The 115,343-nt window shown below is 66.7% G+C and carries 90 protein-coding genes (2 of these 90 cut by a window edge); 51 read left to right on the forward strand and 39 right to left on the reverse strand.

Annotation, left to right across the window (positions count from 1 at the left end; genetic code table 11):
• The 4 genes from EP7_RS05610 to EP7_RS05625 form a co-directional block, all read right to left on the reverse strand.
• A protein-coding gene (locus tag EP7_RS05610) for a hypothetical protein (RefSeq protein ID WP_463526666.1) crosses the window boundary here: on the reverse strand, positions 1-471 show its 5' portion. The gene continues 240 nt to the left of window position 1, outside the view; 471 of the gene's 711 nt are visible here — the first part of the coding sequence; it begins with the start codon at positions 469-471; its stop codon lies off the left edge, out of view.
• Between the two features lie 320 nt (positions 472-791).
• On the reverse strand, positions 792-2,870 hold the full coding sequence (locus EP7_RS05615; protein WP_463526668.1) for a carboxy terminal-processing peptidase: 2,079 nt from the start codon (positions 2,868-2,870) through the stop codon (positions 792-794).
• A 240-nt stretch (positions 2,871-3,110) separates the two neighbouring features.
• Positions 3,111-4,373, reverse strand: a complete 1,263-nt coding sequence (locus tag EP7_RS05620) for a hypothetical protein (RefSeq protein ID WP_463526670.1) — start codon at positions 4,371-4,373, stop codon at positions 3,111-3,113.
• A complete protein-coding gene (locus EP7_RS05625; RefSeq protein ID WP_463526672.1) occupies positions 4,363-5,712 on the reverse strand; it encodes an alpha-L-fucosidase in 1,350 nt (449 codons plus the stop codon). The genes EP7_RS05620 and EP7_RS05625 overlap by 11 nt, the downstream gene beginning before the upstream one ends.
• Positions 5,713-6,139: 427 nt before the next feature.
• Between EP7_RS05625 and EP7_RS05630 the strand changes: the two genes are divergently transcribed.
• Both EP7_RS05630 and EP7_RS05635 read left to right on the forward strand, forming a co-directional pair.
• The gene (locus EP7_RS05630) at positions 6,140-7,396 is read left to right on the forward strand and encodes a hypothetical protein (RefSeq protein WP_463526674.1); all 1,257 of its coding nucleotides are present in this window, start codon (positions 6,140-6,142) and stop codon (positions 7,394-7,396) included.
• A gap of 193 nt (positions 7,397-7,589) precedes the next feature.
• Positions 7,590-8,108: a LysM peptidoglycan-binding domain-containing protein gene (locus EP7_RS05635; RefSeq protein WP_463526676.1), complete on the forward strand. Its 519-nt coding sequence runs from the start codon at positions 7,590-7,592 to the stop codon at positions 8,106-8,108.
• 58 nt (positions 8,109-8,166) lie between these two features.
• On the opposite strand, the gene EP7_RS05640 is transcribed toward EP7_RS05635, so the two are convergent.
• Positions 8,167-8,898, reverse strand: coding sequence for a PEP-CTERM sorting domain-containing protein (locus tag EP7_RS05640; RefSeq protein WP_463526678.1), 732 nt, complete (start codon positions 8,896-8,898; stop codon positions 8,167-8,169).
• A gap of 307 nt (positions 8,899-9,205) precedes the next feature.
• On the opposite strand from EP7_RS05640, the gene EP7_RS05645 reads away from it, so the two are divergent.
• The 8 genes from EP7_RS05645 (at position 9,206) to EP7_RS05680 (ending at position 20,944) form a co-directional block, all read left to right on the forward strand.
• Positions 9,206-9,925 carry a hypothetical protein gene (locus tag EP7_RS05645; protein WP_463526680.1) on the forward strand — a complete coding sequence of 240 codons (720 nt, stop codon included), beginning with the start codon at positions 9,206-9,208 and terminating at the stop codon, positions 9,923-9,925.
• Between the two features lie 135 nt (positions 9,926-10,060).
• On the forward strand, positions 10,061-10,456 hold the full coding sequence (locus EP7_RS05650; protein WP_463526682.1) for a hypothetical protein: 396 nt from the start codon (positions 10,061-10,063) through the stop codon (positions 10,454-10,456).
• Between the two features lie 79 nt (positions 10,457-10,535).
• Positions 10,536-11,156 (forward strand): hypothetical protein, encoded by a 621-nt coding sequence (locus EP7_RS05655; protein WP_463526684.1) that lies wholly within the window; start codon positions 10,536-10,538, stop codon positions 11,154-11,156.
• Positions 11,157-11,215: 59 nt separating this feature from the next.
• Positions 11,216-14,323 (forward strand): tetratricopeptide repeat protein, encoded by a 3,108-nt coding sequence (locus tag EP7_RS05660; protein ID WP_463526686.1) that lies wholly within the window; start codon positions 11,216-11,218, stop codon positions 14,321-14,323.
• Positions 14,320-16,113, forward strand: coding sequence for a CRTAC1 family protein (locus EP7_RS05665; protein WP_463526688.1), 1,794 nt, complete (start codon positions 14,320-14,322; stop codon positions 16,111-16,113). The genes EP7_RS05660 and EP7_RS05665 overlap by 4 nt, the downstream gene beginning before the upstream one ends.
• A gap of 406 nt (positions 16,114-16,519) precedes the next feature.
• Positions 16,520-18,199, forward strand: coding sequence for a S41 family peptidase (locus EP7_RS05670; RefSeq protein ID WP_463526690.1), 1,680 nt, complete (start codon positions 16,520-16,522; stop codon positions 18,197-18,199).
• Positions 18,200-18,256: 57 nt separating this feature from the next.
• Entirely contained in the window at positions 18,257-20,233 is a 1,977-nt protein-coding gene (locus tag EP7_RS05675) for a WD40 repeat domain-containing protein (RefSeq protein WP_463526692.1), read from the forward strand.
• A 249-nt stretch (positions 20,234-20,482) separates the two neighbouring features.
• The gene (locus EP7_RS05680) at positions 20,483-20,944 is read left to right on the forward strand and encodes a hypothetical protein (RefSeq protein ID WP_463526694.1); all 462 of its coding nucleotides are present in this window, start codon (positions 20,483-20,485) and stop codon (positions 20,942-20,944) included.
• Between the two features lie 42 nt (positions 20,945-20,986).
• Here EP7_RS05680 and EP7_RS05685 read toward each other — a convergent pair whose 3' ends face one another.
• Positions 20,987-22,468, reverse strand: coding sequence for a leucyl aminopeptidase (locus EP7_RS05685; RefSeq protein ID WP_463526696.1), 1,482 nt, complete (start codon positions 22,466-22,468; stop codon positions 20,987-20,989).
• Between the two features lie 305 nt (positions 22,469-22,773).
• Here EP7_RS05685 and EP7_RS05690 point away from each other — a divergent pair, with 305 nt between their 5' ends.
• The 6 genes from EP7_RS05690 to EP7_RS05715 all read left to right on the forward strand — a co-directional run bounded on the left by EP7_RS05690 (position 22,774) and on the right by EP7_RS05715 (position 28,471).
• A complete protein-coding gene (locus EP7_RS05690) occupies positions 22,774-23,235 on the forward strand; it encodes a PEGA domain-containing protein (protein WP_463526698.1) in 462 nt (153 codons plus the stop codon).
• A 157-nt stretch (positions 23,236-23,392) separates the two neighbouring features.
• The gene (locus EP7_RS05695) at positions 23,393-24,229 is read left to right on the forward strand and encodes a carbon-nitrogen hydrolase family protein (protein ID WP_463526700.1); all 837 of its coding nucleotides are present in this window, start codon (positions 23,393-23,395) and stop codon (positions 24,227-24,229) included.
• Complete coding sequence (locus EP7_RS05700) at positions 24,193-24,402, forward strand: hypothetical protein (protein WP_463526702.1); 210 nt, start codon at positions 24,193-24,195, stop codon at positions 24,400-24,402. Before EP7_RS05695 ends, EP7_RS05700 begins: the two co-directional genes overlap by 37 nt.
• A gap of 44 nt (positions 24,403-24,446) precedes the next feature.
• Positions 24,447-26,420, forward strand: a complete 1,974-nt coding sequence (gene asnB, locus EP7_RS05705; protein WP_463526704.1) for an asparagine synthase (glutamine-hydrolyzing) — start codon at positions 24,447-24,449, stop codon at positions 26,418-26,420.
• On the forward strand, positions 26,420-26,869 hold the full coding sequence (gene dtd, locus EP7_RS05710; protein WP_463526706.1) for a D-aminoacyl-tRNA deacylase: 450 nt from the start codon (positions 26,420-26,422) through the stop codon (positions 26,867-26,869). The genes asnB and dtd overlap by 1 nt, the downstream gene beginning before the upstream one ends.
• A gap of 90 nt (positions 26,870-26,959) precedes the next feature.
• Positions 26,960-28,471, forward strand: coding sequence for an FGGY-family carbohydrate kinase (locus EP7_RS05715; protein WP_463526708.1), 1,512 nt, complete (start codon positions 26,960-26,962; stop codon positions 28,469-28,471).
• Positions 28,472-28,474: 3 nt separating this feature from the next.
• Here EP7_RS05715 and EP7_RS05720 read toward each other — a convergent pair whose 3' ends face one another.
• Positions 28,475-29,749: a bifunctional UDP-N-acetylglucosamine diphosphorylase/glucosamine-1-phosphate N-acetyltransferase GlmU gene (locus tag EP7_RS05720; RefSeq protein ID WP_463526710.1), complete on the reverse strand. Its 1,275-nt coding sequence runs from the start codon at positions 29,747-29,749 to the stop codon at positions 28,475-28,477.
• 216 nt (positions 29,750-29,965) lie between these two features.
• Here EP7_RS05720 and gatC point away from each other — a divergent pair, with 216 nt between their 5' ends.
• The 5 genes from gatC to gatB all read left to right on the forward strand — a co-directional run bounded on the left by gatC (position 29,966) and on the right by gatB (position 34,141).
• A complete protein-coding gene (gene gatC, locus EP7_RS05725) occupies positions 29,966-30,253 on the forward strand; it encodes an Asp-tRNA(Asn)/Glu-tRNA(Gln) amidotransferase subunit GatC (protein WP_463526712.1) in 288 nt (95 codons plus the stop codon).
• Between the two features lie 93 nt (positions 30,254-30,346).
• Positions 30,347-31,843, forward strand: a complete 1,497-nt coding sequence (gatA, locus tag EP7_RS05730) for an Asp-tRNA(Asn)/Glu-tRNA(Gln) amidotransferase subunit GatA (protein WP_463526714.1) — start codon at positions 30,347-30,349, stop codon at positions 31,841-31,843.
• A complete protein-coding gene (locus EP7_RS05735) occupies positions 31,843-32,292 on the forward strand; it encodes a hypothetical protein (protein ID WP_463526716.1) in 450 nt (149 codons plus the stop codon). Before gatA ends, EP7_RS05735 begins: the two co-directional genes overlap by 1 nt.
• Positions 32,259-32,633 (forward strand): hypothetical protein, encoded by a 375-nt coding sequence (locus EP7_RS05740; RefSeq protein ID WP_463526718.1) that lies wholly within the window; start codon positions 32,259-32,261, stop codon positions 32,631-32,633. The genes EP7_RS05735 and EP7_RS05740 overlap by 34 nt, the downstream gene beginning before the upstream one ends.
• Positions 32,634-32,665: 32 nt before the next feature.
• The gene (gatB, locus tag EP7_RS05745) at positions 32,666-34,141 is read left to right on the forward strand and encodes an Asp-tRNA(Asn)/Glu-tRNA(Gln) amidotransferase subunit GatB (protein ID WP_463526720.1); all 1,476 of its coding nucleotides are present in this window, start codon (positions 32,666-32,668) and stop codon (positions 34,139-34,141) included.
• Here the strand turns inward: gatB and EP7_RS05750 are convergent.
• Both EP7_RS05750 and EP7_RS05755 read right to left on the reverse strand, forming a co-directional pair.
• Complete coding sequence (locus tag EP7_RS05750) at positions 34,131-35,816, reverse strand: ArnT family glycosyltransferase (protein ID WP_463526722.1); 1,686 nt, start codon at positions 35,814-35,816, stop codon at positions 34,131-34,133. The two genes, gatB and EP7_RS05750, sit on opposite strands and share 11 nt — an antisense overlap.
• Before the next feature lie 14 nt (positions 35,817-35,830).
• Complete coding sequence (locus EP7_RS05755) at positions 35,831-36,856, reverse strand: Gfo/Idh/MocA family protein (protein WP_463526724.1); 1,026 nt, start codon at positions 36,854-36,856, stop codon at positions 35,831-35,833.
• Between the two features lie 229 nt (positions 36,857-37,085).
• On the opposite strand from EP7_RS05755, the gene EP7_RS05760 reads away from it, so the two are divergent.
• The 3 genes from EP7_RS05760 (at position 37,086) to EP7_RS05770 (ending at position 43,395) form a co-directional block, all read left to right on the forward strand.
• Complete coding sequence (locus EP7_RS05760) at positions 37,086-38,381, forward strand: DUF3754 domain-containing protein (RefSeq protein ID WP_463526726.1); 1,296 nt, start codon at positions 37,086-37,088, stop codon at positions 38,379-38,381.
• A gap of 248 nt (positions 38,382-38,629) precedes the next feature.
• Complete coding sequence (locus EP7_RS05765; RefSeq protein ID WP_463526728.1) at positions 38,630-40,735, forward strand: cytochrome c biogenesis ResB family protein; 2,106 nt, start codon at positions 38,630-38,632, stop codon at positions 40,733-40,735.
• Between the two features lie 1,538 nt (positions 40,736-42,273).
• Positions 42,274-43,395 (forward strand): cytochrome c biogenesis protein, encoded by a 1,122-nt coding sequence (locus EP7_RS05770; RefSeq protein ID WP_463528371.1) that lies wholly within the window; start codon positions 42,274-42,276, stop codon positions 43,393-43,395.
• A gap of 342 nt (positions 43,396-43,737) precedes the next feature.
• Here the strand turns inward: EP7_RS05770 and EP7_RS05775 are convergent, their stop codons facing one another.
• Positions 43,738-44,313, reverse strand: coding sequence for a DUF309 domain-containing protein (locus tag EP7_RS05775; protein ID WP_463526730.1), 576 nt, complete (start codon positions 44,311-44,313; stop codon positions 43,738-43,740).
• Between the two features lie 527 nt (positions 44,314-44,840).
• Between EP7_RS05775 and EP7_RS05780 the strand changes: the two genes are divergently transcribed.
• Complete coding sequence (locus tag EP7_RS05780; protein WP_463526732.1) at positions 44,841-46,238, forward strand: alkaline phosphatase family protein; 1,398 nt, start codon at positions 44,841-44,843, stop codon at positions 46,236-46,238.
• A gap of 45 nt (positions 46,239-46,283) precedes the next feature.
• On the forward strand, positions 46,284-46,763 hold the full coding sequence (locus EP7_RS05785) for a cupin domain-containing protein (RefSeq protein WP_463526734.1): 480 nt from the start codon (positions 46,284-46,286) through the stop codon (positions 46,761-46,763).
• 652 nt (positions 46,764-47,415) lie between these two features.
• Here the strand turns inward: EP7_RS05785 and EP7_RS05790 are convergent.
• The 7 genes from EP7_RS05790 to EP7_RS05820 all read right to left on the reverse strand — a co-directional run bounded on the left by EP7_RS05790 (position 47,416) and on the right by EP7_RS05820 (position 52,531).
• The gene (locus EP7_RS05790) at positions 47,416-47,979 is read right to left on the reverse strand and encodes an REP-associated tyrosine transposase (protein WP_463526736.1); all 564 of its coding nucleotides are present in this window, start codon (positions 47,977-47,979) and stop codon (positions 47,416-47,418) included.
• A gap of 114 nt (positions 47,980-48,093) precedes the next feature.
• Positions 48,094-48,417 carry a hypothetical protein gene (locus EP7_RS05795; RefSeq protein ID WP_463526738.1) on the reverse strand — a complete coding sequence of 108 codons (324 nt, stop codon included), beginning with the start codon at positions 48,415-48,417 and terminating at the stop codon, positions 48,094-48,096.
• Between the two features lie 401 nt (positions 48,418-48,818).
• Positions 48,819-49,691, reverse strand: a complete 873-nt coding sequence (locus EP7_RS05800; protein ID WP_463526740.1) for a sugar phosphate isomerase/epimerase family protein — start codon at positions 49,689-49,691, stop codon at positions 48,819-48,821.
• 127 nt (positions 49,692-49,818) lie between these two features.
• Positions 49,819-50,361 (reverse strand): hypothetical protein, encoded by a 543-nt coding sequence (locus EP7_RS05805; protein WP_463526742.1) that lies wholly within the window; start codon positions 50,359-50,361, stop codon positions 49,819-49,821.
• Between the two features lie 57 nt (positions 50,362-50,418).
• Positions 50,419-51,417 carry an SPFH domain-containing protein gene (locus EP7_RS05810; protein ID WP_463526744.1) on the reverse strand — a complete coding sequence of 333 codons (999 nt, stop codon included), beginning with the start codon at positions 51,415-51,417 and terminating at the stop codon, positions 50,419-50,421.
• A 37-nt stretch (positions 51,418-51,454) separates the two neighbouring features.
• Positions 51,455-51,934, reverse strand: coding sequence for a hypothetical protein (locus tag EP7_RS05815; protein ID WP_463526746.1), 480 nt, complete (start codon positions 51,932-51,934; stop codon positions 51,455-51,457).
• Positions 51,935-51,964: 30 nt separating this feature from the next.
• Positions 51,965-52,531 (reverse strand): hypothetical protein, encoded by a 567-nt coding sequence (locus tag EP7_RS05820; protein ID WP_463526748.1) that lies wholly within the window; start codon positions 52,529-52,531, stop codon positions 51,965-51,967.
• A 214-nt stretch (positions 52,532-52,745) separates the two neighbouring features.
• Here EP7_RS05820 and EP7_RS05825 point away from each other — a divergent pair, with 214 nt between their 5' ends.
• The gene (locus tag EP7_RS05825) at positions 52,746-55,577 is read left to right on the forward strand and encodes a protein kinase domain-containing protein (RefSeq protein ID WP_463526750.1); all 2,832 of its coding nucleotides are present in this window, start codon (positions 52,746-52,748) and stop codon (positions 55,575-55,577) included.
• Between the two features lie 45 nt (positions 55,578-55,622).
• Here EP7_RS05825 and EP7_RS05830 read toward each other — a convergent pair whose 3' ends face one another.
• The gene (locus tag EP7_RS05830; protein ID WP_463526752.1) at positions 55,623-56,249 is read right to left on the reverse strand and encodes a 3-keto-disaccharide hydrolase; all 627 of its coding nucleotides are present in this window, start codon (positions 56,247-56,249) and stop codon (positions 55,623-55,625) included.
• Between the two features lie 10 nt (positions 56,250-56,259).
• Positions 56,260-56,814, reverse strand: coding sequence for a hypothetical protein (locus EP7_RS05835; RefSeq protein WP_463526754.1), 555 nt, complete (start codon positions 56,812-56,814; stop codon positions 56,260-56,262).
• Between the two features lie 112 nt (positions 56,815-56,926).
• Here EP7_RS05835 and EP7_RS05840 point away from each other — a divergent pair, with 112 nt between their 5' ends.
• Both EP7_RS05840 and EP7_RS05845 read left to right on the forward strand, forming a co-directional pair.
• Positions 56,927-57,727 (forward strand): ThuA domain-containing protein, encoded by an 801-nt coding sequence (locus EP7_RS05840; protein WP_463526756.1) that lies wholly within the window; start codon positions 56,927-56,929, stop codon positions 57,725-57,727.
• 107 nt (positions 57,728-57,834) lie between these two features.
• Positions 57,835-58,224 (forward strand): DUF3592 domain-containing protein, encoded by a 390-nt coding sequence (locus tag EP7_RS05845; RefSeq protein WP_463526758.1) that lies wholly within the window; start codon positions 57,835-57,837, stop codon positions 58,222-58,224.
• A gap of 56 nt (positions 58,225-58,280) precedes the next feature.
• Here EP7_RS05845 and EP7_RS05850 read toward each other — a convergent pair whose 3' ends face one another.
• The 4 genes from EP7_RS05850 to EP7_RS05865 all read right to left on the reverse strand — a co-directional run bounded on the left by EP7_RS05850 (position 58,281) and on the right by EP7_RS05865 (position 63,573).
• Positions 58,281-58,697, reverse strand: coding sequence for an ester cyclase (locus EP7_RS05850; protein WP_463526760.1), 417 nt, complete (start codon positions 58,695-58,697; stop codon positions 58,281-58,283).
• A 273-nt stretch (positions 58,698-58,970) separates the two neighbouring features.
• Entirely contained in the window at positions 58,971-61,898 is a 2,928-nt protein-coding gene (locus EP7_RS05855) for a glycoside hydrolase family 38 N-terminal domain-containing protein (protein WP_463526762.1), read from the reverse strand.
• 4 nt (positions 61,899-61,902) lie between these two features.
• Positions 61,903-62,658, reverse strand: a complete 756-nt coding sequence (locus tag EP7_RS05860) for a YceH family protein (RefSeq protein WP_463526764.1) — start codon at positions 62,656-62,658, stop codon at positions 61,903-61,905.
• A 126-nt stretch (positions 62,659-62,784) separates the two neighbouring features.
• A complete protein-coding gene (locus EP7_RS05865) occupies positions 62,785-63,573 on the reverse strand; it encodes a sugar phosphate isomerase/epimerase family protein (protein ID WP_463526766.1) in 789 nt (262 codons plus the stop codon).
• 149 nt (positions 63,574-63,722) lie between these two features.
• Here EP7_RS05865 and pabB point away from each other — a divergent pair, with 149 nt between their 5' ends.
• The 3 genes from pabB to EP7_RS05880 are packed head-to-tail and all read left to right on the forward strand — an operon-like array spanning position 63,723 to position 67,065.
• Entirely contained in the window at positions 63,723-65,132 is a 1,410-nt protein-coding gene (gene pabB / locus EP7_RS05870) for an aminodeoxychorismate synthase component I (RefSeq protein WP_463526768.1), read from the forward strand.
• Positions 65,129-65,959 (forward strand): aminotransferase class IV, encoded by an 831-nt coding sequence (locus tag EP7_RS05875; protein WP_463526770.1) that lies wholly within the window; start codon positions 65,129-65,131, stop codon positions 65,957-65,959. The genes pabB and EP7_RS05875 overlap by 4 nt, the downstream gene beginning before the upstream one ends.
• The gene (locus tag EP7_RS05880) at positions 65,956-67,065 is read left to right on the forward strand and encodes a Nif3-like dinuclear metal center hexameric protein (protein ID WP_463526772.1); all 1,110 of its coding nucleotides are present in this window, start codon (positions 65,956-65,958) and stop codon (positions 67,063-67,065) included. Before EP7_RS05875 ends, EP7_RS05880 begins: the two co-directional genes overlap by 4 nt.
• Positions 67,066-67,144: 79 nt before the next feature.
• Here EP7_RS05880 and EP7_RS05885 read toward each other — a convergent pair whose 3' ends face one another.
• A complete protein-coding gene (locus EP7_RS05885) occupies positions 67,145-67,561 on the reverse strand; it encodes a hypothetical protein (protein WP_463526774.1) in 417 nt (138 codons plus the stop codon).
• Positions 67,562-68,057: 496 nt separating this feature from the next.
• Positions 68,058-69,053: a zinc-dependent alcohol dehydrogenase family protein gene (locus tag EP7_RS05890; RefSeq protein WP_463526776.1), complete on the reverse strand. Its 996-nt coding sequence runs from the start codon at positions 69,051-69,053 to the stop codon at positions 68,058-68,060.
• 137 nt (positions 69,054-69,190) lie between these two features.
• Here EP7_RS05890 and EP7_RS05895 point away from each other — a divergent pair, with 137 nt between their 5' ends.
• From EP7_RS05895 to EP7_RS05915, 5 genes are all read left to right on the forward strand, one after another.
• On the forward strand, positions 69,191-70,060 hold the full coding sequence (locus EP7_RS05895) for a sulfurtransferase (protein ID WP_463526778.1): 870 nt from the start codon (positions 69,191-69,193) through the stop codon (positions 70,058-70,060).
• 190 nt (positions 70,061-70,250) lie between these two features.
• Complete coding sequence (locus EP7_RS05900) at positions 70,251-70,874, forward strand: 2Fe-2S iron-sulfur cluster-binding protein (protein ID WP_463526780.1); 624 nt, start codon at positions 70,251-70,253, stop codon at positions 70,872-70,874.
• Between the two features lie 2 nt (positions 70,875-70,876).
• Complete coding sequence (locus EP7_RS05905; RefSeq protein WP_463526782.1) at positions 70,877-73,000, forward strand: xanthine dehydrogenase family protein molybdopterin-binding subunit; 2,124 nt, start codon at positions 70,877-70,879, stop codon at positions 72,998-73,000.
• A 21-nt stretch (positions 73,001-73,021) separates the two neighbouring features.
• Entirely contained in the window at positions 73,022-74,014 is a 993-nt protein-coding gene (locus EP7_RS05910; RefSeq protein WP_463526784.1) for an FAD binding domain-containing protein, read from the forward strand.
• Between the two features lie 5 nt (positions 74,015-74,019).
• Positions 74,020-74,256 carry a hypothetical protein gene (locus EP7_RS05915; protein ID WP_463526786.1) on the forward strand — a complete coding sequence of 79 codons (237 nt, stop codon included), beginning with the start codon at positions 74,020-74,022 and terminating at the stop codon, positions 74,254-74,256.
• A gap of 132 nt (positions 74,257-74,388) precedes the next feature.
• Here the strand turns inward: EP7_RS05915 and EP7_RS05920 are convergent, their stop codons facing one another.
• The 3 genes from EP7_RS05920 to EP7_RS05930 all read right to left on the reverse strand — a co-directional run bounded on the left by EP7_RS05920 (position 74,389) and on the right by EP7_RS05930 (position 79,692).
• Positions 74,389-75,546, reverse strand: coding sequence for an AI-2E family transporter (locus tag EP7_RS05920; RefSeq protein ID WP_463526788.1), 1,158 nt, complete (start codon positions 75,544-75,546; stop codon positions 74,389-74,391).
• Between the two features lie 482 nt (positions 75,547-76,028).
• Complete coding sequence (locus EP7_RS05925; RefSeq protein ID WP_463526790.1) at positions 76,029-77,531, reverse strand: hypothetical protein; 1,503 nt, start codon at positions 77,529-77,531, stop codon at positions 76,029-76,031.
• Positions 77,532-77,640: 109 nt separating this feature from the next.
• Positions 77,641-79,692, reverse strand: coding sequence for an ATP-dependent helicase (locus EP7_RS05930; RefSeq protein WP_463526792.1), 2,052 nt, complete (start codon positions 79,690-79,692; stop codon positions 77,641-77,643).
• A gap of 500 nt (positions 79,693-80,192) precedes the next feature.
• Between EP7_RS05930 and rho the strand changes: the two genes are divergently transcribed.
• A complete protein-coding gene (rho, locus tag EP7_RS05935; protein ID WP_463526794.1) occupies positions 80,193-81,323 on the forward strand; it encodes a transcription termination factor Rho in 1,131 nt (376 codons plus the stop codon).
• A 15-nt stretch (positions 81,324-81,338) separates the two neighbouring features.
• Here the strand turns inward: rho and EP7_RS05940 are convergent, their stop codons facing one another.
• Positions 81,339-81,953: a 3-keto-disaccharide hydrolase gene (locus EP7_RS05940; protein WP_463526796.1), complete on the reverse strand. Its 615-nt coding sequence runs from the start codon at positions 81,951-81,953 to the stop codon at positions 81,339-81,341.
• Between the two features lie 199 nt (positions 81,954-82,152).
• Here EP7_RS05940 and EP7_RS05945 point away from each other — a divergent pair, with 199 nt between their 5' ends.
• Together EP7_RS05945 and EP7_RS05950 are read left to right on the forward strand one after the other, a co-directional pair.
• The gene (locus EP7_RS05945) at positions 82,153-83,670 is read left to right on the forward strand and encodes a formylglycine-generating enzyme family protein (RefSeq protein ID WP_463526798.1); all 1,518 of its coding nucleotides are present in this window, start codon (positions 82,153-82,155) and stop codon (positions 83,668-83,670) included.
• Positions 83,671-83,989: 319 nt separating this feature from the next.
• On the forward strand, positions 83,990-85,078 hold the full coding sequence (locus EP7_RS05950; protein ID WP_463526800.1) for a glycosyltransferase: 1,089 nt from the start codon (positions 83,990-83,992) through the stop codon (positions 85,076-85,078).
• 100 nt (positions 85,079-85,178) lie between these two features.
• On the opposite strand, the gene EP7_RS05955 is transcribed toward EP7_RS05950, so the two are convergent.
• From EP7_RS05955 to EP7_RS05965, 3 genes are all read right to left on the reverse strand, one after another.
• Entirely contained in the window at positions 85,179-87,362 is a 2,184-nt protein-coding gene (locus tag EP7_RS05955) for an HlyD family efflux transporter periplasmic adaptor subunit (protein ID WP_463526802.1), read from the reverse strand.
• A 125-nt stretch (positions 87,363-87,487) separates the two neighbouring features.
• Entirely contained in the window at positions 87,488-88,432 is a 945-nt protein-coding gene (locus EP7_RS05960; RefSeq protein WP_463526804.1) for an efflux RND transporter periplasmic adaptor subunit, read from the reverse strand.
• Between the two features lie 137 nt (positions 88,433-88,569).
• Positions 88,570-90,678 carry an efflux RND transporter periplasmic adaptor subunit gene (locus EP7_RS05965; protein WP_463526806.1) on the reverse strand — a complete coding sequence of 703 codons (2,109 nt, stop codon included), beginning with the start codon at positions 90,676-90,678 and terminating at the stop codon, positions 88,570-88,572.
• 279 nt (positions 90,679-90,957) lie between these two features.
• On the opposite strand from EP7_RS05965, the gene EP7_RS05970 reads away from it, so the two are divergent.
• Positions 90,958-91,956, forward strand: coding sequence for an NAD-dependent epimerase/dehydratase family protein (locus EP7_RS05970; RefSeq protein WP_463526808.1), 999 nt, complete (start codon positions 90,958-90,960; stop codon positions 91,954-91,956).
• Between the two features lie 39 nt (positions 91,957-91,995).
• Here the strand turns inward: EP7_RS05970 and EP7_RS05975 are convergent, their stop codons facing one another.
• Both EP7_RS05975 and EP7_RS05980 read right to left on the reverse strand, forming a co-directional pair.
• Positions 91,996-93,045 carry a DUF1559 family PulG-like putative transporter gene (locus EP7_RS05975; RefSeq protein ID WP_463526810.1) on the reverse strand — a complete coding sequence of 350 codons (1,050 nt, stop codon included), beginning with the start codon at positions 93,043-93,045 and terminating at the stop codon, positions 91,996-91,998.
• 47 nt (positions 93,046-93,092) lie between these two features.
• Positions 93,093-93,302: a hypothetical protein gene (locus EP7_RS05980; protein WP_463526812.1), complete on the reverse strand. Its 210-nt coding sequence runs from the start codon at positions 93,300-93,302 to the stop codon at positions 93,093-93,095.
• Between the two features lie 753 nt (positions 93,303-94,055).
• Between EP7_RS05980 and EP7_RS05985 the strand changes: the two genes are divergently transcribed.
• Positions 94,056-97,034 (forward strand): zinc-dependent metalloprotease, encoded by a 2,979-nt coding sequence (locus EP7_RS05985; protein WP_463526814.1) that lies wholly within the window; start codon positions 94,056-94,058, stop codon positions 97,032-97,034.
• Between the two features lie 112 nt (positions 97,035-97,146).
• On the opposite strand, the gene EP7_RS05990 is transcribed toward EP7_RS05985, so the two are convergent.
• The 4 genes from EP7_RS05990 to secA all read right to left on the reverse strand — a co-directional run bounded on the left by EP7_RS05990 (position 97,147) and on the right by secA (position 107,538).
• The gene (locus EP7_RS05990; RefSeq protein WP_463526816.1) at positions 97,147-101,448 is read right to left on the reverse strand and encodes a hypothetical protein; all 4,302 of its coding nucleotides are present in this window, start codon (positions 101,446-101,448) and stop codon (positions 97,147-97,149) included.
• Positions 101,449-101,819: 371 nt separating this feature from the next.
• Positions 101,820-102,167, reverse strand: a complete 348-nt coding sequence (locus EP7_RS05995; protein WP_463526818.1) for a DUF3467 domain-containing protein — start codon at positions 102,165-102,167, stop codon at positions 101,820-101,822.
• Between the two features lie 144 nt (positions 102,168-102,311).
• A complete protein-coding gene (locus EP7_RS06000) occupies positions 102,312-103,619 on the reverse strand; it encodes a 3-deoxy-D-manno-octulosonic acid transferase (RefSeq protein ID WP_463526820.1) in 1,308 nt (435 codons plus the stop codon).
• 286 nt (positions 103,620-103,905) lie between these two features.
• Positions 103,906-107,538 (reverse strand): preprotein translocase subunit SecA, encoded by a 3,633-nt coding sequence (gene secA / locus EP7_RS06005; RefSeq protein ID WP_463526822.1) that lies wholly within the window; start codon positions 107,536-107,538, stop codon positions 103,906-103,908.
• Positions 107,539-108,034: 496 nt separating this feature from the next.
• On the opposite strand from secA, the gene EP7_RS06010 reads away from it, so the two are divergent.
• The 8 genes from EP7_RS06010 (at position 108,035) to EP7_RS06045 (ending at position 114,573) form a co-directional block, all read left to right on the forward strand.
• Positions 108,035-108,838, forward strand: a complete 804-nt coding sequence (locus EP7_RS06010) for an MBL fold metallo-hydrolase (RefSeq protein ID WP_463526824.1) — start codon at positions 108,035-108,037, stop codon at positions 108,836-108,838.
• 20 nt (positions 108,839-108,858) lie between these two features.
• Positions 108,859-110,283 carry a UTP--glucose-1-phosphate uridylyltransferase gene (locus tag EP7_RS06015; RefSeq protein ID WP_463526826.1) on the forward strand — a complete coding sequence of 475 codons (1,425 nt, stop codon included), beginning with the start codon at positions 108,859-108,861 and terminating at the stop codon, positions 110,281-110,283.
• A 61-nt stretch (positions 110,284-110,344) separates the two neighbouring features.
• The gene (locus tag EP7_RS06020) at positions 110,345-111,424 is read left to right on the forward strand and encodes a mannose-1-phosphate guanylyltransferase (RefSeq protein WP_463526828.1); all 1,080 of its coding nucleotides are present in this window, start codon (positions 110,345-110,347) and stop codon (positions 111,422-111,424) included.
• 31 nt (positions 111,425-111,455) lie between these two features.
• On the forward strand, positions 111,456-111,932 hold the full coding sequence (gene ruvX, locus EP7_RS06025; protein ID WP_463526830.1) for a Holliday junction resolvase RuvX: 477 nt from the start codon (positions 111,456-111,458) through the stop codon (positions 111,930-111,932).
• Positions 111,933-111,935: 3 nt separating this feature from the next.
• Positions 111,936-112,802, forward strand: coding sequence for an NAD-dependent epimerase/dehydratase family protein (locus EP7_RS06030; protein ID WP_463526832.1), 867 nt, complete (start codon positions 111,936-111,938; stop codon positions 112,800-112,802).
• A 52-nt stretch (positions 112,803-112,854) separates the two neighbouring features.
• The gene (locus EP7_RS06035; RefSeq protein ID WP_463526834.1) at positions 112,855-113,382 is read left to right on the forward strand and encodes a hypothetical protein; all 528 of its coding nucleotides are present in this window, start codon (positions 112,855-112,857) and stop codon (positions 113,380-113,382) included.
• Between the two features lie 27 nt (positions 113,383-113,409).
• Positions 113,410-113,898 carry a hypothetical protein gene (locus tag EP7_RS06040; protein ID WP_463526836.1) on the forward strand — a complete coding sequence of 163 codons (489 nt, stop codon included), beginning with the start codon at positions 113,410-113,412 and terminating at the stop codon, positions 113,896-113,898.
• 111 nt (positions 113,899-114,009) lie between these two features.
• Positions 114,010-114,573, forward strand: a complete 564-nt coding sequence (locus EP7_RS06045) for a hypothetical protein (RefSeq protein ID WP_463526838.1) — start codon at positions 114,010-114,012, stop codon at positions 114,571-114,573.
• Here the strand turns inward: EP7_RS06045 and EP7_RS06050 are convergent.
• A complete protein-coding gene (locus tag EP7_RS06050) occupies positions 114,546-114,926 on the reverse strand; it encodes an ATP-dependent Clp protease adaptor ClpS (RefSeq protein WP_463526840.1) in 381 nt (126 codons plus the stop codon). The two genes, EP7_RS06045 and EP7_RS06050, sit on opposite strands and share 28 nt — an antisense overlap.
• 116 nt (positions 114,927-115,042) lie before the next feature.
• On the opposite strand from EP7_RS06050, the gene EP7_RS06055 reads away from it, so the two are divergent.
• A protein-coding gene (locus EP7_RS06055) for a hypothetical protein (protein WP_463526842.1) crosses the window boundary here: on the forward strand, positions 115,043-115,343 show its 5' portion. It continues 17 nt past the right edge of the window; only the first 301 of its 318 coding nucleotides appear in the window; the start codon lies at positions 115,043-115,045; its stop codon lies beyond the right edge, outside the window.

Below are 115,343 nucleotides of genomic sequence, written 5' to 3' on the forward strand. Positions count from 1 at the left end.
GATGCAGTCGCTGATGAGCATGTCCCGCCCCGAGCTGATGGCACGATACTGAGCGGTCCCGCTCTCGGCGACCTCCCGCACCCTCAGCGACCGTTCGTAGACCTGCGGGGCGATGACGAACGGCCCCCACATGGTGACGCTCTCGCCCTCGGAATAGACGAAGTTGAGCGACTGTTCGAGGTCGAAATTGACCCCTTGCTCGGGCTTCAAGCTCCAGACTCTGACCTTCAGCGTGGCGGGCAGCCAACTGATGGTGTTGACTTCGAGGGAGTAGGTCGAAAGGTCGGGGCCTTCGCCAACGGCCCTCACGAACGTCGCCCACGTGTGCGTGCGGCGGAGGACCTTGGGGGACGACTGCGACCCGAAGATCAGGAGGAAATAGCGGTCATCCGCACGCGCGGTCGCGGCAGAAAATCCCACCAAGAGCAGTGCGACGATCGACGCGGATCGGAGACGTGAGACGGCGCGCATCGGCGAATCTCCGGCCACGTTGGGAGCCAAATCTGAAGGATACGCGACAGGCCATGGCTGGGTCGAGCATCGATCGATGGACGCGTGTCGGTGGCGACGGAGGCATCGGCAGGGGAGATTGGGTCGCTCGTGCCGGGCGTCAGGATGGATTAATTCGGACTGATGAACGATTGGCGAGGATCTTCAGCGATTGCCCGATCGAGGATCTCAGCCCAGGAGAAGGAGTTGGGATCCATCACGAAACTCTCATGCGAAAGAGGCCGGGGAGAACTTGCGTTCTCCCCGGCCTCGATGGTTTATTGGGCTAGTTCCGTCGCGGATCAGGGCTGGGCGGCGGCCTTGATGGGGATGGAGGCTAGCTTCTCGGAGCCGAGGGTGAGGTAGTCGGAGACGATCTTGAGGATCTCGTCGTTGTAATAGTCGGGCTCCCAGACCGTTCGCTCGCCGTAGCGCTTCTTACGCTTCTTTTCCTTGGTCTTCTCGTCAACCGCGTCGTGGCCTTCGGCGTCCTCGTCGGGGACGAACTCGGCGCGGAACTTGTCTTCGTTGAGCGAGATCGAGTGGCGGGCCTTGCGGTCGATGGCCTTCTTGATCTGCTCGTCCTGCTTGCGGAACTTGTCGCTGCCCTTGCGCCGCTCCAGGGACTTCACCTCGATGGAGGAGACGAGCTCCTGGGAGAGCTTGTTGAAGTTGTCGTGGGGCAGGGGGGCGACGCGGTCGAAGGCGAGGGCGTTATCCATCTTGCCCTCGTTGATGTCGGCGACATCGCGGAGGGAGGGGATGTGGATGTCGGACTTCACGCCGTTGATCTGGGTGCTCTCGCCGTTGGCCCGGTAGAACTGCTGGATGGTGAGCTTCAGGGCGCCCAGGTTGGGGCTGCGGCGGCCGAGCTGCTCGTTGATGGGTACGATGCTCTGGACGGTGCCTTTGCCGTAGGTGCTGGCGTCGCCGATGATCAGGCCCCGGCCGTAATCCTTGATCACGCCGGCGAAGATCTCGGAGGCGCTGGCGCTCAGGCGGTTGATCAGGACGACCAGGGGGCCATCCCAGGCGGTGCCGGCGTCTTCGTCGTCGAGGTGCTTGACGCCCGAGGCTTCCTTCACCTGGACGACCGGGCCGTTGTCGATGAACAGGCCGGAGAGGGTGATGGCTTCCAGCAGGAGTCCGCCGCCGTTGTCGCGGAGGTCGACCATGACGGCGTCAACGCCCTGAGCCTTGAAGCCCTTGAGGAGCTTGCGGCAGTCTTCGGTGGCGGAGACGGCGTCGGGCTCGTTGCGATTCAGGGCACCGGTGTCGCCGTAGAAGGCGGGCAGGCCGATGACACCGATCTTGAGGGGCTTGCCGTCTTCGGACTTGGTCTCGATGATCTGGCCCTTGGCGTGAGCTTCGGCTAGCTCGATCTTGGCCCGGGTCAGCTCGTAGATCTTGCGTTCCTTGGTCTCGGCCGGCTGGATGATCAGGCGGACCTTGGTGCCGGCGGGGCCTCGGATGTCGCGGACGACGTCGGAGAGCTTCTTCTCAACGAAGCTGATCTCTTCGCCATCTTCCTTCTGGATGCCGAGGATCTTGTCCTCGGGCTGGATCCGGGCGTCCTTGTCGGCGGGGCCGTTGGGGACGAGTTCCTTGACCACCGCGTAGCCGTCCTCGGACTGGAGCGACGCGCCGATGCCCTGCAGCGAGAGGTGGAGCTGCTGGGTCATCATGTCCTCGAGCGTATTCGGGCTCATGTAGCTCGAATGCGGGTCGAAGGTCTTGGTCAGGCTGCTGAGGAAGAATTCGAGCAGGTCGCTGCTGCTGAACTGATGGACGGCGCGGTTGCGGTCCTTGTACTGGATGCCGATCTTCTTGAGGGCCTCGGCGGGCTCGATCTTGGCGACCTTTCGCTCGAGCAGTTCGAGCTTGAGTCGCTTGCGGAGCCGCTCCTTGGCCTCGGCGGCGTCGGCGGGGTACTCGGCCTTCTCGGGGTCGTCGACGTAGGCTTCCTCGACCTTGAAGTCGGGAGTTTCCTTGAGCAAATCAACGACGTCCTTGTACCGCTCGTCGGAGCGCTGGACGTAGCGTTCCATCACTTTCTTGGCCCAGGTGATGTCGCCTTCCTTGATCTTGTCGTCGAGGGTGGTTTCCTCGGCGAGGAACTCGGCGACGTCGGACTTCAGGAAGTTGTATTTCTGGGGGTCGAGATCCTTGATGAAGGTCTTCGCCCATTTCTTGGCGGTTTCATCGTCGATCTTGGGCTTGGCCATGTGGCTTTGCTCAAGCAGCTTGACGACGATCTGGGCCGTGACCTGGTCGGTGGCCGTGGGGCTGAGCTGCGGCTGGGGCGCCTGGGCGCCGATGATCGCGGCCGAGGCGCCGACCAGCGCGAACAGGGCAAGTGGACGGAAAGCGAGTCGCGGCATATAGGTTCCGTTCCGTGCGGTTGTGGGAAGGAGGTCGCCACGCCGAGCCCGGTCACATCATTATGATGATAGGCCGGGGGCCGGGCAGAAACAAGCAAAGGGGCCGAGTCCGTTCAGGCCGCCGCCGGCCGGTCATCTCCTCCTTCATCGGCAAGAGTCATTCAGGTTCTACGCCCGGCGCCGCAGTAAGTTCGGAGAGGATCGCTCCAGGCCGATCTGTGGCACCGTCTCGAGTTGGTTTCAGTCGATCCAGGTCGCTTTCAGGGGGGCGAGCATCGCCTGCGGGCTGGTTGCGGCCCCGATCTGAACGGGCATGGGGACGAAGTGGTAATAGGCGTGCAACGCCTTGGGTCCGGGCGGGGGATTCTCACCGTTGCCGGCGAAATCGCGCCAGAGGCTCAGCCGGCCCGAGGCGTCGACCTCGATCCGATCGCGGGCGGTCAGGCCGAAGTCGGCGAGGGCGGCGGCGGTGCAGCGAGCGTCGTCCATCACATGCGCCCACCCTTCGGCCTTGCCCGCCAGGCCCGCGGTACCCGCCGGGGACTGGGCGAACGGCGTCTTGCTGCCGAGCTTGCCGTGGGTAACCCGCCAGACGGGCTCGCCGTGCCCGAGGCCCGGCGCCTGGCCCGACTCCAGGGTCATCCGCTCCGACGGGCCGAGCGTGCCGTAAATCGTGCTGGGGCCACCGAAATCGACGAGTGCTCGTTTGCCTTCCAGGAGCAGGTCGAGTTCGATGCCAAGGCCCGCGACGAGTCCCTGGGGGTCGTCAACCTGCCAGGTCATGTCGATCCATGACTTGGACGCGGGGCAGGTCATCTCGACGCGGGACTCGACCCGACGCTCGCCACGAAGGGCTTCGGTGGAGTCGAACCGGAGGCCGACGGCGAGCGGCCCTTTGCGCAAGACGGTCGCCCGCGTGGGGATTCCGCCGGGGCCGAAGCCGCCAACCCGATAGAGGATGTCGTCGCGGTAGCGGATCCAGAGGCCCGCGGATCGAGGCTTGAGGAACGCCAGCCCGGAGTTGGAGACCCCCGTGAGCAGGCCGAGGAGGTTCTCGGGAATCTCGTAGGCTAAGGTCCGGCCATTAGTGACGCGGAAGAGGCCGGGCGACTGTTCCAGGCCGATGCCCGACGAGGGGACGGGACCGGGCTCGATGTCGGGCCCCTGGACGAGCAGATAATCCACGGTCTCGCCGGGGGCGTGGCTGACGTTGAAGTCGAGCCGGACGATCGGGGGTGCGGAACCCTCGGCGTCCTTTGAGGTTGTGAATTGCGCCGGGACCGGCTTTCCGTCGAGTTCCAGGCGGAATTTGAAGGAGGGGTCGGCGTCGGGGACGATCAGGTGGACCGGGTAGCCGAAGCGGCGGAGGCCGGCGGTCTCGGCGATGCGGAGCGTCCGCCGCGCGGGGCGCGGCGGGGCGGATCGGGCCGTCGACGCGGCGAGGGCGGCCATCGACGCGGCGGCGGCCAGGGCATGTCGGCGGCTGATCCGGTCAGTCGGCATCGGCGGCCAGCTCCAGCACGAGGATGGTGTCGATCGGGTCGGCCTTGATCCCCTTGAGCGAGAGGATCAGGCGATCGCCGAGGATCTGGTGCGCGACGGGCGCCTTGTCCCAGGTGTGGATCGAGGCCACCTTGCCCTGGAAGCCGGCGATGGAGAGTTCATCGCCCAGGGATTCGCGATCGAGCAGGTGGAGATAGACGCGCCTGCGGATCGGGTCGGCAGTGGAGACGCCCCAGGCGGCTGCGGTTGTGGGACCGGAGCGAGTGCCGTAAATGGACTCGCCATGGGTGTTCAGCCAGGCCCCGACGGCCTTGAGCCGCTCGACGGCCTGGGGCTGGATGGTGCCGTCGGGTCGGGGCCCCACGTTGAGCAAGAAATTCGCGTCGGCCCCGGCGGCCCTGACCAGGGACTGGATGAGTTGCTTGGGGCTCTTGAAGGTCTGGTCGGAAGAATTGTAGCCCCAGGCCCGGTTGATGGTCTCGCAGCTTTCCAGTGGCAGAGTCCCGACCGCATTGTCGGCGTTCAGGCCCGAATCGTTGCGCCCCGGAAGGTCCTTCTCGAACATCTGGATGTCTTCGCCCGGGAAGGGCTTGCGGTGATGGTTGTTGCCGACGAGCGCGCCAGGCTGGAGCCTGTGGATGAGCGCATAGGTGCGGTCGAGACGCCAGTCGGCCGCGGGCTTGTCCCACCAGCCGTCGAACCAGATTCCCGCGATGGGCCCGTAGCCGGTGAGCAGCTCGGTGAGCTGGGCATCCAGGTAATCCAGGTAATGGTTCCAGTCGCCTGCCTCGGCGCGGCCGGTGTTGCGTCCGGTCAGGCCCCTGGGGAAATAGTCCGGGTGGTGCCAGTCGAGGTGAGAGTAATAGAGGAAGAGCTTGATGCCCTGGAGCTGGCACTCGGCGGCCAGCTCCTTGATGATGTCGCGCCCGCCGGGGGTTCGGTCGACGACATCCCAATCGGTCTGCTTGGAGTCGAACAGGCAGAAGCCGTCGTGGTGCTTGGCGGTGACGGTGATGTATTTCATGCCGGCGGAGCGGGCCAGGTCGACCCAGTCCTTGGCGTTGAAGGCATCCGGGCACCAGGTCCCGGCCAGCGGCTCATAGTCGGCGGTCTGAATCTTGTGGTTATTCAGCACCCACTCGCCGTCGGCGAGCTGGCTGTAGACGCCCCAGTGGACGAACAGGCCGAAGCGGTCGGCCCGGTACCGGGCGCGAGCAGTGGATTGCGCCTCGGTCGGCGGTTTCAGCTCCGGGACCGCCTGAGATCGGACCACGGCGGGCATCAGGATCAACCCGAAAGCCGCGATCAGGGGCGCAAGTCGAGATTGCCGTCGGGTCATCGTCGGAACTCCTTGGGCGACGACAGCCGTTGAGATCGCCCGAGGTGCGGGATCTGCGGAATTTAACACCGCCCGGTAGTGGCGACAACCCCCGCGGAAACCCGTCCGCGACGCGGCTGGTGGAAGGAGAGTCGGAGTTCGAGTGAGTGAGGCGACTCGATGGAAGGAGCGTGCGCCGGTCGAATCGGCGTCCGGATCTCTCTGATTTTGATGCGAGTCCGGATGAATTCATGGCACGTCCTTCGCATTCGGAATAACCCGACTCACGTTTCACGGCCGCGACCCTTCCGCATGGGACGACCGCGACGTGCGGCCCGGCCGACTGTGGCCGCGGCAATGCGTCGCGCGGCGGGCGACAAGGCCGCCGAGGTTGCGGGCGAGTCCCAGGACGGGCGGGCGGCGAGTTCCAGCGAGGGGAATTCCACTGATGACGACCAGGACCTTGCGAATCGGCGGACTCGCCACACTGCTGGGCCTCGCGGCCCTGACGTCGGCGAACGCGCAAAACTCGGTGGGAAACGGAATCAGCGGCACGGCCGGCGGTCAGGGGGCGACCGGCACCGCGACCGCGCCGAGCCTCCGCGGGACCGATCAGGGCAACCCGCGCGAGACCATCGGCAGCACCGGCCAGGAGGTTCAACCCGGGACCCGCGATGACGCCGAACAGGGCGTGGATCGTCGCCGCTCCGGGCTCGGGGCGGTTCCGGGACAGCGCCGCGAAATGAGGGGCGCCAATGCCAACTCGTACGCGGAACGGGCGGTGATCGGGCACGCGGTCTCCATGGCCATCGAGGCGTCCGGCCTCAAGGCTTGTGCCGAATTGGCCGGAGCCAAGGAGATTGATCAGGCGCAAGCCCAGAACGATCGCCAGGGCGGGGCCGCCATGGATCCAGCCCAGCAGCTGATGATGCACGCACGACAGGCATTCCAGGATAGTCAGACGTTGCTCGGCTCGGCGGGCGGCGACATCATCGGTCGCGACCAGCTCCAGCCCGCGACCGACCGGAACCCCGGGGACAAGCGGATCTATCAGGCGGCCGGCGGCTACATCTCCACCCTGACGGCCCTCTCGGGAATGAATTACGGCCGCCCGGGGGCCAATCCAGACCGAGTGGACGCGTCGCAGAAAGTCATGGCGATGAGCCCGCAGGACAAGGCGACCGTCGCGCTGATCAACCATTCCGTGAAGGAAGTCATCGACGGGACACACATCGTCCAGGCCTCCGGTGAAATGCAGGGCGCGAGTCGCGCGACCGAGGCGTTGCTGCGTCACGGCCGCGACATGCAGACCAACGGCACGCAGACCCTGATGCGACTCGCCGGCAATCAGGCCCCAGGCGACCGCAAGCCGGGCGAGGCCTCCGTCATGGCGCTGGCCCAGCACGGCCGCGAGCTCATCGAGGCTTACGCCGTGGCCGTCCCGCGTGGCGGCGAGATGCTGCGTGAACCGGCCGGCCGCCGAGAGGGTGCCCCGGGCGCAAATCGCAGGGTCCGCGATGAGAACCTGGACGACGCGACACCCGACGCTCGTCGTCCGGAGAGGGATGCGACCCCCGAAGCTCGTCGCCCTGATCGGGACGCCGGCGAAGACGCACCCAAGGCCCGCCGCCCAGCCGCCGATGAGCCCGAGGGAGGAAGCATCCTCAACGGGACCGCCCCTTCCACCAAGGAAAACCCTCGCTGAGATACGTCAGCGACCGAGCCGATCGAAGGCCGCGAGGGATCAAACTCCCTCGTGGCCTCGTCTTTTTCGAAGAATCGTGTGAGATGGCCGTCTTGTGCTCAAGTCCCACCTCGAGGAATGCCGAATACCGAAATACATCGAATTGAGGTCGCACCCGGGATCGTCGGAGTGTCCCCCAATGGACCAGCGGGAGATGGCGGCAAGTACGGCTCTCAGCGTCGTCATCGTGGCGGCCGTCGCGATCTTCCTGCGCGAGCCCGATGTCGCGCGTCGCCAGTCGAGATTGAGCAGATCCGAGCCGCGTTCGAAGGCCCTCGCCGATCAGTCGGCCCTCGTCGAGGCCCGGGTCGTCAAGCCATCCCTGCCTCGCGGCGTGATCGGCCTTTCGCCCTCCAGACCGACGGTCGTTGATCCGGGGCCGAGCCACGCCGTTGCGGCATCGACGCTCGCCCAGGTCGAGGGGCCCGAGCAGCGTCCGGTGCGTGACAAATCAGTGGATCGGGTGGCGGTCGTCTCCAGGAGACGGTCGATCAGGCCGACGCAGGCGCGGGGGGCGTTCACGACGGTCGAGCAGGGCGAGAGCCTGGCCGACGTCGCGGAGCGGGTCTATGGGGACGAATCGGCGAAGGAACGCCTCTGGGCGGTCAATCGCGACGAGCTCCCGAGGCGAGACTCCCCGCTCAAGGCCGGGACCTTGTTGCGGACACCTTGAATGGGGAGTTCAGCGCCGGGAAGCGCGTCGCGATAGGCAGGATTCGTTCGCCGGTGTGTCAGATCGTCCGGCGACGGAAGCGGCCGAGGCAAGCCAGCGTGGCGATCGCCGCGCCGCTGAGCATCAGGCTCGACGGCTCGGGCACCGGAGCCGACAGGATAATCCGCCTGTTCGAGCTGTATCCCACCACTTGCCCGTTGAAGAGCACGTTCAGGACATCGGTGCCGGCATTGGCCAGGACGGTCCCGGCCGACGGCGGAAGGCCATCGAGTGTCGCCGAGAAGGAGAATGGCACGGCCGGGTCGGTGTAGAGCATCGCACCGGCCGCGGGGCCGCTGGTAATCGCGAGCCCGAAGCTGGCGCCGCCGAAGATAAGGTTGCCCGAGACGAAGCTGGACGCCTGGCCGGTCGCGAAGCCCGGGTCATTCGGATCTTGCACGACGTCCGTGATGCTCCCGCCGAAATCCGAGGGGGTGAGCGGCGGGATGCTGCCGAAGGTGTAACCCCCGATATTCGGGTTAAACCCGGTGAAAAGCCCCGACGCCGTGCTGATGGTGATCGTGTTGCCGACCTGAGTGTCGCGATTGAGCATGATCCCGCCGACGCCGCTGATCTCGAAGGTGACGTCCGAACCGGTCGGATTGAATGCCGAGTTGGCCAGCAGCGTGATGTCCTGGATCGCGGTGCCCGCGAGGAACGTCGAGCCGGCAACGATCGGCTCGGCCTGCGCCGACTGGACGGCCAGGACTGCGGCACTCAGCAGGGCCAGCTTGAGCGGGAGACGAGGCATGAAGAGGACTCCGTGCGAGGGGATGCAAGAGTACGGATAGACCGATGTGAAGAAATATGTTCGTCGATCATCGATCTTCACGTTGGCGGGAGGGAGTAGTCTTGGCGGCAAGCATGGCTCCTTGCAAGGGGCTAGGCCTCCAAATTGGCCGATCGGCTCGCCGCGCGAATCCTCGGAGAACGGCCCCTCCCGCCCGGGAGGTCCGTTGCGGGGGCCTGCCGGTCCTTTTATCATCCGCCTGGGCGCCGAACGGCGTGGGTCATGTGGCTACGTCATCGCCCTGGCGGGGTTTTCGGAGGAGCGATCGATGGGTTCATCCCGCGTGTTTCGATCGGTCGGGGCCTGCGCCAGGCTTCTGGTCGCGGGCCTGGCCGCTTTGATCTCGGTCCCCGCCGCGTGCCTGGCGGAGCAATTCGTTCTGTTCGACGTCACGTTCGCCTATTCGAAGGACGACGCGGAGACGTCCAAGCCAAATAAATCGCATTATTATGTGAAGGGAAAAGACATCAATCCGGACAGGCCGAAGGACTGGACGGCGCCGGTGGATTATCGCAACGGCACGGTGCACCTCCGCGCCGAGGTCCTGGAGAAGCCCGCCGGGGGCGAGCCGACGACCTGGACGATCTGCTACATCCCCAACAAAGGCAAGGGGAACGGCTACGGCTGCACCGGGACCGGGCTGTACACCGAGGCGGGCGTCTATGAGAAGGACATCTCGATGACCTCGTTCTGGGAGAACGACTCGATCGTCTGGACCGAGGGGATCAAGCAGATGGACCTGATCATCAAGGACAACAGCGGGGGCCGGGGTCACGCCCACAAGCGGGCGGACGCGGAGAAGTTCTTCCCGACAAGGATGAGGATCACGGCGGTGCAGGTTTCCGCCGGCTCGAAGTACGACCCGAGCCTGGTGCCCAACCTGCCCAAGGACGAGAAGAAGCCCGAGTCCGGCAAGCCGAAGGCCGCCGCGATCGGGCCGAAGGACACGGCCGGTTCCAAGGCCGAGTCTTGCTGCGCCTGCGAGTGACACGGAGACGCCTTCGGGGAAGCCTGTCGAGCCCGAAAGGGGTTGGCATGCTTGACAGGGCCGAGGGGTGGGCCGTCTAATCGAAGGACATCCCCTCGGTTTCATCGGACGGATGCATTTCGAGGCCTAGCCCCGTTGAACTGGCGCCTTCGTGTCACCAGCATGGTCCTGCCGGCACTGGCCGGATTGATCGCCTTGTTCGCCCCCGAGGGGCGGGCAAACGCGATGGGATGCCATGCGCCCGATCGGCCGATCTTCGGGCTCTCGTCCGGCTGGGAGCGGGTGGACTCGAACGGGGTCGGCGAAGGGATCGTCGCGGTCGGCTCCCATCAGGTGCGGCCGACACCCTGCGATCGCGGTGTCCCCGGCGAGCCGTCGAGGCGCATTCCGACGACTCCGGTGATCACCTTGAATGAGGGCTGGATCGAGGTCGAGGCCGGTCCGGCCTCGCTCGATTCGAGGCGGCCCGTGGAGTCAGATCGAGTCGGAGCCCCTCCAGCCGCGTCCACGCCCGATCGGCCTCCGCGCTGAAGGCCCTTCGTCGGCGAGAGTGCCGATGCCGGTCTCGCGCGTCTCCGATTGCCCGTTCGCCGTCCCGGTGGGTCCGTCCATGATCGAATTTGCCTTGAGGAAGGCCCCGCGCCGCGTTGCGCGTGGGGTGTCGGTGCTGCTCGCTTCGCTGGCCCTCGCCTGCGGCCCGGCGGTTCCCGCGCGGCCGATCGTCTCGCCCCCCAAGGGCTGGACCCCGATCGGGGCGAAATCGAAGCCGCTCATCGCTCCCGGGCGGATGATCGCGGGATGGGACGGGCCCGGCGGTAGCTCGCTCTGCGTCTATTCGACGCTGCCGATTGCCCGTCCTGACCCCGAAGCGCTGGTGGTTGAACTGGCGACGCGGCTGACCAACATGCCGGGCCTGACGGTGTCCCGTCGCGAGGTGGTCAAGCTCGGCTCGACCTCGGCCGCGATGGTCGAGGTGACCGCGCCCGGCGACGGTCGGTCGCTGGCGCCGACGGGGCTGGGAAAGCCCAAATTTGGCGACGACCGTCCGCAGCGGCCCACCCGCCAGCGGACTTATACGATCCCGGCGCCCGGGCAGACGATCGTGCTCGCCTGGCACTCGCCGGCGGAGCTCGCCGCGTCTATCGAGCCCGATCTGGCGGCGACGCTGGCGACCCTGCGACTGCCATCTTCTACCGCGACGACATCCTCGTCCTCATCCACTTCTTATTGAATCAATGATCTTCGGGACGGTCGGAGCGCCGATCGCCCGAGGCTTCCGGGGCACCGACGATGGCAACAACCACCACGCAGCCGGCCGCCCGCGACCGGAGGGGCCGGGCCTATATCCCGGCGGTCGGGCCGAGACAACGCCCCTGGCTCTGGATGGTCCTGGGGGGCTTCGCGCTCCTCGGCGCCAACGGGGTCTACCTGGCGAGCGTCACGGCGATGACCTGGCTGAAGGGGGCGACCCAGGCCACGTCCTTCTACATGCTGATGGTCGGCCTGCACATCGCGCTGGGCCTGGCCCTGATCGTGCCGTTCGTGGTCTTCGGGCTCGTGCACCTCGCGACGTCGTGGAAGCGGCCCAACAAGGCGGCGGTCGTCTATGGCCTGATCCTGCTGGCCGCGTCGATCGGCATCCTCATCTCGGGGATCGTGCTCGTACGCATCGGCTGGTTCGAGGTGCGCAACCCCGCCGTGCGCGAGGCCGGCTACTGGCTCCACGTCGGTCTCCCCTTGCTGGCGATCGCCCTGTACGTGAAGCACCGGCTGGCCGGCCCGATGATCCGCTGGTACTGGGCGCGGCGGCTGGGCCTGGCCGTCGGGCTGGGCGTGGCGGCGATGGCGTTCCTGCATACGTCGGACCCCAACGTCCTGACGGCCAGGCAGAACAAGGAAGGGAAGAAATACTTCAGGCCGTCGAGCGCCATCACGTCCAACGGGCAATACATCCCCGCGCAGGCGTTGATGATGGACCAGTACTGCCTGAAGTGCCACAAGGACGCCTATGACAGTTGGTTCCACTCGTCGCATCACTTCAGCTCATTCAATAACAAGGCCTACATGGCCAGCGTGCGCGAGACGCGGCAGGTCTCGCTGGAACGCGACGGCAACACGCGAGCGGCTCGCTGGTGCGCGGGATGCCATGACCCGGTGCCGTTCTTCTCGGGAGAGTTCGACGACCCGAATTACGACGACGTGAACACTCCGTCCAGCCAGGCGGGGATTACCTGCACGGCTTGCCACTCGATCACCCACGTGGCGAGCACGCGCGGGAACGCCGACTACCGGATCGAGGAGCCGACGCACTACCCGTTCGCGTACAGCGAGAATCCGGTGCTCCAGTGGATCAACAACACGCTGGTGAAGGCCAAGCCCGAGCTGCACAAGAAGACGTTCTTGAAGCCGGTGATCAAGGACTCGAAGTTCTGCTCAACGTGCCACAAGGTGTCGCTGCCCTACGAGCTGAACAAGTACAAGGACTTCCTCCGCGGGCAGAACCACTGGGACACGTTCGCACTCTCGGGCGCGTCCGGAGGCGGGGCCCGGAGCTTCTACTATCCGCCGGTGGCGAAGGGGAAGTGCATCGACTGCCACATGAACCTGACCTCCTCGGATGACTTCGGGGCGAAGGACTTCGCCGGGACCGGCGATCGGTCGATCCACAACCACCTGTTCCTGGGCGCGAACACCGGGCTGGCCGCGCTGCGGGGGCGGGCCGACGTGGCCGAGGCCCACGCGAAATACCTGAAGGACGCGAAGGTCCGCATCGACCTGTTCGCGTTGCGAGAGGGGGGCGGCGTCGAGGGCGAGATGCTCGGCCCGTTGCGGCCGAAGACGCCGACCCTGGTGCCGGGCAAGTCATACCTCGTCGAGACCGTCGTGCGGACCGTGGCCCTGGGGCACCCGTTCAGTCAGGGGACCGTGGACTCCAACGAGATCTGGGTCGAACTGATCGCCAGGGCCGACGGCAAGGTCATCGGCCGATCGGGCGGGATCGACGACCGCGGCCAGGTCGACCCCTACTCGCACTTCATCAACGTCTACATGCTCGATCGCAACGGCAAGCGGATCGACCGGCGGAACCCGCAGGACATCTTCGTGCCGCTGTACAACAAGCAGATCCCGCCGGGAGCCGGCCAGGTGGTGCACTTCGGCCTGACCGTGCCCGAAGGGACGAGCGGGCCGATCACCCTGGAGGCGAAGGTCAACTACCGGAAGTTCGACCGGACCTATCTCACCTACCTCTTCGGCAACGAGAAGTTCCCCGAGCTGCCCGTGGTGGTGATGGCCTCCGACTCCGTCGCCCTTGCGGTGCAGGGGGGGCCCGCGGCCGAGAACAAGCCTTCACCGATCAAGGAAGGCTGGCAGCGATGGAACGATTACGGCATCGGCCTGCTGCTGGAAGGGCCCGACAAGGGGGGCTCGAAGGGCGAATTGCTCCAGGCCGAGCGTGCGTTCAAGGAGGTCGTCGAGCTGGGCAAGGCCGACGGCTGGGTGAACCTGGCCCGCGTCTATCAGAAGGAAGGCCGCATCCCCGACGCCCGCGAGGCCCTGGCCAAGGCCGCCGCCCACAAGGAACCCGCGCCCCCCTGGGTCGTCGCCTGGCTGACGGGCCAGATCAACGAACGCAACGGATACCTCGACGAGGCGATCGCCAATTTCGAGAGCGTGCTGGCCACCCGAGTGCCGGCCCGGAAGCTCGATTTCAGCGGCGACTACGAGGTGATCAACTCGCTGGCGACGGCGCTCTATAGCCGATCGCAGCAAGAAAAAACGGGCAGCCCCGAGGCCGCGGCGTTCCTGGCCCGTTCGATCGAGCAGTCTCGCAAGACCCTCTCGATCGACAGCGAGAACGTCCCCGCCCACTATGGACTGGGCCTGGCCTATGCCAAGCTGGGGCGAGGCCAGGCGACGGTGGAGACCCCGATCGACCCCAAGACTCCGGCGCTCGTCGAGTCCATCCCGGCTCTGGCTCAATCGATTAGCAAGCCGGGGGTGGACAAGGTCGAGACCTTGAAATCGCTCCGGGGGATGATCGGGGCACTGGTCAAGGGGCCGCCGCACGAGTCGGCCTCGCGGATCGATCCGATCTTCGAGACGGTCGAGGCGCTGGCCACGGCCTATGATCGCGAGGTCGACGTCGCGGCGAAGGCCTCGCTGGCAGCGACCCTCTCGGTCGCCCACAGGTCGCTACACGGCTTGTTCAAGCCCGACGAGAATGCCGAGGGGCGGGCGATCGCCATTGCCAGGCGCGACAGCAAGGCGGCCGACCAGAATGCTCAATCGATCGTGATCCATCCGATGCATCGCCCGGGGGCCCCGGGGATCGATGCCGAAACGAAGGCGGCCCAAGCCGACGCGGCTCCGGCCAAGATTCGGGGAGACGGCGAATGACCCGGCAGTCGAGGAACGCGGCATCCACCATGATTGCCGCGGCGGCATTCGCCCTGGTCGCGGGCTGCACCAAGCCCGTCCCGCCGCCGGTGCTGCCCAAGGCCGAGGCGCCCGTGGCCCCCAAGATCACCGAGCGCGCGACGTTGCCGACCGTGACGTTCAAGGACGTCACGGCGGAGTCGGGCCTCCATTTCATCCACGTGAGCGGGGCGGCCGGCGAGAAGCTCCTGCCCGAGACGATGGGTTCGGGCGTCGCCGTGCTCGACTACGACGTCGACGGCGACCAGGATCTGTTCTTCGTCAACTCGATGAACTGGCCGGGCGCGAGCGAGAGCGCCGCACCCAAGCCGATCCAGGCGCTCTACCGGAACGACGGGAAAGGGAACTTCGAAGATGTCACGGTTGCCTCGGGCCTGGACGTCACGCTCTTCGGCATGGGCGCGGCCGTAGGCGATTACGACAACGACGGCGACCCCGACCTGTACGTCACAACGCTCGGCGGCGGTCACCTCTACCGCAACGACGCGGGTAAATTCGTCGACGTGACGGCCGCGGCCAATGCCGGCGCGGGGACGGGCTGGCTGACGAGCGCGGGGTTTTTCGACCTGGAGAACGACGGCGACCTCGACCTGTTCGTCTGCAACTACGTGAGCTGGACCGCCGCCTATGACCGGGGTCAGGATTTCCAACTCGTCGGGACCGGCCGCGGTCGAGCCTATGGGCCGCCGACGATGTTTGGGGGTGCCTTCTCGGTGCTCCTGCGCAACGACGGCGGGACGTTCACGGACGTGAGCGAGAAGGCCGGGATCCAGGTGCGGACGCCGGGGTTGAAGGACCCCGTCGGGAAGTCATTGGGGCTGGCGCCCTATGACGTCGACGGCGACGGGTTCGTCGACCTGGCCGTGGCGAACGACACGGTCCCCAACTTCTTCTTCCACAACCTGAAGGACGGCACGTTCGAGGAGATCGGCGTCACCAGCGGGATCGCCTTCGACCAGGCCGGCGCGGCGCGTGGAGCGATGGGCATCGACTGGGGGCACTTCAAGAACGACGAAGCGGTGGGGCTGGCGATCGGCAACTTCGCCAATGAGATGACCGCGCTCTACGTGAGCGACGACCCCACCACGATGCAGTTCTCCGACCTGGCCAACTTGTTCGGCCTCGGCGCCCCCACGCAGCCGCCGCTCAAGTTCGGGCTCTTCTTCCTGGATTACGACCTGGACGGACGTCTCGACCTGCTCTCCGCGAACGGGCATCTGGAGAGCGACATCGCCAAAGTGCAGCGGTCGCAGACCTACGAGCAATCGGCCCAGCTCTTCTGGAACACGGGCCAGCCGGGCCGGATGCTCTTCGCGCAAGTGCCCCCCGAAGTCGCGGGCCCCGACCTCTTCAAGCCGATCGTCGGGCGCGGAAGCGCCTATCTCGACGCGGACGGCGACGGCGACCTCGACGTGGTGCTGACCGCCAATGGCGGGCCCGCTCGCTTGTTTCGCAACGAGGGGGGGCCAAATCACAGCTTGAGGCTCCAACTGGTCGGCAGCAAATCGAACCGAGACGCGATCGGGGCGAAGGTGGAAGTCAAAATGGGCGAAGAACTCCATCGCCGGCAACTCTTCCCTTGTAAGAGTTACCTCTCCTCGGTCGAGCTTCCGCTGACGTTCGGATTGGGGAAGGCCGAGTTCGCCGAGAAAGTGACGATCCGCTGGCCGTCGGGGACCACGTCCGTGTTTGAAAATGTCCACGGTGGCGGTCTTCGCAACATTGACGAAGAGAAGGGTTTGCGGGAATAAACCGGGCGGACCGGGAATTGCATTCAAGTCGGGCCGCGGTCCTCGAAAATGCCCTCCCGCTTGTGCGGGACTCGTGTGATATATTCAAGTCCAGAGCGATCCTCGACCGGGTGGCCCCGGGGTTGCTTTAAGTGACGAGCGTGGGGTGCAAACGCTCCCAGCGTGGCGGTCACTTGCGACACGCGTCGCGACTTCTCACGAGCTGAGCGGCATCAACGAGATAGCATCCAGGGAGCGTGTACCGGCGGTGGGCGTGGGCGAGAATGCTGGCCGACCCGAAGTGGCCAGATCTCCGCACGCCGGTCGGGCGAGATCGGGACGACCGCGAGACCCTTGACGGGTGCGGCCCACCGGCGAGCCTGGCGTCACACCCGCCGGTTGCTCCTCTTCGAGAGGGTCGATCGCAATGCAAGCCTCGGCGACGCGATCCGCAGCCTGGCTCCTCTCGGCCGCACTGGCCTGGGGCCTGCTCTCGCCCTTGAAGGCGGAGACCCCCGCGACCGGCGGCCTCCCCCCTGCGGCGGCACCGGTGGTCGACCCCGACACTGCACTCCGCCGCGGGCTCGACCTCGAACGCGAACGGAACTGGCAGGGCGCGCTCGACGTCTACGACGATGCGGCCAGCCAGTGGCCCAGCCGCGCCGAGTTCGGCCATCGCCGGCGGCTCTGTGAGATCCACCAGAAGCTGACCAAGCGTTACCAGGATCAGAGCTTCCGCTCGGTCCTGCTGAAGCTCTCGCACGATAAGTCGCTGGAACTCTACGACGAGGTGCTCGAGCGGATCGACTCCCAATATGTCGATCCCGTCCCCGTGCTGCCGCTGCTGCGCAGGGGGCTGGATAACGTCGAGGTCGCCCTCCGCGATCCCGAGTTCCTCAGCCTCAACTCCCCACAGATGAGCCGCGAGAAGATCGACGGGCTGAGGTCGGCCTTGCGGGCCCGACGCGATCACCTGACCGCGAACGACCGACTGGGCGCCCGGGCCGAGGCCGACGCCGCGTGCGAGATCGCCCGCACATGGCTTGGCATCGCCCCAGCCGCGATCGTCCTGGAGTTCATCTATGGCGCGTGCGACGCGCTGGATGACTACACCGCCTGCCTGACTCCCGACAAACTCGATGACCTTTACGCGATGATCGACGGCAACTTCGTCGGCCTGGGAGTCGAGCTGAAGAAGGACGACTCGGGCCTGAAGCTCGTCGGCGTCATCCGCGGCGGGCCCGCCTGGGAGGCCGGTATCAAGGTCGGAGACCGGATCACGGCCATCGCAGGGTTGTCGGTGAAGGGGCAGAGCCTCGACCAGGCGGCCAACAGGTTGCAGGGGAATGAAGGGACATCCGTCGAGCTGGATTTGCTCCGCGTGGACGGATCGAGGAAGCTGCTCAAGCTCGTCCGTCGGCCTGTCGAGGTCGAGAGCATCGCCCAGGCCCGGATCGTCGAGCCGACGCTCGGGATCGGCTATGTCCAGCTCACCGGGTTCCAGAAGACCTCGACCGAGGAACTTGAGAAGGCGATCGCCGACCTTCAGAAGCAGGGGCTGCGATACCTGGTCCTCGACCTGCGAGGCAATCCCGGCGGGCTCCTGAACGTGGCGGTCGAGATGGCCGATCGCTTCCTGGGCTCGGGCGTGATCGTCTCGACCCGCGGGCGTGCCTACGGCCAGACCCAGGTCTATCAGGCGTCGGGCCGGCCGGTCTGGACGTTCCCGATGAGCGTGCTGGTCGACCGCGACAGCGCCAGCGCGAGCGAAATTCTCGCCGGTGCGCTTCAGGAGCTGAGGCGTGCGACCGTGGTGGGCGAGCGGAGCTACGGCAAAGGGTCGGTCCAGAGCATCTTTTCGCTGAGGACCGTCCCCGCAGGCCTGAAGCTGACGACCGCCAAATTCTACTCCCCGACGAAGCGGGCCTACAGCGAGCAGGGAGTCACCCCCGACGTCGTGGTCTCCGTGCGTGCCCGTCCCGTGGCCGACCGGACCCGGGACGTGGAAACTGCGACCGCCGCCAGCGACTTCGGCCAGCCTGACCGCGATCAGGTGCTCTCGCAGGCGATCACGCAGGCCCGACGAAGGCTGACCGCAGCCCGCTGACGGCCTTACCGGCATGGGCCGGGCCTGCTTGCTTTCCCCCGGTCCGAGGCTGCACCCATGGCCGACGTCGCGACCAGGTCCGCGTCCAACTCCAAGCTCGACCCTTCGACGGCCTGGACGGCCGTCACCGACCTTCCCTTGAAGGGCCTGAGTCTGGCTCGCGAGGCCGGTCGGCTGCTGGCTTGGGACGAAGGGGGGCAGGTCTCGATCTACGGCGTCGACGGCGAACTCCAGGCGACGACCCGGATGCCCGAGACGATCATCGCCGGGGCGATCAGCGACGACGGATCGCTGATCGCACTGGTAGGTGCTGGACAGCGGCTCTGGCTTCTCGACCGAGCGCTGGAACGGACCACCGATCGCGGCACTGTGCCCGACCCCTCGTGCCTGGCGATCGATCCGCACGGCCGATACGTGGCCGTGGCATCGAAGATCAATATCACTCAGATCTACAACCGCTACGGCAAGCACGCGGGGAAGTTCGAGACCCGGCAGCCGCTGGCCCACCTTCTGTTCGTGCCCGATCGGCCGTTCCTGATGGGCACCGCGGCCTACGGCACGATCGCCGGGATCGACCTGGGCGTCCGGGGGGGGAAGCTCGATCCCGAGGTCCAATGGCAGGAGAACCTCACCTCGAACGTGGGGAGGCTGGCCTGCACGGGCGACGGATCGATGATCCTGGCCGCGTGTTACACGCACGGGATCCAGAGGTATGACCTGCGAGGACATAACGATGGGTCGTACCATCTGGGGGGCTCGACCTCTCACGCCGTGCCCGACTTCGCCGGGACCCTGATCGCGGTCACGACCCTGGAGAATGAGCTGGCGGTCCTGAGCGCGGGCGGGGCCGTCCGCTGGCGTACCGAGCTTCCCAGGGCGGCCAATGCCCTGGCGGTCGACGCCCTTGGTTCCTACCTGATTTATGGCCTGCCGACCGGCGAGATCGTCCGTCTCGACTTGCGTGGCGGCATCAAGTCGGACGTCGGCATGGGCGAGCCGGGGACCGACGAGCGTCCGGCGGCGGCGCCGGCAGTCCGGGCGGGCGGGGGATCGGTGCGTCGGCCCGACTGGCTTGAGCCGGTCGTGCCGACGGTTGAGATGGCCGAATTCGCCGTGGTCGCGGTCGTCGACGATCCCCTCCGAATCGGCGTCATCAGCCCGCAGAACAAGCTGCAACTTTACGACGCCGCGGGCCATAAGCTGGGGCAGGCCCCCGAGATCCATGGGGTCGGGCGCATCCTCAGGTCGTCGAAGGGCTGGATCGCGGCGGCCACCGATCGGAACCTGGTGCTCTGTGACCTGGTGGCCAATACCGCCCGTCGAATCGACCTGGACCTGGTCGAGGTCACCCACCTGGCGATCGATCCCGACGACTTCGGACTGGCGATCGTCCAGGAGCGAGACAGGATCGGGCGAGCGACGCCCGCGGGGCGCTGGATCTGGAAGCACGAGCTGAAATCGGCCGTGGAAGATCTGGCGGTAGGCGTCGGGGGCGAATGCGCGATCTCGACGGACAACGGCCGCGTGACGGTCTATGACGCGGCCGGAGAGCCGGCGGGCGTTTATGCGTCGGCCCCCTCCGAGCCGCTCTTCCTGCTCGCTGCGCCCGACGGATCGCCCGATGGGACCGCCTGGCTGACGCTCGCGCGTCGCGCCCAGGTCGCGCGCGGGCACGATCGCATCGGCAAGGTGCTCTGGGAGCTGCCCGTCCCCTGGGAGGCCTGGTCATTCCAGAAGCTCGGGGCGATCGCCCTGGCCCTGGCCCCCGACGGCCGGGCGCTGGCGATTGACGGATCGGGCCGGGTGCGGGGACAATCCAGGGCGGCGGGGACCAATCGAGACGTCTTCCAGGTGGGTGCCGACGGCCAGGTCCATCGGGTGACCGCGCAAGGAGTCCACCTGATCTGCTCCGATCTCAAGGGCCAGGTTCGATGGCGCGCGGTGACCGATGCCCCCATCGGGCCGATTTCCGCGGGCCGCGGCGGGGTGGCAGTCATGCTAGGCCGGTCTCTCGCATGGTTTGGCGTAACCTGATGCGTTGATGCGCGAGAACCGGTTTGAGTGAGTGTTCCTGCATCCTTAGTTGCTTGCGGCCTCCGGAAACGATCCGGTATACTCAGCTCTCCAAATTCGGTTGTCGCCTGGTCGCCGAGTTGGGACAGGGATGGTGGCGGTCCGGGTGCGACGGGATGGATCGACGAATCGCACGACTGGCGGGTGGCCGATCCAACGGCCTTCGCCGCAGTCGTCGGGCCGGGGAGCCCTCACGAGAGGGAGTCGCCGATGTGTCAGGTCAACTCGTTCGCCCTTGCCGTGGCCCCGCCGTCGCATCGGCGGAGCCTCCACGATCAAGGGATCGAGGAAGCCGAGCGGCACAAGTGGATCCAGAGCCAGAAGGCCGGCCATGACCTGGGCGTGGCGGCGATCCGCGAATGGGTGCGGATGCACTGGAACGGATTCCTGCGAGATCGCTGGATCGAGCACCTCGAGGGTGTCAGCTACTGGATCGAGCTGGACCACATCGACTTCGGCCTGCTGCGTCAGGATTTCCACGACTCGCCGCTGCTCGACGAGATCTTGCGTCGGGTGAAGTCGGGCCAGGAGAACCTGGAGGTCATCAACTGGGCGATCGTCGAGGGTCACGACTCCAATCAGGTGTTCGAAATCCTGCTGGCGCTCGACATCAACGGCCGGCGGATCGAGTGTCAGCTGGAGCACCGGCTGTCGGCGGGAGGCTGGGCCTGAGCCCGATCGCCACCGATCGACAGCCGGCGATGTCCACTCCAATCAGCCCTTCGCCGATGTCTCCAGCAGGGTAACCAGGGTGCGGACGAAGCAGCCGGTCCCGCCGCAGTCGCGGGTCGCGCTGTCGTTATCGGCCCAGCTGGGGCCGGCGATGTCCAGGTGGACCCAGGGTACGCCGCCGACGAATTGCTCCAGGAATTTGGCCGCGGTGATCGCCCCGCCCCACTTGCCCCCGACATTCTTCAGGTCGGCCACCGGGCTCTTGAAGAGCTCCTTGAAGTCCTCATCCAGCGGCAACCGCCAGGCCCGCTCGCCGGTCGCCTTGCTGGCGGCCAGGACGTCGTTCGCCAGCGCATCATCGTTGGAGAAGAGGCCGGCGTACTTCGTCCCCAGGGCGACCATGCACGCCCCGGTCAGCGTGGCCAGGTCGATCACACGCGCGGGCTTTTGTTCGGCCACGTAGCTGAGCGCATCGGCGAGGATTAGGCGCCCTTCAGCGTCGGTGTTCATCACCTCGACGGTCTTGCCGTTGCGCATTGTGAGCACGTCGCCCAGCTTCATCGCGCGGCCCCCGGTCATGTTCTCCGTCACGGCGAGGTAGGCGTCGACATTGACCTTCAAGCCGAGCTTGGACGCCGCCAGGACCGTCGCCAGGACCACGGCCGACCCGGTCATGTCCGACTTCATGTCCTCCATCGAGGAGCTCGGCTTGAGCGAGAGGCCGCCGGAGTCGAATGTTACCCCTTTGCCCACAAGGGCCAGCACGGGGTCCTCTCCTCCCTTGCGGTAACTGATCCGGACGAACGCAGGGGGTTCGTCGGACCCCGCGGCGACGGCCAGCAGGCCACCGAACCGTTCATCCTCCAGGCGAGCTTCGCCCCAGACCTCAACCTCCAGGCCCGCCTCCTCGGCCAGCACCTTGGCGCGGTCCGCGAGGATGTGTGGCGGCTTCTCGGCGGGCGGTGTGTTGACCAGGTCGCGGGCCAGGTTCATGGCCCAGCCCACCGTCCTGCCGCGTTCAACGGCGAGGGTCAGGTCGGCATCGGCGAGCGATCCGGCGGGGACCGCGACGATCAACTCTCCGGGTTCATGCCTGGACGGCTCGCTCTTGTGCAGGCCCGGCCCGCGCGTCCCGACGATGAATCCTTCGACCCAGGCGGAGATGATCGAGGGTGCCAGACCCTCACCTGGCAGGGCCAGCGCGATGCGATCTCGCTTGCGGCCGGCCAGCTTCTTGCCCAGGGCAACGCCGGCGGAGAAGGCCGCCCCCGCGTTGAACGCCGCCTTGGTCCCCAGCCCCACCAACGCCGCCGATCTGGCCGGCATCGACCAGTCGCCGTGCAGCAGCGAGACTTCCCCGACCGCCGTTCCCAGGTCCTTCGACTCCAGCAGGCGCCCGACCAGCACCCCGAGCACATTGGCCTCAAGCCCCGCGGGTGGGCCGACCTGGTCCTCGAAGACGCCGACGGCGAGCCAGGGAGAGTCGACCTGATCCGGGCCCAGCCGCTCGATCCGCACGTCCATAGGTCGCTGCCTCTCGTCACACCGTCCGAAAATCGTCAAGTCTCGCGGCCCCCCTGGGGCGGGGCGATTCCATCATCGGTCGGAGAAGACGGTGCGCCAAGCGGAGGAAGACGCCTGCAACCTTGTGAAGCCGGGTTGTCGGGCGTGGCGGTCGCGGCTATAGTCCCGCCCGAATCACCCGGAACCCGGCGTCTGAATCCGTCTCGACTCCTCCTGATTGACCCCGACGGCAGACCCGGAACGCCCGGCCCATTCGACGGGCCAGGGCTGCCCGTGCACCCCGCGTCGGGGAGGAGAAGAAGGACGTGAGCCACGTTCCGAACCGCATTCGCGTCCAGTTCATCGTCGCCCTCGGGCTGCTCGCCGCCTCAACCACGGGGTGCGTCGAGCGGCGGTATACGATCCGCACGGACCCGCCCGGTGCGCTCGCGATCGTCAACGGCGAGGAGATCGGGGCCACCCCGGTGTCGCGCAGCTTCGCGTTCTACAACGACCGCGAGATCACGCTGATGGCCGACGGGTACCAGACGATGAAGGTCATCCAGCCGGTGAAAGCCCCCTGGTATGACAATATCTTCACCGAGTTCTTCTCCGAGAACCTGGTTCCGGTCACCCTGCGCGACGAGCGCGACTTCTATTACAAGCTGACGCCGGTGTCCGTCCCAGAGTCGGGCGACCTGGTGGGCCGGGCCGAAGGGCTGCGGGCCGAGGCCCTGGTGACACCTCCGCCGAAGCGTGGCGGGATCCTGGGCTTCTTCGGGTTCTGAGCCGATTGCTCACGGATTGGCCTTCTCAGGCGGGTCCGTCGAGGGTACGTTCCGCGGCCATCGGGCAGGATGCCCGCGTGGCGACGGGCGATCGGGCGGCGTCGGCGAAGTTTGCCGACGCCTCGCGCGTCCCCCCAGGGATGGAGGGTGACTGGCCATGAACCTGCGCGCCGCCGCGATCCAGATGCAGTCCGAGCCGGGCCGCACCGGGGAGAACCTCGATCGGGCCGATGCGTTCCTGCACCGGGCCTTCGACCAGGGGGCCGAACTCGCGGTCTTGCCCGAGATGTTCAACACCGGCTACTGCGCCTCGCCCGACTTCTTCAGCCTGGCCGAGGACCGCGACGGCCCCACCATCCGCCTGATGCGCGAGCGCAGCAGGCTATGGGGGATGGCGATCGCCGGCGGGTTCGTCGAGGGAGCCGGCGGGCATCTTTATGACTCGATGTTTTATTGCGAGCCCGACGGCGGCGTCCAGGTCTATCGCAAGCAAAACCTCGTCTTCTGGGAGAGCTCGAAGTTCCGGCGGGGGGCCTCTCCGCTCGTCGTCGAGACTCGCTGGGGCCGGGTTGGGTTTGCGATCTGCGCCGACATGATCTATCGTCGGGTCTGGGATGCCTACCGTGGCGCCATCGACCTGGCGATCGTCGGGGCGGCCTGGCCGAATTTCGGCGACCGATCCACGGGGCGCGGGCACTGGCTGCTCGGGCAGGTGGGCCCGCTGGCGGGTCAGATTCCGGCCATGGTCGCCGACGACCTGGGGATTCCCGTCGTGTTCGCCAACCAGTGCGGGCCGACGCGGACGAAGATCCCGGTCATGATGACCCGCCTGAATGACGCATTCGCCGGCCGGAGCGCCCTGGCCGACGGCCCCGGCGGCTCGAGGCGGGTGGCCGGGATCAATGAAGAGATGATCCTGGGTGACCTGACGATCCGATCCGAGAGAGGACAGCGCCCGTGCCCTATTACGTACCCCTCGGCGTCCGTGGCCTGATCATGAACCTGGGCACCCACTTCATCGGCACGCTGGGCGGCCTCCGCTATCGGTCATCGCTGCGAGTCCGCGCCCGCCGCGCCTCGTCCATCCCCACGCCCCACTTCCGCCTGGACTCCGTCCGCAAGGCCGCGCCGGCCGAGAACGCCGCTCGGGGCCGAGAAGGGTCCTGAGCCGGGGGGCGGATCGCCACAGTTCGAACCACGAGGACAGGTTTATGTGCGGCATCGCCGGTGCGTTCGACCTGACCGGGACTCGCGAGTTCCCCCGCGAGCGACTGCTCGCGATGACCCAGGCCATCGTCCATCGCGGCCCCGACGACGACGGCTTCCACGTCGAGCCCGGCGTGGCGTTGGGCGCTCGCAGGCTCTCGATCGTCGACCTTGCCGGCGGCCACCAGCCGATCGCAAACGAGGATCGGTCGATCTGGGTCGCCTTCAACGGCGAGCTGTTCGAGTACCCCGAGCTGCGCCGCGACCTGCTGGCCAACGGCCACACGCTGTCCACCCGCTGCGACACCGAGGCGTGGGTGCATCTGTACGAGGAGAGCGGCCTGGGCATGTTCGACCGGGCGCGTGGGCAGTTCGCCGTCTCGCTCTGGGACCGGACCAACCGCAAGCTCGTCCTGGGCCGCGATCGCGTGGGGATCTGCCCGCTCTATTACGCCGAGCGCGACGGCTGGCTGCTCTGGGGCTCGGAAGTCAAGGCGCTCCTGGCGTCTGGCATGGTCAAGGCCGAGCCCGACGTGAAGGGGATCGACCACCTCTTCTCGTTCTTCTGCGCGGGGACCACGCGGACCTTCTTCCAGGGGGTCAAGTCACTGGCCCCCGGCTGGTTCCTTGAGGTCGAGGACGGCCAGATCAGGCCCAAACGCTACTGGGATTTCGAATTCCCAGACAAAGGCCAGGAGCGTCGGCTCGACGACCCGGCCCCATTGATTGACGAATTCGAGGGGCTGCTCCAGCAGTCGATCGAGCGTCGCCTACGCGGCGACGTGCCTGTGGTCAGCTACATCAGCGGCGGGCTCGACTCGACCGTGGTGCTTGGCCTGGCCACCCGGCAGATGGGCCGGCCGGTCCCCTCGTTCACGATTGGCTGGCTGAACAAGGCGGGCCCCGACGAGCGGGCAGAGGCCGCCGAGAGCGCCGAGGCGCTCGGTTCCCCGCTGACGACCGTCGAGATGCGCAAGTCGGACATCTCGCGGGCCTTCCCCGAGCTGATCACGGCCGCCGAGGGGCCCGTGATGGATACCTCGTGCGCCGCCCTGATGCGGCTGGCGCAATCGGTGCACTCCGAAGGCTACAAGGTCGCCCTGACCGGCGAAGGGGCCGACGAGGCTCTGGCGGGCTACGTCTGGTACAAGTCGCGCAAGTTCTGGGACGGCCTGGAAGATCGGTTCGGCGGCGGCCCCGGCTCCAGGCTGAGGAATCTCGGCCTGAAACTCGTCGGCGGCGGCGACGCCCATCGCCCGCCCCGGTTCGTGCTCGGAGAGCCGAGGACGGCGCAGCAGGACATGTACGAGCTGATCGGCCAGGCCAGGCCCGTCCTGTTCAGCGACGCGATGTGGGACCGGATCGCCGAGAGCACTCCTTACGCCGATCTGGGCCTTGACGTCACGCGTATGGAGCGTTGGGCGCCGCTCAATCGTTCGCTGTACGTCGGCTACAAGGTGATGCTCGCGGGCCTCTTGATGATCGCCAAGGGGGACCGGATCTCGATGAACGCGTCGGTCGAGACGCGTTACCCGTTCCTCGACGACGACGTCATCAAGTTCTGCTCGGAGATCTCCCCCGACTACAAGCTGCGTGGCTGGAATGAGAAGTGGATCCTCCGCCAGGTCGCGGCCAGGACCTTGCCGCCGGCGATCGCCAACCGGCCCAAGACCATGTTCCGGGCCCGAATGGCGCAAACCTTCCTCGGCGACGACCGGCCGCACTGGGTCGACCAGCTCCTCAGCCCCGAGAGCCTGCGGAAGACCGGCTATTTCAACCCCGAGATGGTCGCGCGGGAGCGCCTGATCCAGACGAGCATCCCCCGGATCACGCCCAGGCGATTCGTCTTCGACGTCGCCCTGACGTGCGTGGTGACGACCCAGCTCTGGCATCACATCTATTGCGGCGGCGGCCTCTGCGACCTGCCCACCTGGCAGCCGCCGGTTCCCGCCAACCTCGAAGCGGTCGGGGTCGCCTGATGAGGGCGGTGCTCCAGCGAGTGACGTCCGCGTCGGTCGCGGTCGGCGATGAAGTCGTCGGCGCGATCGGCACGGGCTGGCTGGTCCTCCTCGGGGTCGCCCGGGGGGACACTGACGACGACGCGGTGAAGCTCGCCGCGAAGGTCGTCGGCCTTCGGGCCTTCGAAGACGACGCGGGGAAGATGAACCTGAGCGTCGGAGAGGTCGCGGGATCGGTGCTGGTCGTCAGCCAGTTCACGATCATGGGCGACTGTCGGGCCGGTCGGCGGCCGAGCTTTATCGACGCGGCCGAGCCGTTCGAGGCCGAGCGGGTGTACGAGCGATTCGCGGCCGAGGTTGCCGCCGCCGGCCTGACGGTGGCCCGCGGCCGGTTCCGGGCCGACATGGCGGTGGCCCTGGTGAACGATGGCCCCGTCACGCTCTTGCTCGACACCCGCAAGGCGTTCTAAGCTCTGTCCACTCGTCGGGTCGCCGGGGGCCTTGGTCGTGCAGGCCCCAGACCCGGATCGGGCACGCCCGACACGCTGTTGGAGGCCGCGATGGCCCAAGGTCCGTTCCTGCTCGGCCTCGATGTCGGGACCCAGAGCCTCCGCGCGGCTCTCGTGAATCTGGAAGGCAAGACCGTCGCCTATGGCGTCGCTGCCATTGAGACGACTTACCCTCGGCCCGCCTGGGCCGAGCAGGCCCCGGAGCGCTGGTGGCAGGCCGCCCGCGAGGCCCTGGCCGCGGCCCTCTCCAGCGGCGAGGTGAAGCCCGACGAGATCGTCGGCATCGGCCTCGATTGCACTGCATGCACCGTGCTTGCCTGCGACCTCGACGGCAAGCCCCTGCGGCCCGCGTTGCTCTGGATGGACCAGCGGTCGTCGAAGGAGGCCGATGACATCGGCGCGACGAACGACCCGATCCTGCGCTACGTCTCGGGCCGGGTCTCTCCCGAGTGGATGCTTCCCAAGGCGCTCTGGCTCAAGCGCAATGAACCAGAGACCTATCGCAGAGCCGACCGGATCATCGAGTGCACCGACTGGATGATGCACAAGCTGACCGGCGACTGGACACTCTCGCTCAATCATGTCGCGGTGAAGTGGAACTACGCACGGCCCGACGGCGGCTGGCCGCTGGCGATGATGGCGGCCGTCGGTCTCGACGATCTCCCGACGAAGTGGCCCACCTCGATTGTCCCGCTTGGTGCGGGCGGCGCCACCTTATCCCGGCAAGCGGCCGCCGAGCTTGGTCTGCGCGAGGGAACTCCGGTCGCGCAAGGGGGGATTGATGCTTACCTGGGTATGCTCGGGCTGGGTGCGACCGCGGCGGGCGACGTGGCCGTGATTGTCGGCTCCAGCACCTGCCACCTGGCGCAGTCGGCCGTGGGGGTCTTCGGCTCGGGGGCCGCCGGCTGCTATCCCGACGCGACGGTCGAGGGGCTCTATACCGTCGAGGCGGGGCAGACCGCCACGGGCTCGATCCTCGACTGGTATCGCCGCCACTTCGCAGGCCATGAGCAGCGGCTCGCGGAACAGCGGGGAGTCAACGTCTACCAGGTCCTGGATGAGCAGGCCGCCGCCACACCCCCGGGCGCCGATGGGCTGCTGGTGCGCGACGACTGGCAGGGGAATCGTTCGCCCTACAAAGACCCCGCGGCACGCGGAGCGATCGTCGGCCTTAGCCTGTCGCACGGCCCCGGCCACATCTTCCGGGCACTCTACGAGGCGACGGCCTGCGGCACGCGGCACATCCTGGAAGACGCAGCGGCACACGGGCTGGCGGTCGAGCGGATCGTCGTGGGCGGGGGTGGGGCCAAGTCGCCGCTCTGGCTCCAGGTTCACGCCGACATCCTCCAGAGGCCCATCACGTTGACCCGCGAGACGGAGTCGTGCGCACTCGGCTCGGCGATGGCCGCGGCGATCGCAGCCGGATGCGCCTCCGGTTTCGACGAGGCCGCCGAGCGCATGGTGAACGTCGAGCGTGTCGTCGAGCCGAACGCGGCGCATGCCGGGATCTATGACGACCTGTTCGGCCGCTACAAAGAGCTGTACGGCCGCCTCAAAGCCTGACGATCAGGACCTGCCGGCCCGGCTCGCGATCGGCCGGGCCGGCACTCCGACGACCGTCTGGCCGGGCTCGACGTCACGACCCCGTGTGACGACCGCGCCCGCGCCGACGACGGCCCCTTCGCCCACGCTCACCGGCGCGACGAGCACGACCCCGGAGCCGATGAAGGCGTTCGGGCCGATCTCGGTGGCCCCTTTCGACTGGCCGTCATAATTGGCCGTGACGACGCCCGCCCCGATGTTTGCACCGGCCCCGACGTGGGTATCGCCCAGGTAGGCCAGGTGGCGGACCAGCACTCCCGCGTCGAGGGTCGACCGATTGACCTCGGCGAAGGCGCCGACCTCGGCGCGATCGCCCAGGACGGTACCGTCTCGAAGGTGGGCAAACGGGCCGACGCGGCAGCCTTGGCCGATGCGTACCGTTCCGGTCAGGACGCTAAACGGGAAGATGACGGTGTCCTGGCCGATCTCGGCGCGGCCGTCGATGTAGGTGTTCCGGGGGTCGACGATGTGCACGCCGTCGGACATCAGGCGGTCCTGGATCCTGGCCTGCATCGTCGCGTGGGCCTGAGCAAGATGCTGGCGGGTGTTAATCCCGAGCACGTCGTCGGGGTCCAGGCAGGGGACGGCCACCACCTTGTGGCCCATCTCGTGCAGCAGCTCGGGGGCGTCGGTCAGGTAGTATTCCCCCTGCGCGTTGCCGGTTCCCAGGCGGTCGAGCGCGTCCCAGAGCACGGGAAGCTCGAAGACGTAGCAACTCGGGTTCACCTCGCGGATGGCGGCCTCCTCGGGGCTGCAATCGCGCTGCTCGACGATCCTGAGGAAGCGTCCCGAGGTGTCGCGCAAGATCCGCCCGAAGCCGGTCGGGTCGGGCATCATGGCGGTGCCCAGCAGCGCGGAGACCCCTTCAGCCTCCTGGCGACGGAGCAGGTCGACCAGCGGCTCGGGCCGGATCAAGGGCTCGTCGCCGACCAGGACCAGGGCGGGACCGCGATAGTCGCCCAGCACCTGGCGGCATGCCTTGACGGCGTCGCCGGTCCCGAGCTGGTCTTTCTGCACGGCGAAGAGGATGTCGGGCTCGCCGGCCAGGGCGGCGCGGACCTGGTCGGCGCCGTAGCCGACGACGACGACGATGGTGCGGGCTCCCGCGGCACGGGCGGCGTCGACGACGTAGCGGATCATCGGCCGGCCGCAGAGATCGTGCAGGACCTTGGCCTTCTCCGACCGCATCCGCTTGCCGTGTCCCGCCGCCAGGATGATCGCCAGAGGCCCGGATACCATGTCGCTTCTCTCCACGTCGAGGTTGAAGTTTGGCCGGCGGCCGTCCCGGACGCACACACCCATGATCTTACGGCGTTGCCGTCGAGGCCGTCAAACGTCATGGGCCGCTAACCTTGAACCCGGGCGGGGCTTCTGGCACACTGGTCGCCTCGACCTCCGACCGTTGCCGCGACGCGCGGTGTTGACCCCACGAGCATGCCCAGGCGAGTCCGAATGATGGCCCTGACACCCGACGAGGTGGCGAAGGTCGCCCTGCTGGCCCGGCTCCGCCTGAGCCCCGACGAGTTGCAGACTTACACCGGCCAGCTCAACTCGATCGTCGAGTTCGTCGCCCAGCTCCAGGGGCTGGACACCGCCGACGTCGAGCCGCTGGCGCACGGCGTCGAGGTCCGCAACGTCTTCCGCCCGGACGTCCGGGGCGAGTCCCTGTCTCGTGAAGACGCGCTGGCCAACGCCCCCAAGCGCAACCGCGAGGGCTTCCTCGTCCCGGTCGTGCTGGAATAATCCGGGCCACGCTGCCCGACGCCGACGAGCCTCAACGACGGACCCCTGGGTGCACCCTCGCACCCTCTCCCCTTTGACGCGCCGAATTCACCCATGATCGACCCGACACGCGTCACGGCCACCGGCCTGATCGACCAGTACTCGTCCGGCGCCGTCACTGCCGAGGAGGTCACGCGCGCCTACCTCGACCGCATCGACCGCTTCGACGACCGGCTTCACGTCTTCCTGCATCGCGACGCCGAGGCGGCGCTCGCCAAGGCGCAGGATGTCGACCGTCGTCGCAAAGCGGGCGAACCGCTGGGGGCGCTCGCCGGCGTGCCCATCGCCATCAAGGACGTGCTCTGCACACGCGGCGAGCCGACCACCTGCGGCAGCAAGATGCTGCAGAATTTCAGGCCGCCTTATGACGCGACAGTCATCAAGAAGCTGCACGCGGCCGACGCGATCCTGATCGGCAAGACGAACATGGACGAGTTCGCCATGGGCTCGTCGACCGAGAACAGCGCCTACGGGCCGACCCGCAACCCTTGGGATACCGAGCGGATTCCCGGCGGCTCCTCGGGCGGCTCCGCCGCCGCCGTGGCCGCAGACTTCGCGCCGATCTCGCTGGGTTCCGACACCGGCGGCTCCATCCGTCAGCCGGCCGCGCTCTGCGGGATCGTCGGCCTGAAGCCGACGTACGGCCGGGTGAGCCGCTACGGCCTGATCGCGTTCGCCAGCTCGCTCGACCAGATCGGCCCATTCTCGCACGACCTGGCCGACACCGCGCTGCTGATGAAGGTGATCTCGGGCCGAGACCCGATGGACGCCACCAGCGTCGACGAGCCCGTGCCCGACTACCCGGCCACGCTGAACACCCCGCCGAAATCGCTCAGGATCGGCCTGGTTCGCGAGTTCTTCGGCGAAGGGCTCGACCCCGAGATCGAGACCGCCGTGCGCGAGGCGATCAAGGTCTATCAGGCGGCCGGCGCCACGATCCACGAGGTCTCACTGCCCCACTCCAAGTATGGCGTGGCCGCCTATTACCTGGTGGCCCCGGCCGAGTGCTCCAGCAACCTGGCCCGCTACGACGGGACGATTTTCGGCCATCGCGCCGAGGACTTCTCGCCGAAGTATCCGGGCGAGGAAGAGATTCCCCCGTTGATCCGGATGATGATGGCCAGCCGCGCCGAAGGGTTCGGCCCCGAGGTCAAGCGCAGGATCATGCTGGGCACCTTCGCCCTCTCCGCCGGCTACGCCGACCAGTACTACAACCAGGCCCTGAAGGTCCGCCGCCTGATTCGCAACGACTTCGACGCCGCATTCAAGGAGGTCGACGTCCTGATCGGCCCGACCACCCCCTCTGCGGCGTTCAAGCTCGGTGAGAAGACGGCCGACCCGCTGTCGATGTACCTCTCGGACATCTACACCATCACCACCAACCTCGCCGGCATCCCCGGCCTGAGCATCCCCTGCGGCCTCACCGGGACCGGCCTGCCTATCGGCCTCCAACTGCTCGCCCCCGCCTTCGCCGAGGAGAACTTGCTCCGGACGGCCAGGGTCTACGAGAAGATGACCGACTGGCATTTCCGGCGGCCCGGGTTGGTATAATGGCGGGTGAACAGTTTGCGTCGAGATCAGGCGCGACGCTCAAGGATCTACTCCTCGCGCTCGAAGACCGTCGCCTCGACGCGGAAGCCCTGGTCGCCGCCGGGCGGTTCGTCTCCTCGATCGCGATGGGCGTCTATGCCCTGGAAATCTGCCTGAAGGTCACGATCTGCCAACGACTCGATCTCGACTATCTCCCGAAGGGTTTCGAATTCCATCACCTACCAGGCCTGCTGACCCTGAGCGGACAAAGTCGGAGGCTGGGCAAAGACCTTGCCATGAACACGCACTGGAGAATGGCGGAGATCTACGCGGATAAGCTCAGCATTCTCCGATACTCGCCGCAACCGGGAATCGATCGAAAACAAGCAGAGTCCTTCCATCACTCCATGTTCGATCGGACGGCGGGATTGATCCCATGGTTCAAGCGACATCTGCCGAGGAATATCTGAAGCGGGTGTCGGGAGCCCTCGACGAACTCGCCGCGGGCGAGGGGTGGAAGCCCGGCGAGTATCATGTCTTCGCCAAGATCGACGAAGAATGGGAGAGGATCAACGTGGTCTTCGTCGTCCCCGCGTCGAGTGGGGTTGATGACACCATGAAGAAGTGGGGCGGCGTTTATCCGGACGGCAACGTCCCGCTCGCTTCCATCGTGAAGTGGGGGGGTGGCATGGATGTCGGGGAACTTCTCGATCATGTCTCAGTCTCGATGTTCACGACGGACGAATATCGTCAGGGCGGCATTTACGCCCTCGATCCTGGTTACCGTCCGATCGACGAATACCTGAAATAACGCCTTGACGTTCTCTGGGAGCGGCCCTTCGCATGTCGTATACCGTCATTATCGGCCTGGAAGTGCACGTCCAGCTCAGCACGGAGAGCAAGATGTTCTCGGCCTGCGGGACCGAGTTCGGGCTGCCTCCCAACACCCAGACCGACCCGGTCTCGCTGGGCATGCCCGGCACGCTGCCGGTGATGAACGCGAAGGCGTTCGAGCTGGCGCTGAAGACCGCCATCGCGCTTGACGCGACGATCACGCCGTTCACCAAGTGGGACCGCAAGAACTACTACTACCCCGACCTGCCCAAGAACTATCAGATCAGCCAGTATGACCTCCCCTTCAGCACCGGCGGGTCGGTGCCCATCCCGACGCGCAAGGACGGCGGCGGCGGTGGCTCGGTGCGGCTGGTGCGGGTCCACCTGGAAGAGGACACGGGCAAGCTGATCCACGGCACCGGCGGGTTCTCGGAGGTCGACCTGAACCGCGCGGGCATCCCGCTGCTGGAGATCGTCACCGAGCCCGATCTGCGGTCGGCCGCCGACGCCAAGGGCTGCCTGGACGAGCTGCGGCTGGCGTTGCGCTACCTGGGCGTCTCCGATTGCGAGATGCAGGAGGGGTCGCTCCGGTGCGACGCCAACGTGAATGTTCACGTCGAGAAGGACGGCAAGACGATCGCCACGCCGATCGTCGAGGTCAAGAACCTGAACAGCTTCAGGTCGGTCGAGCGGGCCATCCAGTATGAGGCCGAGCGGCAGTACGCGAAGTGGCAGAAGGACGGCCTGACGATCAAGGACGCCCCCAAGGAGACGCGAGGCTGGAATGACCCCGACGGCGTCACGAAGCTCCAGCGCAGTAAGGAGACGGCCGCCGACTATCGCTACTTCCCCGAGCCCGACCTCGTCCCGGTGGTCGTAGACCAGGCCTGGATCGACCGCCTGAAGTCGGAGATCGGCGAGCTGCCCGCGAAGCGTCGCCGGCGGTTCGAGGCCGATTACGGGCTCTCGGAATACGACGCAAACGTGCTCGTCGAGCAGGGTCAGGACGTTGCCGACTATTACGACGCGGTGGCCGGTGCGACCGGCGAATACAAGCTCGCCAGCAACTGGGTCCAGCAGGACGTGTTGCGCGTGATCAAGGAGAAGAAGCAAACCCTGGCCGACTTCCCTGTCGGGCCCGCGGCACTGGCCGACCTGATCAACCGGGTGAAGCGGGGCGAGCTGAACACGAACCAGGGGCGCGAGGTGCTCGGCAAGATGATCGAGACCGGCGAGCCGGTCGCGAAAATCATCGAGGCCGGGGGCTACCAGATGGTCTCCGACCGCGACGAGATCGCCGCCGCCGTGGACGCCGCGATCGCCGCCAACCCCAAGGCGATGGAAGACCTGAAGGGGGGCAAGAAGAAGCCCGACGCGGTGAAGGGGTTCCTCCGCGGCCAGGTGATGAAGCAGACCGGCGGCAAGGCCTCGCCGGCGCTCGTCGGCGAGATCCTCGACGTCAAGCTCGCCGAGCTCACGGCCTGACCGAGTCGGGCGTCCGGTAGATCAGGATCGTCCGATCATCGGTCTGGGCGACGGGCCGCAGCCTTTTGAGGTCGTCGAAGTAGCCGGCAGGGCCCCAGGGGCCGTGGATCAAGGAGGTCGAGACAGCCAGATAGGGCGTCTCGGCCTCCAGTCGTTCGGGCAGCCCGGAATGGATGTCGTCGGCGTTCACGACGATCCGGCGGCCGACGACGCCGTAGAAGCCGGGGTCGGTGTCGCCGAACGCATAGAAGGTCAGGTCGCGATAGGCGGGCTCGGCCAGCTGGAGCCGGGCCAGGGACCGGGCCCCCTGGCCCCAGTCGAGGTTGGAATCGGCCAGGATGATCATGCCCCCCATGGGGCCGCCGGCCGCGACGTTGAAGAAGGTCAGCTCGTGCGGGTGGATGCTCGCCACGGCAAACGCCTGGCCGGCCAGCCCGATCAGGGTCAGGCGGCGGATCAGGCGCGAACGCTCGGCCAGGCTCGAAAGCCCCACGATCGCCGCGGGGGCCAGCGGGAACAGGTACCTCAGCCCGTAGTTCCGGCTCGAACCGAGCGACGTGAGGACCAGGAACGCGACCAGCGTGACCGGGATCAGGAGGTCTCCGCTACGCAGGGCGGGCCTGCGGCCGATTGTGAGCCTGACCAGGGCCAGGGCGAAGACACTCAAGGGGAGCTTCACGGCCAGGGCAATCAGATAGTAGGAACGCCAGCCCCAGAGGCTTCGTTGACCGAGAAGGTAGCTGGCGCCGCCGCCGCTCTGGTGCCGACCCTGGATGGCGAAGCCGACCCAGTCTGCCGGGATCGGAGTCTCCAACGCGAACGAGAAGAGGCGGGTGGCGCGGGCGCCGAAGCGGGCCTCGAACTTGGGGTGATGGTCGACCTGCTCGCTCAGAGGGAGGGTGGCTCCCGCGGTGATCACGAGGTCGGCGGCGAGCAGCACAAGCACATAACACGCCATCGAGGCCGACATCCGCGCGAGCATCTTCCAGCCCTCGATGCCGCCCCGGCGATAACGCTCGGACGCCCAGGCAAGCGCGAAGAGTGGCGGGAACAGGATGGCGGTGAACTTACACGAGAAAGCCAGGCCGCCGACCATCGCCGAGGTCCAAAAGGAACGCGACTCGTCGAACCTCAGGAACCTCCAGAACAGCCAGAACTGGATGGCCGAGGCGGTGACGAGCGGCTGCTCCATGGTGACGAGGCCGGCGTGGGCCAGCAGATTCGGGCTCAGTGCGTAAAGCCAGGCGGCGAAGGCCATCGCCCGCGGGCCTTCAGCTTGCCTCGCCCAGGTGGCCACCGCGATCAGGCCCAGGATCCAGATCCAGAGGGAGCCGATGCGCATGTGGGTGAGCAGCTCGGCCTGGTGGCCGATGGGGTCGTCGATCCAGTCGGAGTGCCCGGTCCGGTCGAGGACCGCCAGGACGGGGGCCTGCTGGAGCTTCCAGAATGTGAGCGGGGAGCCCATCCTGGTGATGCGCTCCTGGTCGCCGGTCCGCCACCAGCGGCAGCCGATCTCCAGATAGGAGACCTCGTCATAGGTGGCCGAGCTGCGCGGCGACGCGTCGACGATCAGCCATCCGCCGACGAGCGCGGCCAGCGCGACGGCCGGCAGGCACCATCGCGTTGCCTTTGTGCCGATCGGCGCCGGTGGGGTCACAACAAGGGGCGCATCCATCGCCGGGTTCGTCCTCAAGCGTCGGATCGGGACCCCCTGGCGTCGGATTGGGCCCTGAGGCTTGCGACCAGGTCGGTCACGACCAGGGCGTCGTCCCATGACGGGGCCAGGGTCGGAAGGCCGCAGACCAGGCGGTAGAACTGGTTGTTGAGCAGCTCGCCGAACCCGGGTTCCAGGGGGAGTCGTTCCTCGTGGGAGCCGTGCTCGTCGGTCCAGCGGATCCGGTCGGGCATCTCGACCCAGGCCTCTCCCCGCTCGGCCCTGATCCGAAAGCCAGGGGGGGGCGTGGGCTGGCCTGCGTCGCCTTCGAGGTTCGGTCGGGCGAGGCCGACGTTGACGCGGGCGAGCGCCCCGCCGCCGAAGTCGGCGTCGAATCCTTCGAAGTCGGGTTCGGCGGCCTGGTCGGGCATGGGCGGCCCCCATCGGCCTGTCATCGAGAGGGGCTCTCGACCGAAGAGGAAACGGCACCAGTCGATGAGGTAGCTGCCGGGGTCGACCAGGAGCGGCGCGGGGGCCATCTGGGTGGTCGGGCCCGGCAGGCCGTAGCGGCTGAAGCCGGAATGCCAGGCCTGGCCCTGGATCTCGAAGGGGGGGCCGAGCGTGGTCGCCAGCAGTTCCCTGAGCCTGAGCGTGACGGGGTAGAACCGCCGGGCCAGCTCGGGCATGAAGGGGACCTTCGAGGCCTCCATCACCTCGCGCACGCGCGGCAGGTCGTCGCCCGCACCTGCGATGGGCAGGGCGCAGTAGATGGGCTTGCCCCGCTGCGCGGCCAGCTCGATCGAGCGGAGGCCGAACCACTGGGGGCTCAGCAAGTAGATGGCGTCGACGTCGGGAAGGTCGACCAGGGCGTTCAGCCCCAGCGGGGCAGCGCAGCCGAGCGATTGGGCCTCGGCCTGCGCCCGATGGGCCACCTGGTCGTAGACCGCGCGGATGACGAACCGATCCGAAAGGCGGGTCAGGGCGGGTCGGTGTCGGGCTTCCCAGAGCCGGCCGAGCCCGATGACGCCGACGCGGACACGGGCCATTCTCTCCGCGGCCAAAGGGGCACCCTCCCGATCCTGGTCTGGCGGGCGGCATCGAGGCCGCCCTTCCTTCCTCATCTGATGTCGCGTGAATTCGACATCGAGCGTACCAGGCCTCGGGCTGATCGGCCACATCGGTTGGCCGATGCATCGCCGCCCGCCCGGTTCGCATCGTATAATTGAGCGAGGCCGACGAATAGAGCGGGGCGGTTGCAGCCGCATCCCGACCCACCGACGGAGGCGCTTGATGTCCGCGACGGGGTCAATTCCCGCGGCCGAAGATCCAGGCATCCCGATCAACCTGCCCGACATGGACGACGACCTGCGCGAGCGGGCCCTCCCCATCCGGCCCGGGGACTTGCTCCGGCTCATCGGCTCAGACCCCGAGCTGACGCCCGAGGAGCGCACCAAGCTCTCCCACCTCGGCGAGATCGTCGGCGGCCTCTTCCATAGCGAGTTCTACGACCGCCTGCGCGAGCTCAAGGAGCTCTACGCGCCCATCGACCCCGACTCGGACTATCTGGCGATCCCCGACTGCAGCCGCGAGCCGACGCCGGAGGCCACCCAGCTCTTCTTCGACCAGTTCGCCGCCACCATGATCAAGGCGAACTACCTGGAGCTCGATCACAGCGTGCTCCGGCAGGCCATCGCCGCCCCCAACGAGACCGGCCTGAACTTCGTCTCCGATTTCGGCATGTTCGAGCACCTGCGCGTCTTCGCCAGGGGGTTCACCCACATCAACCGGGTGGCCCGGACGTCGAGGACCAGGTACCGCAAGCGGACGGTGGTGCTGGACGCCTATCAGCGGATGGTTGTCGTCATCAAGTTCAAAGAGGGGAAGAAGTTAGGCACGATGGTGCGGAGCGACGCGGTCTACATGAGGCTGTTCAAGGACGTCCCGCACGTCGACATGGAGATGCACCTGCCCGAGCAGAGCAGCAAGGTCCGGATGCGCTGGATCGACCGGGCTCAGATCGCCTCGCCGCTGGTCTTCGGCCTCCCGGCCCTGGCCTTGAAGCTGGCGACCATCTCATTCTCGCCCTACATCCTGGGCGGGATCATGGCGGGGCCGATCTCGGCGGGTGTGAAGTCGTTCTTCGGGTTCCAGCGGGCCAAAGAGAAGCACATGTCCTCGGTGATCCGCAACCTCTACTACCTGACGCTGGCCAACAATGCCAGCGTGCTGACCCGCCTGATCGACTCGGCCGAGGAGGAGGAGTACAAGGAGACGATGCTGGGCTACTACTTCCTCTGGCGGGCCTCCTTGCACGGCGGAGAGGCGTTGGGACGCGACCACCTCGACCTGCACGTCGAACAGTTCCTCAACGACCGAACGGGCGCCGAGATCAACTTCGAGGTGACAGACTCACTCGAGAAGCTCGCCCGCCTCGGCCTTGCCATCAAGCGCCTGGACGGCACCTACCAGGCCACCCCCATCGACGAGGCGCTCGCACTTCTCGACGCACGCTGGGACGAGACCTTTCGCGCCGACAGGCACCCCAGCCGGACCAGGCAGGCGGCCAGCATGTTAAACAAGTTTTGAAGATTCTTCGCCTTTGCTCTTGCCCCCGTCCCGCCGTCATGGCCAGAATCATGTCGTCAATCCCGCCCCACCGCGAACCCTCGAGGCCGAGGCGAGCGTAGCAAGACTGTCTCGCGGCGCGCGCCGCGGGTCTGGTCCGGATCGTGCGATTCGACTAGACTGAGTCGAGATCGTGCCGCCTCGTGGTCGACGCCCACCGCCCCGACGCCCACCCTTGACGCGATCGCTCCCCCGCAAGGTGTGACCCCATGGCGACCTCTATGACCGATCCGAAGACGGCGGCCCCGGCGCGCCCGGGAATGCTCAACTCCCTCTGGCTGGCTTGCGACGCTATTTATCGGTTCCTGGCCTCGCTCAAGCTGGCCGTCATCTCGCTGAGCTCGCTGTCCGCCGTGCTGGCGTACGCGACGTTCTATGAGTCGTGGCACGGGACCGCGGCGGTCCAAGAGCAGATCTACCAGAGCGCCGGCTTCGCGGTGCTCCTGGCGTTCCTCGCGGCCAATATCCTGTGCGCTGCCACCATCCGCTTCCCCTGGAAGCGACGCCAGGCGGGGTTCGTCGTGACCCACGCCGGGCTCCTGATCCTGATCGCGGGGTCTTATTACAGCTTCAGGACGTCCAGGGAAGGGCAGGTCGCGCTCGAAGAGGCGACCCAGAGCAGCCAGCTCATGATCACCGATCACCCGATCCTCCGGGTCAGGCCGATCGACGCCCACACCGGGCAGGCGACCGAGGAAGTCGAGCTGGCGTTCCGCCCGGGCGTCTTCGCCTGGAAGCCGGGCCGGTTCGAAACCTTGACCCGTGAGAAGGATCCGTTCACGGTCGCCCTCAAGGCCCACCTGCCGGCCTCGCTGCCCAGCCGCGTCGTGGTCGATGCGACCGGCGGCTCGCCCTCGCTCAAGCTGCTCGCGCTGGCCAAGCCCCCCGGCGCGGCCGAGGCAGTGCCGATGTTCCGGTCCGAGAGCGAGAGCTGGTTCATGGTCGCACCCTCGAACAAGCTTTCGAGGGTCTCCAGGGTCGTCGGCCCCGCCCGCATCAGCTTCCAGTTCGTCACCAAGCCCGAGATGGTCGAGGACTTCCTCAACCCGCCCAAGGAGCTCGGCCCCAATGGTGCGGCCCGGTTCCGGTACAAGGACAAGACGGGCAAGGATCGGGTTTATGACCTGCCCGTCGACGGCAAGGGGGCGGCCAGCCCGTTCCAGCTCCCCGACAGCGACCTGACGGTCAGCTTCCAGCGGATGATCGAGTTCCCGACCGCCATCGAGGGGCGCGAGGAGGAGTCGAGCGAGTTCTACTCCATGGTCGGCGATGACGAGATCCCCATCGTCGAGTACAGCATCAAGAAGGGGGATGGCCCGGCGCTCCGTCACATGGGCTGGGGCATGCTTCCCACCGTCCCCAGCTTCATCCCCGATCCCGAGGACAAGTCCGGCACGACCGTGGGCCTGGCGGCGATCAGCTATTACTCGCTGCCCAAGCTCGACGGCTCGACCATGATGTCGCGTCGCGGGGTCATCGAGGTGATGGGCGACTCCGCCGGCAAGCTCTTCTACCGCACCTTCGGCCTGACCGAGGGGAACAAGGGGGTCGCCATCCGGGCTTCTGGCACGCTCCCGCTGGGCGAGAGCGTGCTGGGGATGGGGGGCGACAAGATGCCCATGACGCTCACCTTCAAGGCCGAGCGCTATCTCCAGACGGGCATCGAGAAGACGGTCTGCGAGGAGCTGAATCTCCCCGTCGGCCAGAAGGGCAACGGCATCCCGGCCGCACTCGTCGAGATGAAGGTCAACGGCGTGACCCGCGAGTTCTGGGCGCGTCGTTCGATCAGCTTCGACCAGAACTGGCAGACGATCCGGTTCCCGGACCAGTCGTTCCAGGTCTGCTACGACTTCGAGCGCGAGCCGTTGGGCTTCCACATCGACCTCGACGACTTCGACGTCAAGTTCGACCCCGGCACCGAGCAGGCATCGAGCTTCACCAGCAAGATCCGCCTGACCGACGAGGCCAGGAAGATCAAGGATCGGCCGGTGACCATCTCCATGAATGAGCCGATGGAGCATCGCGGCCTGACGTTCTACCAATCCAGCTACATCCGGTCGGAAGACCCGGCCACGCTCCGGCCCACCGGCAAGTTCCAATCGGTCTTCCAGGTGGCGGAAGACCCCGGCCGCCGGATCAAGTACGCCGGCAGCCTGCTGGTCGTGCTCGGAACGTTCATGCAGTTCTACATGAGGTCGGGGGTCTACAACCTGACCCGTCGCCGCGTCAAGCCGGCGGACATCGGCGGTTCCGACGCGCCCGACGTCAAGACGCCGAAGACCAAGCCGGCCGGCGAATACCTCGAAGACCTCTGAGTCGCCGAGGCCAAGGCCCGACGACTCAACCCCGCATGTTCGCCCACCGTCAGACCCCTGCCGGCCCACACCGCCGACGACACTGGAGCGACCCACCGATGCGACGAGTTCAATGGCCGGTGATGGGCCTCGCCCTCCTCTTGATCGGGGCCGATTCGCCCGGTCCCAAGCCGAACGGAGGCGGGCCGGGCTACGAGGCGGCCGGCAGCCTTCCCTTGATGCACCACGGCCGGGTCAAGCCGCTGGACACCATGGCCCGCGAAGAGATCAAGTCGATCTACGGCATCGAGACGATCAAGCTGAAGGGGCCCGACGGCGAGGTCAACCAGACCTGGAAGCCGACGGCCGCCTTCGTCGACATCCAGGCCAGGCCCGATGTCTGGGACGAGCTGCCGATCATCCTCGTCGAGTACCTCCCTTTGAAGCGGGTGCTCCTCGCCGGTGCCTTCGAGTCTCGCCTCAAGGCGATCATCGACAGCCCCGACTCGCCCGCCGCCGCCAAGACGATGGCCCAGGCGATCAAGCCCGAAGAGGTCAATGCCGACGAGCTGCGTGCCCTGGCCAAGGTGAAGGGGCTCGACGCCACCAATGCCAAAGGCCTGAACGACCTCGCCGACACTCTGGCCGAGGACCACAAGCGGCTGACCCCGCGTGAGCTCCAGGAAGGCCACGTCCACGTCGACGGCAAGCATCTGGACTTCGCCCAGTGGTGGCAGCAGCTCGCCCAGAAGAAGGGCGAGGCGATGGAGGACAACCTCTCCACGCTGGAGAGTAAGGCGGTCGAGGTCGGCGGCCGGCTGGCGGCCTACCAGATCATCCGCGACCGCCAGATCCGCTCGAATCCGATCCTCATCTTCCCGCGGCCCTTCAACGCCGCCGCGCTGAAGTTCACCGCCAAGGCCTACGACGCCGGCGTCAAGAACCGAGGGCAGGGCCTCAGCCCGCTCCAGATGGAGGCGGCCGAGTCGCTGCTGAAGTACTGGAACGACATCCAGATCGACGACCGGGCCGTGCCCGGTACCGACGCCAAGTTCGATGCCCGTTTCAGCGACTGGATGAAGGACAACTCCGCCTGGGTGCCGCTCAAGACAATCCTCGACAGCAAGCCCGAGGAGCTGGTCGAGGCCGGTTTCCCGGGCCCCCAGGTCGAGGCCTTCCGCGCCGCCTTCGCCGCCTTCGAGGAGGCCGAGCGTTCGAGCCCGGGCGCCGTCGCCCTCGAGCCCGCCAAGGCACTCATCGCCTCGGCCCGAGAAGTCGGCCAGGAGATCAACCCGAAGGCCTATCCGGCGATCGAGGAGGTCGGCCGCGAGCTGACCTTCAACGAGGTCGCCCCCTTCTACAAGGCCCAGTATGCCTACGGCCTCGGCCTGGTCCTGCTGATGCTGGCCCTGCCGATCAAGGCGAGCAAGACGATGGTGGGACGGCTCGGCCAGGCGCTCTACGGTGCGGGCATGGCCGGATTCCTGGCGGGCATCGGGCTGGAGATCTACGGCTTCTACCTCAGGGTCATGATCTCCGGTTGGGCGCCGGTGACGAACATGTACGAGACGGTGGTCTGGGTGGCCCTGGTGACGGCGGTGCTCGGCCTGGTCTTCGAGCTGATCTACCCTCGACGCGTGGTCGCGACCGCGGCGACCGGCCTGGCCCTGCTGGCCTGCATGCTGGCGGCCAACGTCACGCTGCTCGACCCCAACATCAAGAGCCTCCAGCCAGTCCTGCGGAGCAACTACTGGCTCGTGATCCACGTGCTCTGCGAGGTGTCGAGCTACGCCGCGTTCGCCCTGGCGATGGGCCTGGGCATGATCGGCACAACCTACTACCTGACGGCCACCTACCGCCGCTCGCCCAGCTACAGCAGCCTGCTGCTCCCCCTGATCCCGGGCATCCCGCTTCTGGCCCTGGGCTGGACCGGCGTGCAGGCGGCCGGCGGCGCCTATGGAACCCAGTACGTCAACGACGGGCTCGGCTTCTATGTGGTCCTGCTGACGGCGGTCGTTGGCGGAGTGCTGACCGGTGCAGGCGTATTCGCCCCGCTGGGCGAGCTGGTCAATCGGCTCAGGTTCCGAGACGACGTCGAGACGGGCGCCGAGCTGGTTGCCGGCGAAGGGCCGACACCGGGCACCCCGGTGGCCTCGACCAACCCGGTCATCGCCGAGATCAGGGCCCGCGCCGCAGCCGAGGGGCCCGCGGTCAAGCTGGACTCTCGCGGCCTGGCGATGCAGGCGACGGCTTCGGTGGTGAAGCCGCTGGCCAACTACATCTACCGGACCATGCAGGTCGGCGTGCTCCTGATCGCCGCCGGCACGATCCTGGGCGGCGTGTGGGCCGACTACTCCTGGGGCCGGTTCTGGGGCTGGGATCCCAAGGAAGTCTGGGCGCTCATCACGCTGCTCATCTACCTAGTGCCGCTGCACGGGCGGTTCGCCGGCTGGGTGAACACGTTCACGCTGACGGTGGCGTCGGTGGCCTGCTTCATGTCGGTCTTGATGGCCTGGTACGGGGTGAATTTCGTCCTGGGCGTCGGCCTGCACAGCTACGGGTTCGCCGAGAAGGGGGGCCAGGGCGTCGTCATGGCCGTCTCCACCGGCATGCTCTCCTACTGCGCGGGTGCCGCCTGGCGTCGCCGCCTGGCCTCCGTCCCGCACCATCCGGTCGCCTGATCCCGGTTCCAAGTCAGCCCAACGACCGCAACTTCGACGCCCGGGTTAACCCCCGGGCGTCTTCCTTTCGAACGGTGTCGAGGGGGCTTATTCTGGGCGCCGGGTTCGTTTCGTCATGGCGCCAGGTCGAGGCGCCGGGTTCGTTTCGTTTTGAAGAGTCCGGGGCGCCGGGTTCGATTTGTCTTCCCAAGTTGTCGGGGAATCGGGGCTATCGCTTCGACCCCTCAGCCAGGAATCAAGGTGGTGGCCGCTCGCCCTTACGGTAGGTCATTGCGGCCTGTTTTTCGGCGATCGGAGATCGTAACCCATTACTGTCAAGATAGTTTGCGAAAATCGCGGTGCTCACTTTTCGCCCGGTTGTCTGGCCAGACTTCCAGGCTCGATACGGAACTGGAACACGGGGCGGGCAAGACCGTCGCGGCCGGGTTCGTCGGCGATCGGGTGGTCGGCAAGGTCGCGGGCGAGCAGTTCCAGGCGGTCGAGATCGAGGCCGAGAAGAGTCGGGCCGACAGCGACTCGTGCGTCTCGGAAGGAATCGGCCGCACGTCGGGCGTGGGAGGCGACGCCGATCGGTCGGCCCTCACGTACCTTGACGCCGGCGGCGGCCAGCTTGATGAGCCCCTTGACGACCTCGGCCACCGGGCCGGTCCGCCCTTGCGCATGCCAGTTGGCCTCCCACTCCTCGTGGGCCTCCCAGTAGTAGCCTGCGTTGAACAGGCGGCATGCACGCATGAAGTTCGGGGAGTCGTTCCAACGGTCAGCGACGATCGGACGGGCCACGGGACCGGGAACATTGCGAGAGTGGCCCAGCGGCGATGAGCGAGGGTGGGGCAGGCCCCGGCTGGGGATGTAGGTGTAGGCGGGGAATCCCTCGTCAACGCCCCCAGGCTCCTCATCGATTCCCGAGCGGTTGGTCAACGCGAGTCATCCCCCTGGCAGCGGCCAGTTAATGTGTCGAGCCATCGATTCGCTTGAAGAGACTTGAGGCGAGAAAACTTCCCACGCTTGGTTGTGGGTCCTGCGGAGTGCAAGCAGACGAATGGAGGTGGGGTCCAACCCGGTTGCGGACGGCAGACGCCGAGTGGAATGCGAGAGGCCTGCCGGTGGTTTACATCCGAAGAGATCGAGTCAGGCGTGTCGAGGCATAGGCCTCGCTCGGGGCGACGTCGGCGCTGTGACCGAATGTTCAAAAGCAGGACGGGCAGGAGACGGGATTCCATTCTAAACGACCGCGGAGAGCGCGGGATACGATCATGGCTCGCCAGTCCGTTATCAATAACTATGTAAATATGCTTATGCTTAGTTTCGTTGAAGTGAGACCGATTTCGCCCGTCGGACTTCCGCCGGCTCGGGCTGCTCGACCGCGATGGGGGCGGATGTTAGCCTATCTGGCGGGCTGCCACCCGGGGTGGCGGTCGCAGTGACGATCGGGTCGAGGGTTTTGCGTGGACCGTCCTTACGCTCCGATGATCGTGATCAACGCGGTGGGCCTCACTCCCAGGCTGCTGCCGCTGGCGCCCAGGCTCAATGCCCTGGCAACAGCCGGGTGGTTGCGGCCGTTGCGGGAGGTCTTGCCGGCGGTCACCTGCACGGCCCAGGCGAGCATGTTGACGGGCAAGACGGCGGCCGGGCATGGGGTGGTGGGCAATGGCTGGTACTTCCGCGAGACCGGGGAAGTTCGCTTCTGGCAGCAGTCGAATGCCCTGATCCAGGCCCCGCCAATCTATCAACTGGCGAAGCGGCAGGCCGAGGCTCGGGGTAAAAAATTCCGGGCGGCCAAGCTGTTCTGGTGGTTCAACCAGGGGGCCGACGTCGAGATCAGCGTCACGCCGAAGCCCTATTATGCGGCGGACGGGAACAAGGCGTTCGGCATCTGGGGGACGCCCGCGGGACGCACCGAGGCGCTGGAAGCGACGCTGGGGCCGTTCCCGTTCCGGACCTTCTGGGGGCCCTTGGCCGGCCTGCCGAGCACCGACTGGATCGCCCGCTGCGCCGCCGAGGTCGTGCGCGAGGATGCGCCCGACCTGACGATGGTCTACCTGCCGCATCTCGACTACGAGCCCCAGCGCAAAGGCCCGAGCGGCTGCGACATGGCGAAGCTCGTCGGCGAGCTGGACGAGGCATGCGCCCCACTGCTGGATGCCGCGAAGGCCGCCGGGGCGCGGGTCTGGGTGGTCAGCGAGTACGGACATTGCGACGTGTCGAGGCCCGTCTACCTCAACCGGATCCTGCGCCGGGAGGGACACTTTGCGGTGCGGCCCGGGCCGTTCGGCGAGGTCTTCGACCCCTTGACGAGCCGTGCGTTCGCGGTCTGCGACCATCAACTGGCCCATGTCTATGCGTCGAGGGCTGACGACCGGACGCGGATTAGGCGAAGGCTGGAGGCCGAGCCGGGGGTGGCCAGAGTGCTGGAAGGGGAGGCCCGCGCGGCCGTGGGCCTCGATCACCCGAGGTCGGGCGAGCTAGTCGTGCTGTCTGAGCGTGATTCGTGGTTCGCCTACCCGTTCTGGCTCGACGACGCGGCGGCCCCCGACTACGCGCGGACGGTGGACATCCATCGCAAGCCGGGATACGACCCGTGCGAGTTGTTCATCGACCCGACGTTGTCACTACCCAAGCTGCACCTGATGAGACGACTCTTGCAGAAGAAGCTGGGATTCCGCACGCTGTTCGACGTCACCCCGCTGGACGCCAGCCTTGTCCGAGGCAGCCACGGCCTTGCCGAGCCCGACCCGCTGGACCGTCCCCTGCTCATCGGCGACGGGCCCACACCAGGCGCCGACCTGGCGATGACCGACGTGTTCGGCCTCTGGTGCGGGGCGCTGGGCGTCGAGCCGTCCTGATCATTTTAAACGAAATCCATGACTTCTCACCAAGAAGGATCAACAATGACCGAGCCGATTCGCAAGATGTCGCGGGCACTCCCCTGGACCCTGGCCGCCGGGCTGCTGGTGGCCTGGGGCTCGCGCGAGGCGCTGCACGCCCGCGAGCGGGCCGAGGTCCTGGGCTCGAAGACGATCACGCTCGCCGACGTGAAGATGACCCCGTTCGTGGTCGACGGCAAGCAGGTCGGCGAGCTGGGCATCTACCTCGCCGGCGACACCCCGGGAAGCTCCCAGTTCGTCACGGGCCGCCTCGTCCTCAATCCCGGCGAGACGCCCCACCCGCCGCACGTTCACCCCGAGGAAGAGGTGATGGTCATCGAGCAGGGCGAGGGGGACATCGTCGTCGACGGCAAGGTGACGAAGGTCGGACCCGGCTCGGTGATGTACACGACCCCGAACGTGTCGCACGGCATCGTGAACACGGGCAAGGTGCCGATCGTGTTCTACTTCATGAAGTGGGTGGGGAAGGGAACGGGGAAGTGACCTTGATCGGGGGCCGCATGCTGTCGTGAGCCCGTGAGACAAGCAGGGCGCCATGGCGGTTGGGGAGGATTTCTCATCCCCTTGATCGCTTCTCGCTGGGCCATATCGAATCTGAGGCGGTTGCGATAACGCAGCTTACCGCAACCGCTGTTTACCCTTCGAGGGATAGGGATAACGAAGATCTACGTCTCGATGCTATCAGGCGAGGGGAGTCGGTTGTAGCACCGTGTTGAGAAGTTCCAGGGAGACGACCTCTCGCAACTCACCTCGATTGAACGCAGCAAGGAGGGCCTTCTCCGCCCGGTACTTTTCCCAGAACCGCTCCCATAACTTCGGGTGCTTTGGCGAAGGTATGCGGATTTTCCAGTGAACGTACTCGCAATCGGACCGGCACATGGGACAGTTGAGCGAGGGCACGTCCTGCGAACGTCGATACGATTTGCGGCAAGATATGCACACCCAAGTTCGTTGACTCATAGGTTGGCCTCGCAGCCGTCTGACCGGTGATTATTCGGAAGGAAGGTCGTGCCTAACCTAGCTGCCAGCCGCAATCGCCTATTGGTTATAACGCAGCGACGATCCCCAGAGCCATACGAGCCGAGGAATTGGCAAGTTGAAGTAAGGTAGGGTCCGCTGTGCGGACCGTCAGGTTTCACTCGCCGGTGCCCTCGATCGGTCGGCTACCGAAGGACAGGGGCTCCTCGGTGCGTCCCCAGTCGGCCGGGTAGGCGCCGAGTCTCACGAACCGGTGAAAGGAGCTATAGGGCCAGTCTTTCGGGGCGGAGACCAGTCCGTGTTTCACGGGGTTATAGTGGACATAGTCGTAATGGCGTTCCAGGTCGCCTTCGTCCCCGATGGAATGCTCCCAGAAGCGCCGTTGCCACACCCCCCGTCGCCGGTTCTTGCCCCGTGATTCGCTAACGACCTCCTCGGCCCCACCGCCAGCCACCCAAGCCTTCGTGAACTCCTTCTTGATCCACGCCCAGCGCACGGAGTACGCGGTATCACCCCGCGGCAGGGACCAGACCGTGTGAAGGTGGTCAGGCAGCAGTACGATGGCCTCGACGCGGAACGGCCACCGGGACCGGCAGTTGAGAAACGCCCGCCGCAAATGGTCTCGCGCCGCTGGATCCGTGAGGAACGGCGCGCGTCGCTCGGTGACCAGAGTGAAGAAGAACATCCCTCCCGGTACGTAAGCCCGGCGGTAGTTCGGCATCGCGCCTGTGAACCTTTCGAGACAGCCCGCACGAAACATCTGGTCCGCACAGCGGACCCTACTTTTATTCTCGGGTAGTTCCGTTAGTGCGAGAGGTTAGTTATTCGGCTCACTCTACCGCTCGATGACCTCACCGTGATCGTACCGCTCTGTCACGTCGCAGAGATCCACCAAATTTACTTCGTCGAGGAAGAGGATTTCCCCATTCTCCAAGGAATCGTCGAGGATGGAGATCTGGAGGTCGTAAAAGCCGTCGGGCAACTGGCCGGCGTGAGTGGAGACGGAGAACAGAAATCGCGGCGCGGTTGAGAGCCGCCAGGCTATAACATCGGCGTTCGCATCCAACGATGATCCGACCCATTGCAGGATACTGGGATCGATCCGCGCAGCGAGCGCCGTCGCCAGAAGACCAACGGACGTTGCACCGGGTACGGGCATGGAACTAGGTCGCTCAACAGTGCTGAAGTGGAATAGTGGTTGTGGCCTACCACGCATTCAGACATCTTCGCCAGACAATGGTACCTCGAGCCCAATATTCTGGACACATGAGCCGGAGCCTTGAGGGGCTGGCCGAATTAAGAGTACTGGAAATTCGGAACTCGTTAACCCGACAAAGGGATGAATCAACGAAGCACTCTCGAAAGAAGTCGCATGGGGGTCTTGCAGCCTACAAGATCAGGGCGTGTGCATCCGAACGTCTCAGGGGGCTTCGGATGCACCGCAGATTTGAGAGAGGACGGGGTCTTCGTGTTGCATGATGCCGGATTAAGGTGCCTCAGGCGGCTGAGGATCTCGCAGGCGCCATGCTCGTGCAACGCACGAGCATGGCACCCGAGGGGTCAGAACTCGAGGATCTTGGACATGCGGGCGACGACGTCCTTCAGCTCGGTCACGTCGCCGTAGCCGACCTCGGCGGTGATCCAGCCCTTGTAGCCGACGTCGACGAGGGCCTGGCGGACGGCCGGCCAGTCGATCTCGCCTTCGCCGAGGGAGTAGGAGAACCGCTTCTGCTTGGCGTATTCCTTGATGTGGATCTTGGCGATCCGGTCGCCCAGCTCGTGGATCCACTCCTGGGGGTAGCCGTACTCGACGACGTTGCCGACGTCGAAGTAAGCCTTGACCCAGGGGCTCTTGAAGCTGTCGACGTAGCCGGCGAACTCGGGGGCGCTGAGGAGGAACTTGTTCCAGACCTCCTCGATCGCCAGGATGATGCCGTGCTTCTCGGCGTCGGGCAGCAGGGTCTTGATGGCGGCCTGCGACCGCTCATAAGCCTGGCGATGGCTGACGCCCTTGCCGACGACGGCCGGCACGATCAGGACGGTGGTGCCGCCGTAGGCCTTGCAGTCCTCGATCTCCTTGCGGATTGCGACGAGTCCGCGCTCGACGACGGCCTTGTCGGGATCGGCCAAGGTGTCCTTCCAGTGGACCGAGCCGGAAACGCCGTGGATGACAATTCCGGTCTTGTCGCGCGCGGCGAGGACCTCTTCGCGGTCGAGCTGATTGGGGCTGATCAGCTCGACGCCCTCGAAGCCGGCGTCCTTGAGCCGCTTGAAGTGGTCGAGGATCGGCCCCTTGGTGACGCCGCCCAGCATGAACGCCTTCTTCCAGGCGGGAGCCTTGGGCGCCTGGGGGGCTGCGGTCGCCAGGGCGGGGGCGGCGGCCAGCGTGACGCCGGCGGCTTTCAGGAATGAGCGTCGGTCGATCGGGGACATGGATCCCTCCTCGTTTGAGGACAGGAAATCAGGATGAGCCCGCCGGCCTGTCCGGGGGGAGATCCAGGCTATCGGTGCCGGGGCGGGGGTGAAAGGGCTCGACGCACCCGAGGATTGATCTGTCGCGTCATTTCGACGTCGTCTCGAGCCGGAACGGATTGTCGATCAGGTCTCGAAGCATCGGGGCCGGCATGAACGCATTGAAGAGTCGATATGGATACTGCGACTTGCGGCCGTGGAAGCAGGTCGCGAGATAGGCGAAGTAGGCCGCATGCGTCAGTAAATCCTTCGTCACGATCTCGTCGCCCCGCGCGACCGGGTTTGTCAGCAGGCGGATCTGGTCGGGAGAGATCTCGCCAACCTGCTTCTGCCAGCGCGCGAGTTTCCCTGGATTTGTGCCGTAGGAGATCTCGAAGTAGGCCCCTTCGGCGTCCCAGCTCGCTCGCTCGAATTCCTCGAGGGCGGCGGTCCCTTCGAGGAAACGTCTCGTCACCTTGATGCCCTTGCGGCTGTTGATGTGGGGCAGGAGCTTCCAGATTCGTCGGCAGCAGGCGAGGCAATATTTCTTGACGAGCCGATCGAGATTGGCTTCATCACCGGGCCAGTTTGCGCGGAGCCACAGCAGCATCCCCGCCGCATCGTCCGATCGCAGCCACTCCTCTTCGGTCATGCGAACGCTCGCGAGTCCGGCGTGAATCTTGATGGCTCGGAGACCCGGTCGGACGTCTCACCCCGGCAGAAGCTTGGCCCCGCAGGATGAGCAGAACTTGGCCCCCGGCTGGGTGGGTTGACCGCATTCTGAGCAAAAGCGAGCGGAGCCGCCCGGCGTGACGGTCGGCGGTGCGGGCGTCGCGGGAGGGACGGGTGACGTTGGCGGTGTGCCCGAGTTCATGGCCTCGCGGACCATGCCGGGGATCATCATGCCGAAGCCGGCCCCCATCCCGGCCTGCATGGCCCCGCCGGCGTTCCCCTGGTTCTGGGCGGCCTCGGTCAGGGCCTTGGCGGCCTGGAATTTGAGGTATTCGTTCATGTTGCCGACGACGGCCATGCCCGAGCGGGTGTCCATCATCGCCTGGACTTCGTCGGGAGGGGTGATGGCGCCGATGAATAGCTCGGTCAGCTCCAGGCCGTAGGTCCTGAAGTCGCTGGCGGTGGCCGCACGGGCGGCGGCGGCGACCTCATCGTAGTGTTTGGGCAGGTCGAGGATACTGGTGAGCGAGGTGCCGAGGACGTCGGTGAGGCGGGCGACGATCCGGTCGCGGAGGAAGTCTTCGATCTGCTCGGTCGAGTAGAGGCCCTGGGTGCCGACGACGCTGGAGAGGAACAGGCGCGGCTCGGCGACTCTCATGGCGAACTTACCGAAGGAGCGTAGCCTGACGATCGAGAGCTCCTTGTCGCGGAACGGGATCGGTTGCTTGGTCCCCCATTTCAGGTCGAGGAAGGTCTGCATGCCGACGAAGTAGACGGAGGCCTGGAACGGAGACTTCTCCCAGGGGAACGTCAGGATCCGGGTGAGGAGCGGGACGTTGGCGGTGGTGAGCGTGTGGCGGCCGGGTCCGAACTCGTCGTAGACCTGCCCCTCGCGGACGAAGAGGGCCCGCTGGGATTCCTGGACGAGGAGCTGGGCGCCGTACTTGATGTCGGTCGAGCCCTCGGGCGGGACGCGCCTGACGATGGTCTGGCCGGTGGGGTCGAAGAAGTCGATGACCTCGAGGCGATTGGACATCGGTCGGTCTCCGTGGTCCTTGGCGGCGACGTTGAGCCTAGCGGATGCCCTGGAGGAGGAGGCCGCGCTCGGCGAGCTTGGCCTCGAGATCGCCCAGGTATTTGTCGATCTTGCCGTCGAATTCGGCGACGCCCGCCATGGTTTTCAGCTCGTCAACGCGCTCGAAGAGGGCGAGGTCGAGCGTGTGCAGGGTGTCGGCCTTGGGGTCGTCCAGGCGGCCCGCGCCGTAGAAGGCGTCGATCCCCGATCCGGCGGCCCTCAGGGACTGGGCCAGCGACTCCAGCCGCCTGGCGGTGCGGTCGAGGGGGTCGATGGCATCGAGGTCGCCGGCCTTGGTCCGGTCGCGGATGAGCCGCTCGACGGCGGCCTTGGGCCCGGAAAGCTGGCCGGCGATGGCCTCGCGCAGGGCCTGGTCGGCGGTGCGGCGGGTCCCGCGTTCCAGGTAACCGCCGTAGCCAGGGATGTACTTGGCGAGCTTCTCGATGATGGGGACGGGCTTGGGGACTTGCTCGCGCATCGACGCGTCTCCGACGTTGGTTCGATCGGATCAGTAGAGGTCGAGCCCGCGCGAGAGGCGGTCTTCCAGGCCGTCGGCTCGCTCGGCGATCCGGCGGACGAGGTCGGCCGGGTCCGCGCCTTCCAGGTGGTCGGCGTGGAAGTTCTGGATCACGACGAAATATTCCTCGCCGCGGAGCACGCGGATGGCGAAGTGGCCCTCGACGGCCCGTGCATTCAGCTTGAGCAGGGCCCTGGCGTCTCGGTCGTTGGCCGGCCCGCAGATCGAGACGAGCGCGATGATCGAGCGACCTTGGGCGTCGTGTCCGGCCAACCCGGCGTAGACCGCCTGCTTGCGGTCGAGGGGGAGGGGGACGATCACCCGGTAGCCGTGCGACGAGGGGGTGACTTGCAGCCCGGTGCCGCCGACCCAGTTGCGCAGGGCACGGCTAGCGTCGGCATCGGAGGGGTCGGGGGGCTCGTAATCGCCCAGGGCCTCGCGTGCGACGTCGGCGTCGGGCCTGGGGATGCCGAGGGGAATCCCGCAGCCGGCGCAGAACCGGTCCGACTCGAAGTTGCCTGTGTCGCAGCGTGCGCAGGCGAAGGTGGTGTAGGGCATCGCCGGGGGCTCGCTTCCGAGGGTCGTCGATCGCCGGGCTGTCTCGCCGTCCGGGTTTACGTCCGAGGCGCTGTAGCTTAATCGGCAGGGGACGGGCTTGGAAGCGGGCGGCGTCGACTCCGCATGTCCGCCCGGCCTGGTTCTGCTAGACTGGTCGAGGGGGCGGCCGGGCGAACCCGGGCGCGGCCGGACGGGCCAGAGAAGTGGGATCCGCATGCAGGCGTCCTGCCCGCGCTGCTCCAAGGTCACGGAATTCATCGGCGAGCCGCCGCTGTTCTGCGCCTATTGCGGCCAGCCCTTGCGCGCACCCGCCGGCCTGGACACGACCGCCAACTATTCCTGGCCGGCCGGGGTCCCGACGGGCCTGGAAGCGACCGCCGCGTTCTCGCCAGGCTCGCTGGCGGAGGCGAGGTCCGCCGAGGTCGTCCCGGAGCGACTGAGCAATTTCCGCCTGTTGCGCAAGATCGGCGCCGGCGGGATGGGCTCGGTGCACGAGGCCGAGGACGAGAGAAATGGCCGCCGGGTGGCGATCAAGCTGATCGCGCCTCATCTGCTGGCGTCCGACGTGGCCGTCGAGCGGTTCTTGCAGGAGGGGCGGCTGGCCAGCGCCATCACCCACCCACGATGCGTGTTCGTGCTGGCGGCCGACGCCTTCGACGGGCATCCGTATATCGTGATGGAGCTGATGTCCGGCTCGACCCTGAAGGACCTCGTCGAGTCGGGCGGCCCGCTGTCTCCCGAGGAGTCGGTCGCCAAGATCCTGGACGTGATGGAGGGGCTGGGCGAGGCGCACCGGCTGGGGGTGATCCATCGGGACGTCAAGCCATCCAACTGCTTCCTGGAGGCCGACGGCCGGGTCAAGGTGGGCGACTTCGGCCTGTCCAAGAGCCTGATCACCGGGCTGGACCTGACGCACTCGGGGTCGTTCCTGGGCACCCCGCTCTATGCCTCGCCCGAGCAGATCCGCGGCGAGGTGCTCGACTCTCGGACCGACGTCTATTCGGTGGCCGCGACGCTGTATTTCATGATCACGGGAAAGGCCCCGTTCGAGGCGAAGGGGAAGGATGCGGCGTCGACCCTGGCGATGATCGTCAGCGATGACGCGCCTTCAATCCGCCAGTTCCGGCCCGACGTGTCCAAGGCCCTCGATCAGGCGATCTTGAAGGGGCTGAGCCGCGAGCGGGGGCGGCGGTATCGCGACCTGGCCGAGTTCGCGCGAGTGCTGGCCCCGTTCCTGCCGAGCCGGTTGTCGATCGGCGGGATCGGCCTGCGGATCGTGGCGTTCGTGCTGGAGATGTTCGGCGTCCGGTTCCTGATCTACACCTTCGTGGATATCGGCTGGGTGCTGTCGACGGGCCGGCAGGACACGCTGCACGTCAACGTGGCGATCTCGCTGGCGTTCGATCTCTTCTATTTCGGGTATTTCGCGCTGCTGGAAGGGCTGTACGGGGCCTCGCTGGCCAAGCGGTTCTTCGGGCTGCGGGTTTATGACTCGCGACGGACCACGCCCCCCGGCCTGGGGCCCGCGTTGCTGCGCACGACCGTCTTCTTCGCCTTGACGACCCTTCCGGCCGACCTGCTCAGCCTTTACTCGGTCTGGCAGAGGGCCTATGCCCTGGATAAGTGGGTGCCGTTCCTGCGCATCCCGGGACTGCTGCTCATCACGTCGACGATGCGAGCGTCCAACGGATTCCGAGGGCTGCACGAGCTGGTGAGCGAGACGCGGGTGATCCGCCTGCGTGGCCGCGACCGGTTCCGCTCCCGCATCTTCGACCGCGGGCAGGTGACTCCGGGCTCGCCCAGGCTGATGCAGCCGGGCGGGATCCCCTCGGAGCTGGGGCCTTACCAGGTCGAGGGGGCCCTGAGCTGGGACCCCGAGCCGCGGGTGTTGCACGGCAATGACGCGGGGCTGGGCAGGCCCGTCTGGGTCGTCCTCAGGGCGGTCGACGACCCGCCGGCGTCGGACGTGCGCCGCGAGGTCAACCGGATCGGCCGGCCCCGATGGATCAGCGGCGGAGAAGATGACGACCTGCGGTGGGATGCCTTCATCGCGCCCGGGGGCCGATCCCTGCCCGACCTGGTCAAGTCGACCGAACGGCTGACCTGGCGCGAGGCCCGGCCGATCCTGGAGACGCTCTCGGAGGAACTTGCCGCGTCGTGCGACGACGCGACGCTCCCCCTCGGGCTGTCCGTGGACAGCATCTGGGTGCTGCCCAACGGCCAGATCCAGCTGACCGACGTGCCCGCGGGGAAGGGGGCCCCGCTCGCGGAGGGGTCTCGCTCCGTGGCACTGACCTCGTCGGATCGGTCGCTGAGGCTGCTGTATGAAGCCGCGACCCTAGCCCTGACCGGCCGTCGTGCGGAGGAGGACGAGCCGTCTTCGCCGATCCTGACGGCCTTGCCGCTGCACGCGCGCGGGCCCCTGGACCGACTCTGCGGGGCCGGATACCGATACGAGCATCCGAGGGCCTTCCATGACGCGCTGGAGAAGACGCACGACCGGCCGACCTGCCTGACGCCGATGGCGCGGCTCGTCAGCCTGGGGGCGTTCGTCGCGATCAGCTCGCTCCAGGCGTCCCTGATCCTGCTCCCGCTTGCGCTTGTGCGTGTTTATATTGCCTATCTGAAATCGCCCGAGGAAGGGTATGCGACGAACCCCGAGCTGGTGGACTCGCTGACGCGGATGCTCGACCACCTGCTGAGGATCTTGCCGGCGGTGATCCCGCTGGGCTGGGCCGTCTGGTCGTGGGCGACCTGCGGCGGCTTCACCCGTCGGCTGGCGGGGACCGCGGTCGTCAGGCTCAACGGTCGCCCTCCTTCGAGGCTCCAGCACGCCTTGCGCGAGGCGACGCTCTGGTCGATCTTCGTGATCCTGGCGGTCGGGCCGATCACACTGACCTATCAGCTCTCGCGATCGGAGGGGGCGCTCCGGGGCGCGGCGCTGGCGTCGATCGCGATGCTGCTGGTGTACGCGGCTGTCGGGACGCTCTCGCCGAAGCGGATGCTGCACGACGTCCTCGCCGGCACGACGCTCGTCCCCAGGTAGGGCCACGCGTCGCGCCGGGCTGCCGGACGCTTCAACGGAAAGGGCTCAGTCGAGTTCCTTGATCCGCACGTTGCGGAACCGGACGATCGACTTGGGGTCGTGGTTCTGCAGGCCGAGGTACCCCGACTCGCCGCGCGAGCCCTTGTACGAGTTGACCTGCCGACCATTCAGCAGGATCGTGTACTCCTGCCCTTTCACCCTGATCTCGTAGTCGTTCCACTCGCCCACCGGTCGGAGCGTGGGCTTGGCGTCGGCGGCCTTGAACGAGTAGACGGCGCCGGTGCGGTGCTCGGGGTCGGCGCCGTCGCAGATCTGGATCTCATAGCCCTCGTTGACGGCGTCCCAGGGGCTCTTCGGCTTCTTGGGGAAGCGGACGAAGACCCCCGAGTTGTTGCCGGCGTCGGAGAGCTTGTACTCGACGCGCAGGATGAAGTCCTTGAACGGCTTGCGGGAGTACCAGAGCATCCCCATGCCGCCGTCGGTGACGAGCACCCCGTCCTTCTCCTCGACGATCGAGCCGGGGCCGACCATCTCCCAGCCCTGCTTGGCAGGGTCGCCCGAGCGGTATAGCTCGGTGAACCCCTCGTCGGCCTTGGAGTCACCTTTGGGTGAGTCGGCCCCGGCCAGGGCCGCCATTAGCACCCCCAGCAGTGTCGCCGTTCGGAGCTTCATCGGAGTCGCCTCACTTCTTGGTGACGTTCATGGACTTGATGAGGGCGTCGAACGCCTTCTCGGCGTCGTCGATGGTCTTGGCCGGGCCGATCGTCTTGATGAAGTAGCCGGCGTCGTCGGTCTGGACGATGGCGCCCAGGAGCTGATAGCCGGGCTTCACGCCCGCCTTGGAGAAGGGGTCGAGGTAGCGGCCGGCGATCTTCACGCGGGTGACGTCGGTGTTCTTCCCCTTGACCTTCTTGGACTCGACCTTGGGAAGCTCTCCGTCTTCGCTCTTGAACTGGCCCTGCCAGCGGCTGACGTTCGACTCGACCGAGCCGGCGCCGCCGGGGAAGACGAAGACGACCAGCTCGCCCGGGTCGTTGTCACCCTTAGAGGCGGGGATGCTGATCTGTGCCTTGCGCATGCTGGAGGTGGGCTTGCCCTCTTTCCAGGTGGCGGGGATCTCGAAGGTCAGGCCGCCGACGTCGACGGTCTTGGGGGGGGCGTCGGCCCCGAGGATCAGGGTCGCGGTCAGCGACAGGCCCAGGGCCAGCGCATGGATTCGTCGATTCTTCGTGGCCACGTCGATCGCTCCTCGGTTGTGTCGTCCGCGCCCCGGCACTACCATGCCGTGAAACCGGGGCGCCTCGCCTGCCCGCCGACGCCCCCACCATCACTCTCGGGAGCGTCCTCTCATGCCCTTCGCACGCGTCATGGCCCTGTCCGTCTTCCTGGCTTTTGCGGGGATTTGCCCCGCCTACGCGCAGAAGAAGGCGCCCGACGGCGCGAAGGTGCTGATGCTGAGCGGAGGCGCCAGGCAGCACCACGGCTACCGCGACCAGGCATTTTACTTGGCCAACCTCCTGGAGGACACCGGGCGGTTCCAGGTCACCATCGCCGAGGACGCCGAAATCCTCGTCACCCCGGCCCTGGGCAAGTACGACGCCCTGATCATGATGACCGATCGCCGCGACCCCGAGTTCAAGCTGACCCTCCCCCAGCAGCACGCCCTCCTCGATTACGTCAAGGCAGGCCACGGCTACGTCAGCCTCCACGGCGGGGACAACGCCGCCCCCGACTGGGTTCCCGAGTGGCGAGAGATGCTCGGCGGCGTGTTCTCGCACGACACCCAGGGGGGCAAGTACCCCGATTCCAAGACCCGCAAAGGCCAATATCGGATCAAGATCGCCAATCCCGATCACCCGGTCACGAAGGGCCTGACCGACTTCGACCTGTCTGATGAGCTTTACTACAAGCTCCAGTTGGTGCCCGGCGGTATCCAACCCCTGGCCACCACCGAATTCGAGGGTCAGGCCTGGCCCGTCGCCTGGGTCCGCGAATACGGCAAGGGGCGCGTCTTTCATACCCCGCTGGGCCACCGCGATTTCGGCCCGGGCAAGGCCGATCCGCTGCATACGCCCGAGTTCGCCAGGCTCCTGGTCCAGGGGCTGACCTGGACCGTGGATTCCTTGCCGAAGCCGACGGCCGCTCGCTAGATCGGATTGGCGTTGAGATCGGCTCGGGCTCGAGAACCCAGCGGAGCAGGGGAAGGGAAAGCTCCGCGTCGGGCGCCACGCGAACGGGGGAGGGTGAACGGTTGGGAATGGTTGGACTTCGCGTCGCGATTGCGGCCATTGGCGTGGCGATCCACGTCGTCGGCCTGTCCCTGGCCAGGCGATCCTTCCGACTCTCGACATCGGGCATCCGGACCGTCGCGACCGTGGTGGCCTCCGAAGGCGACGGAGAGAGCGTCCCCGAGATGACCGTGGAGTTTGAAGGTCGGTTTGCCGGGGAGTGTCGTCGGGTGATATTGGTCTTCGGCAGCGGGGGGCCATCGGTCGGAGAGGCGATGGAGATCCTCTACGACCCGAATGACCCCGACCTTGCCTGCGGTGCGTCCTGGTCGCAGCTCTGGTTGCTGCCTGTCTTGTGCGCAAGTCTCGGCATCATCGTCGTGGTGGTGGCCTGCATCGGGAATCCAGGCGGCGAGTAGGGCTCGCGGCGCAAATGATCGCTCGTCGCGAATCGCGATGCGACGATCAGTGCCGCTCATTGCCCCGCGGGAAGTGCCCCCAACTGTGTCATCAGGCCGAACGTATCCATAAGGAACCGGGTCTCCGTGATTTTCCCGTCGTTCAGCCGGTCGAGGGCCATGCCCGACACCGTGACCTTGCGACCCGTGGCCGGCACACCGAGGAATGGCCCGAGTTGGGTTCCGGTCCATACGAACCGGGTGAGCACACGGTCGCCGTCGACCATTTGCTCCTCGACGGACCACTGGAGGTCGGGGAACGCGACCCGGGCGCTTCTCAACATTTCCTGAAAGCCTGATAGGCCGGGATCTCGACCCGGGAAGGGAACGTGCTGGACCACGTCCTCCCTCATGAACCGGCCCAGACCGTCGAAGTCCCCCTGATTCAGGACCTCGTCGACGAATTGACGGACGATCGCCGCGTTGTCGGACATCGGTAAGCTCCCAGCTGGCGAGGAAAATGCACGTTCACCTTACCATGGTGGAGAGCACCGTCCATGACCCGAATTGGGACATCGCCACATGTCCCGGAGAGCCCATCCGAGATCATCTTTGCCGCGATCCTCTCGCCCTGCGCGGGGCACTTCGACTGGGCCGCGATCTTCCTTGGCGGCCCGATGACGAACATGATTTGGGCCATCGCGGCAATCGCCGTTGCCGTTTAGGTGTCCGACGAGTGCTGCGCTCGTCGGATCAGGGCGACATGCTTATCCGAGAGTGACCTCGATGCGGGCGATCTCGTTGGGGGTGAGGTCGACCAGGACGGAGTCGCCCTCGATGGAGAGGTCGACGATGGACTCGTCGTGATAGTCGACCTGCCGGGCCGAGATGGGGTTGCGGAAGGTGCGGAGGCGGCAGCGGATCGAACGGCCGGCAGTCTCGACGAGGTGGAAGACGAGGGCCAGGGGGGGCTCGCCTTCGGGGCGACGGGCGGGGGTGACGCTCGTGACCATGACGGAGGGGCTGTCGACCTGGAAGAACCAGCCGACGGGGCCGGTCCGGGGAATGTTCTCGACCGGGATCACGTAGGGAGGCGTGACCATGTCCTGGGCCGCCGAGAACGGTTCTTCGAGGTCGAGGACCACGCCCAGGCGGAATTCGCGGGCGGTCTCGCGGCCCGTGACGAGCAGGGTGTCGAGCATCCGGGCGCCATGGCGTCGGTGGTGGGCCAGGCCGCCTAAGAGGATCGCCGTGCGGCGCCTCTGACTGGTGATGTCGAATGCGTCGGGCGTCTCGGGGCGTTCGACCCGGGTCGGCTCGGCGGAGATCAGGCTGGTCCGGCGCAGGGACGATTCGGAATCGGCCCAGGCCCAGCGGCAGGAGATCGAGTGGGCCCAGGGGTCGGCGTCGGCCAGCTTCGTGAGCAGGTCGGCGTCGATGTCGGAGAGGGTGACGTCGAGGTCGAGGACCGGCCGGCCTGCCCAGAGGCGGAAGCGCTGGGTGAAGCGGGCGAGGGTTTTGCCGGCGGGGTCGAGGAGCTTCCCCTTGCTGATCGCCTGGACCAGGGCTGGGCCAGCGTAGTCAACCTCGAAGAAGTCGGAAACCATCTTCGATGCGGCGGCCTCGCCGTTCGCGTCCCGCAGTCCGTTGATGACGAGCTGCTGACCGATCCGAGCGGAGGCGTCGCCGGCGGCCTTGATCCCGCGGATCCCGCCGGAGGCCTCGTCGATGGTGACCTCGAGCGTCTCGTTCTTGAGGACGCGGGCCTTCGCCGAGAGGACGCCGATGGGAGGCGGGGGGAGGGTGGCGTCGGTGGCGCGAGAGACCCAGGCGTAGCCGAAGCCGGCGAGCTCGACGACGGCGAGGACCCCTTCGTCGGTGAACTGGGCAGCGCGCAGAGGGCCGGTCGGGCGCAGGTCGGCGTCGGCCTCGGGGAGCTGGACGGCGACTCTGCGGGGCGTGGCCAACGGGTTGAGGATCAGATATCCAGGGCGGGCCCCCTCGGCGGGGACCGGCCCGACGATGGCGCGAGCGGCGGCGGCCAGGGAGTCGGGCTCGCGGAGGGCGAGGGAGGCTCGGGTCTCGTCGAGGCGGCCGGTTTCGAGGTCGTCCTCGATCCGGTCGATGGGCGTCCCCTCGGGCACGCTCGGGTTCGAGGTCAGAGCGAGGACGAGGGAGTCGAGCCAGCGGATCGAGTCGAATCGGGCGCGGAGGCGGGTGTGGGCGGCCAGGCCTGAAATCGGGGCGGGGTCTCGGCGGGCGACGGCCTGGGCGAGGTAGGGGAAGATGTAGTCATCGAGGTCGGGGCGGAAGGTCTCGAACGGCCGGTCGGTCAGGTGGAAATAGTCATTCAGGGTGACCAGGCGGGCCAGGACCGGGGAGTAGGCCGCGACCCGGCGGAGGTCGGCGTACCATCCGGAGAGGGGCTCGGGCCAGTGGACCATCGGCAGGGTGGCAACGTGGTCTTCCTTCATGGACGTGGCCAGGCGCCAGGGGAGATGCGCCCCTTGAGCCTCGCGGTCGGCGCCGATCGGCGTGCGGGTCAGGGCTTCCAGGGTCGTGCCGTCGGGGGCTTCCCAGAGCCGCTTGGCCTCGTGCCGCTGGGGGAAGGAACCGGCGTCGAAGCCCATGTGGACGGCGAACCTGAAGCCGAATCGCTTGGCCACCTGGACGAGCTGCGGGTAGAGGCCGAACCGGCGGCGGGCCAGGGTCTCGACGTTGCGGTCGTCCAGGTTCGCGCGGTAGGCCTCGCCCCCTTTGCGGAACTGCCAGAGGACCGACTCTAGGGGCAGGAGGGGTTCCTCGGTCTCGCTGTAGGCACCGCCGACGATGTCGAGGCGGCCGTCGGTGATGGCCTCGCGGATGCGTTCCATCCCTTCGGGTCGCTTCTCGGCGAGCGATTCGATCGACTTGCCGGTCGCGAGCAGGGTCAGGGGGGCCCGCGACTGGAGCAGGGCCTCGACGGACTCGGGGCGGGTGGCCGGATCGAGCAGGCAGATGTCGAGCAGGTAGGCGTCGACCGGGTAGAACCGCTCACGGGCCTGCGTCAGCATCTCGAAGGAGGCGCGGAGGCGGTTCACGGAGGCGGCCGGATCGCCGGCGGCCCAGGCCCTGGCGCCCGCGGAAACCTCGCGCCAGAGGTTGTCGAGGTCGAGCCCGTCGGAGTGGCCCATCGCCGAGGTCAGGTCGCGCAGCCAGCGTCGCGAGGCCCCGAGCGCGAGATAATCGGCGGCCGTCGGGTCTTCCAGATTTTTCGACCGGGGCTCACCGAGCAGGAACAGGATCTCGGCCACCGTGGCGAGGCGGTCTTCGCCCACGGCGACGATTGGCACGCCGAGGTCGGCGGCCTGCGACTGGTAGCCCGACGGGAGCTTGTCGGCGGCGCCTGCCGGGACGAGCCAGATTTCGCCGGTCGACGGGGCGGGGGGATAGTCGAACTCTTCGTGACGGGGGAGCCAGCCGGCCAGCGAGAGGAGCGCCGGATGCCAGGGGGCCGACGCGGCGACCCAGGCCTGGCGAGCGTCGCGCTCGGAGAGGTCGGCGGCCGGCTCGCGGCCGTCGCCGGGAATGAGGATGACGAACGTGCGCCGGTTGGCGGGCGTCGGTTCGTCGACCACCTCCGCGATCGGCTCTTCGATCACCTCGGGCGTGATCTCGGGGTTCGAGGCGACTTCGGGCTCGTGCGGCGTGTCCATCGGGTCAGGCTCCCAGCGCCGCTTTCAGCTCGCGGACTTCTTCGGTGAGGGTATTCACCGCGTTTTTCAGGGTCTCGATCTCGGCCCGCAGCGACGCCGCCTCGGCCGCCCAGCCGCCGCCGGCGCTCGCTCCGGTTTCAGGCCTGGCCGACGAGGCGCGTGGCGGCGGAGCGTCGTCGATGTTGTCGACCGGGGCATTGGCCTGAATCTGGCGGGCGCGTTCCAGCTCCTCGGGCTTGCCGAGCGCGTGCATGACGACCACGCCCCGGCGCGTGCCGGGGGGGGAGAGCTGCACGACGAGCCCGCGGGCGATCAGGTCTTCGAGCACCGCTTGCAGGCCGGCCATGTCGGGGACCGGGTTCATCATCCGCGAGGCCCGCGCCCGCAAGTCGCCCTCGGTCTGGGCGCCCCGCAGCATCAGCTCGGCGAGGATGGCCATCTCGTTGGGCTTGTGCTTCAGGCCCAGCCACTCGTAGAGGTCGTGCTTCCACTTGACGGTCCGGCCCGACCCCTCGACCTGGGTGGTTGCCCCCTTCTTGCGGAGGCCCTGGAGGATCTCTTCGGCGTCGTCGGCGTCGAAGTTGGTGACGGGGTCGCGGTTCGACTTCTGGTTGCACGCCGTGACGATGGCGTTGATGGTCATCGGGTAATATTCGGGCGTCGTCTTCTGCTTCTCGACGAGCACGCCCAGCACCCGTCGCTCGCGGGACGATAGGGGCGGTCGATCGGGCTGGCTCGGGCTCTGGTTTGCTGAGTCCATCGGGGTAGGCTTCCTCGTGCGAGACGCGACGGCTCGCGGCAAACCCGGTCGGTGCGGCGGCGAGGGGGGCCATGGTAGCCGCCCGCGTCGCCCCGCTTCAAGTCACGAGCCCTGCGCCGGTTGGCTTCAGAACTGCTTCAGGCGGTCGATGATCGTACGTGCCTGCTCGGGGACGTCGCCGGCGGGATCGGGCCAGACGGTCAAGTAGCCCCGGTAGTCGATCTCCTCCAGCGAGCCGAGATATTCCTCCCAGTCGAGTGCCCCGGCCGGGAAGCCCGAGCGGCGCTGCTGGATGATGCCGGGGGCGCGACCCTGGCCCGTCGCGTCGGTCGCGTAGGCGTGCGCCACCCAGGGGCCGAGCGCACGGGTCGAGGAGACCGGATCGAGGCCCGCGGAGATCAGCGAGCCGGGGTCGACACTCGCCGCCAGGTCGGGCTGGCCGAGTGCATCGAGGAACGTCCGGAGGACCTCGCCCGAGTCGGGGCCGGTCTCGATGGCGAACCGGATGCCCCTGTGGCCGGAACGGCGGGCCAGTTCGGACAGCGCGAGCTTGAAGGTGGCCAGCCGCTTGGGCTCGTCCTCGGGGGGGACCCCACCGACGCGGGCCACCACCATCCTCGCGCCTAGCTCATAGGCGAGGGTGAAGGCGCCTTCGGCGCGACTGAGGCGGTGTTCGAGCTGGTCCTCGCTGTCGAAGGCGCGGCGGGTGGGCAGGCTCAGGGCGATGAGGCTCAGCTCGACCGAGCGCAGGGTGTGGCGCAGGTCTCTGCGGCCGCTCTCGCTGAGCCGCTCGGGGCCGAGCTCGCCCGCGGCGTCGAAGATGACGCCCTTGGCGCCCAGGCGGGCGGCCTCGCGCAGGTTCGCCTTGACGTCTCCGTTGACCGAGAGCCTCAGGCCGATGGGGGAGCGGATCATGTCGGGCTTGACCTCTTCGTTGGGCGGGCTCGGTGCCGTTCGGCGTGTCGGCCCCGGTTGGCGCGGCCGCCGAGGTTCGGGTCTAATGTCGGTCGTCGCCGGTCGGGTGGGGCACATCCGTCGGCCGGCCCGGGGCATCTGACTTCGCCGTGACCGCCGAACGAGTCCTGCGCAACGTCGATGTCAGCCCGGCCGCACTCCCCGCGATCGTGGGCCGCTGGACCGAACCGGCCCTGCTCGAAAGCGGACCGGGCTTCGGCGCCGCAGGCCGCTGGAGCATCCTCGCGGCCGAGCCCCGGCTCGTCTTCCAGGGCGGTGAGGCGGGCTGGACCGTCGAGGACCAACATGGCCTGACCCTGGCCGCCGGTCAGTCAGACCCGCTCGCGGCACTGGCCGACCTGGTGCGCAGGTTCGGTCTGGATCGCCCAGGACAGCAACGCGGCCCCGACGAATGCCCGTTTCAAGGGGGCCTCGTTGGTTTCTTTGGCTACGACCTGGCACCCACGTTCGAGACGCTCCCGCGCAAGGCAACCGCCGATTCGAGGATGCCCGACGTTCGGTTCGGCCTCTACGATACCGCAATCCTCGTCGACCACGCCAGCGGACAGGCCGCCGTCCATGCCTGGGACCTGCTGGGTGAAGGGCGTGATGCGCCTGCCTCACGCGTCGAGGACTGGTCCCGGCGAGTTGCCAGGCCGTCACCGATGAGACCCCCAACCCCCCCGAGGTTCGGCGACATCCGGTCGAACTTCGAACCTGACGAGTATCGGAGGGCGGTAGGCCGGGCGCTGGAGTATCTGCGGGCCGGGGACATCTTCCAGGTGAACCTCTCGCAGCGGTTCACGGTCGAGGGGATCTTCGATCCGCCGGATCTGTACGCGAGCCTCAAGCTGATCAGCCCGGCGCCTTACTCGGCGATGCTTCGCTGGGGCGACTTCGCCGTGCTGAGTGCCAGCCCCGAGCTTTTCTACACCACCGAGGGCCGTCGGATCGTGACCCGGCCGATCAAAGGCACCCGTCCGAGGGGCCGCGACGCTGCCGAGGATGCGAGGCTGGCCGCCGAGCTGAAGTCCTCCGCCAAGGATCGGGCCGAGCTGACCATGATCGTCGACCTGGAACGCAACGATCTGGGGCGGGTCTGTGAATATGGGTCGGTGACCGTCTCCGAGGCGCTCGCGGTCGAGAGCTTTGCACAGGTCCATCACCTGGTCGCCACGGTCGAAGGACGACTGCGGGAAGATGTCGGGCCGATAGACGTGGTCCGGGCGATGTTCCCGGGAGGGTCGATTACCGGGGCTCCCAAGATCAGGGCGATGGAAATCATCGACGAGCTGGAGCCGGTTCGGCGGGGCCTGTACACCGGCTCGATCGGCTATCTCTCTCAAGGCCGTTCTGCGTTCAACATCGCGATTCGCACAATTCTTGTCGAAGGGCCAAGGGCGAGCTATCAAGTAGGAGGCGGGATCGTCGTCGACTCCGACCCTGATGCCGAATACCGCGAGACGCTGGACAAGGGGCGGGCCCTGTATCAGGTGCTTGGAGGGGGAGTCTACGCGTGATCTGGGCGAACGGCCGCATCTGGGACGAGGGCGAACAGCCTGCGGTCAGCCTGGATGACCGCGTGTTCGTCCACGGCCTCGGCCTGTTCGAGACCATGCGCACCTGGGAAGGTCGCGCCTTGTTGCTTTCCCGGCATCGGGCAAGGCTGATGAGTTCCGCCGTTCGACTGGGCATCGCGGTCTCGCCCGACGCACTACCCGACGCGGAGGCCGTCGCCCGGCTGATGGCGGCCGAGGCGATCGTGGGCGACTGCGCCTTGCGGCTGACCCTGACGGGCGGGCGTTCGCCGTCCGAGCCCGGCTTGGCCTGGCTGAAGACGATGCGACTGCCCCCGGAACGACGAGCCGGCGGCCTGACCTTGATCTTCGGCGGCGACGTCCTTCATCGGGGCGACCCGCTGGCCGGTCACAAGACCTTGAACTACTGGGGCAGGCGAATGGCGCACGAGCAGGCGACCGCGCTGGGGGCCGACGAGGCCCTGCTGGGCACGCCCGACGGCAAGGTCTGGGAAGGGTCGCGCACGAATCTGTTCCTGGTTCGCGGCGGCAAGTTGGTCACCCCGACGCTGGATGGGCCGATCCTCCCCGGCCTGATGCGTGGAGTCGTCTTGGAGCGGGCCAGGGCCCTGGGGCTGACCTGCGAGGAGCGGGAGATCGGCTATGGCGAGCTGGATGACGCCGACGAGTTGTTCCTCACCAATGCGGTACGCGGAATCCAGCCCGTGGGCTGCACGCCGGGCCGTCAGTTCCCCGCTCCCGGGCCTCTGACCGGGCGGCTGGACGCGGAACTTCAGGGTTGGCTGGCTTCCGGAGGCATCGACCGATGACCATTCCCCTCTCCGAAATGATCCGCTGGCTCGGCGAATTCGCCCCGCTCGAACTCGCCGAGCCTTGGGACAACGTCGGCCTCCTGCTCGGCGACCCCGACCAGCCGGTTCGCAAGGTGATGACCTGCCTGACCGTCACCGGGGCGACCGCCGCCGAGGCCATCCAGTCGGGCGTCGACCTGATCGTCAGCCATCACCCGATCCTGTTCCGACCGGTGCAGAAAATCGTCGGGGGCAATCACGAGACGGCCGAGGTCTGGGCTCTGGCCAGGGCCGGAATCGCGGTCTACAGCCCTCACACCGCGTTCGATAACGCAATCTCGGGGATCAATGCCGGCCTCGCGCGAAGGCTCGCCCTGGTTGACCTGAAGCCCATGCGGCCGGGCGCACCGCTGCCGCACTCCAAGATCGTCGCCTTCACGCCCGAGGCCGATCGCGGGCCCGTGCTTGCCGCCGCCTTCGCAGCGGGAGCGGGGCGGATCGGGAATTACGCGGAATGCTCATTCGGGGCGAAGGGGCAGGGGACGTTCCACGGCGACGAGAACTCCTCGCCCAAGGTCGGCCAGGCGGGGACGCGGGAGACGGTAGACGAGTGGCGGCTGGAATTCGTCTGCCCTGCCTGTCGAGTTGAGGCCGTCGTCGGGGCGATCCGCGTGGCCCACTCATATGAGGAGCCGGCCATCGACGTCTTCCCGTTAGCCGGCGGACCGTCCGGTCCGGGCTCCGGTCGGATCGGCACGCTACCCGACGCGATCTCGCTGGGAGAGCTGGCGGACCGGGTCGCGGGATTGCTGCCCACCCCGGCGGTCCAGATTGTCGGCGATCGGGACCGGACGGTGCGGCGGGTGGCGATCTGCTGCGGCGCGGGGGACGATTTCGTGCCCGACGCCGCCGGGCAAGGAGCCGACGTGCTGCTCACCGGCGAGGCCCGATTCCACCGCTGCCTTGAGGCTGAGGCCCTCGGGCTCGGCCTCGTCCTGCCCGGACATCACGCGACGGAGCGGCCGGGAGTCGAGGACCTGGCGGTCGCCCTGGAGATGGCCTTCACCAGCCTCGATGTCTGGGCCAGCCGTCGAGAGACGGACCCGGTCCGGTGCCCCTCCTGATCAACCCTCAGATCGCTTCGCGCATGAAAGAACCCCCGTGGAAGCGGGGGTTCGAGTGGCGCGGTCGGGGGGGACGCGGTCAGGCTTCGACGTCGGCGTCGACCTTGGCGTCGTCTTCAGTCTCGACGTCGGCATCAAGATCCGCGTCGGGATCGAGCAGGGACTCGAGTTCGGATTCGAGGTCGGTTTCCGGCTTGTCGGTCTCGGTCTCGGTCTCGGCGGCCGCCTCGGCCGCGCCCGCCTTGCCGCCGCGGGTGCTGGGCACTGCGAGGAAGGTCTGGTGCTCCCACTGGCCGGCCCAGGCCAGGCCCGCCCAGCGCTGGAGGGAAATCGTGCGGACCGTGGGCCGGTCCTCGTCGCGGATCACTTCACCCCATGCGTTCGTGTAGGCGGCGCGGACCTGGGCCGAGCTGCCGCCGACGCAGAGCAGGCGTTCGCCATTGGGGGTGAGGCAGGCCACAGCTCGCCAATCCTGGACGCCCGAAGATTCGCTCATGCTCGTCGATTCCCAATCCCGGCCCGGATGGGCGCGGGGTCAATCCAATATGGGCCGCCCGGGGCCGACTCGGGTCGCCTCGGACGGACAAAGGTGAACGCCAATAACCCGCGCCCCGATCGGGGGATCGGTGGCGGTGGGACGACCGAGCCGAGAAGGTGCGAACCCCCGTCGGACCCGACCTCATCGCCGACGCCAACCGATTGCTCCGTGGCACCATCGGGGATGCCCGAAGGCAAACCCATGACCACGAATTGCAATCCGAGCGACGTGGCGTCCTCGCGACACCGGCCGTCGATTTCCTACGACGAAGCTGGTGCCTCATGCCCACTCAAATTGTAGTGCGGCACTCCATCATAGGCGAACGAAAATTCCAAAAATCGTTGAAAGTCGTTTCCTTAATGAGAGATCGGTCCGAAGATCCTCGCTCAGACGGCGAAGAAATCGGGGTCAATTCTTGTCCCGTCTCAGATCAATTAGACTGAACTTCCGTATTTCAGGCACGATGGCCGATCGTCAGCAGGACTTTCCCCTTCTTGCCGACCACCTCCGAGGCGCGGACGGCCTCGGCGATCCGATCGAGCGGGAATGACTCGCCGGGTTCGGATTCGAGCACGCCCTCGCGGATCAGGCCGCCGATCTCGCGAAACATTTTGATGTTCTTCAGGATCGATCGGCCAAGCATGAAGTGGCCGAGGTAGAACCCCTCGATGCGCTTGCCGGCGATCAGCGAGCGGGTCCGCAAGGTCAGGGGCTCGTACGAGAGTGTGCCGTAGACCAGCATCCGGCCGTCGAGGGCGAGCGAGTCGTAAATCGCCGAGCCGGTGCTTCCGCCCACGGGGTCGATCGCGTATTTGACCCCATCGACCCCGACGATCTTGCGAACCTGGTCCTCGATCGGCCCGTCCGACGACGAGATGACCGCGTCGGCGCCGAGCGCCTTAAGTTCGTCGATCGCCTCATGGCGGCGGACGACGTTCAGGGTCTTGAAGCCGTCGTGCTTGCCCAGCTTGATGATCATCTTGCCCAGGGTCGAGCCCGCGGCGCTCTGGAGCAGCCAGGCTCCCTTGGGCACCTGCAAGACCTTGCGCACCATCGCCAGCGCGGTGGCCGGGTTGATGAAGAACGAGGCCACCTGCTCGTCGGGCAGGTCCTTGGGGACGGGCACGACGCGGTTGGCCTTCACCACAACGTACTCGGCCCAGTTGCCCCCGGCCTGGTTCAGCACCGCAACCCGGCGCCCTTTCATGAACGAGCCCAGGAGGCCGGGGCCGGCCGATTCGACGACGCCCACCCCTTCGTAGCCCGGCGTGGCGGGCAACGTGAGGTTGACCATGTATTTGCCGCGGATCGTCATGATGTCCGACGGATTGATCGGGCTGGCGATCATCCGGACGAGGACCTGGCCCGGGCCCGGCACGGGCGTCGGCACCTCGGCGTAGCGCAGGACTTCGGAGGGCTCGCCATACTGGTCGAAGACCGCGGCATTCATGCGGGATCTCGCGGCGGGTTCGGATGGGGCGCCCGGCGATCCATTCGCCGGCGCAATCTCTCGCAATGGCGGGTCGAACCCGCCTGGTCTCCGGTATCCTAAACTGAGACCCCTCTCCCAGACCAGGATCTCCACCCATGGCCTTCGATTCCTTGGTGTCGCCCGACTGGCTTGAAGACCACCTCGACGACCCGGCCGTCCGGGTCGTCGACATGCGTGGTTATGTCTCGACCCGTCCCATCGCCCCGGGCGTTGAGGAGGCCACCTATCGCGGGGCGCGCGACGAATATCTCGCTGGACACATCCCGGGGGCCGTCTACATCGACTGGACGGTCGACATCATCGACCCCGATGACCCCGTCCCCGCCCAGATCGCGCCGCCAGCCAGGTTTGCCGAGGCGATGTCGGTCCGAGGGATTGGCCCGGGGACCCGGGTCGTCGCCGTCGACCACATGGGCGGTCAGTTCGCCACCCGGCTCTGGTGGGCCCTACGCTATTACGGCCACGAGAATGTCGGCGTGCTCGACGGCGGCTGGAACCGCTGGATGGATGAGGAGCGGCCCACCGCCGAGGGGCCCGTCGAGGTTCCCCTTGCCGAATTCGTCCCTCGCGTCCAGCCCGCCTGGCGAACCACGGCCGAGCAGCTTGCCACCGAGCTTGGAAGCAAGCGGATCCAGATCCTCGACGCAAGGGATGCCGCCCAGTATACGGGGGCCAAACGCAGAGGGCTGCGCGGCGGGCACATCCCGGGCGCCATCAACGTCCCGCGCGAGGTCGCCTTCGCGCCGCAGGGGGGCTTCGCCACCGTGAACCAAGTTGATGCAAAGCTCAGGGCGCTGGGGGTCCGGGACGATACGCCGATCGTGGCCTATTGCAACGGCGGGGTCGCCGCGACCGTCATCCTCTTCCAGCTCGACCGATCCGGGCACACCTTACTGTCGAATTACGATGGGTCGTGGAACGAGTGGGGCGAGCGCACCGACTTGCCCGTGTCGACAGGATCGTAGCGAGATTGGCCACGATCCAATCGAGGCCTGAACTTCGGGGATTTCGACGGGACTGACGACTTGTCGGGGCCTTCCCGGGAGGCCATAGTGCGTCTTCCGAGCGCACCCTTCCACGCCCCGTTCAACGGCGGCGAGTCAGGGTGTAGGACTCCAAAATCCAAGACCCCGATGGTCCCCGGGAACCCGCTCGATGACCGATCAAGACCCGAAATCCAGGAGCGGCTCGAGCCGGCGCGATTTCTTGCGCGGCTCCAGCCTGGCGGCCGCCACGGCCGTCCTGACCGGACCGGCGCAGGTCGCGCTCGACGAGGCGACCGGGGCCGAGCCCGAGGTCAAAGTCCTCACCGGCGAGGTCTCGCTGACCCTGAAGGTCAACGGCGAGGAGAAGACATGCAAGGTCGAGCCGCGTAGCACGCTGCTCGACACCTTGCGCCATCGCCTGGACATCACCGGCCCCAAGCGCGTCTGCGACCGGGCGAGCTGCGGCGCCTGCACGGCGATCGTCGACGGAGTCCCCGTCTACTCGTGTACCACGCTCGCCGTGACGTGCACGGGCAAGACGATCGAGACCCTGGAGAGCTTCGGCACCGACGCCAACAGCGTGCCTCATGCCTTCCACCAGGCCGACGGCCTGATGTGCGGCTATTGCACCCCTGGCTTCGTCACCGCCTGCAAGGCCTTCCTCGACAAGAACCCCAATCCGACCCTCGACGAGGTGAAGAAGGGGCTCGACGGCAATATTTGCCGGTGCGGGACGTACATGGGCGTGCTCGAGGCGGCCCTCGCCGCGGCCAAAGCGATGAAGGGAGCCTGACCATGCCCTGGCCCGAGAACCCCAAGCTCATCGGCACCCGGATCCCCCGTCTCGACGGGATGATCAAGGCCACAGGCAAGGCCAAGTACCCCTCCGACGAACATCCCGAGGGGATGCTTTTCGGCGTGATGCTGTACAGCCCCGTGCCGCACGCCAAGATCAAAACGCTCGACCTGAAGCCCGCCGAGGCCATGCCCGGCGTGAAGGCGGTCATCGGCATCGTCAAGGAAGGCGGCCTGGTCCGCTATCACGGCGATGACATCGCCGCCGTGGCCGCCGAGACCGAGGAGCAGGCCCGCGACGCGGTGCGTGCCATCAAGGTCGAGTACGAGATCCTGCCGCACGTCGCCACCGAGCCGCAGGCGATGGCCGACGGGGCACCGGAAGTCGTGCGCGGCGGCAACGTGAAGAAGGGCCGCGCCACTTCGGTCGGCGATGCCGACGCGGGCCTGGCCAAGGCCGACGCGGTCGTCGAGATGACCCTCAACGTGCCGGTCATCACCCACGTCTGCCTGGAAACCCACGGCCTGACGGCGCGCTGGGACAGTAAGGAAAAGATCACCGCCTGGGCCAGCACCCAGGCCGTCGGCGCGACGGCCGCGGAGCTTGCAGGCCGGTTCAACATCCCGGTCGGCGACGTGACCGTGCTGACCGAGGTGATGGGCGGAGGCTTCGGCTCCAAGTTCGGCGCCGACGTCTGGGGCATCGCCGCCGCGGAGCTGGCCCAGAAGGCCGGCAAGCCGGTGAAGATGTTCCTCGACCGCGTCCAGGAACACCTTGCCGGCGGCAACAGGCCCAGCGCCACCGCCAAGGTCAAGATGGGCGCGACGAAGGACGGCAAGATCAGCGGCATGATCGCCGAGACCTACGGCACCGGCGGGATCTCCCGCGGGGCCCAGTTCCCGCTGCCTTATGTCTATGCCGTTGCCGACAACAAGCGGACCCACTCCGACGTCTTCCTGAACGGCGGCAACGCCCGCGCCATGCGTGCCCCCGGGCATCCGCAGGGCTGCCTGATCATGGAGTCGGTGGTCGACGAGCTGGCCGACAAGCTCGGCATGGACCCGATGGAGTTCCGGCTCAAGAACCTGGCGCCCAATGACTTCCGCACGGGCATCTACGAGGCCCAGGTCGCCATCGGCGCCGAGGAGATCGGCTGGAAGAACCGCAAGGCCCGCGGTCAGAGCAGCAAGGGGCCGATCAAGACCGGCTACGGCATGGCCCTGCACCAGTGGGGCGGCGGCGCCGCCCCCGACAAGCAGGTCACCTGCATCATCAACCCCGACGGCTCCGTCGAGGTCCGCAGCGCCACGCAGGACATCGGCACCGGTGCCCGGACGATCCTGGCCATCATCGCCGCCGAGCTGCTGGGCCTGAAGGTCACGGACATCAAGAGCAACATCGGCAACTCGACCTTCCCCCCGGGGCAGGCCTCGGGCGGCTCGACGACCACCCCGTCGATGAGCCCGCCGTGCTTCGCTGCCGTCAGCGCGGCGCGCGACGCCCTGTTCAAGAAGATCGCCCCAGGCCTGAACGCCGAGCCGGGCGACCTGTCGCTGGCCGACGGCAAGGTCCTGGTCAAGGGCGAGGCCAAGCTCGACTGGAAGGACGCCTGCCGTAAGCTCGGCATGATGCCCATCAACGAGCTGGGCAAGTTCGAGGAAGGCCTCTCCAGCGTCGGCGTCGCCGGCTGCCAGTTCGCCGAGGTGTCGGTCGACATCGAGACCGGCGTCGTCACGCTCAAGAAGATCGTGGCCGTGCAGGACTCGGGCCTGATCATCGATAAGCTGACCTGGGAGAGCCAGGTCTACGGCGGCGTCATCGGCGGCCTGAACTACGGCCGGTTCGAGGAGCGGGTCATGGACCCGACCACCGGCGTGATGCTCAACGCCGACATGGAACTGTATAAGCTCGCCGGCGCCAGCGACATGCCCGTCATCGTCGTCAAGGCGTACGAGACGCCCGAGATGAAGGCCCGCGGAGTCATCGGCATCGGCGAGCCGCCGACCATCGGCACCGCCGCAGCCATCGGCAACGCGGTGGCCAACGCCATCGGCGTGCGCGTGGCCAACTGGCCCATGACCCCCATCAACGTGTTGAACGCCCTGGCGTCGGCCAAGAGCTAACAAAGGGAGGCGACCGATCTCATGAAAGCCTTCGATTTCGCCAGCCCTTCCAGCCTTTCCGAAGCCCTGGGCGCCCTGGCCGACTCCGACGATTCCGCGGCACTGGCCGGCGGGACCGACCTGATCAACCGGATGAAGGACTACGTCACCAGCCCCAAGCGGGTGGTCTACCTGAAGGACGTCAAGGGCCTCGCCGGTATCACCGGCGACCCCAAGGCGTCGGGCACGACCGTCGGTTCCGGCACCCTGCTGGCGTCGATCGTCGAGCACAAGGGGATCAAGGAGGCGTATCCCGCCCTCTGGCAGGCGGCCTACGAGGTGGGCACGCCGCAACTGCGGAACATGGCCACCGTCGGCGGCAACCTCCTCCAACGCCCCCGCTGCTGGTACTACCGCAGCGGCTTCGGCCTGCTGGGCACCAAGGACGGCAAGAGCCTGGTCCGCGCCGGCGACAACCGCTACCACTCGATCTTCATGACCGAGGGTGACGCCCTGTTCGCCAGCCCGTCGAGCCTGGCCGTCCCGCTCGTCGCGCTAGGAGCCACCGCGACCCTGGCCGGCCCCAAGGGGGAACGCACCGTCCCCGTGGCCGAGCTCTATCGCATCCCCAAGACGGCCGAGGAGGGCGAGCTTGCCATCCAGCCGGGTGAGATCCTGACGAAGGTCATGATCCCGCCGGCCAAGGGCAAGAACGCCTCCTACGAGATCCGCGAGAAGAACGCCTACGACTGGCCGCTGGTCATGGCCTCGGTCAACCTGACCCTGGACGGCGAGACGGTTTCCAAGGCGTCCGTCATCCTCTACGGAGTCGCCCCGATCCCCTACAAGTCGGAGGCCGCCGAGAAGGCGATCACCGGCAAGAAGGTGGACGAGGAGACCGCCGCCGCGGCGGGCGCCGCCTCGGTCGAGGGGGCCAAGCCGCTGTCAACCAACGGCTACAAGGTGGCCCTGACGAAGACCGCCGTGAAGCGTGCGCTGCTGGCCGCCGTGGGCAACCGCTACTGGGAGGCCTGACCGCCATGTCCGAGGCCGAAGACGACCCGCTGCCGATCGTCGACCTCAGCATCCCCCTCTGCCGCAACCTGCGGAACAAGGGGATGTACGTCTACACCGACGGCGGGGGGGGCGAGCACGGAGACTACGACAACAGCATCTACTGGTGCCTGCAAACCATGAAGTCGTTCGGCCCCGACGACGAACTCGTCGACGCCCACGAATGCAGGGCCCCCGATCGGCCCTGCTACCTGCCGCTCTGATCGAGATCGAGCGAAACAGACGGGCCCGCGGACTGGCTTCAGAGCCGGCCGCGGGCCCGTTTGCGTAGAATCCACGTCGATCGACTGAGATCCGTTCGACCGAGCTTGCCGACCTCATCGGCGGAGTCTGACTCACGATTCCGAGGCCACTCGCACCCCTCGCCCCTCTCGGGGACCGCCGTTGGCCTGCCGTTCCTTCGCGTCGGCCATCCGCCGCTTCCAGATCTCCAGCGTCGCCTCGGTGACGGCCAGGATCGCCGGCCCCAGGATCATCCCGGATACTCCGAACACCGCCAGCCCGCCCAGGAAGGCGAGCAGCACCGGCACGTTGTGCATCCGCATCCTCGCGCCGGCCAGCCGGGCGTAGAGGATGTTGTCGACGAAGGTTGCGGTCACCACCCCGACGAGAATCAGAGCGGTGGCACCGGGCCAGTTCCCGTTCATGATCAGGTAGGCCGTCGCGGGAACCCAGATCAGGCCTGCTCCCAGGACGGGCAGCAGGCTCAAAAGGAACATGATGATCGACCACAACATTGGCGCGGGGAGCCCACTCGCCCAGAACGTCAGGCCGAACGCGGTCGAGTCGATGAGGCCCGTGATCACCGTGGCATAGAGCGTCGCATGGACCGAATCGCTGGCGCGCTCGATGAGAAGGTTACTCTCGCCCTCCGAGAGCGGCAGCAGGTCCCGCAGGCCATCGAGGAAGGTGTCGCGGTCCCGGAAAAGATAATAGAGGATGAACATCGCCAGCATGAACTGGATGGCGGCAACCGCCGACCCACGCGCGAGGTTCGAGGCATTCTCGGCGTTCGACGCAACGAATTTGCGTGCCGTGTCTTCGACATCGAGCCCGACCCGTTCTGCCCAACCGACCACCTTGCCCAGGACCGGGATCGAGGCGATCTTCCCGCGGATCTGGCCCTCGCCCGCCGAGCCGTCCTGCATCCGCCTGGCGGCGACGGCCGTCTCGCTACCGATCTGATAGGTCGCGAACAGGCCGGTGGACAGGATCACGGTCGCGACGACCATGGTGCTGAACGCGGCGGCAAGTCCACGTCGAGTGACGAGGAGGGTGATCCATCGGTGGAGTGGCCAGGCGAGGATTGCCAGCGCAACGGCCCATGTGATGGCGGGCAGAAACGGGAGGGCGAGTGAGAACGTAAGGCCGATCAGCACCGTGGTCAGGGCGATCAGCGAGAACAATCGCACCCGTTCGACTGTCGAGGCCTGCCCGGCCTGGGCCATCATCGGCCGGGGCTCCAGGGCGGTGGGTTCTACGTTCCGCATCATGAAGTCGCCTCTTCCACCGGAAGGATCCGGCTCGAATCGATCTCGAGGTGATCGGCCTCGTTGCAATAATCCGCAGACCCGGCTTGCATTCAATGTGCCGTGAATGAGTTAGGCGTCGCTTACCTATCCGTCAGCGTTTTCGGCGCGGAGCCTCGAGAAATCGCCCATCATCTTGCGTGGGGCGCGATTGGGAGTCCGGCCGGCCTGCCTTTCGCAGCGAGGTTCCTAGGACCTGTCCGGACGTCAACGAAGTCGGACACCGATGCCTCCGTCCGTAGCCACCGTCCTTGGCCGCGCATTCGACGGCCTCACCCCGGCGGACGAAGGCCGACCCTTCAGTGAGGCACCCCTTGCCCCTGACCACCCGTCCGCGGGCGTGCACGACTTCGCCGGCGAGGTACCCTTGTTGTCCCGACTGATCCGTCAGGGTCTTTGCCGTCAAGGCCGCCGGGGTTGCAGAGCCTTGTCCCTCTGACAGTCCTCTAAGGGCGACGGATTGCCTCGACGAGGCTCCGGGTCGTCATCTCGACGGCAAACGGGTGGGCAGGGACGGCGTGCTGGGCGTCGGCGAGCTGCCAGCCGAGGGTCAGGGCGGCTCTTGCCAGCTTGGGTTCGCCGGAGGCCGCCCAGAAGCCGGTCATCCATGAGACCATCCGGCGATAGGTGTCGAGCCGGCCCATCAGTCGGTGTTCGAAGTAGAAGCGATAGGCGCCCGAGTCGAGGGCGGGGTTGGGTTCTCGTGTCGGATCGCGGGTGGCGATCTCCTCGGCGATCTCCGACGTCAGCGGCGAGCGGTCGACCCAGTCGGGGCAGGCGTCGAGGACCAGGCGCGTGATGGCCGGCATCTCCTCGAAGGGGACGGCCTCGGGGTCGAGCCCTTCGAACATCGGCGCGATGCCGCTGGTGGCCCAGGCGGCCCGGATCCGGGCGTTGGAGAGGTCCGACCCGAGGGTCCGTTCCAGCCAATATTGGAGCGCCGGCGTGGTCTCGGGGCCGCAGTGCATCAGGCAATCGCCGAGCATCGAAAGGACGATCCCCTCCGGGGCCTCGACCGCGTCGATCTCGGTGCTCTGCTTGAACTCGTCGAAGCGCGTGCCCGAGCGATCGTCTTCCAGCCCGACGACCTCGGCAACGCCGTGCGCAGCGTCGCAGTGAAACGCGACCGTCACCCGCCTCGTCCCTTCGAGGGTCGTCAGCACGATCAGGCCCCGACCCTGGCCGTCCATCCCCGTCACCAGGCACCGCTCGGGCCTGCGGACCGCCGGGATCGTCTCCTCGACCGAGGATCCGGGGTGCCGATGCGAGTGGGCCAGAACGCGGACAGCCTTGTCTGGGTGGTGATGGGCGATGTTCGTCCAGGCGCGTGCCACGTCGGGGCTCGACTCATCGAAGGCAGCCAATGCGTCCATCGCGGCGTCGCGTGTCTCGGGCTCGTGGCTGAAGGTCAAGAGCCGCAAGAACTCAATCAGGCCGGGGCCGGCGGGCCTGGCGGCGAGCCCCTTCAAGATCTCCGCACGCATCGCCGGCTCGACGGCTCCCAGGCCGTGCAGGGCAACCCAGAGCTCTCCAGGTTCATCCTCGAGCTGGCTGGCGAGGAGCTCGATCGAGCCGCCGTCCTCATCGACCACCTCGGCCAATTCGTCCCAGAGTTCGCCGAGCGCCGGGAACTCTTCGAGAATACCCGCCCCTTCGATCACGGCGAGGGCCTCCCAGATCGCCTCGGGCGGCAGAGCGGGGTTCTCTTCGAGGGCGTGGGCCAGCGCCCGATAGACGTCTTGAGAATCGACATACTCGACGAGCTGGAGCAGCGCGATGATGTCGGTCGCGACCAGGCTCTGGATCCGTGGCCCGAGCCATGCGGCCAGGTCCTCGCGCGGGTGCTCGCGGATGACGCGTTCGAGGTCAAGGGGGGGCGCATCGGCCGGTCGGGCCATTCCAGGAGCCGGCGACGGCTCGTCGGAGGTGCGCAGCAAGTCCTTGCTCATGGCGGTCCCGAGGTCCCTTGAGGAATCCAACGCCCGCGAGGTCAGTCCCTCGCCTCCCGAGTCAAAGGATGCACCCGATCGCCGGCCCATTCAAGGTGAACCCGACCGATCAGTGCTCGGGCGCATCGTCCTCGGGGACTTCCGGGGGTGGGGTGGCCCAGGCCAGCTCGTGGGCGGTCTCGATGACCGCCTGCTCCAGCAGCTCGTCGGGCACTTCCTTCAGGAACCGGCTCGGGGTCGTCACCATGTACGCGCCACGGCCGCCGCGCTGGATGATGGCGGGATAGGTTAAATAAAGCTCGTCCATGGCCCGGGTCACGGCGACGTAGAAGATGCGCCGCTCCTCATCCTCGCCGCCGGGCTCGTTCAGACCACGGTAGTTGGGGAAGCTCTCCTCGATCAATCTGGGGATGAACACGCGCGACCATTCCAGGCCTTTCGCCTGGTGGATCGTGCTGAGGACCAGCATCTCGGTCGGCTGCTGGCTGTCGAGGGTGTCCATGCCGTAGACGTCGCCGGCGAGCAGGAGATCGGCGATGAGCTGTTCGAGGCTCTGATAGCGGGCCGCCAGCACGGCCATCTGCTCGATGTCCGCGAGCCGGTTCTCGGGCCGCTCGTACTTCACCTTGACCGTCGCAGGGTAGCCTCCCTGAAGGATGGCCCCGATGGCTGCGGCGGGTTCGGCCTCGGGGTTGGTCCCCTGGATCTTCCGGACGTCGGCGATGAAGCCGGCGAGGAACCCCTTCGACTTGGCGGGGACGATCGCCATCGCCTCGCCGGTGGCGATCGCCGCCATCGGGTCCTTGGTCGCCGCGATCTGCGTCCAGAGGGCCGCCGCCTTGGCTGGGCCGATCCCCGGGATCAAGAGCAGAAGCCGGCGCCAGGCGGGCTCGTCGAGCGGATTGACCACGATCCGCAGGAAGGCCAGGACATCCTTGATGTGGGCCTGCTCGAAAAAGCGCTGGCCGCTCCGCACCGAGTAGGGAACCCCGCGCGTGACCAGTTCCCCTTGCAGCAGGATGCTGTCGTGATGGTTGCGGTACAAGACCGCCATCTTGCCCAGCCCGACCCCTTCGTCGCGGAGGTCGAGAATCTGCTGGCAGAGGAACTCAGACTCCTCGTAAGAGTCCGACGCCGGCACGACCAGCGGCCTGACTCCGCCGGGCTCGCGGGCCGAGACGAGCGTCTTGGGGAAGCCTTCCTGGTTGTGCGCGATCGACGCGTTTGTGAAGGCGACGATCTCCGGGGTCGACCGGTAGTTCACCTCCAGGCGGTAGACACGCGTCCCAGGGTTGCGGTCGGGGAAGTGGAGGATATTGTCATAGTTGGCGCCACGAAACTTGTAGATCGACTGGGCATCGTCGCCGACCGCCGTCAGGTTCCCCGCGCCTGCTCGGGCGATCGACTCGACCAGCTCGATCTGGATGGAGTTGGTGTCCTGCATCTCGTCGACCAGGAGGTGCTGGAACATCCGCCCTTGCGCGGCCTTCTGCTCGGGGAATTCGGCGATCAGGCGGCCCCACTGGAGCAGCAGGTCGTCGTAGTCCATGCTGTTGCTGGCGAGCTTGCGCGCGGCGTAGGCGACACGCACCGCCTCGATCGGCTCTGTCCACTCGGCCAGGTCGGGGGCACGGACGGCGATGACCTCGGCCAGCGGGCGGCGGACGTTGGCGGCGAAGCTCATCAGGTGGAGCACCGTCGCGGGCTTGGGCGCCATCTTGCCGGCCGAGCTGATCCCGGCGTCTTCCATCGCCAGCCGGACCAGGTCGGCCTGGTCCTCGCCGTCCAGGATGGTGAAGTTGGGCCCGTAGCCCAGTGTCGCCGCCGATCGACGCAAAATCCGATTGCCGATATGATGGAACGTGCCCGCCCAGACTTTGGCGGCCGACGGCCCGACGAGCGACTCCAGCCGGCTCATCATCTCGCGGGCCGCGCGCCGGGTAAATGTCACCAGCAAAATCTGCTCGGCGGGAACTCCCTTGGCGATCAGATAGGCCACCCGGTAGGTGATCACGCGGGTCTTGCCCGACCCAGGCCCGGCCAGAATCAGGTTGAAACCGTCGGGGGCCGTCGCGGCGTCGCGTTGCGCCGGGTTCAGGTCATTGGCCAGGAGCGCCGCCAGGCGGTCGTCGACGGTCTTTCGCAGCCTGATCTTGCGCATGCTTCGACCTGCCTGGACGTTGGGGCCTGCCTCTGATGCCGTGGACCACCAGTATAGACGCGTCGCCCGGGGAGCACAGCCGTCGAATTCCTGCAAAACCTGGGACGCCGACGAATCCCTTTCGAACCTTCAGGGGGCCGCCGACGTAAGACCCCCGTCAAGCCCTCCGCCCCGGTCGAGTCGGTGGCCGGGCACGAGTGCCCTCATCGCACCTAGCTTACCAAGGCGTTTCTGGCGATTATCGGACACTGGACATCCCGGTCCGGATTGGCTAGATTCTCCCTGGCAGCACGCCGGCTCATCCGTCGCGGAACATGCGGACGAACTCCGCGTGCCCTTCCGCCGGACACGGCGATCGTCACGTCTCGTCCGTAAACTCCCGTCTCCGGATCGCCGTGACTTCCGCCGAGTCGTCCAATCCCCCGGGCCGACCTCCGAAGGACCTGGTGCGCGCACTTCGCGCTTCCTTTGTCAATGCCCGAAGGCCTACGAGCCCCGCCATGAGCACGGCCGAACTCCTTCATGCAGGCATCCTGGAAACCCACGCCAAGGGGTATGGGTACCTCCGCGATCCGTCGCGCCACTACAAGGCCGGCCCGCACGATGTCTACGTCCCCGCGCCGCTCATCGCCCGCTATGCGTTGCGGCAGGGGGCCGAGGTCGCCGGTACCGTCGAGTCGGTCCGCAAGCCGGGCGAGGCGCCCAGGCTCAGCGACGTGCTCAAGATCGAGAAGCAAGATCCGGGGGCCGGGGGCGGACGCCGCGGCTTCGACGACCTGACGGCCATCGACCCCCACGAGAAGATTAACCTGGAAACCGGCCCCGAGCCCCTGGGCATGCGGGTGATCGACCTGCTCACCCCCATCGGCAAGGGGCAGCGAGGCCTGATCGTCGCCCCCCCGCGAACCGGCAAGACGATCCTGCTCCAGCAGATGGCCGCCGCCGTCGCGACCAATCATCCCGAGCTCCATCTGATGATGCTGCTCGTCGACGAGCGGCCCGAGGAAGTCACCGAGATGCGCCGGGCGGTCCGGGGCGAGGTCATCGCCTCCTCGTCCGACCAGGACACCGAGGAGCACATCCGCCTGGCCCAGCTCGCCGTCGATCGCGGCAAGCGGATCGCCGAGGCGGGCGGCCAGGCGCTCATCCTGCTGGATAGCCTCACCCGCCTGGCCCGGGCGTACAATAAAGGGTCCAGCTCGGGCCGGACGATGACCGGCGGCATCGACATCAAGGCGCTCGACGTCCCCAAGCGGCTCTTCGGCGCCGCCAGGGCCTTCGAGGAGGGGGGATCGCTGACCGTGATCGCCACCTGCCTGATCGACACCGGCAGCAAGATGGACGAGATCATCTTCCAGGAGTTCAAGGGGACAGGGAACATGGAGGTCGTCCTCGACCGCCGCCTGGCCGATCGACGAGTCTGGCCGGCCATCGACCTTCCCCAGTCGGGCACGCGCAAGGAAGAGAAGCTACTCGACGCCAAGACGTTCACCTGCATGAACCTCCTGCGCCGGACCCTCGCCGACATGAAGCCGGTCGAGGCGATGGAGTCGCTCACCAAGCAGCTGGCCAAGTACCCCAGCAACGCCGCCTTCCTGGAAAAGATTGGCCAGTTCCAGAAAGACAAGTGAGCGTCCGGTCGGGGCTCACGGATTGACCTTGATCCGGATGTTGCGGAACTCGATCGGCCGTCCCTCCGATTGCCAGCCGATCGCCCCCTCCGCGGGCTTGGCCTTCGTCCCCGACGCGATCTCCAGGCCGTTCATTCGGACGGTGATCGACGCGTCCTGGCTGACGACCTCCAGGGTGTTCCACTCGCCCACGGGTCTGCTCGCCTTGCGCTGGGCCGTCGCATCCTTGCTGGCCGCCAGCTCGGCGTCCAGCGGAAACAGGTTGCCCGGGTCGGCGTAAAGGAGTTGCACCTGGATCGACCGGGGCCAGACCTTCGAGGGCGGCTGGAGGTGCAAGAGCACACCGCTGTTGCCGTCGAAGGCCGCGTCGGACGTCAGCCCTTCGGGACGGTCGTACCTCCAGTCGAACCTCAGGACGTAATTCTTGTAGGCCGCCTTGGTGGCGAAATAGCCGTCGGGCTCGCCGGTCAGGCGCACCGACCCCTCATGGACCAGGATCGAGCCCGGCCCAAGACCGACCAGGTCGAATTGCGCAGGATTGTTGCCGGCGACCATCGGCACGAATCCATCCTGATCCCCGGCCGCCGCAAGGCACGCCAGGGCCATCGCAGCCCACACCAATCGACTCATCATGAGCGTCCTCAGTCCGGCGTTCGGGGCCCGTTGCGTGGCCATCGCGGCTCGGCTCCAGTGTACCCTGGGCCGCCGGCTCGGTCTTGTCCCGGTGCAGGGCGACGACTACCTTTGAAGATCGAACCGGATCAATCCGGCGAGAAATTCCGGCGACCCGACGGCACTGGGGCTGCCTGGCGACTCGGGGGTGTCCATCATGGCCGATTCCGATCCACCCAAACGTCCACGACCGCAACCCGCGGCCGGCGGCGGCCCACTCCCCAGGCTCTGGAAGATCGAGCCCGAGACGGAGGCGGCCGCGCCCGAGAAGACCAAGAAATCGGCCAGGGACTCCGAGAAGAAGAAGGCCGCCAAGGCCAAGGCGAAGAAGGCCGAAGACGACGAGCAGGTGAGCGTCGACACCTACGACAAGCGTAGCCGCGACCGACTCCTGGTCAGCTCGGCCCTCATCGGCCTCTGCATCGTCGGCCTCTTCACGCTTTATTTGAGGTTCCGTACGGTCGAGGAACGCTTCGACGACCTTCCGGACGAAGCCGCTCCGATCCCCGTTCGGGTCGGGAAGGCCGCCGCGGTTGACCTGAAGGCCGAGGGCGAGGCCACGAACATGCTCGACCAGGCCCGCCAGGTGGCCGGGGTGGGCAAGCCCGAGATGGCCGCGTCAATGCTGGGCAAGATCGTCAAGGCATACCCGGGCACGACCGCCGCGCGGGCGGCCAGAGGCTCGCTCGACCAGGCGGCCAAGGGACTCCCACTCTTCGCCGAGAAGGGGGCCCTGATCGCCGAACGCGTCGAGCCTGACTCGGCGGAGAAGTCCCCGGCCGTCGTCGAGCCCCCGACCCCTCCCGAGCCGCCCAAGGTCGTCGTGCATCCGCTTCCGCCAGGCTTCCGGGCTGTCGAGGGGGCACCGATCGACGCTGAGGGATGGCCGGCGTCGATCCTCTGCGACCGCGACGGTTCGACGATGGTGTTCATCCCCCGCGGCGAGTTCGTGATGGGACGCGACGAGGGGCCGGCGCAGGAACAGCCGGCGCACCGGGTCCGCCTCTCCGCCTTCTATATCGACCGCCACGAGGTGACCAACCGCCAGTATCAGATCTATGCCGCACCCCACGACAAGCTCGCCTCTCCGTCTCGGTCCGCCCGCGCTGGAGAGTCCTCGGGCGATCCGGCGGCCGACCTGCCGGTCGTCGCGATCACGGCAAGGCAGGCGCACGACTTCGCAGCCTGGGCCGGCAAGATGCTGCCGACGGAGGCCCAGTGGGAGAAGGCCGCTCGCACGGCCGACGGCCGGATCCATCCCTGGGGCCCCGGTGCCGGCCCCTGGGACAAGCCCAAGGAGACCCGGGACGTCGCGCCCGTCATGACCGAACCCGGCGACCAGTCGCCCTTCGGCGTCTTCGACCTGGCCGGCAATGCCTGGGAGTGGACGGCGGACTACTACGACCCGAGGGCTTACAAGGCACTCCCCGCGGGCCCGGTCGTCGATCCCACGGGCGCGCCGTTCAGCCGCGCAAGGCCTCCGCAGATGACCGTCAGAGGGGGGTCGAAGCTCTGGGTCTCGAGCTGGCGTGAGGGGATGAAGGCCGACGCTCGCGCCCGATATCTTGGATTCCGCTGCGTCCTCCAGGTCGAGGGCGCCGCACGACCCGATCGATCCATCTCGCCCGAGACCCAGGGGCCCGCCGGTGCGCCGGTCGGGGTCGTCCCGTTCTGAGAGCCTCATCGCCGCGCCATCCCCGAATCACGGCCCCGAGTTCGATCAACATGTTTTGAAATAATGAACATGTGGCTACTCTCATCCTCGCACGTCCTTGAATCGAGGGTTCGGGTCGAATAGACTGGAGCGCTCGGGCCCGCGGCCGCCCTGAAGCCCGGCCCCGGAGCGTGATTTCGGATCGGATTCGGCCGACTCGTCCGCATCGATTCGTCCGCGGACGCATCGGGCAGGGATCGGCCTACGAATTTCCATCTCGCAGGGTCTACGCGACCTGAAAAGCCTCATGATGACCCAAGATCCCCGACCGAAACGGCGCTTGCTCGTCATCCACCGCGGCCTCTCCTCCGGGTCGCCCGAGGGGCATCAGGTCCAGGGTTTCGAGATCTTCCGCGACGACTTCCTGAGGCGCCTGAACGTCGAAGTCGTCATGGTCGAGGCCCTGACCCTGGGCGAGATCGAGCGGGCCTACGACGCGAATCCGTCGGACGTCGCTCTCGTCATGATCTCGTGGCGTGAGACGGCCGAGGACGCCGCGGCCTTCTTCCGCGGGCTGTCGGAGAAGCCCGGGCGCGGGAAGATCATCTTCCTCGATTATTATGCCCCCACCTCGACGCCCCACTTCGGCGTCCTGCCGCACGTCGACCGCTTCGCGAAGCGGCAGGTGCTGAAGGATCGATCGGCATACCAGCGAGACTACGATGGCGGGCTGCTCTTCACCGACTTCCTCTCCAAGGAGCTCGGCTACGAGCTGAACGGCTGGAATTTTTCGTCCAAGCCCGACCCCGATCAGGTCCACAAGGTCAAGTCCTGCTGGAATCTGTCGACGACCCGCAAATATATGAACCTGCTTTCCGTCACCAGGCCGCTGCGGGCCGCGTGGAATCTGAGGCCGATCGTCCTGAACCGGCGGATCGGCAAGATCAACATCAACGCCCACAAGGAATGGTATCAGCAGTATCGCGAGCTGGCGCTGGAGAAGATGGAACCGCTGACCCGACGCTACCGGAGCACGGGCAACGGCCCGATCCCCGCGCGGCGATACCTGATGGAGATGATGATGTGCAAGATCGTCGTCAGCCCATTCGGCTGGGGCGAGCTCTGCTTCCGGGACTACGAGACCGTCGCGGCGGGCGCCTTGCTCATCAAGCCTTCGATGGAGCATCTCGTCACCAGCCCAGACATCTTCAAACCCAACGAGACCTACGTCCCGATCCGCTGGGACCTGACCGATCTCGTCGAGGTCTGCGAGCACTACCTGTCGCACCCGGACGAGGCCCGGCGGATCATCAAGAATGCCCAGGACGTGCTCCACGACTACTATCACGGCGACGGCTTCGTCAACGACGTGGGCCGGATCATCGACTTCGGCGAGGCCGACGTCGAAGGGGCGACCACCTCTGCCTGACGGGTGGCGCGATCCCGAGAAACGACGCCGGCCCGCCGAGGACAAATTGTCCGCGGCGGGCCGGCGTTTTCGAGGTTCGATGGGCCATTGGGCCCCACGCTCAGAGCGTGAAGTGGAACGTCTTGGTGATCATCCGCCAGAGCCAGCCGGCCACCGTCTGCGATCCGGCATCGATCTTGGCGAAGCCACGGAGGCCCGACTGGAGCTCAAGGTTTTCATTGTCGATGGGGACGATGACCTCGTAAACCGCCGTTAGCGGATTGAGCTGGCCGGTCTTCTGGTCCTGCTTGGTGGCGATCTCGCCGCCGCCGGTGTTGGATAGCTCGGGCCGGATGTCGGAGCTGTTGCGGGTGGCCATCATGCTGACCTTGCCGAGGAAGGTCTGCTCGCTGTGGCCGTAGACCTTCACCCAGGCCCTGGCATCGGTGCGCACCATGTCGTAATCCGACTGGTCGATGATGATGTGGGCCTCAAGCCGCTTGGGGTCGCCGATCTCGCAGATCGGCTTGCCCGGCTTGAGATGCTGGCCCACCGTCTCGGGGTGGGGCATGCCCATCACCTGGCCGTCGCGTTCGGCCACCAGGACGAGCTTGCCGACCTGCTCGTTGAGCTTCTCGACGACGGGCTCGAGGTCGGCGGCCATCTTGACGTTCAGGACCATCTGGGCCTGGCTCATCAGGTCGGCGCTGGTGCTGAACCAGCGTGCCTTGTCGAAGTGGCTGTCGTGCTGCTCCTGGAGCATCAGCCGCTCGCGGAGCTTCTCCGGATTGGAGAGGGTCGCCAGGACCTGCCCCTTCTTCACCCATTCGCCGTCGCGGACCCGCAGGTCCTTGAGGATGCCGGGGACCTCGGCGTAGACGTACTGGGGCTTGGCCGGCTGGAGCACCATGGAGCCCTGGAGTCGGAGCGGAGTCGGGATGCTGAGGATCGCCACGACGGCGGCCAGCGCCACCGCGGCGAAGCTGGCCGCGCGTACCTTCTTCACCTTGCGCATCCTCCCGGGAGTGCGGACGAATTTGATGACCTGGTAGAGGGGCATCCCGACCATCGGGATCAGCGATCCGATCGCAAGCGCGGCACTGATCGACCCCAGCTTGTAAGGCTTCAGGAACTGGTACAGGAAGAAGAGGATGCTGAACGTGACGACCCAGCGATAGACATAGCTGGCGACGGCATAGGTGACGAACAGCCCTCGTCTCGATCGCGGCATGTAGCTCTGCACGGGCACTTCCAGCCCCAGCACCTTCTCCTGGAACATGTAGGTGAAGAACTGGGTGCTCTTGATCCGCAGGTTGGGGATCTCGAGGAAGTCGGCCGTGACGTAGTAGCCGTCGTACCTCAGCAGGGGGTTGGCGTTGAACAGGATGGTGTTCACCGAGCAGATGAACATCGTCGCCAGGCAGAGGCTGTTCAGGAGCCCTTGCTCGGTGTTCCACCAGACGAAGGTGGCCAGCGAGGCGAGGAAACACTCGACGTAGATGCCCGCCGCGCTGATCCAGATCCGCTTCCACTTGCTGGGAAGCAGCCAGCTGTCGGTGACGTCGCAATAGAGGGCCGGCGTGAGCACGAGGAGCAGGGCCCCCATCTCGTGCACTTCGCCGCCGAAGTGCTTGGCGGTCAGCCCGTGGCCGAACTCGTGGATCACCTTGATGATCGCGAGACTGCACCAGAAATAGATGATCGTCGACCAGTTGAAGAAGCTCTGGAAGTCGGGCAAGCGGCCGCTGAAGGTCGACCACTGGCTGATGACCAGCGTGATCGCCGCGAGCATCATGCCGACGCTGACGACGATGAAGGTCCTGGTGTAAAGCCAGCGGAAGTATGGATACATCCAGGTCAGCAACCGCTCGGGGTCGATGATCGGGACCTTGATGTAGAGGATGTTCGCCAGGAACGACCAGACCTGCTTCATCGCCTTCTTGCGGCGTCTGGTGATGAGCGCCTTGGCCTGGTCGGGGCTGTCGATCTGGGCGATCCCGGCTTCATGCAGCTGGGCGGCGAACCGGACGAGGTCCTCGACGGAGATCGTCTGCGGCCGATACTTCCGCTCGAACGCCCGCTTGACGTCCTGGAGGTTGTTCTTGCCGTCGAACTGCTGGAGCAGGAAGTACTCCTCGATCTTGAATCGGAAGTACTTCAGCGCGATCGGGTCCTTGATGACGTAGTGCGTCATCCCCTCATAGAACTGGGGCTGGACGATCAGGTCGGGCCGCAGCTTGACTTGCAAGTGCTCGGCGGCCTGGCCCATGGGGGTGACCGGCGCGATGGATGGGGCGGCACTCATGGGTTCGTCGGCCCTCGCGGTCTTCGGTCTGGGCGGCCTTGGGTCGTTCTTGTGGGGTCAGACTGGGGTGCGGCACGCGACACGGGGCCGCACCCTTGGGCGAATTGGATGGTCAAGTCCGCGACTCAGCGAGGCTGGTTAGCCGCACCCTGGGTCAGGTTGGGGGCGGCGGTCGGCTCGTTGGTCAGGTGGATGGTCATGCGCGCCTTCAGGCCCGGGCGAAGCTCGCCGTTGGGGTTCTCGAACTCCGCGTAGATCCGCACCGAGGCGTCGCCGATCGGCTGGATCCGGGGGTCGATGAACGTCACCTTGCCGCGGAAGACCTTCGATGCGAACGGGTTCACGCCGCCGCCGCTGATGACGGGCTGGAGGTCGACCAGCTGGCCTTCCTTCACCTTGTAGGACTCATCCACGGGCACATACGCGAAGGCGCGAAGGCGGGCGAGGTTGCCCATCCGCACCACGGCCTCGTTGGCCCTGATGCTCTCGCCGGGCTGGCGGTGGACCTCGATGATCACGCCGTCGATGGGGGCGCGAATCGTGTGTTCTTCGAGGATCTGCTGATTCAGCTCCAGCTCCGCCACGTCGATGGCGGTCTTCTCCTGGGCCTCGGTCTGCGTCGCCTCGGCGATGTTGACCTCGGCCTCTTCCTTGCGGAGCTGTTCGCTGGAGACGCTGCCCGCCGTCTTGAGATTCAATCGCTTGCTCGTCGCGAGCACGGCGAGAGCGTGGTCGTACTGGGCCTTGGCCTTGGCCATCGGGGCCTTGGCACGTGCGGCAAGCTGGGCCTTCTTCACGCTCAGCTCGGCAACTTTGCGGTGCAGGTGGCCGATCTCGCCCCCCGCGATCACCGGCTTGCCGATGGTCAGCTCCAGCTTCTCGATGACCCCTTCGCGAAGAGCCGCCACGTCGGACTTCTCGATCCAGTCGATCGTCACCTCGTTGAGCACCAGGGTCGGCACGCCCACCGGATTCGGGGGGGCGGGGGCCTGGGGCTCGGCGAACGAGGCGGCGGAGAGGGCAACCATCGACCCGGCCGCCAGGGCGAACATCTTCTTGGGCACCAGCATCGTAGGCCTCCGGGGCGGTCCCGAATCTGTCGGGAGCCGGCGTTCGTTGGGTCGAAATGGGGGAGGGATGTTCGTCGTCGAAGTCCGCCGCGGGGTCATCGGCTACGGAGACCCGCGCGGCGTCAATTCCGCTCGATTCAACGCAGGAAGGGCCAGCGGAACAGGACCGACTCGTAGTAGACCTGGACCACGTCGCGGAGCAGGACATAGGCCAGCCGGGCTTTCCCGCACTCGACGCGGGCTCGCACCTCGGCACCGGGCCTGATCTCAAGGTTCTGCTTGAGGAACTCGGACCGGACCTCGTCGCTGAAGCCGACGGTCACCTTGACCATGTGCTTGCCCTCGACCGTCTCGGGCTTCGAAGAGATCCGCCGGACGTAGCCGTGGTAGCGGTGCTCGGGGTCGGTGGCCGCGACGAAGTAGGCCGGCAGCCGGCTCGAAGGGGGCTTGGTCCCCTTGGCAATCTCCGTCTTCAGTCTGCTCTGTGCGGCAAGGACGGGCGCCATGTCGTCGTCGGGAATCTGGACTTCCAGCGACCAGTCGCCGTCGGTGGCCAGCACCTGGACCAGGGCCTCGCCCACCTCGACCGGCTTGTTCAGCAGGGTCTTCTTCACTTCCCAGGTCGTGATCACCCCGTCAAGCGGCGCGGTCACCGAGAGCGACTCGATCTGATCCTTGATGATCTCGATCTGCTCCTGGGCGCTCTTGACCTTGATGGTCGCCTCGGCCTTCTGCCCCTGGATCTGATTCTTCTCCTCGTCGAGGATATTCCGCGAGCCGCCGGGGGCGAGCTGCGAGTCCAGGTGGCTGGCCCGGCTCATGGCCTCGGCCCGCTCGGCGATCTTCTCCTTGAGCTGCTTCTCCAGCTCGCGGCTCTCGATGCGGCAGAGCAGATCGCCCTTCTTCACCAGCTGGCCGTGATCGACGGGCACGTCCACCACCACGCCCCGGTCGGGAGCGTAGGTGTTCCGGCGTCCCTCGGGCAGGATTTCGCCACGCCCTTCGATCGTCAGCTCATAGGGGACGAAGGTCAGCACCAGCAGCCCGATAATCACCGCGGAGATGGCCGCCAGGATCTTGGCGAAGGTGCGTCCGCGGAAGAACCGGCGGGGCGAGCCTGCCAGCTTCAGGAGCGGCAGCAAGGTCTTGTCGTGCTCGGACGCATTCCACAGGGCGGTCGAGGCGTGTCGCGAGACGACCTCGGTCCGGGCGTGCATGTCCGAAGGGGCGACCTCGTCGCCGATCTGCTCGGACACCAGGCAGCCGAACGGCACCTTCTCCTTGCTCGGGTCTTCCTCGGGCTTATGCAGCAGCGTGACGATGACGACCTTCGAGCCCGACTCGTCGACGTACATCTCCAGCACGTCGCGGATGTCGGGGGCAAAGCCCTCGGTGTTCCCTGTGTAAACCAGGTCTTCGCCGCTGCGGAGCACGACCTTGCAGAGCTTGGTCATCTCGCGGATCAGGTTGGCTCGCTGCTCGACGACTTCCTGGCCGCTGACGGCCTCGATCATCGTCCGGCCGCCCACCTTCAGGCAGACGCTCAGCCGGTCGCAGCCCACCAGCCGCTTGCCGTCGTTGGCCACCGAGTAGGTGGCCTCACGCAGGTTCAGCGACGAATGGACCTGATGCGTGAACCCTTCGAGCTGATTCCAGAGCCGCTGCTGCGACATCATCTGCCGCATCTGGCGATTCTTGAGGAAGTTCGCCGCCAGGTCCGACAGGTCGCCCACGAACCGGAGCGTGCTCTTCTGGGTGGCCGCGCGGCGGGTCGGATCCATCAGGATCTCGACCAGGCCGACCACCTGCTTGTCGACCACCAGGGGGGCCAGGATCAGGGCGTAGCCGGTCGGGTTGCCGGCATTCGGCACCCCCTCGACCGCCGCGCCCGGCGGGATGATTTGCGGCGAGTTGGCCTGCATCATGCAGCCAAGCAACGCATCGTGAGGCTGGGTTCTCACCTGCCCGTTCATCAGGCCGGTGGATCCGAAGTTCAGGTGATGCTGAAGCTTCAGGCTACCGCGACCGTCGAGCATCCAGAGCGCGCCGCCGGAGGCCGCAACGGCCGCCACGGCGCGATTGAGGAACTCGACGTGGAACTCGGCCGGCTGGATGTCCGACTCGGCCAGTTCGGCGATCTCGGCCACCAACTTGCGGATCTGGTTTTTCGTCTGCTCGAGCAAGCTCGGGTCGATCGTCTCTTCCGGCATGTTGGTGGTTCCCGCCCGGTTGGTGCCCGCGTCCATTGCGCCGCGGATCGGAACGGCGACGTCGCCGCGTCGCGCACGGAGCCTTTCGAGGCACGCAGTCAACGGGACGCCGCCGGGCTCCACCTTCCTGGAGATTTTTCAAACCAGGAGGAAATCCAGGGCCCACCGCCTGGCCCACCACCCCTCGCGAGGCCCGTCCCGGCTGAGTCGCTCGCGGGCGTGGTAAGCTCGTCAGGACGCTCCATCGTCGGCCCTCGGCGCCCATCGTGGGGACGGCCCTCGCTGACGATCCTTCAACCAGGCGGACGACGACCCTTGGCCCTGCTCATCACCGGTGCCACCGGGCTGCTCGGCAGCCATATCGCCGAGAAGCTCGTCGCAGAAGGGCGGACTGTCCGTGCCTTCGTCCGCCCCTCGAGCGACACCTCATTTTTGCGTGAACTCGGCGTCGAGCTGTTCGTCGGCAACCTCACCGATCCCGACGCCTGCGCCCGCGCCACCAGGGGGGTCGACGTCGTCTACCACTCGGCCGCGAAGGTGGGCGACTGGGGGCGCTGGGCCGACTTCCGGCGAGACTGCATCGAGTCGACCGCCACCCTGGCCCGCGCCGCCGCGGGTTCGGGCGTCCGCAGGTTCGTCCACATCAGCTCGACGAGCGCCTACGGCCACCCGCACGACCGCGAGCGGCCCGTCGACGAGACCGAGCCCATGGGCCAGAACCTCTGGGTCTGGGACCCCTACACCCGCAGCAAGGTCGAGTCAGAGAACGCCTTGCGCCGGGTTGCGGCGGACGACAAGCTCGACATCACGATCATCCGGCCGAGCTGGCTGTACGGTGAGCGCGACCGGACCACCGTGGCCAGGCTCGTTGCCCGCCTGCGCAAGCACAAGCTCCCCACGATCGGCCGGGGAGACAATCCCCTCTCGGCCATCTACGCAGGCAACGTCGCCGACGCCGCGATCCTCGCCGCGGCCGACCTCGGCTCCGTCGGCGAGGCCTATAACATCACCAATCAGGGATTCATCAGCCAGCGCGACTTCCTCAATCTCTTCGCCGCCGCCTGCGATGCCCCGCCCGTACGCCGCAAGGTCCCTTACCGCCTGGCCTACTCCGCCGCCTTCGCCCTGGAGGCCGTTTGTCGTACGGCAGGGAAGCGCAAGCCACCCCTCATCACGCGATACGCCACATGGTTGATGGGGCGATACCTCTCCTACAGCACCGAGAAGGCCCGAACCAAACTCGGCTGGACACCCGCCCTGGGTTACGACGAGAGCATCCGCCGAAGCGTCCGCTGGTACCTGGAACAGCCCTGAGCCGACCGCGCCCCGATTTCGAGGCGCGAGCCCGGGGCCTCAGAAGCTGTCGGAGCTGATGACCTCGCCGCCGCCGCGTGTCGAAAGCGCCTGATAGATGCCCAGCTTCGCGCCTGGCTTGAGGGTAAGCCCGTACACGTCCGGGTCCGCCTTGGTCGTCCCGACCGGCAGCCCATCGGACTGAGGAGCCGGGATGGTCCAGCAATCGATCGTGTCCTTGAGGAAGTGGACCGAACCGTCGCAGAACGCCGCGTTGGCCCCCCCGGGGTGGAAGCTCATCATGTTCATTCGGCCCCAGGTGATCAGGGCGTTATTGTCCGGGTCATTGACCGGGTCGCTGTAGCGCCTGGCCCAGTTCGGCGGGAACCTCGCCTCGACTGAGAGCGAGTCGGGCAAGCCCACGCTCCAGGGGTGCGAGAACGATTGCGTCGCCTCGGAGAAGACCCCTTGGCCGTTCTCCGAGTACATGATCGTGTTGCTCATCCCATCGGTAATCGCCGAGATCGGCACCAGGCCCCCGGAAATCAGCGGGCCCTTGGCGTAATTTGCCATCAGGGGATCGGTGTACAACGTGAAGTTTGTCGGGTCGAAGAGCACACTGAACGCATTCCAGGGCCCCACGTTCCCCGAATAATGGGTGTGGAATTCCAGGTACGGCGGCGGTCCGAAGTGCAGGGGACTCGCTTTCAAGGCCGACGGATCGCTCGGGCACGAGAAGGCGGAGATACCCACGCCGGGGATCGTCCAGTTCGACGAGTCGGAGAAGCCGACCGAAAAGTTGTTGGCGTTGAAGACTTGGGTCTGCTCCATGAACGGGCAGATGCGCAGCAGCGACGAGTAGCCGATGCTGCCTCCATTGCACTGCATCGCGGGCGGGAGGCAGCCGTTGGCCGCCTCATAATTGAGCGCCGCCAGCGAGATCTGCTTCAGATTGTTGGTGCACTGGGCACGCCTGGCCGCCTCGCGGGCGCTCTGCACGGCGGGCAGCAACAGCGCGATCAAGACGGCGATGATCGAGATCACCACCAGCAGCTCGATCAGGGTGAACCCGCGTCGAGGGCGTTGCGTGGGCGGCAGGGTGTCGGCCATGGCCGGATTCCTCGGGGCGGAAAAGGGGATGGGGCGGGGCGGTTGCGTCACTTGACGCGGGATGACTTGCGGCCGGCGGCGGGAGCGAGCGGGACCGTCGCGCCGGGCGCATAGGACCTGAAGGACGACTTAGGGATGTCGATCGAACCAGATCCACGGACCGTCCCGTCCTGCTGGTTGCAGCCCGAGAGGCTGCCAACCAGGGCGCACAGGGCGATCGGGGAGAACCTCAGGAGTAGACGAGGAGCGTACATCATCGAGATCATCTCTCGCAGCCGGGCCATCGGCCTGAGTGGCAATGCCATCCCAGGCGTAGCACGGGTTCAATCGAGCGAATCATGTTCAATCGACGTGGAAACGTCCGGACGCCGGGCCGCATCCGGATCGAGCGTCGCGCGCCTGGACTCGCTCGGGTCTTTCGAGATCGGAGAGGCACGCAGACCACGGAACCCGACGGTCCACGACAAGTCTCTGACCGAGACCACCGGGGGAGGGAGGCGATCGGTCGGACCTGGGTTGAATTGTCTTCGATCATCGAAGTGGAGAAGTGATCGACGACGACCCATCAGGGAGAGTGATGAGCATTGACGAAAGAGAGTACAGCGATCGAGTTTTAAGGTCAAGCGTTGAAATCCCGATCGTCTCGATCGATTTAGTGATTTAAAGGGAGGGCTCCTGCGAGCTTTCGCCGAGATCGACGGTTAAATCTGGCCAGGTGCCCGCCGGGTGTCCCCTCAGCCATTCGATCATGCGAGGAATCTAGGTCATGTGGACCAATGGGGCCAATTCGTTGAATCGTTAGAATCCACCCTTCTCGCCTATTCCCGAAAGTTCCCCGAGGGTTCAGACCTTGCCGCCGCCCGCGACGTAGGACACGATGGGATTGAGAAATCGGGCCGGAACGACGCAGCCCCGGCCCGGCCTCCTCCCGGCGCGACGACCGACTCGGCCTCCCACCCCGGACGGCGCGCTCCGCACGATCGCTCGCGACTCATCAATGAGGCACACCGATGAAGCGACTCGCAGTGGCTCTCGGCCCGCTCGGCCTGGCCTTATCCATCTTCCAGATGCCCGCCGGTGCCCAGGAAACCGCGGTCAAGGCCGCCGATGTGCCCAAGGCCGCGGCGGGTGAGACCAACCTCGATCTCTCGCAGCTGCTCTCGCGCGGCCGATCGGGCGGGGGCGGGGGGAACTCGGACCCGTCGAAATTCCGCGACTTCAACGAGGTCACCTCAGGGTCACAGAAGTTCGAGGGGCTGTTCACTCTTCACAAGAAGGATGACCACCTCTACGCCGAGATCAAGCCGTTCCAGTTCGAACAGCCGATGCTCGCCCCCATCACCATCGCCCGCGGCCTGGCCAACGCCGGCATGCCGATGAACTTCGGCGAGGAATGGGTCGTCCTGTTCAAGCGCGTCGGCGATCGGGTCCAGCTCGTCCGCCGCAACATCTACTTCAAGGCCGCCCCCGGCTCCTCGCTGGAGAAGGCGGTCAGGCAGAATTACACCGACTCGATCCTGATGGCGTTGCCCATCGTCAGCCTCAACCCGGCCGGCCAGAGCGTGCTGATCGACCTGTCCGACATCTTCCTCAGCGACTTTGGCCAGCTCGGCCTCGGCGGCCTCGACCGCTCGCGCAGCAGCATCGACAAGGTGAAGGCGTTCGCCAACAACATCGAGATCGAGGTCGAGGCCACCTTCACCGGCCGGTTCGGCGGCGACGCGGTGGTCGACTCGCGCGGGACCACGGTGGTCATCCACTACGGCCTGGTCAAGCTCCCCGACGGCGGCTATCGCCCGCGCGTGGCCGACGACCGGATCGGCCACTTCATCAGCGCGACGAAGGACTTCTCCTCGAACGACCCGGACACCACCTTTGTCCGCTACGTCAACCGCTGGAGGCTGGAGAAGGCCGACCCCCGCGCCAAGCTCTCCCCCCCCAAGCGGCAGATCATCTGGTACGTCGAGGACACCGTCCCCATCGAGCTGCGCCCGCACGTCGAGGAGGGGATCCTGGAGTGGAACAAGGCCTTCGAAAAGGCCGGCATCCGCAACGCGATCGCCGTCCGCTGGGTCGACCCCACGAAGGATGAGTTCGACCCCGAGGACATGAATTACTGCACGCTCCGGTGGATCACCACCCCGCGCACGTTCGCCATGTCCTGCTTCCGCGCCAACCCCTTGACCGGCGAGATCATCGACGGCGACGTGATCTTCGACGCGAGCTGGGTCCGCTACTGGAAGGACCAGTTCGCCGTGATGACCGGCAACCCGCTGGCCCAGGGCGCGAACGGCGAGAGCCTGCGTGGCGAGATCATCAGCCCCATCCTCGCGGCCAAGATGCGCTACGGCCGTGCCGGTTCCACCGCTACCAACGGCCAGGGAAACGCCCCCCGGCTCGTCCCCTCGGACTGGACCGCGCTCGATGCCAGGCTCGCCGATCGGATGGGCTATTCCCGCCACGATGAGTGCCAGATGAGCACCGGCATGCAGGCCGAGATGGGCCTCGCCGCCCTCATCCTGGCCGATGGGGCCAAGCCCGAAGAGAAGAAGGACGACAAGGCCAAGCCCGAGGAGAAGAAGGACGACAAGGCCAAGCCCGAGGAGAAGAAGGACGACAAGGAGAAGGAGAAAGAGAAGAAGGAGGACAAGGAAAAGGAGAAGGACGCGGAGGCCAAGCAGTCCGACGAGTTCATCGGCGCGCTCATCAAGGAGGTCGTGATGCACGAGGTCGGGCACTCGCTCGGCCTGCGGCACAACTTCAAGGCGAGCACGATGCTCAACGCCGACCAGCTCAACGACGAGGCGATCACTCGCGTCAAAGGGCAGTCCGGCAGCGTCATGGACTACAACCCCGTCAACTTCGCCCCTCGCGGCAAGACGCAGGGGGAGTACGTCACCTCGACCCTCGGCCCGTATGATTACTGGGTCATCGAATACGCTTACAAGCAGATCGACGGGTCGGAAGAGTCGGGCCTGAAGAAGATCGCCGCTCGCGCCCCCGAGCACGACCTGACGTACGGCACCGATGAGGATATGTACCTCAACAACGACCCGCTGGTGAACGTCTTCGACCTGGGCGCAGACCCCTCCAAGTTCGCCAGGGAACGCATCGAGCTTTCGGTGGCCCTGATGAAGGAGCTGGACGCCAAGGCGGTGAAGGACGGCGAGTCGTGGACCAAGACGAGGCGCGCCCTGTCGGTTTTGCTCGACCAGTGGGGCAACGCGGCCACCCTGATCTCGTCCTACGTCGGCGGTCAGAGCGTGCATCGCGACCACAAGGGGGACAAGGACGGCCACGACCCGATCGTCCCGGTCTCCGGTGCCAAGCAGCGTGAAGCCCTGTCCATGGTCGTCGACCAGGTCCTCTCAGACAAGGCCTTCCAGTTCAATCCCGCGCTCCTCCGCCGCCTGGGCGTCGAACGCTGGAGCCACTGGGGCAGCGGCAACGAGGGCTCGGTCGAATTCCCCGTCTACGATCGCGTGCTGGCCATCCAGAAGATCGCGCTCGGCCAGTGCCTGAGCGGCGACGTGCTGGCCCGGCTCCAGGTCCAGGAGCTGCAATCCGATCCTGGCTCGGCCCCCCTGACGATGTCGGAGGTCTTCCGAGCCCTGACCGATGGCATCTACACCGAGTGCCAGCCCGCCGCGACCCCCGCCGGAGAGAAGCCGAAGCCGGTCGCGTGCTCGACGATCCGCCGGAACCTCCAGCGCGAGTACCTCCGACGGCTGGCGACGATGGTCCTGGGCGCCCGCCGCAACGCGCAAGCCGACGTGCTCACGTTCATCATGTTCGGCGGATCGGGGTCCATCCCGGCCGACGCCCGCAGCCTCGCCCGGATGCACCTGAAGCAGATCGGTGACAAGATCCAGAAGTCGCTCGACCAGAAGGACGCCCCGGTCGACGACACCACCCGCGCTCATTTCGAGGAGTGCCTCGACGTGATCAAGCGGGTCTCCAACGCCGGAATCCAGGCCAACGAGCCTTGATCCAGGGGGATCTCGTCCTTCACCTCCCTTCGAACGTCCGGCGGCCGCCGACATCCAGGAGTGGATGTCGGCGGCCGCCTTCGCATCTCGGGTCGATTCTTCGGGCCCCGGATCAGAACTTGATGCCGAAGGCCTTCTCGAAGAACGACTCCTTCTTGTTGGCCGCTGCCTTGATGGCTGCGGCCTTCTTCTTGGCCGCCGCGGTCGCCGCGTCGGCTGCGGCCGTGTCGGTCTTGGTGGTGTCGGTCTCGGCCGGGATGGTCGAGGTCGGGGCGAGATCGCCGGTCGGCGTCGCGGCCCCCACGATCGGCTTCGCGGCCGAGAGCTTGGAGGACGACCCGTTCAGCGTGGCCGCCGTCAGGTTCGCCAGGTTGACTCGTTGCGTCGGGGTCGTGGCCGTGGGGGCCGTGTTGTTGACGATCGCCGGCTGCGTCTTGGCGGGGTCGGGCGTGGTGACCGTCACCTTCGACGTCGGTTCGGGCGTCGGGTTGACCTTCTTCTCGATCGGGGTCAGGGGCCTGATCGACCCGTCGAAGAGCGCGAGGAACGGGGAGCTGAAGGCCGAGGAAATGCCCTTGTTGACGCCGAACTTGTTCGGGCTGATGCCGCGGAACCTGGCAACCTGCTGCTTCGAGACCCAAGCATACTTGGGCAGCGTGTGCTGCAGGTCGGTGGTGTTCCGCTTGGCGTCGGGGTTGACCAGGAATCCGTTGGCCGAGGCCCGCTGACGGTCCACGATCACGGCGGAGTCGGGAACCGGCATCACGTTGTGGTCGAGGTTCTTCAGCTCGGAGATCGGGATGACCCCCTGAAGCGACCCGTGGGCGGCGTATTCCAGGAAGTTGAAGCGACGCTGGAGCACGTCGGGCTGGTCGGGCTGGTCAGGGGTCGTCAAGGCAGCGTAGACAGGGCTGGTGAGGTCGACCACGCCTTCGGCACTGCGTTCGTTGCCGCCGAGCAGTCGGGCCATGGCTCCGGCCTCGGCCATCCCGGTCTTCGCCGAAGTATTGACGAAGTCCTGAACTTCCTGGGCCGAAAGCAGCGCGTCTTTGTTCGCGTCGATGATTTCCAGGTAACCGCGCGGAATCAGGTAATCCAGCGCGATCTTGGTCTCGATCGCCGCGATCGCGTTGCCCACATCGACCCGGGCGTACGACCTGGGCTGGAGGCCACCGAAGAGGGTGTAGGTCAGGGCCAGGGTCGTCGAGTCGTTCGCGTCGGTCACCGGAACGGCCGTCCAGGAAAGGATCGCGTTGATCCCGTCCGGGTTGTTGTAGGCGCTCAGGTTGGTGATCGCCTTCTTGCCGAAGTTCAGCTGATTGACGCCCACGGGTGTCGTGAGATACCCGTCCACGGTCGAGTCGGACAGCCGGATGGTGTCCCAGTACGACAGGGCCGACTGCACGAGGGCATACGAGCCGGTCGCCACCGCGGCGGACAGCGATGTCCCGCCTTCCTGCACCGTGTTCAGGATCAGGCCCGAGCTATCCACGGCGGCCGCGGCGCCGGTGCCGCCGGTGACGGTCGTCCTGGCGAAGGTGGGGACGTCAACGGCCGGGGCCACGTAGTCGGTGGTGATGCTCCGGTTCGTCGCCGCGATGAGCTTGTCGGAGTAGATCGTGATGTTGCCGTTGGTCAGCGACGCGATCGAGCTCGAGAGCGTGGTGTTCAAGGCCCCGGTGTTGCCGTAGAGCAGGACCGGCCCCAGGGTGCTGGGCAGCACGCCCGTCTCCGGGTCGTTGGGCGTGGAGTACACCCCGGCGGTGTAGGGATAAGGGATCGTCCCGCCGACGGAGAGCACTTCGTTCAGCACCGCCGGCAGCGACATGCCGTTGACGTCGCCGATGCTGGGGTTCTGCGTGCTGTTCGTCGCGCCAAACGTGTTGCCGCCGGTGGTGCCGCCACCAGTTCCGCCGCCGGTGCCGGTCGTGGTGGAGCCAGCGGGGGCTCCGAACTGGCCCGCCGCGGCGATCGGGGCGATTCCCAGCGAGCGGAACTTCTTGAGCTGGTTCTTCAGCGAGGCGACGATCTGCGGATACCGCTTGTAAGCGGTCATCTCGGTGTCGAACGTCTGAACCGTGCCGAAGCCCATCGAGGTCGCGATGACCCTGGCCTGGTTCAGAGGACGAACCGGATCCTTGACGAACGGATGCTTGGTGACGTACCCGAGGCCGTCATAGAAGTTCTGCGGAGACGAGACCGCGTTGGAGGTCTGCGACGTGGTGGTGGCGCCACCCGTCCCGCCCGTCGTGGTGCTGGACTGCGACGAGCTCAGGAATGGGTTGAAGATATTGACCGGCATGATGGTCGCTTGGGGAACGAACTGGGCGATGACGCCTGCGACGATCGTTCCGTGGCCAGCCGCTCCGGTGATCGAGAGCCCTGTCCCGCCCGTCCCAGTTCCGGTTCCGGTTCCGGTTCCGGTTCCGGTGCCAGTTCCACCGGTTCCGCCTCCGCCTGCACCACCTGCACCACCTGCACCGCCTGCCCCACCAGTTCCGCCCGTCCCGCCAGTTCCGCCCGCAGCGGTTCCTGGAGCGGTCGCCGGCGAGAGGTCCACGTTCCCGGCACCATTCGTGATGATGTTGGAGCCGGTCGAGACCCGTCCGCGGAAGTTGGGGTTATTGGCGTCCACGCCGCTGTCGATGACCGCGACGGCCGCGTCCTGCCCGTCGTAGGGCACGCCCAGGGTCCGCAAGTCATTCAGGCCGACGATCGCACCCGTGGCCGAGCTGGCCAGGCTCGACGAGCTCTTGAACTGCCAGATGCCGTCGTCGTCCGAGGCGTACAGGGTGGTCCCGTCGGCCGAGAACGTGATCGTCAGGCTCGACAACGAGAACGCCGTCGAGTCCAGCGCACCGTTGGTGTTGAAGTTCTGGGCGAAGTTATACACCGTGCCATCCGGAGTGATCCGGACGATGCGTCCACCCGTGTTGAATACGCCGAGGTCGGCGTCTCCGATCCCGGGGATTCCCTCGGGGTTGAAGTTTTCAACCAGGAACGAGCCGATGGCCTGGATCGGTGCGAGGGTCGTCGTGGTGGTCCCGGTCGCACCGGGCACGGTGCCGACGGCCGCCAGACCCGACGCCAGGTCGGACACGAAGAGGTTGCCCGCGTAGAGCGGGGTCGGGTCGATGGTCGGGTTTACGTTCTGCCCGACGAAGACGAGGCTGGAATCGGCGACCGGCGTCGGTGCGGTGACGGTCCCGGTGATCGAGACACCCTGCGAGAAGTACCCAAACCTGTCGAACGCCGCGTCCTGGAACCGCCGGAACGTCGTCGGCAACGCGGGATAGGTGTCGATGAGCGGGGTAATGGTGGCGGGGAAGTTCCCCTGGTTGATGATCAGCTCGCCGTTGGAGCCCTGGATCCCGCTGAACCCGTCCGTGGCGGGGATACCGCCGCCCGCGGGGGTTCCGAAGTCGGTGAACACCGAATAGACCGGCGATTCGTAGAGCGTGTTCGCCGACACCAGGGCGACCTGCGGCCCTAGGTTCATCTTCGACTGGGTCACGCCAGTCGGCAGCAGGGAGGCGTTGCTGATCGCCTGGCCTGGCCGGTAGACATTGGCATCGAAGAAGAGCGCCGAGAAGTTGCCCGTCCCCGTCGTTCCGTTCACGGCTCCGGTCGTGGAAGCTCCGGTGCCGGTGCCCACGAACAAGCCGCGAAGGAAGTTCTGCTGCTCGGGCGGCGGCACCAGCACCGCCGACGGGTTGATGGTCAGACGCAGGGCGGTCTGGCCGTCGGTCACATAGGTGAAAGCACCCATGAACGACCCGTCGGGGGCGATCCGGTAGACGGCATCCTTGTTCGGATTGGCGCGGTCGGCCGTGCTCACGAACATGGAGGGTCGGCCGTCGAAGTAGCCTTCCATGTCGAACGCGATGTCGTACCAGTTGACCAGGCCCGTGGCGGCGCCCACGCTGGCCGCCGCCGTGCCGCCCGGCTCATTCTGGGCGATCACGGTGTTCAGGTCGAAGAAGACCGACGACTTGCCGGTGGCCGTGTCCACGCGGTAGATCACGCCGGGGCGGTTGACCGCCGTCGTGCTCGAGCCCGCACCACGCGAGATGGCGAAGATGGCCTTGCCGAAGTCGCCGCCGGGGCCCGCCTCGATCTTGACGATGTCGCCACCGAAGGCTTCGTCCAGGCTCGTCAGCTGAGAGACCGTGGTGTAGGGAGCCGCGGTCGGGAACGCTGGGTCGGTGATGCCCTGATTGATCTGGGTCGTGTAACCGTTGACGGTCGTGCTCGGCTGGGTCGAGAACGCCGTGGCCACCACCGTCGTTGGAGATGCAGAGACGAACGGTGCAAGCACCTTTCGCTCTTCGAGCTGCTGGATCTGCTCCAGCTTGAGTTTGCGCGGGCTCCGCCGCGAGGGGCGATCGTCCCGGGGTCGGGAAGGATGAGACATTCCATTATCTCCTAGGGCGAGACCCGTCCGTCCTGAACCGGTGCCGATGTGCCCTAACAGGGAAGATCGGCTCAACCGGCTACGGCGATCAACGAAAAGTCCGCACGCACCCGGACCTCCCGGATCGACGCGCCGCGGCCCAATAGCTATGGATCCAAGGATCGGCGCGGTAAGGCCCGTATAATCAGTTTTCCGGATCAAGATCAGATCTGCCGGATCTGCCAGCGATGCCGATCCCGATCCGAGACCTCCCAGACTCAACCCCAGTCGACGAAAAAACCCCCGCCACCGGCCACCAAGGATCGGTGGGCCGGAGCCGGGGGAACGCGGTCGTGGGGCAGGGGGCCGCGGGTGGCGGCCCCCTCACGCGATTACTCGCCGGAGACGGGACGAGCGGCGAAGCCCTGCTGGGCCGTGCCGGCGCGGCGACGGACGTCCAGCTCGATCGAGCCGAACATGCCCTCGTGGCGCTGGATCGTCATGCTCAGGGCGGTCAGCAGCCGCTTGGCGGTGTAGAAGTTCATGACCAGCCGCTGGTTGGCCTTCACGTCCTGACGGCCCGCGGCGAACGGCTGGGGGTTGAGGCCGAAGTCGAGGATGACCTCTTCCGGGGTCGCCGTCACACGGCAGAAATTCGAGTACGACGGCACGGTCGCCGAATCGTCCACCACGACTTCCGTCTGCTGCTGGGCTTGTTCCGGCGTCTGTTCTTCGGTCATCTTCGGTCTCTTTTCTCGGTTCTACGCCGCGGAGAGTGGGAACCCACACGCCCGGTCGACCTTCGACCCGGGTTCGGCCCTTCGGCGGCGTGCGTTGTTGAGCTCGGCCTAGGCTGGCGAGTGAACCGCAACGGACGGCGCCGGTCAAGCCGTAATTTCAGCCATGACCGGGCCGACCAATCGATCCAAAGTGCCCAGGGTCCGTGACGTTGCACCTTCCTGGGCCAGGACGAACTTGCGGGCGGCCGCCCCGCGGTCCGCGGCGCTCTCGGGGTCTTCCAGCGCGTCGACCAGGGCCTCCGTCAACTCGCGGCCGTCGGCCACGGCGCGGGCCCCGCCCACGCTCAGAAGATGCTCGACCGTCTCGCGGAAGTTGGCCGTATATCGGCCGAAGAGCACCGCCGACCCGTAGGCCGCCGGTTCCATCATATTCTGTCCGCCCCGGCCTGGCTTCAAACTTCCGCCAACAAAAGCGACATCCGCAAGGCCCCAGACCGCAGCAAGCTCGCCCACCGTGTCGACTAGCAAGACCGGTGGGGCACCGCCCACGCACGCCACCGGCTCGATGTCCGTCCGCCGGAGGACTCGCTCTCCGCTGCGCTCGACCATCGAGGCCACCCGGTCAAATCGCTCGGGATGACGCGGGACCAGGACCAGCCTCAGCCTCGGATGGAGCGTCCTGGCCTCGAGATAGGCCGCCAGGGCCGCCTCTTCCTCCCCCTCCATCGTGCTGCCCGCCACGAAGATGAGGTCCGTCGGGGCCAGGCCGAGCTGCTGCCGAAGCGCCCTCGTCCGTGCATTTCCCCGGTCACTCTCCAGGCCGTCGTATTTCACCGAGCCCGTCACTCGCACCCGCTCGTCGGGCACGCCCAGGTCGACGAACCGGTCGGCATACCCCTGGCTCTGCGCCGCGACTGCATCAATTCGCCTCAGGGTGGAGGCCAGCGGGACCCTGATCCGGCGATACCCGGCGTGGCTCCGCCGACTCAGCCGGCCGTTGATGATCGCCACGCGTGCGCCTTGCTCCTTCGCCGCGGCCACCAGGTTCGGCCAGATTTCCAGCTCGACCAGGGCCAGGACGGTCGGATTGACCCGGGACATGGCCCGACGGGTCGCCCAGCTGAAGTCCATGGGGGCGTAGAAGGTGACCAGGTCGGGAAACGTCTTGCGCGCCACCGCCAGGCCCGTCTGAGTGGTCGTCGAGACCACCACCTGCCAGCCAGGCCGGCGACGCTCGATCTCGGCGACCAGGGGGCGGAGCAGCATCACCTCGCCGACGCTCACCGCGTGGAACCAGATGCAAGGCCCTTCGCCGATCCGCCAGGGGGCCTTGCCCAGAACCTTCTCGGCCCACCCCTGGCGATATCGGCCCGTCTTCCACGACCGATAGACCAGCGCGGGTGAGCAGGCCAGCAAGACGAGGAGGTAGAGCGCATCGAGCACGATGGACATCCGGGAATCCTTTCCCAAACGCGGCGGGGACAATCGAGGGCGCAGGCGGCGGCGGGAAGCACGCATCCTTCGTGCAGAGACTCAATACTTCAAGCAACCGACGCGCCAACCTGCACGGACAATCGTTTCAACCGGGACAGTTTCAAGGGGCCGCACGCAAGATCGCCGCGGACTGCATGTAGTAACGGCAAGTCAGCGAATCACTTACGGCAAGCCTGTCGGAACGAGACGGCCCCGCCCGGATCGAGTCCGAGGGGGCCGTCCTGTCCAATTCATCGGTCGGCCGTCAGAAAGGATCGACGGCCGCACCCTTCCGCATGCAGCAGGACTTGTACTTTTTACCCGACCCACAGGGGCAGGGGTCGTTGCGGCCGACCTTCTGCCCGGTGTGCCGGACCGGCTCAGCCTTCTTTTCGGACGGCTCCTGGCTGGCCGCGGACGCCGCCTCCTGAGTCGCCCTGATTCCCGCGCCCGCACTCGTCGGCGGGGCTGTCTCCACCTGAGAGGGAGCTTGCTCGTGGATCGTCTGGGCCTTGTCGAGCTGCCAGCGCGAGCCCAGGTACGAAAGGAAGTCGGGGTCGAACTGCTCGATCCGGAAGACCAGGTCGGTCACCTTGTCCGAGACGCCGGCCCACATCTCCTCGAAGATCTTCATCCCTTCGCGCTTGTACTCGACCTTCGGGTCGACCTGGGCATAACCCCGGAGCCCGACCGAGCTGCGCAGATGGTCCATCGCCCTGAGATGCTCCATCCAGCTCGCGTCGAGGATCTGGAGCATCAGGGCCTTCTCCATCTCCCTCATCTCGGGCCGATACTTCGCATCAAGGCCGTCGAGGAACTTGGCCCGGGCGTCGGCCTTGCCGAGCTGCTTCAGCTCGTCGGGGGAGGTCTCGACCCCAAGCTCCTGCCTGCCCCAGGCGGAAAGCTGGGCAAGCTCGTCCAGGTCGAGGTTGGAGGTGGGCTTGTTTTTCGTCGCGTCGGGCCCGAAGGCGGCTTCGACGCGGCGGTCGAGCTCCTCGGCCACGGCCGTTCCCTTGTATCCCTCATGCGCCAGCTTGAGCAGGAGCCCTTCGATCTCGGGCCTCAGCATCGGCCGCAGCTCTTCGGGATCGACGTAAACCCCCAGCCTCGAGCTGGCCCAGGAGGCCAACCCTTCGCGGTCGTAGCGCGGGCTCTGCGACTGCGTCCGTTCGACCAGGAAGCGGGTCAGGCCGACACGCACGGGGAACTCGGCCTCCTTGCGGCCGTACATCGCGCGGGCCTCGGCCTGCACGCGGCGGATGATCTCCTTGGGGAGCAGGCCCTTCCAGCTAGACGGGTCGAGGACGAGCCCGAACTTGTGTTGCGCCCAACCGGCCAGGCTACGCACACCCCAGTCGGGTTCCAGGAACTCCTTGGCCGGTTCAAGGTCGGTCGCCTCGATCGCGGCGGATGCCCTCGCCTGGAGGAACTCCTCGAGAGCCGGCCGGTCGATGGTCGCCTCGCCGCCGCTCGTCGTGGAGAACTTGCGGAGGTCTTTGTCCTTCAAAGTCAGGCCATAGCGGGCGTTGGCCCAGCCGACCAGGGCGATCCAGTTCCACTCGCCCGGTTCGCCGTCGTCGGGCAAGTTCTCCTCGATCGCCTCGCGGATCGAGTCGGCGGCGTGGCTCTCGGCCTCTTGCTTGGCGCGGAGGTGGGCGTCTTCCGCTGGGGTCGCCCGGTAGTCTCGCCCGTTCAGCTCGACACCCAGACGCTGGCCCGCCCATTCTGCGTAGCTTGACGGGCCGTAGTCGTCGGCCAGGAACCGGACCGCGTTCTCGGCGATCTGGCCGTCGATCATCTCCAGGACTGAATCCTTGGGGGGCATCCCTTCCAGCAGACGCTGGCGGAACGTGTAGACCCGCTTACGCTGCTCGTCCATGACCTCGTCATATTCGAGCAAGTTCTTGCGGGCGTCGAAGTTGCGCTCTTCGACCTTCTTCTGGGCCCCCTCGATCCGGCGGCTGACCATTCGGCTCTCGATGGCCTCGCCTTCTTCCATCCCCAGGCGGGTCAGGACGGCCGAGACCCACTCGCCGGCGAACTTGCGCATCAGGTCGTCGTCGAGGGCCAGGAAGAACCGGCTGCTGCCCGGGTCGCCCTGGCGTCCCGATCGGCCTCTGAGCTGGTTGTCGATCCGCCTCGACTCGTGCCGCTCGGTGCCGATGATGTGCAGGCCGCCGGCCTCGGCCAGCTCGCGCCCTTCGGCCTTCATCGGGCCTTCGTATTTGCCGACGGCCGCCTCCCAGACGTCCTTGGGCACTTCCAGGCGCGTCGGGTACAGCGGCAGGCTGTTCTCGTCCTTCAAGACCTTGAGGTCAGCCCAGGCTTTGAACTCCGAGTTGCCGCCGAGAATGATGTCGGTGCCTCGGCCGGCCATGTTGGTGGCGATCGTGACCGCCCCCTTCGACCCGGCCTGGGCCACGATCTCGGCCTCGCTCTCGTGGAACTTGGCGTTCAGGACCTTGTGAGGGATCCCGTGCTTCTGGAGCATGTCGGCCAACTGCTCGGACTTCTCGATCGAGGTGGTCCCCACGAGAATCGGCCGCCCCGTGGCGTGCACCTCGCGGATTTCCTCCAGGATCGCCTGCGACTTTTCCTTGTCGGTCCGGTAGATCACGTCGGCGTAGTTCTGGCGCGATAACCCACGGTTGGTGGGGATGGCCACCACATCCAGGGTGTAGACCTTGTAGAACTCGTTCGCCTCGGTCATCGCGGTGCCGGTCATCCCAGAGAGCTTCTTATAGAGCTTGAAGAAGTTCTGGAGCGTGATCGTCGCCAGCGTCTGGTTCTCTTCCTTGATCTTGACCCGTTCCTTGGCCTCGACCGCCTGGTGCAGGCCGTCGGACCACTGCCGGCCAACCATCAAGCGGCCGGTGAACTCGTCGACGATGATGACCTCGCCGTTCTGCACCATGTAGTCGCGGTCGCGACGATACAAGTGGTGGGCCTTCAGCGAGTTGTCGATGAGATGCGGCCACTCCATGTTGCCCGGGGTGTAGAAGCTCTCCATCCCGGCGATCCTCTCGGCCTCGCGCACCCCTTCATCATTGAGGTGGCAGGTCCGCTCCTTCTCCTTGATCTCGAAGTGGGTGTTCACCCGCAGGAGACGCGAGATCCGGTCGGCCTCGGCATACTTCTTGACGTCGTCGAAGGCCGGCCCGGCGATGATGAGCGGGGTCCGTGCCTCGTCGATCAGGATGCTGTCGACTTCGTCGATGATCGCGTAGTTGAGCTCGCCCTGAGCCTGGAGCTCGGCGGTGGGCTTCATGTTGTCGCGCAGGTAGTCGAAGCCGAACTCGTTGTTCGTGCCGTAGGTGATGTCGCGATCGTAGATGTCGCGACGTTCTTCCGGATCCATGTCCGACTGGATCGCGCCGACGCTCAGGCCCAGGCCGTTGTACAGCGGGCTCATCCACTCGGCGTCGCGGCGGGCCAGATAGTCATTGACTGTGATGACGTGGACGCCCTTGCCTTCGAGCGCATTGAGGTAGGCGGCCAGCGTGGCGACGAGCGTCTTACCTTCGCCGGTGACCATCTCGGCGATGTTGCCGCCGTGCAGCACCATCCCGCCCATGAGCTGGACGTCGTAATGCCGCATCTTGAGGAACCGCCGGCCCCCCTCGCGGCAGACGGCGAACGCTTCGGGTAGCAGGTCATCAAGCGATTCGCCCTGCTTGAGCCTGGCCCGGAACAGGTCGGTCTTTCCCTTCAGCTCGTCGTCGCTGAGGGCCTGCATCTCCGGCTCGAGCGTATTGATCTGCGCGACGAGCGGCCGCATCCGGCGGATCTGCCGCTCGTTGGAATTGCCAAACAGTCGGATCAGGCCGTCGGAGACCCCTTCCGACAGTGCCGAGAACGTGTCGGTCGTCTTGTCCCACAGATCCGAGAGCAGTTCCATTGCCGCCTAAGCCCCGCACCGAAGGTGCCTTCAGATCCGTTCTAACTCGCGTCTTACGATTCTTTTAAATCGAATCGACCCGACCCGTCAAGCCGCCCTTGGCCAGCATCGCCGGCGGGGTCGCACCATAAAATTGACACGACCTCGCCGGTTTCTCGCCGCAATTCCAACTTAGTATCCTAGGAGACTTCGTCAAACTTCCGTGGCGGCCGATGGTTCATGCAAACACGCAATGTATTGCGGCTGCTCTATGGAATCTCGCGTACTCGCGCCGCGGATATCAACTTAACTTATCTGTAGATAACCACTTGCAACGATTATTGGTCAGCCTGAACTTGAATCTTTGAACCATTCTTTACCATCGATTCCGCCAACTAACACCAAGACGAAACGAACCCGGGACGACCTCGGTGCCAATCTGGAGACGGCCAGGCTACAATCATGCTGGCCTGTCCTCGGATGGCCTGGGCGACTGTCGGGCAGGGGAGGGGTAGGCGTGTCGAGCTCGGTCGTGGATCGGTCCCGCAGGCATCTGACGATTCTGGGCAGCGGCACCTCCACCGGAGTTCCGGTCCTGGGTTGCGATTGCGCCGTCTGCCTCTCAGACGACCCTCGGAACCAGCGGACCAGGCCCAGCGTCCTGTTCCGCCTGCCTGCCGGCGACCTGCTGATCGACACCAGCCCTGAGATGCGTCTCCAGCTGGTCCGCGAGCGAGTTGGCTTCGCCCACGCGATCGCCTACACCCACAATCACGCCGACCACCTCTTCGGTCTCGACGACGTCCGCCCCTTCCCGCGCCAGATCGGCGGCCCGGTGCCCATCTTCTGCGAGCAGGAGGTGGAGGACACGATCCGCCGGGTCTTCCACTATGCCTTCGCCGAAGGGGCCTCTCGCGTGCCAACAGGCGGCCTGCCCAAGCTGGAGTTCCACCGGATCGCCCCAGGCATGCCGTTCGAGGTTCTGGGCCAGCGGATCATGCCGCTCAGGCTGGTGCATGGCCGGTTCGACGTCCTGGGCTTCCGGATCGGCAACCTGGCGTACTGCACCGACGTCAGCCGGATTCCCGACGAGACCTGGCCGCTGCTCGAAGGGCTGGATGTCCTGATCCTCGACGCCGTCCGGTTCGAGCCGCACCCGACCCACTTCAGCCTCGGCGAGGCCCTGGCGGTGGCGGAACGACTGAAGCCGGGTCGCACCTATCTGACCCACCTTTCGCACGCCTTCGACCACGACGCCACTGAGCTCGACTTGCCCCCTCGCGTCAATCTGGCCTACGATGGGCTGTCGATCGATTTCTGACAGCCGGAGCCAAGTTCCACATGCCCGTCGACCCCACGCTCGCCGCTCGTCTGGCCAAGAATGGCCAAAGTCACCTCCTACGCTGGTGGGACGAGCTGGATGGCCCGGCCCGGGACAGCCTGACCGCCGAGCTGGAAGCCATCGACTTCGATCGACTCACCACCCTGGTCGACGAACTGGTCCTGCACGAGCCCGAGACCTCGCCCGCGTCCGACCGGATCGAGCCGATCCAGGTCAGCCGCCTGCCCCGCACCGACGGCGAACGCGTTTCCAGGCGTCATATCGCCGAGGTCGGTTCGACCGCCCTAGCCAACGGCGAGGTCGCTGTGGTGGTCGTCGCCGGCGGATCCGGGACGCGTCTCGGTTTCGAAGGGCCTAAGGGGACTTACCCGATTGGCCCGGTCTCTCAGGCGAGCCTCTTCCAGATCCATGCCGAGAAGGTCGCCGCGCTCAGCCGCCGCTACGGCCGGGTCGTCCCCCTCTATGTGATGACCAGCCCCGAGAACAACGCGGCGACCGTGGCATTCTTCGCAGAGCGTAAGGATTTCGGCCTCCAGCACGTCCGGTTCTTCGTCCAGGGCCAGATGCCGGCCGTCGACCGCGCGACGGGCAAGGTACTTCTCGCCGAGAAGGGCCACCTCGCCCTCAGCCCCGACGGCCACGGCGGGACCCTCGCCGCCCTCGCCGCCCAGGGTGCCGGCGGATCGCCGAGCTGCCTCGACGAGATGCGGACGATGGGCGTGCGGACCCTGTTCTACTTCCAGGTCGACAACCCGCTCGTCAAGATCGCCGACCCGGCCTTCGTCGGCCTGCACCGCTCCGCGAACGCCGAGATGTCGTTCAAGGTCGTCGAGAAGCAGGCCCCCGACGAGAAGCTGGGCGTGGTCGTCAGCGTCGACGGCAAGCCACAGGTGATCGAATACTCCGACCTCCCCGACGAGCTGGCCGAACGTCGAGACCCCGACGGCGGGCTCCAGCTCTGGGCCGGCAGCATCGCCGTTCACATCCTCGAGCGGTCCTTCGTCGAACGCCTGGTCAATGGGCTTCACCTCCCCTATCACAGGGCCATCAAGAAGGTTGGGTTCATCGATGATGCCGGGAACCAGGTGAAGCCCGACCTCCCCAACGCGGTCAAGTTCGAGACGTTCATCTTCGATGCCCTGCCTCTGGCCGCTCGATTCGCCATCGTCGAGACCGATCGGGCCGTCGAGTTCGAACCGCTGAAGAACGCCACCGGCACCGAGTCGCCCACGACGGTCCGCCAGCGCATGAGCGACCTCTTCGCCGCCTGGCTCGAGGCCGCAGGTGCCCACGTCTCTCGGCGTCCCGACGGCTCGGCCGCGTTCCCGATTGAGATCAGCCCCAACTTCGCGCTCGACTCCGCCGAGCTCAAGGCCAAGCTTGCCCACGGGCTCATCGTTGACGCCCCCCTATATCTCAAATAAGCCGCGCCAAGGGCGTGCTCTCCTTTAACCAAACGCCCTTGCGCCGGAGATCGAGACGACCATGTTGCACGCCGTCGTGATGGCCGGAGGGAGCGGGACCCGGTTCTGGCCCAAGAGTCGCCGCAATCGACCGAAGCAGCTCCTGAGGCTGCACGGCGATTCGACGATGCTCCAGCAGACCGTGGAGCGGATCGCCCCGCTGACTGCCCCGGAGCGGACCTGGATCATCACGGGGGCCGACCAGGCCGAGGCCAGCCGCGGTCAGCTTCCCGACCTGCCGGCTTCAAACATCGTCTGCGAGCCCTGCCCGCGAGACACCGCGGCGTGCGTCGGCCTGGCCGCCACCATCGTGGCCGCCTCCGACCCCGACGCCACCATGATCGTGATGCCCGCCGATCACGTCATCGCGCCGGCCGAGACCTTCCGCAAGACCGTTCGCGCGGCCCTGGACGTCATCGACGCCGACCCAACCGCGTTCGTCACCTTCGGCATCCGGCCCACCCGGCCCGAGACCGGCTACGGCTACATCGAACGAGGAGAGCTGCTCGGCCAGCCCGGCGGGATCGCCCTGAACCGGGTCATCCAGTTCCGCGAGAAGCCCGACGCGGCCACCGCCGAATCGTTCGTGGCTGCCGGAAATTTCGCCTGGAACTCGGGCATCTTCGTCTGGCGGGCCCGCGCGATTCTGGACGCCCTCGCCACGCATAAGCCCGAGATGGCCAAAGGCTTGGAGCGGATCGGCCGGGCCCTCGGCACCGCCGACGAGGCGGCCGTCATCGCCCGCGAGTTCCCCGCGTTGGAGAAGATCCCGATCGACAAGGCCGTCATGGAGAAGGCCTCCAACGTCCGGGTGCTCGAGGTCATCTACGACTGGAACGACGTCGGCGACTGGCGGGCCTTGACCGCCCTGGTCCAGCCCGACGAGCACGGGAACACCATTCAGGGGCGCGTCCTGGCCCGCGACACCAGGGGCTCAATCCTCGTCGCCGATGATGGCGCCTTGATCGCCACCCTGGGTGTCGAGGATCTGGTCGTCGTCCAGTCGGGGGGAGCGACCCTCGTGGCCAGGATCGACCAGCTCGACAAGCTGAAAAGCCTGGTTGAGGGTTTGGGCGCGGCCGGCCTGGGTGACATCCTCTGACCCCGAAACCGACACGGGAGGAGGACCTGAGATGAGCATGACACGCATCCTGGGCCTCGACTTCGGCACCCGACGGGTGGGCGTCGCCGTCAGCGACCCTCGTCATTTGTTGGCCACTCCGGTCGAGGTCTATCATCGACGCGACCTGACCCAGGATGCCCGCCACTTCCGCCAGATCGTGGCCGACAATGACGTCGATCGTATCGTCGTCGGCCTGCCGCTGCACACCGGCGGAGGCGAAGGAGACCTGGCTAAGGCCGCCCGTGCCTGGGGCACCTGGATCGCCGGGATCACCGGCCTGCCTGTCTCCTATTACGATGAGCGATATACCTCGGTCGAGGCCGAGGAGACGCTGAGGGCGGCCGGATTGAAGGCGAAGAAGCGTCAAGAGTTGCGCGACATGCTGGCGGCCCGGATCTTGCTCCAGAATTACCTCGACGCCGGCTGCCCCTTGGACGAGGCGACCGCCACCTCGTTGATGGATCAGCCCATTCCCGATGAAGGCTGACGAATGGCCCGCTCCACGCTCATCGTCGGTTGCGGCTATCTGGGAATCCGAGTTGGCCGTCGCCTCGCCGAGCTTGGCGAGGTCGCCTACGGCACGACCCGGACGCCCGGCCGTTTCGATGAGCTTCAGGCACTCGGGATCAAGCCGGTCCTGGCCGATGTCCTGGACGAGTCGAGCCTGAAGGGCCTTCCGGCCGTCGATCGAGTGCTGCACTGCGTCGGTTTCGACCGGACCGGCGGTGTGCCGATCGCGGATGTCTATGTCGACGGATTGGCCCGAGTGCTCGAGCACCTGCCCGACTCGGTGAAGACGTTCGTCTACGCCAGCTCGACGGGCGTCTATGGTCGGGATGACGGCGGTTGGGTAGACGAGGCCTATCCGCCTGAACCCCGCGGCGACAGCGGGCGGGCCTGCCTGGCGGCGGAAGGCCTGGTTCGCGGGCGGGCAAACCTCGCGTCGGTCATCCTCCGTTACTCGGGGCTGTATGGGCCCGGCCGAGTGGTCCGGCGGGCGAGCATCGAGAAGGGAGAGCCGATCCCCGGCGACCCCGAGAAGTGGCTGAACATGATCCACATCGAGGACGCGGCAAGCGCGGCGATCGCGGCCCTGGATCGGCCGGAAGCCGGAAACCTGTACGTCGCCACCGACGACCGACCGGTCCCGAGGCGCGAGTATTATGAGCTGGTCGCCCAGGCCCTCGGGGTCGCGCCCCCTCCGTTCGCCCCGCCCAAGCCGGGAAGCGCGGCGGCAGGGCGTGACGATACCAACAAGCGTGCGTCATGCCGGAAGATCAAGGAGACGCTCGGACTATCCTGGACTTATCCGGACATCTCGACCGGTGTTCCCGCGGCGTTGCGAGCGACGGACTGAGCCGTGCGGACCCGGGTGAGGCCGTGCCCAGAGATCCAGGAGGCGGACGCCGATGCTGGACTTCTCGACCCTCGCCCGTCGTCCGCTGCTGTCGAGGCTGCTCGCCCTGACGAGCATGACGCTGGCGTTCCTCTGGGTGATGGCGTTCCTGGTCGTGTTGTTCAACCTCTTGCAGATGCCCACGGCATTCACACCGACCGGGGTATGGATCTCCGGTTGGCTACGACTGCTTGCCGGCGCGGATCCTCAGCTCTTCCTCGTGTTGCGAGGGCCGCTGGCGATCCTCCTGTTCCTGGCGGGGACGGCGACCGCCTGGGGCGATCCTCGAGGCCGGTTGATGCATCAAGCATGGGCCTGGTTCAACCTCGGAGTCTTCGCCTTCGGCCTGATGTTCGCCATTCGGTGGCTCCCGGCCGACTGGTTGAGCGCCGTCTACTCCTTGACCGTCATCCTCGTCCTGGAACATCCGGCCCTGGTCGCCGATTTCGAGCAGCTCTCGTTGGCCAAGGCCGAGCGTTCCCGAAGGATGACCGAACATTTAGAGCCCGACGACGAATTCTCTTGGGAGGACCCACTCTGATTGGGGCCGTCTCGGGAGGGTTTTTCGATGAACGATCGTCAATGGATTCAAAAGCCGGGCTCGGTCACCGCGATCGGCCTGATTAGCCTCGTCTGGTCGTTGGTTTCGCTGGTCGGCTTCGGCGCCCTGGCCCTGGCCGCCATCGGCCTGGGCACGCTCAGCTGGCTGGGCGGGCCGGTGTTCGGGGCGGTCGGACTGGCCCTCGGCATAGTCCTGATCATCCTGGCCGGCCTCAAGTCGATGCTCAGCTTGGTCCTGTTCTTTGCCGCCTGGAGGACGCTGGAGGGGAGGCCTTCGGGGCGGTCACTTCACCGTGTCTGGGCCTGGACCATCCTGGTGGTCGATGCCCTCGACCTGATCTTCACAGGCGGGATGGACCCGACTGCGTGGTGGGGCCTGGGGTACGCCTTCACGATTCTATTCATCACCGATCAGCCCGAGGCTCGGGCCTTCTTCGACCGCGAACAACGGGCCTGGTCAATGCCTCGCAAGGTTCGGTTCGATACGGACTTCTGAACGGCCCTAGAGTTGCTAACTTGAAGGGCCGAGCGCACGCGCATGCCGCGTGCTGACCCCAAGGCGTGCCCGGACGGCCGGGCACGCCCCCCAAGTCGAGGAGTCCGTCCGATGTCCCAGACGACGTTCGAGCGTGCGATCAAGCTGGCGGCGGTCAGCGGCCTGAAGGCCGCTCTCGGCCCGGCGTTGCTAGCCGCCTCTCGCAACCGGCCCGAGGCCAAGATGCTGGCCATCGCCGCGATGGGGGAGATGGTCGTCGATAAGCTGCCCTACGTCCCCAGCCGGTCGAGCTGGCCGCTGCTGATCCCACGCGCCGCGTCGGGTGCCTACGTCGCCAATGAGCTCGGCAAGGAAGATCCGTCGTCGGATCCCTGGATCGCCGCGGTCGGCGCCGCGGTCGCGGTGGGCGTCGGCACGTTCGCCCCGATCATCCGGGGCACGTTGACCCACGTCCTGGGCGTGCCCAATGCCCTGGTCGGCGTGGCCGAGGACTATCTCGCCCTGAAGCTGGGTGCCGAGGCTGTCGGCATGGATATGGAGCGGATCGGCGCGATCGCCAAGGAAGCGGTCGGCGATCTCGGCCTCCCCGTGGATAAGCTGTACGACGAGGTGGCCGAGCAGGTCCGTCCGATCCTGAAGTCGGTCGGTCAGTCGGTGGGCGCCGGCTCGATGTAACAGCCGAGCGGGCCCTTGGAAACGCTCATGCGCGGGTCGGCCCCGCAGGCAAGGACTTGCTCGCGCTTGAGTTCCGCCTTTTCTTTGTGCGTCGTATAGACGATCGCCCGCCCGGTGTTGTGGATCCGCCAGGTCAGGGTCTCGGCGGTCGCCAGCGGGTGGGCGAACAGCTTCGTCAGCAGGTCGATGACATATTCGAACGTGTGTTCCTCGTCGTTGAGGATGATCACGTTGTACGGTGGCTGGCGACGTGTCCTGGTTTCCTGGTCGGTCGCCGCCTTGGGCCGGGTCAGGGTGCGGACGACCGTCTGGGTCTCGCCGCCCGCTTCTTCGGTTTCGTAAGCGTCGCTCATGGCCGAAGCCTCGGAGGAATTGGACACGGGGGCCGCCCTCCTTTAGAATAGTCGGACGAATGAACGTGCGGTAGGTAAAATTTGAAGGGGACGGTCCGAGCCGGCCCGAGGTATCGATGCCCGAGATGACTAGCGGTACCGCCTTGCGGCATTTGCAGGCCGCCCAGGCGGGGATGAAGAAGGTCCGGCAAGCGATGCGACTGGCCAAGGGAGACCCCGACTCGCTCGTCCGGATTTCCCGGGCGGGTTGGCAATCTCTGGCCGCGACCCACAAGCAACTCTCCGAGATCCCTTACGAAGCGGCCAGCGAGCCGGTGATGACCAAGCAACTGGCCGTCCAGCGCTATGCCACGTCGCTCCTGGTCCGGCTCCGGCGGATCGCCCGCAACGAGGTGGGGACGGTCGACGACGATTCCG

The organism is Isosphaeraceae bacterium EP7, from assembly GCA_038400315.1.
Lineage (GTDB): Bacteria > Planctomycetota > Planctomycetia > Isosphaerales > Isosphaeraceae > EP7.

What these genes read in the sequence shown, in the direction of transcription:
- EP7_RS05740 (WP_463526718.1), top strand. Translation starts at nt 32,259, where the DNA reads ATGGTTCAAGCGACATCTGCCGAGGAATATCTGAAGCGGGTGTCGGGA.
- secA (WP_463526822.1), bottom strand. Translation starts at nt 107,538, where the DNA reads ATGGAACTGCTCTCGGATCTGTGGGACAAGACGACCGACACGTTCTCG.
- EP7_RS05880 (WP_463526772.1), top strand. Translation starts at nt 65,956, where the DNA reads ATGACCATTCCCCTCTCCGAAATGATCCGCTGGCTCGGCGAATTCGCC.
- EP7_RS05955 (WP_463526802.1), bottom strand. Translation starts at nt 87,362, where the DNA reads ATGAGTGCCGCCCCATCCATCGCGCCGGTCACCCCCATGGGCCAGGCC.
- EP7_RS05750 (WP_463526722.1), bottom strand. Translation starts at nt 35,816, where the DNA reads ATGGATGCGCCCCTTGTTGTGACCCCACCGGCGCCGATCGGCACAAAG.
- ruvX (WP_463526830.1), top strand. Translation starts at nt 111,456, where the DNA reads ATGAGCATGACACGCATCCTGGGCCTCGACTTCGGCACCCGACGGGTG.
- EP7_RS05665 (WP_463526688.1), top strand. Translation starts at nt 14,320, where the DNA reads ATGACCCGGCAGTCGAGGAACGCGGCATCCACCATGATTGCCGCGGCG.
- EP7_RS05830 (WP_463526752.1), bottom strand. Translation starts at nt 56,249, where the DNA reads ATGAAGCTCCGAACGGCGACACTGCTGGGGGTGCTAATGGCGGCCCTG.
- EP7_RS05960 (WP_463526804.1), bottom strand. Translation starts at nt 88,432, where the DNA reads ATGCTGGTGCCCAAGAAGATGTTCGCCCTGGCGGCCGGGTCGATGGTT.
- EP7_RS05845 (WP_463526758.1), top strand. Translation starts at nt 57,835, where the DNA reads ATGGTTGGACTTCGCGTCGCGATTGCGGCCATTGGCGTGGCGATCCAC.
- EP7_RS05890 (WP_463526776.1), bottom strand. Translation starts at nt 69,053, where the DNA reads ATGAATGCCGCGGTCTTCGACCAGTATGGCGAGCCCTCCGAAGTCCTG.
- EP7_RS05790 (WP_463526736.1), bottom strand. Translation starts at nt 47,979, where the DNA reads ATGCCGAACTACCGCCGGGCTTACGTACCGGGAGGGATGTTCTTCTTC.
- EP7_RS05805 (WP_463526742.1), bottom strand. Translation starts at nt 50,361, where the DNA reads ATGACCGAAGAGGAGTGGCTGCGATCGGACGATGCGGCGGGGATGCTG.
- EP7_RS05865 (WP_463526766.1), bottom strand. Translation starts at nt 63,573, where the DNA reads ATGATCCGCTCCCCCATCGGCCTGAGGCTCTCGGTCAACGGAGACGTC.
- EP7_RS05655 (WP_463526684.1), top strand. Translation starts at nt 10,536, where the DNA reads ATGATCGAATTTGCCTTGAGGAAGGCCCCGCGCCGCGTTGCGCGTGGG.
- EP7_RS05825 (WP_463526750.1), top strand. Translation starts at nt 52,746, where the DNA reads ATGCAGGCGTCCTGCCCGCGCTGCTCCAAGGTCACGGAATTCATCGGC.
- EP7_RS05810 (WP_463526744.1), bottom strand. Translation starts at nt 51,417, where the DNA reads ATGTCCAATCGCCTCGAGGTCATCGACTTCTTCGACCCCACCGGCCAG.
- EP7_RS05720 (WP_463526710.1), bottom strand. Translation starts at nt 29,749, where the DNA reads ATGGTATCCGGGCCTCTGGCGATCATCCTGGCGGCGGGACACGGCAAG.
- EP7_RS05620 (WP_463526670.1), bottom strand. Translation starts at nt 4,373, where the DNA reads ATGCCGACTGACCGGATCAGCCGCCGACATGCCCTGGCCGCCGCCGCG.
- EP7_RS05995 (WP_463526818.1), bottom strand. Translation starts at nt 102,167, where the DNA reads ATGACCGAAGAACAGACGCCGGAACAAGCCCAGCAGCAGACGGAAGTC.
- EP7_RS05920 (WP_463526788.1), bottom strand. Translation starts at nt 75,546, where the DNA reads ATGATGCGGAACGTAGAACCCACCGCCCTGGAGCCCCGGCCGATGATG.
- EP7_RS05695 (WP_463526700.1), top strand. Translation starts at nt 23,393, where the DNA reads ATGAACCTGCGCGCCGCCGCGATCCAGATGCAGTCCGAGCCGGGCCGC.
- asnB (WP_463526704.1), top strand. Translation starts at nt 24,447, where the DNA reads ATGTGCGGCATCGCCGGTGCGTTCGACCTGACCGGGACTCGCGAGTTC.
- EP7_RS05615 (WP_463526668.1), bottom strand. Translation starts at nt 2,870, where the DNA reads ATGCCGCGACTCGCTTTCCGTCCACTTGCCCTGTTCGCGCTGGTCGGC.
- gatC (WP_463526712.1), top strand. Translation starts at nt 29,966, where the DNA reads ATGGCCCTGACACCCGACGAGGTGGCGAAGGTCGCCCTGCTGGCCCGG.
- EP7_RS05905 (WP_463526782.1), top strand. Translation starts at nt 70,877, where the DNA reads ATGCCCTGGCCCGAGAACCCCAAGCTCATCGGCACCCGGATCCCCCGT.
- EP7_RS05770 (WP_463528371.1), top strand. Translation starts at nt 42,274, where the DNA reads ATGTACGAGACGGTGGTCTGGGTGGCCCTGGTGACGGCGGTGCTCGGC.
- EP7_RS05945 (WP_463526798.1), top strand. Translation starts at nt 82,153, where the DNA reads ATGGCCGATTCCGATCCACCCAAACGTCCACGACCGCAACCCGCGGCC.
- EP7_RS05630 (WP_463526674.1), top strand. Translation starts at nt 6,140, where the DNA reads ATGACGACCAGGACCTTGCGAATCGGCGGACTCGCCACACTGCTGGGC.
- EP7_RS05735 (WP_463526716.1), top strand. Translation starts at nt 31,843, where the DNA reads ATGGCGGGTGAACAGTTTGCGTCGAGATCAGGCGCGACGCTCAAGGAT.
- EP7_RS05815 (WP_463526746.1), bottom strand. Translation starts at nt 51,934, where the DNA reads ATGCGCGAGCAAGTCCCCAAGCCCGTCCCCATCATCGAGAAGCTCGCC.
- EP7_RS06050 (WP_463526840.1), bottom strand. Translation starts at nt 114,926, where the DNA reads ATGAGCGACGCTTACGAAACCGAAGAAGCGGGCGGCGAGACCCAGACG.
- EP7_RS06040 (WP_463526836.1), top strand. Translation starts at nt 113,410, where the DNA reads ATGAACGATCGTCAATGGATTCAAAAGCCGGGCTCGGTCACCGCGATC.
- EP7_RS05680 (WP_463526694.1), top strand. Translation starts at nt 20,483, where the DNA reads ATGTGTCAGGTCAACTCGTTCGCCCTTGCCGTGGCCCCGCCGTCGCAT.
- EP7_RS06000 (WP_463526820.1), bottom strand. Translation starts at nt 103,619, where the DNA reads ATGTCCATCGTGCTCGATGCGCTCTACCTCCTCGTCTTGCTGGCCTGC.
- EP7_RS05940 (WP_463526796.1), bottom strand. Translation starts at nt 81,953, where the DNA reads ATGAGTCGATTGGTGTGGGCTGCGATGGCCCTGGCGTGCCTTGCGGCG.
- EP7_RS05640 (WP_463526678.1), bottom strand. Translation starts at nt 8,898, where the DNA reads ATGCCTCGTCTCCCGCTCAAGCTGGCCCTGCTGAGTGCCGCAGTCCTG.
- EP7_RS05840 (WP_463526756.1), top strand. Translation starts at nt 56,927, where the DNA reads ATGCCCTTCGCACGCGTCATGGCCCTGTCCGTCTTCCTGGCTTTTGCG.
- EP7_RS06015 (WP_463526826.1), top strand. Translation starts at nt 108,859, where the DNA reads ATGCCCGTCGACCCCACGCTCGCCGCTCGTCTGGCCAAGAATGGCCAA.
- EP7_RS05910 (WP_463526784.1), top strand. Translation starts at nt 73,022, where the DNA reads ATGAAAGCCTTCGATTTCGCCAGCCCTTCCAGCCTTTCCGAAGCCCTG.
- EP7_RS05625 (WP_463526672.1), bottom strand. Translation starts at nt 5,712, where the DNA reads ATGACCCGACGGCAATCTCGACTTGCGCCCCTGATCGCGGCTTTCGGG.
- EP7_RS05670 (WP_463526690.1), top strand. Translation starts at nt 16,520, where the DNA reads ATGCAAGCCTCGGCGACGCGATCCGCAGCCTGGCTCCTCTCGGCCGCA.
- EP7_RS05635 (WP_463526676.1), top strand. Translation starts at nt 7,590, where the DNA reads ATGGCGGCAAGTACGGCTCTCAGCGTCGTCATCGTGGCGGCCGTCGCG.
- dtd (WP_463526706.1), top strand. Translation starts at nt 26,420, where the DNA reads ATGAGGGCGGTGCTCCAGCGAGTGACGTCCGCGTCGGTCGCGGTCGGC.
- EP7_RS05760 (WP_463526726.1), top strand. Translation starts at nt 37,086, where the DNA reads ATGTCCGCGACGGGGTCAATTCCCGCGGCCGAAGATCCAGGCATCCCG.
- EP7_RS06020 (WP_463526828.1), top strand. Translation starts at nt 110,345, where the DNA reads ATGTTGCACGCCGTCGTGATGGCCGGAGGGAGCGGGACCCGGTTCTGG.
- EP7_RS05980 (WP_463526812.1), bottom strand. Translation starts at nt 93,302, where the DNA reads ATGATGTACGCTCCTCGTCTACTCCTGAGGTTCTCCCCGATCGCCCTG.
- EP7_RS05985 (WP_463526814.1), top strand. Translation starts at nt 94,056, where the DNA reads ATGAAGCGACTCGCAGTGGCTCTCGGCCCGCTCGGCCTGGCCTTATCC.
- gatB (WP_463526720.1), top strand. Translation starts at nt 32,666, where the DNA reads ATGTCGTATACCGTCATTATCGGCCTGGAAGTGCACGTCCAGCTCAGC.
- EP7_RS05925 (WP_463526790.1), bottom strand. Translation starts at nt 77,531, where the DNA reads ATGAGCAAGGACTTGCTGCGCACCTCCGACGAGCCGTCGCCGGCTCCT.
- EP7_RS05900 (WP_463526780.1), top strand. Translation starts at nt 70,251, where the DNA reads ATGACCGATCAAGACCCGAAATCCAGGAGCGGCTCGAGCCGGCGCGAT.
- EP7_RS06035 (WP_463526834.1), top strand. Translation starts at nt 112,855, where the DNA reads ATGCTGGACTTCTCGACCCTCGCCCGTCGTCCGCTGCTGTCGAGGCTG.
- EP7_RS05785 (WP_463526734.1), top strand. Translation starts at nt 46,284, where the DNA reads ATGACCGAGCCGATTCGCAAGATGTCGCGGGCACTCCCCTGGACCCTG.
- EP7_RS05675 (WP_463526692.1), top strand. Translation starts at nt 18,257, where the DNA reads ATGGCCGACGTCGCGACCAGGTCCGCGTCCAACTCCAAGCTCGACCCT.
- EP7_RS05860 (WP_463526764.1), bottom strand. Translation starts at nt 62,658, where the DNA reads ATGGACTCAGCAAACCAGAGCCCGAGCCAGCCCGATCGACCGCCCCTA.
- EP7_RS05915 (WP_463526786.1), top strand. Translation starts at nt 74,020, where the DNA reads ATGTCCGAGGCCGAAGACGACCCGCTGCCGATCGTCGACCTCAGCATC.
- EP7_RS05930 (WP_463526792.1), bottom strand. Translation starts at nt 79,692, where the DNA reads ATGCGCAAGATCAGGCTGCGAAAGACCGTCGACGACCGCCTGGCGGCG.
- EP7_RS05820 (WP_463526748.1), bottom strand. Translation starts at nt 52,531, where the DNA reads ATGCCCTACACCACCTTCGCCTGCGCACGCTGCGACACAGGCAACTTC.
- EP7_RS05965 (WP_463526806.1), bottom strand. Translation starts at nt 90,678, where the DNA reads ATGGACGCGGGCACCAACCGGGCGGGAACCACCAACATGCCGGAAGAG.
- rho (WP_463526794.1), top strand. Translation starts at nt 80,193, where the DNA reads ATGAGCACGGCCGAACTCCTTCATGCAGGCATCCTGGAAACCCACGCC.
- EP7_RS05800 (WP_463526740.1), bottom strand. Translation starts at nt 49,691, where the DNA reads ATGTCCCCGATCGACCGACGCTCATTCCTGAAAGCCGCCGGCGTCACG.
- EP7_RS05715 (WP_463526708.1), top strand. Translation starts at nt 26,960, where the DNA reads ATGGCCCAAGGTCCGTTCCTGCTCGGCCTCGATGTCGGGACCCAGAGC.
- EP7_RS05990 (WP_463526816.1), bottom strand. Translation starts at nt 101,448, where the DNA reads ATGTCTCATCCTTCCCGACCCCGGGACGATCGCCCCTCGCGGCGGAGC.
- EP7_RS06030 (WP_463526832.1), top strand. Translation starts at nt 111,936, where the DNA reads ATGGCCCGCTCCACGCTCATCGTCGGTTGCGGCTATCTGGGAATCCGA.
- EP7_RS05885 (WP_463526774.1), bottom strand. Translation starts at nt 67,561, where the DNA reads ATGAGCGAATCTTCGGGCGTCCAGGATTGGCGAGCTGTGGCCTGCCTC.
- EP7_RS06045 (WP_463526838.1), top strand. Translation starts at nt 114,010, where the DNA reads ATGTCCCAGACGACGTTCGAGCGTGCGATCAAGCTGGCGGCGGTCAGC.
- EP7_RS05685 (WP_463526696.1), bottom strand. Translation starts at nt 22,468, where the DNA reads ATGGACGTGCGGATCGAGCGGCTGGGCCCGGATCAGGTCGACTCTCCC.
- EP7_RS05660 (WP_463526686.1), top strand. Translation starts at nt 11,216, where the DNA reads ATGGCAACAACCACCACGCAGCCGGCCGCCCGCGACCGGAGGGGCCGG.
- EP7_RS05975 (WP_463526810.1), bottom strand. Translation starts at nt 93,045, where the DNA reads ATGGCCGACACCCTGCCGCCCACGCAACGCCCTCGACGCGGGTTCACC.
- EP7_RS05855 (WP_463526762.1), bottom strand. Translation starts at nt 61,898, where the DNA reads ATGGACACGCCGCACGAGCCCGAAGTCGCCTCGAACCCCGAGATCACG.
- EP7_RS05895 (WP_463526778.1), top strand. Translation starts at nt 69,191, where the DNA reads ATGGCCTTCGATTCCTTGGTGTCGCCCGACTGGCTTGAAGACCACCTC.
- EP7_RS05645 (WP_463526680.1), top strand. Translation starts at nt 9,206, where the DNA reads ATGGGTTCATCCCGCGTGTTTCGATCGGTCGGGGCCTGCGCCAGGCTT.
- EP7_RS05795 (WP_463526738.1), bottom strand. Translation starts at nt 48,417, where the DNA reads ATGCCCGTACCCGGTGCAACGTCCGTTGGTCTTCTGGCGACGGCGCTC.
- EP7_RS05765 (WP_463526728.1), top strand. Translation starts at nt 38,630, where the DNA reads ATGGCGACCTCTATGACCGATCCGAAGACGGCGGCCCCGGCGCGCCCG.
- gatA (WP_463526714.1), top strand. Translation starts at nt 30,347, where the DNA reads ATGATCGACCCGACACGCGTCACGGCCACCGGCCTGATCGACCAGTAC.
- EP7_RS05850 (WP_463526760.1), bottom strand. Translation starts at nt 58,697, where the DNA reads ATGTCCGACAACGCGGCGATCGTCCGTCAATTCGTCGACGAGGTCCTG.